The organism is Sphingomonas sp. PR090111-T3T-6A (assembly GCF_000383095.1).
Classification (GTDB): Bacteria; Pseudomonadota; Alphaproteobacteria; order Sphingomonadales; family Sphingomonadaceae; genus Solisphingomonas.
Window position 1 is genome coordinate 1 of the sequence record NZ_AORL01000022.1, and the last position, 109,831, is coordinate 109,831.

The window sequence follows — 109,831 nt, forward strand, 5'->3', positions numbered from 1 at the left end:
AAGCCGAGCAGCGTGCGGCCGAAGAAGCCGTCCGCGCCGCCGAGGAGGCCGCGCAGCAGGCCGCCGCCGCCAAGGCGGAAGCCGAGGCCGCTGCGGCCCAGCCTGCCGCCGAGCCGGAAGCCCGCTCGGCTGGTGGCGCCACGCCGCCGCCGCGACGCTTCACGCCCGTCGTCGCGCCCAAGCGCCCCGAGCCGGCCCGCCCGACGCGCGGCCGTCCGGGCGACGATCGCCGCCAGTCCGGCAAGCTCACCGTCACCCGCGCGCTCGACGACGAGGGTGGCGCCCGCGCCCGCTCGCTCGCAGCCCTCAAGCGTGCGCGCGAGAAGGACAAGCGCGCCCATCAGTCGGGCGGCCCGCAGGCCAAGCAGGTCCGCGACGTCGTGGTGCCGGAGGCGATCACCGTCGCCGAGCTGGCCAACCGTATGGCCGAGCGCGGCGCCGACCTCGTGAAGGCGCTGTTCAAGATGGGCATGCCCGTCACGCTCACGCAGACGATCGATCAGGACACCGCCGAGCTGCTCGTCACCGAGTTCGGCCACAACCTGAAGCGCGTCAGCGAGAGCGACATCGACATCGTCGCCTCGACCGACACCGATCCCGAGGACAAGCTGCTGCCGCGTCCGCCGGTCGTGACCATCATGGGCCATGTCGACCACGGCAAGACCTCGCTGCTCGACGCGCTTCGCGGCACCGACGTGGCAGCGGGCGAGGCCGGTGGCATCACCCAGCACATCGGCGCCTATCAGGTGCAGGTGAAATCGGGCGAGAAGATCACCTTCCTCGACACGCCGGGCCACGAGGCCTTCTCCGAGATGCGCGCGCGCGGTGCCAACATCACCGACATCGTCATCATCGTGGTGGCCGCCGATGACGGCATCCGTCCGCAGACGATCGAGGCGATCAACCACACCAAGGCGGCCGGCGTGCCGATGATCGTGGCGATCAACAAGGTCGACAAGCCGGGCGGCAACCCGCAGCGCGTCCGCGAGGCGCTCCTCCAGTACGACGTGCAGGTGGAGAGCATGGGCGGCGACGTGCAGGAGGTCGAGGTCTCGGCGCTCAAGAAGACCGGTCTGGACGAGCTGATCGAGAAGATCCTGCTCCAGGCCGAGGTTCTCGAGCTCAAGGCCAACCCGGATCGCGAGGCCGAGGGCACCGTGGTCGAGGCGCAGCTCGACAAGGGCCGCGGCCCGGTCGCGACGATCCTCGTCCGCAAGGGCACGCTCAAGGTCGGCGACATCTTCGTCGTCGGCGCCGAGAGCGGCAAGGTCCGCGCACTGATCGACGACAAGGGCAAGAATGTGAAGGAGGCCGGCCCGTCCGTGCCTGTGGAGGTTCTCGGCCTGTCGGGCGTCCCCGGCGCCGGTGATCCGCTGACCGTGGTGGAGAACGAGGCCCGCGCCCGCGAGGTCGCCGCCTATCGTGCCGGCGTCATCCAGAAGAAGCGCACCACGGCGGCCCCGGCCAATCTGGAATCGATGTTCTCGGCTCTGCGCGAGAAGCAGGCGGTCCAGTATCCGGTCGTCGTCAAGGCGGACACGCAGGGTTCGGTCGAAGCCATCATCGGCTCGCTCAACAAGATCTCGACCGACGATATCCAGGTGCGCATCCTGCACTCGGGCGTCGGCGGCATCACCGAGAGCGACGTGACGCTGGCGGCCGCTTCGCGCGCGCCGATCATCGGCTTCAACGTCCGCGCCAACGCCAAGGCGCGCGAGATCGCCACCCGCGATCAGGTCGCGCTGAAATATTACGACGTGATCTACGACCTGCTCGACGAGATCCGCGCCGCCATGGCCGGCAAGCTCGGGCCGGAAGCGATCGAGACCGTCGTCGGCCGCGCCGAGATCCGCGAGGTCTTCTCGGCGGGCAAGCATGGCAAGGCCGCCGGTCTGCTCGTGGTCGAGGGTTTCATCCGCAAGGCGCTCAAGGCACGCATCACCCGCGAGGATGTCATCATCTACAACGGCTCGATCGCGTCGCTGCGTCGCTTCAAGGATGACGTCGCCGAAGTCCGCGCCGGTCTGGAATGCGGTGTCACCTTCGAAGGCCACACCGACATCAAGCCGGGCGACTATCTCGAAACGTTCGAGGTCGAGCTGCGCGACCGCACGCTCTGATCGTCACGCCGGTTTCGGCCGGCATCGCTTACCGCCGGGCGGTTCACCGCCGCCCGGCCGCCTGCCGCCCCGGTCGACGCCGGGGCGCACTGCGTTTTGAAAGGGTTGGGCCATGCGCCACAACGAAACCTCCGAGGGCCGCTCCGTCCGCCTGCTGCGCGTGGGCGAGCAGGTGCGCCACATCCTCTCCGAAGTGCTGATGCGCGGCGACGTGCATGACGACACGCTCGCCAGCCACACCGTCTCGGTGACGGAGGTGCGCATGTCGCCGGATCTCCGCCATGCCACCGTGTTCATCAAGTCGCTGCTCGGCGCGGACGAGGAGGCGGTGCTGAAGGCGCTCAGGACCAACACCGCCTATCTCCAGCGCGAGGTGGCGCGTCGCGTGAACCTGAAGTTCGCCGCCAGGCTGAAGTTCCTCGCCGACGAGAGCTTCGACGAAGGCAGCCATATCGACAAGCTGCTGCGCGATCCCAAGGTGGCGCGCGATCTCGACGAGGCCCCCGCCGCGCTCGACCAAGGCGATGATGAAGAATAATATCCGGGTTTAATTGACTCACATTTAATCCGGGTATAAATCATCCTCCGCAACAGGGGATGATGATGAAGACCTACACCGCCTTCGCCCAGGACATGTGGCTGGCCACCGGCACGCGCGACGAGGTGGCCACTGCGCTCCGCGCCATGCCTGAGATGGAGCGCGCCTCCGACCTGCTCGTCTTCGACGACGAGGATGGCCGCCAGATCGACTTCGACCTGCGCGAAACGCCACCCGTCGAAGAAGCCCCCCGCCCGCGCGGCCGCCCGAGCCTCGGCGTGGTGGCGCGCGAGGTGACGCTGCTGCCCCGCCACTGGGACTGGCTGGGCGAGCAGCCGGGCGGCGCGTCGGCCGCGCTCCGCCGCCTCATCGACGCCGCGCGCAAGGCCGAGGGCGACGGCCCCGCCCGCCGCAACGCCGCTTACCGCTTCCTCACCGCCATCGCCGGCGACCGGCCGAACTATGAGGAAGCGATCCGCGCCCTCTATGCCGACGACCGCCCCCGCTTCGAGGCGTTGAGCGAAGGCTGGCCGAGCGCGGTCCGCCGCCATGCGATCGGGCTGGCATGGGCGGACAACAGGAAGACCGATACCGCGCCTTAATGTCTCGCCGTCATGCTGCCCGGTCGAGTCGGACGGGGTGCGGACATGCGGGGCTTCGCGATCGGGACGCTGGTGGCGGCTGCGCTGATCGGCTGGGCGGTGGGCGGCGGACGATGGCCGGCGTTTCGCCCCGCGCCGTCCGCGCGGCCCGTGCTGATCGCGTCCGCCAGGCCCGCAGCGCCCCCGCCCGCTCCGGCCCCGGCGCCCTTCCTCACCCCCGGCACGATCACCATTCCGCGCGGGGCCGAAGGGCATTTCTTCGTGGAGGGCGACATCGCCGGCACGGCGCTCCGCTTCGTCGTGGACACCGGCGCCTCGGCCGTCGCGATCGGCCGCAACGATGCGCAGAGCGCCGGCATCAACCTCGCCGCGCTCGATTTCAACCATGAGGGGCAGACCGCCGGCGGCACCACACGCTACGCCCCGGTGACGCTGCCACGCGTGCGGGTGGGCAGCATCGAGCTGCCCAACGTGCAGGCCGTGGTGCTCGACGTGCCCAGCACGACGCCGCTGCTCGGCCAGAGTTTCCTCGGCCGCATCGACAAGGTCTCGATCGAGGGCGACCGGATGACGCTCAGCAAGCTCTGAACGCCCGTTGCGCGGACCGTCCACGCGTGACAGACGGAGCACTGCCATGGCCAAGCTCTATTTCTATTATGCCTCGATGAACGCGGGCAAATCGACGATCCTGCTGCAATCGAGCTTCAACTATGCCGAGCGCGGCATGCGGACGATGCTGTTCACCGCCGCGGTCGACGATCGCCACGCGCAGGGCGTGATCCATTCGCGCATCGGGCTGGAGGCGAGCGCCATCCCCTTCGACGCCACGACCGACCTCCACGCCATGGTCGCCGCCGAGACCGAGCAGGACCCGGTCGGCTGCGTGCTGGTCGACGAGGCGCAGTTCCTCAGCCGCGCGCAGGTGTTCCAGCTCGCCCGCGTGTGCGACGAGCTGGGCGTGCCGGTGCTCTGCTACGGCCTGCGCACCGACTTCCAGGCGGAGCTGTTCGAAGGATCGGCGACCTTGCTCGGCATCGCGGACAGCCTGCAGGAGATCAAGACGATCTGCTCCTGTGGGCGCAAGGCGACGATGAACCTGCGCGTCGATCCGACCGGCCACGCCATCACCGAAGGCGCGCAGACCGAGATCGGCGGCAATGACCGCTACGTCGCGCTCTGCCGGCGCCATTATATGGAGCAGATGAATCCATGACGGCCGACGTCGACGCGTTGCGTCCCGCGATGGCGGACGGCGCACTCCGGCTGGAGCCGTTGGCGGAGGCGCACCGCGCCGGCCTTGCCGCCGCCTGCGCCGCCGACACGACGATCTGGGACATCTATCCGAACGACTGGTCGCCCGCCGGCTTCGACGCCAATTTCGAGGCGGTGCTGGCCATGCCGAACCGCATCGTCTTCGCCATCCTGCACGACGGCCATGTCGTCGGCATGTCGAGCTATCTCAACCCGAGCGCCGTCCACGGATCGGCCGAGATCGGCGGCACCTATCTCGCGCCGGATGCGCGCGGCACCGGGATCAACGCCCGCTTCAAGCAACTGATGCTGGCCCGCGCGGCGGCGTGCGGCTTCCATCGCATCGAGTTCCGCGTCGACACCCGCAACACGCGCTCGATGGCGGCGGTGGAGAAGCTCGGCGCGGTGCGCGAGGGCATATTGCGTCGCCATATGGTCACATGGACCGGGCATGTTCGGGACACGGCGCTCTATGCACTGTTCATCGACAATATCGACGGACCGGCCTAGTCTCGACGCCGATCGACCGGGAGGAGTGCCCATGCGTATCCTGTTCGCCGCTCTGCTGATCGCCACGCCCGCGCTGGCCGTTCCCCAGGCCCCCGAACCGCCGACCGGCCCCGAGGCCGTGGTCCTCGGCTTCCGGCAGGATGGCCTCACCGACTATCGCATCGACGGCAAGCGCGGCGTCTATCTGCGCGCGCAGGACGGGAACTGGTATTATCTCCACGTCCGCCCCGAATGCCCGCGCCTCGCGGCGGCGGACGGTTTCGGCGTGGAGACGGGGCCCGCGGGCCGGCTCGACAAATTCAGCACCATCACCGTGCAGGGTCAGCGTTGCTGGCTGACCTCGGTGGTCCGCTCGCCGGAGCCGCCGGGCTATCATTCGGGCAAGCGCAAGCACGGCTGACACTTGCCGCCGGGCGCCCGCCGGCCTAGGCGGCGCGCCCATGACACAGGACAGGAACGGCCCCGCCCTCCACGGCTGGCTCATCATCGACAAGCCGGTCGGCCCCGGATCGACCGACATCGTCTCGGCCGCCAAGCGCGCGCTCCGGGCCGGCGGCTATGCCAAGGTGAAGGTCGGCCATGGCGGCACGCTCGATCCGCTGGCGTCCGGCGTGCTGCCGATCGCGCTCGGCGAGGCGACCAAGCTGTCGGGGCGGATGCTCGATGCCGACAAGGCCTATGCCTTCACAGTGAAGTTCGGGTCGCAGACGGATACGCTCGACCTCGAAGGCAAGGTGATCGCCACCTCCGATGTCCGCCCGACGCGCGCGGCATTGGAAGCGGTGCTGCCGGATTTCACCGGTCCGATCGCGCAAGTGCCGCCGGCCTATTCGGCGCTGAAGGTCGACGGCCAGCGCGCCTATGATCTCGCCCGTGCCGGTGAGGAGGTGCAGCTCGCCAGCCGCAACGTGACGATCCATTCGCTCACATCCTCCCCAGCAAGCTGGGGAGGGGGACCGCTCGCCGAAGGCGAGGGGTGGAGGGGCGAGGCCTCAAGCGCAGCGCCTTCCCCTCCGCCATCGGCTGGCGCCGACGGTCCCCCTCCCCATTCTGGGGAGGAACTGGAGGAGGCCACCCTCGTCGCGACCGTGTCGAAGGGCACCTATATCCGTAGCCTCGCCCGCGACATCGCGCTGGCGCTCGGCACGGTCGGCCATGTCACGATGCTCAGGCGCCTGAAGGCCGGGCCATTCACGCTCGACCGGGCGATTTCGCTGGACTCCCTGGGCGATCTGGGCCAAGGGCGCACGCTTGAACAGGCACTCTTGCCGCTGACGGCGGGGCTGGACGACATCCCGGCTCTACCCGTCACCCCCGATCAGGCAGGGGCGCTCCGCCAGGGGCGTCAATTGATCGGGATCGCTGCAACACCAGGCCCCTATCTGGCGACCGCCGAGTCTGTTCCGGTCGCTCTCGTCGAATCCGACGGGGTGGGGATCAAGGTGGTGCGCGGTTTCAACCTCTGAATGAAAGGATTGACGATGTCGATCACTGCCGAGCGCAAGACCGCGCTGATTGAAGAGCATGCCCGCGTTTCCGGCGACACCGGTTCGCCCGAGGTCCAGGTCGCGATCCTGACCGAGCGCATCGTGAACCTGACCGAGCACTTCAAGAGCCACGCGAAGGACAACCACTCGCGTCGCGGCCTTCTGATGCTGGTCAACAAGCGCCGCAGCCTTCTCGACTATCTGAAGAAGAAGGACGTGCAGCGTTACGCCGACCTCATCGCGAAGCTCGGCCTTCGCAAGTAAGGTTTCCGGACGGCCCGCCATCTGGCGGGCCGTTTCGCATTTGTGGCTTTGCCATTTTCGGGCTGGCGCGTAGCGTCGGCCCGTTCCAGCATCAGGGCTGGGAGATACGACAGCAAGGCAATCCGGCCGACTGTCGAGGGACCGAAGAGGTTCCGAACCGCGCAGGCCGGCATGCCTGCAACTGAGGCCCCGGCCGCATAGGGCGTCCGGTGTAAAGGAAACAAAATGTTCAATATCAAGAAGGTGGAACTCGAGTGGGGCGGCAAGCCCCTGACGCTCGAAACGGGCCGCGTCGCCCGCCAGGCCGACGGCGCCGTGATCGCGACGCTCGGCGAGACGGTGGTGCTCTGCGCCGTGACCGCCGCCAAGTCGGTGAAGGAAGGACAGGACTTCTTCCCGCTGACCGTCCACTATCAGGAGAAGTACAGCGCTGCGGGTCGCATCCCCGGCGGCTTCTTCAAGCGCGAGCGTGGCGCTACCGAGCGTGAGACGCTGGTCAGCCGCCTGATCGACCGTCCGGTCCGCCCGCTCTTCCCGGAAGGTTTCTACAACGAGATCAACGTCATCGCTCAGGTGCTGAGCTATGACGGCGAGAATGAGCCCGACATTCTGGCGATGATCGCCGCGTCGGCCGCGCTCACCATCTCGGGCGTGCCCTTCATGGGCCCGATCGGCGCCGCGCGCATCGGCTACAAGGACGGCGAGTATCAGCTCAACCCGACCGACGCCGAAGTCGCCGCCGGTGAGCTCGACCTCGTCGTCGCCGCCACCCACGAAGCCGTGATGATGGTCGAATCCGAAGCCAAGGAGCTTTCGGAAGAGGTCATGCTCGGCGCCGTGATGTTCGCGCACGAGGAGAGCCGCAAGGTCATCAACGCGATCATCGACCTCGCCGAGCAGGCCGCCAAGGACCCGTGGGAACTCCCGGCCGCCGACGACAGCGCCAAGAAGATGAAGGCCGACCTCAAGAAGCTCGTCGGCAAGGACATCGAGAAGGCCTACAAGCTCGTCAACAAGTCCGAGCGTTCGGCCGCCCTCAACGAGGCGCGCGCGAAGGCGAAGGCGGCGATGGCCGATCGCACCCCGCAGGAGCAGATGGTCGCGATCAAGCTCGTCAAGAAGCTTGAGGCCGAGATCGTCCGCACCGCGATCCTGAAGGACGGCCGCCGCATCGACGGCCGCGACACCCGGACGGTCCGCCCGATCCTCGCGGAAGCGCACTTCCTGCCGCGCGCGCACGGCTCGGCGCTGTTCACCCGCGGCGAGACCCAGACCATCGCGACCTGCACGCTCGGCACCAAGGACGCCGAGCAGATGATCGATGGCTTGGGCGGCCTGAAGTACGAGCATTTCATGCTCCACTACAACTTCCCGCCTTACTCGGTGGGTGAAGTGGGCCGCTTCGGCGCGCCGGGCCGTCGCGAGATCGGCCATGGCAAGCTGGCGTGGCGCGCGCTCCACGGCGTGCTGCCGACCAAGGAAGAGTTCCCCTACACCATCCGCCTGACCTCCGACATCACCGAGAGCAACGGCTCCTCGTCGATGGCGACGGTGTGCGGCGGTTCGCTCGCTCTCATGGACGCGGGCGTGCCGATCAAGCGCCCGGTCTCGGGCATCGCGATGGGCCTGATCCTGGAAGGCAAGGAGTTCGCGGTTCTGTCGGACATCCTCGGTGACGAGGATCATCTCGGCGACATGGACTTCAAGGTGGCCGGCACGTCCGAGGGCATCACCACGATGCAGATGGACATCAAGATCGCCGGCATCACCAAGGAGATCTTCGAGACCGCGCTGCACCAGGCCAAGGAAGGCCGCGCGCACATCCTCGGCGAGATGGCCAAGGCGCTCGACCACACCCGCACCGAGCTTTCGGCCCATGCGCCGCGCATCGAGACGATCTCGGTCCCCAAGGACAAGATCCGCGACGTGATCGGCACCGGCGGCAAGGTGATCCGCGAGATCGTCGCCACCACCGGCGCCAAGGTCGACATCGACGACGACGGCACGGTGAAAATCTCGTCGTCCGACACCGCGCAGATCGAGGCCGCCAAGAACTGGATCATCGGCATCGTCGCCGAGGCCGAGGTGGGCAAGATCTACACCGGCAAGGTGGTCAACATCGTCGACTTCGGCGCGTTCGTGAACTTCATGGGCGGCAAGGACGGCCTCGTCCACGTCTCCGAGATGAAGAATGAGCGCGTCGCCTCGCCGAAGGACGTCGTGACCGAAGGCCAGGAAGTGAAGGTCAAGGTTCTCGAGATCGATCCGCGCGGCAAGGTTCGCCTGTCGATGCGCGTCGTCGATCAGGAGACCGGCGAGGAGCTGCCCGACAACCGCCCGCCGCGCGAGCCGCGTGAGGGTGGCGATCGTGGCCCGCGGGGCGAGGGCCGTGGCCCGCGTCGCGACGGCGACCGTGATCGTGGTCCGCGCCGCGACGGCGGCCGTGGCGATCGCGGCCCGCGCCGCGAGCGTGGCGAAGGCGGCAAGGACGAGGGCGGCGATTTCGCCCCGGCCTTCCTGACCCGCAACGACGACTGATCGATCCCCTCAAAGGATCGTGAAGACCGGAAGGGGCTCCGAAAGGGGCCCCTTCTTCGTTTGGGACTATGGCTGCCGAGGCGGCGCCGGCTGGTCCGCGCCCGACTTGCGGATGCCCTTGGCCCGATCCTCGCCTTCCTGGCGGATGGCGTCGGCCTGATCCTTGTAGATATCCTTGGCGATGCTGGTGGGCTGGGCATGCGCCTCGCGCTCGATCGCATCGGCACGGGCGTCGTAATTGGCCTGCACGGCGTCCGCCGTGGTCCGGTGACAGCCGCCCAGCCCCACCAGCGCGAACGCGAGCAACCCGACAGCGCGCATCGGCCCTACCTCCCAGTCGCACCTAAGCGACCGAGCGAGCCCATGGGTTCCGGCGATGTCGGGAAATGAGTGGGGAGCTTCTGTTGCTCGGTGCTCCCCGTACCGCCGGTATCCGATTCTGTTGCCCGGTTCGGCCCGAACCGCGTTCAAGCCTTGTAATCTAAGCCGTGAGGCCTTGATTACGCGGCAATCGCGAGCGCCTCGTTGTCGTTGGCACTTGTGGATTTGATCGGTTTAACGGCTCAATCAGGCCGGGCAAAAACCTCGCGCTCGTACACACGTCGATCCTAGTTCGGCCCCATCAGAAGACCGGACCCGCCCATGATCGGGTTGGAGTCCGGCTTGTGGTGGAGCCGCCGGGTACCGCCCCCGGGTCCGCTGCGCCTCACACGAAACCATTTATCACCATAGCCGGGCGAACCCGGCACCACCGGATATAGGACCGCGCGGCCGCCCGTGCAACCGCGCGATCGCTCGCCCGCTCAGCCGCGCTTGCGCAGTTCGTCGCGGATTTCGCGCAGCAGCGCCACGTCGGCGGGCTCGGCGGCCGGGGCCTCGGGCGCCTTGGGCATCGCCCGGTTCACCGCGCGCACCAGCAGGAAGATGATGAAGGCGATGATGAGGAAATCGACCGCCTGGGTGATGAATTCGCCATAGCCGAGCAGCGGCACGCCCGCCTTCTTGAGCGCGGCATAATCGGTGAGCGAGCCGGTATATTTCTCCGGCACCGGCCCGAGCTGGATGAAATAGCCCGAGAAATCGAGGCCACCGAAGACCTTGCCGATCACCGGCATGATGATGTCGTCGGTCAGCGAGCTGACGATCTTGCCGAACGCCGCGCCGATGATCACCGCGACGGCCAGATCGAGGACGTTGCCGCGATTGATGAAATCCCTGAATTCCTTGAACATGGCCGCCCTCCTTGCGGTTCCTAGCTGATCGTCAGGGTGGACCGAACGCCCGATACGCACAAGACGACACGTTGCGGCCCCCTGATCGGAAGTGTATTGCCGGGATCAGACGCTTCGTGGAGTTCCGACGCATGCAGTTTCGCCGCCTCTCCCTCGCCGCCCCGCTCGCCGCGATCGCACTCGCCGGCTGCGGCGTGAACGCGATCCCCACCGCCGAGGAAAACGCCAAGGCCAAGTGGGCCGACGTCCAGAACCAGTATCAGCGCCGCGCCGATCTGATCCCCAACCTCGTCGCCACCGTGAAGGGCTATGCCACGCACGAGCAGTCGACGCTGGAGGGCGTGACCGAGGCGCGCGCCAAGGCCACCTCAATCACCGTCTCCGCCGACGACCTGAAGGACCCGGCCAAGGTCAAGGCCTTCCAGGACGCGCAGAACCAGCTTTCGGGCGCGCTCGGCCGCCTGCTGGCGGTGCAGGAGAGCTATCCGCAGCTTCAGGCCGACCAGAACTTCCTCGCGCTCCAGAGCCAGCTCGAAGGCACGGAGAACCGCATCGCGGTCGCCCGCTCCGACTATAATGCGGCGGTGCAGGCCTATAACACCCGCATCCGCACCTTCCCGGACACGATCGCGGCGAAGATCATCTACGGCGCCAAGCCGATCACCCCCTTCACGGCGACCGCCCCCAATGCCGAGGCCGCGCCGAAGGTCAGCTTCTGACGAAAGCCATGCGCGCATCCCCCCTGCCCCGCCTCCGCGCCGCCTTCGCAGGCGCGGTGGCGATGCTGCTCCTGCTGGTGGCGACGCCCGCCTTCGCGCAGAGCTTCCCGGCGTTCACCGGGCTGGTGGTGGACGCCGCCAACATCCTGCCCGCCGACCGCAAGGCCGCGCTGGAGCAGAAACTGGAGGCCTTCCAGCAGAAGACGCAGCGCCAGCTCGTCGTCGCCACCATCCCCGATCTCGGCGGTGATGACATCGCGGATTATGGCTACAAGCTCGGCCGCGCGTGGGGCGTGGGGCTCAAGGACGCCAACAACGGCGCGATCCTGATCGTCGCGCCCAACGACCGGAAGATGCGGATCGAGGTCGGCTACGGCCTCGAAGGGGTGCTGACCGACGCCTATTCGAGCGTGATCCTCAACACCAAGGTCCGCCCCGCCTTCAAGGCCGGCGACCTGCCCGGCGGCATCGATGCGGGCACGGACGCGATCATCGAGATCCTCTCCGTCCCCGACGATCAGGCCCGCGCCAAGGAGCAGGCGGCCGTCGCGGCATACGACAAGGAGCATAAGCGCTCGGGCGAAGGCGGCGTGCCGCTGGGGGCGCTGATCCCGATCATCGTCATCGGCTGGGTGGTGCTGGGCGGGCTGTTCGGCCGACGGGGCGGCACGCGCTACGGCGGCGGCAACGGATCGATCTTCCTCTGGGCGGCGGCCGACGCGCTGAGCCATCGCAACCATGGCGGTGGCTGGAGCGGCTGGGACGGCGGCAGCGGCGGATCGTCCGACGGCGGCGGAGGCGGCTGGGGCGGCGGGGGCTTCACCGGCGGCGGCGGCGGCTCCTTCGGCGGCGGCGGATCGTCGGGAAGCTGGTGAGAGGGACGATGAAGCTCAGCGAGCAGGACCGCATCCGCGTCGGTGAGGCCGTGACCCGCGCCGAGGCCGACAGCGACGGCGAGATCGTCACCGTCGTCTCGAACTTCTCCGACGCCTATCATGACGCGGTGCTGCACTGGGCGCTGCTGGTCGCCTTCCTCGCGCTGGCGGTGGTGGCCGCCGCGCCGGGCTTCTTCATCGGCCTGCTCGACCGGCTGACCGGCGGCTGGCTGATCTGGACCCCGCGCGAGCTGATGACCGTGCTGCTGGCGATGGTGCTGGTGAAGTTCCTCGTCGCGCGCTGGATCTTCGGGCTGAAGGCGATCCGCTTCGCGCTCGTCCCGGCCTCGACCAAGGCGCGCCGGGTGCGCCGCCGCGCGCTCCTGCTCTTCCGCCTCGCCACCGAAAACCGCACCCGCGCCAAGACGGGCGTGCTGCTCTATCTCAGCCTCGCCGAGCATCGCGCCGAGATCGTCGCCGATGCCGCGATCAACGCGAAGGTCACGCCCGAGACATGGGGCGAGGCGATGGCCGCCCTGCTCTCCGCCGTGCGCGACGGGCGGCCGGGCGACGGCATGGTGGCGTCGGTCGAGAAGATCGGGCAGGTGCTGGCGACGCATTTCCCCCGCTCGCCCGATGACAGCAACGAACTGCCGGACCGCCTGATCCTCCTATGACCGATCCCGATTTCACCGCGCCCGAGGAAATCCGCTGGGCCGGCCGCTTCATCGCCGCCAAGACGCGCGGCAAGTGGGAATATGTCGGCCGCACGCGCGGCGTCCGCGCTGCCGTGATCGTCGCGGTGGACGGCGAGGACGTGCTGCTGGTCGAGCAATATCGCGTGCCGCTGGGGCGGCCTTGTCTGGAGCTCCCCGCCGGCCTCGTCGGCGACGAGACCGAGGGCGAGGCGATCGAGATCGCCGCCGCGCGCGAGCTGGAGGAAGAGACCGGCTACCGCGCCGGCCGGATCGAGACGATCGGCGAGTTCGCCTCCTCGCCGGGCATGGTGTCGGAGACGTTCACGCTGGTCCGCGCAGTCGGGCTCACCAGGGTACATGAGGGCGGCGGCGTCGAGGGCGAGAACATCACCGTCCATCGCGTGCCGCTCCAGCATGTGGCGCAGTTCCTCGCCGAACGCCGCGCGGCCGGCGTGATGGCGGACGTGAAGCTGCTGATGCTGCTCGGCGCGGGCATCCTCGCGGGCGCCTGAGCGCCCTTCCAATGTTGGATTTCGTCTGTCAGGGAAGCGGCTCTCGGTTGGCGCCGGCCTCTTTCTCATCGACGGCAGACAGCAAAACGGCCCCCGCAGCGGATGCGCGCGGGGGCCGCTTCAACGATCGTTCGGCGGCTTACTCGCCGGCGGGCGTGATCGGGCCGACCGCGAAATTCTCGGCATAGGTCTGGAGCTTCAGCGTGCGCTCCGGCCCGGCCACCACGGTGACGGCGATGCCATACTGGTCGGCATAGGCCCTGGCGGCTTCCAGCGACGGGAAGGTCAGACGCACCTGATCGTGGGTGTCGCCCGAGCCCGCCCAGCCGGTGAGCGGATCGGGCTTCTTCGCCTCGGCCGGCTCGAACTCGAGCGTCCAGGTGCCGACACGGGCGCGGCCCGACTGCATGGCGTTCTTGATCCGCTGGTAGATGCGCGCGGCCATTGTCGTTTCCTCGGGGATTCTTAGCTGGGGAGCGCTTGCCGCACGGGGCAAGCTCCCGTCAAGTCCGCTGGGAAGCCTTCTTGGTGCGCAGCGTCGGATCGGCGGCGGCGGGATCGTCGGGCCAGGGGTGGCGCGGATAGCGCCCGCGCATCTCCTTGGCGACGGCGGACCAACTCCCCGCCCAGAAACCAGGCAGGTCGCGCGTGGTCTGGATCGGCCGCCCTGCCGGCGAGGTGAGCGAGAGGATGAGCGGCACCTGCCCGCCGCCCACGGTCGGGTGGACCGAGAGGCCGAACAGCGCCTGCGGGCGAAGCTCGACGGTCGGGCCGCCATCGGCGGCGTAGTCGATGGGGTGAGAGCTTCCGGCCGGGGTCGAGAGCCGGTCGGGCGCGAGCCGGTCGACGGTGCGACGTCCATCCCAGCCGATCAGGCCGTCCATGGCGTTGGCGATGTCGCCCGCCGGAATCGAATCGAGCCGCCGCCGCCCCTCGACCAGGGGGGGCAGCCAGTCGTCGAGGCTGGCGAGCAACGCCTCGTCTGAGAGATCGACGAGCGCGGGATCGAACCTCCCCGCGAAGGCGGCGCGCTCGCGAAGGCGGGCGACACCCTCCGGCCAGGTCAGCAGGCCGAGGCCCCCGGCGCGCACGCCCTCGACGAGCGCGGTGGCGACGGCCTCGGGATCGGGCTTGTCGTCCGGCCCGCCGCCCAGCCGAAGCTGGCCCAGCCGCCGCTCACGCGTGGCGGCGATGCCGCCGGTCGCGGGCTCGAAGCGCACCGCGCGGACGGTCTCGATGCGGTCGCCATAGAGGCGCTCGACGGTCGCCCGCTCGATGGTCGCGGCGGAGAGGATGCGCGCGCCGGCAGCGATGCCCTGAGTCTCGGCGACGGCGAGCCACTCCTCGCGTGCGAGCGGGGAGAGGGGATCGAGCCTGAAGCCGCGCCCGCCCGCGCTCGCCCATGTCTCGCCGGAGGCGTCGCGGCGGCGCGCGATCCGGTCCGGGTAGGCGAGCGCCACGCAGGTTGCGACCTCCTCGCCGTCGACGGCGCCACCCGCGGCCTCCCCGCCCACCAGCTTTGCCCAGCGCCGGGCGAGGCCACGCGCCGCCTCGGCCCGCTTGCCGCGCTCGCCCCGCCAGCGCTGGAGGCGTTGCGCGAGATCGGGCGTATCGCCACCCAGCCCGCGTTCGGAGAGCAGGGCCGCGACCTCGCCCGCGACACCGGCCAGCCCTAGCGGCGCTGTTGCCACCAGCATATGCCCGAGCCGCGGCGGCAGCGGCAGCGCAGCGATGGCGCGGCCATGCGCAGTCGGCCGCCCGTCGGAATCGATCGCCCCGAGCGAGGCGAGCCGCCCGCGTGCCTCGGCCACGGCGGCGGCAGGTGGCACGTCGAGCCATCGGAGCTGCGCCGGATCGGCCACGCCCCAGATCGCGCAATCGAGCAGCAGCGCGGAGAGATCGGCTTCGAGAATCTCCGGCGGATCGTAGGGCGGCAGGCCGGCGGTCGCGGCGGCCTCCCACAGCCGATAGACCACGCCCGGCGCCTGCCGCCCGGCGCGGCCCGCACGCTGGGTCGCGGCCGCCTGGCTCACCCGCTCGGTCGAGAGGCGGGGGACGCCTGCCGCCCGGTCATAGCGCGGGCGGCGCGCGAGGCCGGAGTCGATGACGATCCGCACGCCGTCGAGCGTCAGGCTGGTTTCGGCGATCGACGTCGCCAGCACCAGCTTGCGCGTGCCGGCCGGCGCGGCAGTGATGGCGGCGCGCTGTTCGGCGGGGTCGAGGCTGCCGTGGAGACGATGCAGGACCACATTCGCGGGCAGGCGATCGAGCCGCTCGGCGGTGCGCTCGATCTCGGCCACGCCGGGCAGGAAGGCGAGCAACCCGCCATCCGCTTCATCGGCCAGCGCCTGACGGATGGCAGCGGCCATCGCGTCCTCGATCCGCTGATTCGAATCGCGGCCGAGATAGCGGTGCTCGATCGGGAAGCTGCGGCCGGCGCTCTCGACGAGCGGCGTGCCCTCGCCGATCAGCCGCGCGAAGCGCTCGCCATCGAGCGTCGCCGACATCGCCACCAGCCGGAGATCGGGGCGAAGCGCAACTTGTGCGTCGAGTGCCAATGCGAGGCCGAAATCGCTGTCGAGGCTGCGCTCGTGCACCTCGTCGAACAGCACGGCGGAGACGCCCGCCAGCTCGGGATCGGCCTGGATGCGGTTGCGGAAGATGCCCTCGGTCAGCACCGTCACGCGCGTCGCGGCGGAGCGCCTGGTATCGAGCCTCGTGGCATAGCCGAAGGTCTTGCCGACCGGCTCGCCGGCAAGCTGCGCCATCCGTTCCGCCGCCGCGCGCGCCGCCAGACGGCGGGGCGACAGCAGCAGCACCTCGCCTGTGCACCACTCCTCATCGATCAGCACGGGCGCCACCGCCGTCGTCTTGCCCGCCCCCGGCGGCGCCACCAGCACGGCTGCGGGAGCGGCGCGCAGGGCCGCGAGAAGATCGGGGAGGACGGCGTGGATGGGCAGGTCGATCACATCGAGCGGCTTATGGCGATGCCGGCCGACGCACAACCGCCACGCGTCCGGTCAGGTCGCGAGCGTCTTCAGCACGAAGTCGGCCCGTTCGCCGACGCCGAGCCGGGGCAGGAGCACCACGTCATAGCCGAGCATGGGATAGGCTTCCGCGAGCCGGCGATATTCCGCCTCCGCTTCCTCCAGCCCATGTTGCCGCTCGGCATCGACCCGGTAAATCTCCGGCCAGGGTGGCGCGAGGAACACGCGTCTGTGGAAACGATGATCGCGGCACAGGCCCTCCAGCACGGGCTCGCCGGTGAAATGTTCGAGCGCGACGGCCGCATCGACGAGGCCCCGGTCGAAGAAGATCCACCCGTCCCGACCGGCCGCCGCGATTCGATCCGCCAGCGCCAGGTCGATAGCCCGCCGCGCGAAGGCCGCCCCGTCCACCCAGGGCAGCGCATGTCCACCGGTCGCCAGTTCCTGCTGGACGATCCGGCGGCCCGGCTCCTCGACCACGGCGTGGCCGCGACGGGCCAGCTCGGCGAGCAGAGACGACTTGCCGCCCCCCGAGCAGCCGGAAATCACGACGAAACGCTGCCCGGCCAGTCCTTCGGACAAGCCCGCGGCCGCCTCAATAGGCGCGCGACACCGCGAACTGAGCGGCCTCGATCAGCGCGGACTTGGCGCGGCCGTCGGGGAAGCGGCCGAGCGCTGCGATCGCGCGCTGGCCGTAATGGCGGGCGCGGGCCAGCGTGTCGGCCACCGCGTTGGTCTCCTCCAGCAGGGCGTTGGCGTGGGCGAGGTCCTCGTCCGACACGCGGCGGCCCTCGATCGCGTCCTTCCAGAACTTGCGCTGGACGTCGTCGCCGCGCGCATAAGCGAGGATGACGGGTAGCGTCACCTTGCCGTCGCGGAAATCGTCGCCGGTGTCCTTGCCCATGGTGCGGCCGTCCGACGCGTAATCGATCGCGTCGTCGACAAGCTGGAAGGCGATGCCGAGGTTGCGGCCATAGGCGTCGAGCGCCTCCTCGTCGGCATCGTCGCGCTCGGCGACCACGGCGGCGATGCGGCAGGCGGCGGCGAACAGCGCGGCCGTCTTGGCGCCGATGATGCCGAGATAGCGCTCCTCGTCGGTCTCGATGCGGCGCTGGGCGGTGAGCTGGGCCACCTCGCCCTCGGCGATCACGGCGGACGCGTTGGAGAGGATGCGCAGCACGCGCAGGCTGCCGTCCTCGACCATCAGCTCGAAGGCGCGCGAGAAGAGGAAGTCGCCGACCAGCACGCTCGCCGGGTTGCCCCAGATGATGTTGGCGGTGCGGCGGCCACGGCGCATCCCCGAGCCATCCACCACATCGTCGTGCAGCAGCGTGGCGGTGTGGATGAACTCGACCGTGGCGGCCAGCTTGTGCTGGCGCGTGCCGCCGTAGCCGAGCAGCTTCGCGCAGGCGAGCGTCAGCATCGGCCGCATCCGCTTGCCGCCTCCGGCGATCAGGTGTCCGGCCAGCTCCGGGATGAGCGGCACCTCGCTCTGCATCCGCTCCAGGATCACCGTGTTCACCTGGTTCATGTCCGACGCGATCAGCGCCACCAGCGGATCGAGCGAAGGCGCGGGCGTGCCCGGCGCGGCGGAGTGGAGGGGATGGACAGTCGCGGTCATGTCGGGCCGTCCTGTGAGCCTTGATGCGTATAAAGGCAAGCTAGGCTTGCATGTAAGGCGGACGCCCGCGAAGAGAACGGCGGATTTTGCCGGAGGACGCACGCACGATGACCGACGACACGCTCAAGCGCTATCGAGAGAGCATCGACAATATCGACGCGGCTCTCGTCTTCCTGCTGGCCGAGCGGTTCAAGGTCACCCAGGCGGTGGGCCGCTACAAGGCGGAAGCCGGGCTGCCACCGGCCGATCCGGGCCGCGAGGGCGAACAGATCGCGCGGCTGCGCGGGCTTGCCGAAGCGGCGCATCTCGATCCCGATTTCTCCGAGAAATTCCTGCGCTTCATCATCGACGAGGTGATCCGCCACCACGAGCGCGTCCGCGAAAGCTGACGCGTCGCGCCCGGATGCCGGAGCGCCGCCCGTCAGTGGGCGAGCGCCCGTTTGTCCACCATCATGCGCACTTCGTCGGCGAGGCGGATGGGGTTGAAGGGCTTCACGATCACACCGTGCACGCCCATCCGGCGATAGGCCTCGATATCGGCCTTGCCGGCGCGCGCCGTCATGAAGATCACCGGCAGATTCGCATAGACGGCGAAGGCGCGCACCGCCTTGAGCGCGGCCGGGCCGTCCATATCCGGCATCATCACGTCGAGCAGGATCGCATCCGGCCGCCAGCGAGCGGAACGGAGCAGCGCCAGCATCTCGATGCCCGACGAGACGGAGCGCACCTCCATCCCCGGATCGAGCCCCAGCGCCATCACCGCGATAGTGCGGATGTCGTGATCGTCGTCGACGCACAGGATCTTCATGGGTTCGTTCATAAGCCAGCCACGTTAACAGGCTCGCCGGCCAGGATCTGGCGGATCGTATGCGCCAGGCTGGTGAGCGAGCGTCGGGATTTGATCAGCACGGCATCGACGCGCCCCCGCACTTCGGGGCCGACATCCTCGGCCGAATAGATGATGGTCGGGATCGCCTTCCCGCCGGCGGCGGACAGTTCCGGCAACAGGTCGAGCCCGGAACCGTCCGGCAGGTTGAAGTCGAGGATGACGATATCCGGCACATGGTTCGCCAGCAGCGCGCGCGCCGAGGCGATGCTGGTCGCGCGCAGCACGCGGCCCTGATCGGCGAGCGCCATCGCCGTCACCTCCTGCACGTCGGGATCGTCGTCGATGTGCAGCAAGGTCGGGCGATCGGAGGATACATGGCCGACGGCGCGGCCGATCGCCTGACGCAACCGCTCGGGATCGACCGGCGTGTCGAACCAGTCGACCAGATCGAGCGTCAGGCGCGCATCCTCCGTGCCGCCCGCCTCCGCCCCGACACCCGAGACGACGATCACCGGCAGCGCGCGCGTCACCGGATTGCGCCGCAGCGCGCGGACCGTCTCCAGCCCGTCGCCATCCGGCAGCGTCCGTTCGATCAGCATCACATCGTAACGGCCGGAAGCCATGCTCTCCTCCGCCTCGCGCCCGGTGCCGACGCGATCGACGATATGCCCCTCCCGATCGAGGACGGCGCGGAGCGCGGCGGCCTCCCCCTCCTCCGGCTCGCAGAGCAGCACGCGGGCGCGGCCCTGCTCGTGAGCCGGGGATACCGCCTTGTGGGCCAACGGCAGCGAACAGGTGAGCCGCGCGCCGCCATTATCGGCGCTGCCGAACCAGATCCGGCCGCCATGGGCCGCCATGATCTCGCGCGAGATGGCGAGGCCGAGGCCGGTGCCGCCCGCGCCCGCCATCGCGCCCGTGCCACCCCGCGTGGCGGGATGGCGCGCCTGGGCGAAGCGCTCGAAGATACGATCGTGAAACTCGGCGGGGATGCCGGGCCCTTCATCCTCGACCGCCAGTTGCGCGGTGCCGCTCTCCGCCAGCAGCGACACCCGCACCTCGCCTCCCTCCGGCGAATAGCGGATCGCGTTGGACAGCAGGTTGGTGACGACCTGGAGCAGCCTCTCCTCGTCTCCCTGCACGACGATCGGCCGTTCGCGCGCCGACAGATCCAGCCGCACCCGCCTGGTGTCGGCCAGGCCGCGGCTTCCTTCGATCGCGCGCTCCGCCATCGCCACCAGATCGACCGGCTCGCGCTCGAACCGCATGCGGCCGGAGCTGATCTTCTCGATGTCGAGAATGTCGTTGATAAGCCGGATCAGGCGGCGGCTGTTGTTCTCGGCGATCTCCACCAGCCGGTGCGCCGCGTCTGGCAGCTCGCCCACCGATCCCGCCCGCAGCAGGCCGAGCGAGCCGACCACAGAGGTGAGCGGCGTGCGCAGCTCGTGGCTGACCGTGGCGACGAACTCGTCCTTCAGGCGCTCGACAGCCTTCCGCTCCGAAATGTCCCGGATCGCGGCGACGATGTGCAGCTCGCCCGGCAGCGGCATCAGGCCGAGCCCGATATCCACCGGCACGAGATGGCCGTCGCGATGGCGGACGGTGCGGTCGAGCCAGCCGGTCTGCTCCAGCCGCCCGTCGACCAGCCCGACGCGCGTGTGGAAATGCCCCTCGCCGTCCATCACGTCGAGCAGGGTGGAGGCATCGCGGCTCACCAGCTCGGCCGGGCCATAGCCCAGCATCCGCGTGGTCGCGGCGTTCACCGCCTCGATCATGCCTTGCGGGTTGAGGATCACGATCGCGTCGGTGGTGCTGGCGAAGATCGCCCGGAGCCGCGCCGCCGCATCATGCGCGCGAAGCTCGACGCGATGCTGCTCGATCCGCGAGCGCCAGAGCATCCACAGCGCCAGCAACAGGATCAGGCTGACCGTCAGGTTCAGCGACCAGACGAAGCGCTGGAGCGAAGCGTTGCGATCCCGGATGAGCTGGAGCCGGGCCGCCATCGTGCCCTCCTCCTTCTCGATCAGCGCGGTGACGATGCTGCGCGCCTCGTCCCCCTCATGATGCTCGTCCAGGCTCGGAAGGCGGGCGTCCGCCTCCGCCGATGCCCCCTGCGCGCGTCCCTGGATCGCGCCGGCCATCGCGCCGAACCGGGCGCCGAGCAGGAGCTGGAGCCGCGCGATCCGCTCGGACTGCACCGGCTCGTCATCATATAGCTCGTTCAGTTGCGCGAGATCGGACGCCACCCGAAGCCGCGAACGATCGAAATCGCGCAGCATCGCCGTGTCGCCGGTGAGGATATAGCCCCGCTCCGCCGCCTCGGCGCCGGACAGCTCGCGCAGCAGTTCGCTGGTAACGATCCGCTTCTCGAAGGAGGTGCGGATGACGCTCCGCATCGTCCGCAGGTGCTCCGTCTGGAAGCTGAACCACAGAGCCAGCGCGAACAGAAGCAACGGGCTCAGCACGCCCAGAAGCAGGAACGGCGTCCGCGACGGCCGACGCTGCACGGGCGCGGCAGGCGCGAGCAGCGCCTCCATCATGGGAGGTCGTCCGGCCGATCCGCCAGGAGGGGTTGCATGGCGAGGATCGCCTGGGTGCGGTTGGTGACGCCGAGCTTGCGGAAGATCGCCGTCATATGCGCCTTCACGGTCGCCTCGGTGACGCCGAGTTCTCCGGCGATCTGCTTGTTGAGCCGGCCGTCCGCCAGCGCCATCAGCACGCGGAGCTGTGCGTTCGACAGTTCGGAGATGCGCTGCCGCGCCGCCACCGTTTCCGGCCGCCCGCTGCCGATGCCGGCGGGAAAGACCGTCTTGCCGGCCAGCACCGTCCGCAGCGAGGCCAGCGTCTCGTCGAGCGGCTGGGCCTTCGACAGATAGCCTGCCGCGCCGAGCGCGCGCGCCGCTTCCACCAGCTCCGGCTGCTGGCGGGCGGAGACGATCACGATCGGCACGTCGCCCAGCGCGTGCTGGAGCCGCAGAAATCCCGAAAAACCCCGCGCGTCCGGCAGTATAAGATCCAGCAGCGCAAGCCGATAACCCTTGTGGCGCGCTATGGCCGCCTCTGCTTCGGCAATGCTGCCGACGCTGTCGATCGTCAATTCCGGCATGGCGACGCGCGCGGCGAGAGCCAGCCCTTCACGGATCAGCGGATGATCATCCGCAAGCAACAAACGCGCTGCCAAACGCCACCCCCTGTCTGAATGGAGTGCCCCCGCACCCCATTTTCCTCTACCTTGGTCGATATTTGCTTCAGAATTTGCAGAAACTCCGTCTCTATTCAATGAAGCATTCGCCCATAATTGGGGCATCAGATAGAAATATGTTTTGCACAGTCGTGCTACAAACTGGATTAATACGATGGTGGAAAATCCATCCATTCTTGTTGTAGATGACGAAGCGGTTAATCGCGGCATCGCAGGCATGATGCTGGGACAGGCCGGCTGGCATGTCGACACGGTGGAGGACGGGGCCTCGGCGATCCTTGCCGTGCGCCGGCACCCTTATGTGCTGGTGCTGATGGACATCCAGATGCCGGACATGGACGGCTTCGAAACGGCCGCGGCGATCCGGGGCGAGGGCGGCACCATGCCCATCATCGCCTTCACCGCCCTTCCGCACGCCGAGGCCGCCGACCGGCTCCATGGCGCGGGCATGGACGGCTATATCGGCAAGCCCTTCACCGCGCCCGAGCTGCTTGCCGCGGTCGAGCCGTGGCGACCATCGGCGAAGCCACATGACAGCGCCCGCCTCGCCGCGCTGTTCGGCGAGGCGGAGATCGACGCGATGCTCGGCCGCTTCCGCGAGCAGCTCGCCGATGCCCTGGCCGCGCCCGACGGCCCCGGCGAGCGCCGCTCCCGCGCGCATCGGGTGGCGGGGATCGCCGGCACGCTGGGGTTTCCCGAGGTCTCCAACACCTGGCTCGCCGTGTCGGAAGGCGAAGACTCGCAATGGGAAGCGGCCCGCATCGCCGCGCGCAAGGCGCTGGCCGAGCTTGGACGCTCCAGGGAAACACCCGAAGAGGCTAGACCCTAGTCTAAATCGCCCGGCCGACGGCCTTTCCGCAGAGGCTTGTTAACCATGCCGGGCGCTTCTCGATCCTGCCAAGCACAACAGGATCATGCCATGTTCCAGCTTCATTCACCGACCCGCGTCATCGGCCTCGCCACCCTGGCCGTCGCTGCGGCGGCGCTGGGCTCCGCGCCGGCCAAGGCCGACTCCTCGACGGGCACGATCGGCGTCTCGCTGAACATCAACGCGTCCTGCATGGTTAACGGGGCCGCGATGGCCTCGAACCTCGGCCAGATCGGCAGCATCGCCTTCACCGACCAGTCCGGCATCTTCGGGGACACCAGCGCCCAGCTCGTCGCCACCGGCGGCGGCAACGCCATCTCGGTGCTCTGCTCGCCCGGCCTCACGCCTTCGCTGACGATCGGCACGGGCGCGCACGACGACAGCGGCGTGCATCGCATGGCGTCGGGCAGCAACATGCTTCCCTATCATCTCTACAGCGATGCCGGCGCCACCGACGAGATCACCATCAACCAGCAGATCAGCCTCGGCACCGCGACCACCACCGCCTTCAGCGTGCCGCTCTACGCCCATGTGAACAGCGGCGGCGTGGTGCTGCCCGCGGGCTCCTATACGGACACGATCCAGGTGACGCTGAACTGGTAGCTTTGGGGGAAGCGAGAAAAAGCGATCGTCATGCGCCGCCTCGGGCATCCCGCGATCGCCCTGATCGGCCTGCTCGCAGGAGATCCGGCCTCGGCGCAGATGACCAAGGCCTTTCAGGTGTCGGCCGACATCGTCAACGGCTGCCTCGTCGCGACCAGCGGATCGGGCGATTGGGGTGACATCGCGCTGGGCAGCGTCTCCAGCTCGGCGACGGGCACCGTCGAGGCCGACCTGCTCTCGGGCGGGGCGAGCGGCATCCAGATCGACTGCACGCCGGGCCTGACCGTCAGCCTCACGGCCGATAACGGGAACCAGCCGAACGGCGGGACGCGCCAGCTCGCCATCGCGGGAAATGCCAGCGCGCGGGTGCCGTACCAGCTCTACGCCAACGGCAGCGCCACGCCGTGGACGAGCCAGGCGATCGGCCTCTCCTTTCCGGCGGGCACCTCGCACATGGCGGTTCCCGTCCACGCCAAGGCCATGCTGCCCGGCTCGATGGTGGCCGGCACCTATTCCGACACGGTTCGCGTGACGCTCAGTTGGTGAGCGCGCGCATCGCATGGGGGGATTGATGTGATGACACGCCGCGTCCTTGCGCTGCCTTTCCTCGCGGCCGCGATGCTGGCCGCCACGCCGCTGCACGCGGGATCGGTGGTGCTGTGGCCGATCGATCCCGTCATCGCGAGCGGCGAGAAGGCCACCGCGCTCTGGATCGAGAATCGCGGCCCTGCCCCCGTCACGCTCCAAATCCGCTCCTTCGCCTGGAACCAGTCGAACGGGGACGATCATTTCGACCGGCAGGACGAGGTGATCCCGAGCCCGCCCATCGCCCATGTCGCGCCCGGCCAGCGCCAGCTCGTCCGCATCATCCGCCGCACCACCGGCGCAGCCCCGGCCGAGCATTGCTATCGCCTGCTGGTCGACGAGCTGCCGCCGCCGATCGACGCCTCCCGCGCCGATGCGGTGAGCGCACACCTCGCGGTGCAGATGCGCTATTCGATCCCGCTCTTCGCCTATGACGGAACGGGCGCCCGCGGCACACCCTCCCTCGCCGCGCGCACCGTACTGGTGGACGGCAAGCCCTATGCCGAGATCCGCAACACCGGCGACATCCACGCCCGGCTGGTCGACCTGCGCGTCGTGCGCGGCGGGCGGACGGTGACGGCCGCGGCCGGGCTCATCGGTTATGTTCTGGCGGGCTCGACGATGCGCTGGCCCTTGCCGGCGGATGCGCCGCTCGACGGCGCGCTCGTCGTCAACGTCAACGGCACCGACACCAGCCTGACGCCGACCGCCTGAGCCCGCGCACCGATGCCATGCGGCGCCTTCTCCTCCTTTTCCTCCTGCCCACGGGGCTCGGACAGGCCGGGGTGGCGATCGCGGCCGCCAGCCTGCCGCCGATCGACCCGGCGCCGGCCAACCAGCCGCTGTTCGTGGAGATCGTGCTCAACGGCCGCCCGTCCGGCGACGTGGTGCCGCTGATGCTGCGCGCTGGCGAGCAGATGGTGAACAGCGCGGACCTGCGCGCGGCCGGGCTGCTGATCTCAGGAGGCGGGATGGTCAACGTCGCGCACATGCATGGCCTCACCGCGCAGTATGACGCCATGGGCCAGACGCTCCGCCTCGACGCCTCGCCCGATCTGCTGCCGACCAACCACATCGTCGCCGAGAATCGCGAGCGCAGCCCGACCGTCGCCAATGTCGGCGCGATGCTGAACTACGACGCCTATGTGCAGCGCAGCGGCAGCCTCACCACCGCCTCGCTGTGGACCGAGCAGCGGCTGTTCGGCCCGCTCGGCACGCTCTCCAACGACGGCACGCTGCGCGCGACCGAAGGAGGCGGCTCGTCCGCGGCGCGAGGCTATCTGCGCTACGACACGCGCTATCGCTATGTCGATGAGGATCATGCGCTGGCCTTCACGGCGGGCGACCTCATCACCCAGTCGCTGCCCTGGACGACCTCGGTTCGGATGGGCGGCCTCCAGATCGCGCGGGACTATCGCGTCCGGCCCGACCTCCTCACCATGCCGCTGCCGAGCTTCGCGGGGAAGACAGCGGTGCCCTCCGCCGTGGACCTGTTCGTCGACGGCTATCGCCAGCAGGGCGCGGACGTCGCGCCCGGCCGCTTCGTGCTCGACAACATCCCCGTCGTGAACGGCGCGGGCGAGGCCACCATCATCACCACCGACGCGGTCGGCCGGCAGGTGGCGACGACCATCCCCTTCTATGTCTCCTCCCAGCTCCTCAAGCCCGGCCTGCTCGACGGATCGGCCGAGATCGGCTTCCTGCGCCGCGGCTATGGCCTGCGGAGCTTCCAGTATGGCGCACTCGCGGCCAGCGGCACGCTGCGGCGCGGGCTCACCGATCATGTCACGGTCGAGGCGCATGGCGAGGCGACGCGCGGGCTGGCGCTGGGCGGCGCGGGGCTGGTCTGGTCGCCGGGACTGATCGGCACGCTCGCCCTCTCCGCCGCTGCCAGCCATGCCGACGGGCGCACCGCCAGCCAGTGGACGGTGGGCTACAGTTACTCCTCGCGCCGCTTCACGATCGCCGCCGAGCATGACCAGCGCTCCGGCGCCTATCGCGACCTCGGCAGCTTCGACCTCGCGAGCTTTGCCCCCACGCGGCGCAGCGACCGCGTCGTCGCGAGCGTCAATTTCGACCGGCAGGGCAGCGTGGGCCTCGCCTTCATCGACGCGCGCACGCTCGCCGGCCCGCGCACGCGGATCGGCTCGATCTCCTATTCCCGCTCGCTCGGTCGCTTCGCCAGCCTGCTCCTGAGCGCGGACCACGACTTCGCCGCGCACAGCAGCAGCGCGCAGCTCCGCCTGATCGTGCCGTTCGGCCGCAATACGATGAGCGCCGGCCTCAGCCACGATCCAAGTCGGGGACTCCTCGGCGAAATCGACTATGCCCGCTCGGTGCCGAGCGAGGGCGGTTTCGGCGCCAATGCCGGCCTCGCCTCCGACGAGCATGGCCGCGCTTATGGGCAGGGCACGCTCACCTGGCGCGGGCCGGCGGTGGAGGTGCAGGCCGGCGGCGCCTTCGCGCAGGGCCAGAACTCGCAATGGCTGAGTGCGACCGGCGCGCTGGTGGTGATGGACCGTGACTGGTTCGCCGCCAACCAGGTGTCGGACGCCTTCGCCGTCGTCTCCACCGACGGGACGCCGGGCGTGCCCGTCTCCTACGAGAACCAGCCGATGGGCGTCACCGACAGGCGCGGCCATCTCTTCGTGCCGGTCATCACCTCCTACCATCCCGGCCGCTTCGCCATCGACACGCTGGGCCTGCCCGCCGACCGCGTCGCGACGACGGTGGAGCAGCGTATCGCGCTCCGCGAGGGCACCGGAGCGCTCGTGCGGATGGGAATCCGCACCGTCCACAGCGCCACCGTGACGCTGGTGGACGAGCGGGGCCGTCCGCTGGCGCCCGGCGGGCGCGTCAGGCGCGCCGACGCCGCCGACACCGAGATCGGCTGGGACGGCATCGTCTATCTCGACGACATCCCCGGCCGGACGACCTTGTCGGTGCTCCGCCGCGACGGCGTGCGCTGCCGCGCGGAGGTGCTGCTGCCGGCGGATGCGAAGCCGCTCGCGCAGATCGGGCCGGTGCCGTGCCGGTGACGCTCGCCCGCCTCCTCCTCGCGATGATGCTGGCGGTGCTGCTGCCCGGCGCGGCAGAGGCGGCGTCCTATTGCACCGTCTCCTCGCCGGCCTTCACCTTCCAGCCCTCCTCCTCCTACGACGTGCAGGCACAGGCCATCCCAGCGATCGGCGGACAGGCGGGCCTCACCTGCAACGCCTCGTCGATCAGCCTGCTCGGCACCAACTATGCGAACGCGACGATGACGAGCGCCAACGGCTTCAAGCTCATGGCCGGCCCCGGCGGCGACGCCATCCCCTTCAGCGTCTCGGCCGATCAGGCGGGGACCATCCCGTTCACGCAGGGCGGGACGGTCAATTATACGAGCAGCTCGCTCCTCTCGCTGGGCATCCTGACCGGCGGCACCTTCACGCCGATGACGTATATGAAACTCGCCGCCGGCCCGAACGTCGCCGCCGGCACCTATACCGACACGCTGACGGTCGCCTGGAGCTGGAACATCTGCATCGTGGCGGTGGTGGTGTGCGTCACCTCCGACACCGGCACGGGCACCTCGACGATCGTGGTGACGCTCAAGGTCAATCCCGACTGCAAGATCACCGCGAACGACGTCAGCCTCGGCAGCGCGCCGCTCGCCAGCCAGTTCAGCATGGCCACCAGGGCGGTGCTGACCGACTGCACCAAGGGCAGCATTTATCAGGTGTCCTTCACCGCCGGCGGCAACAACAGCGCGCGACCATGGCGGGCGATGAGCGACACCGGCGGCCACAGCCTCCAGTACAACATCTACCTCCCCGACGGCGTCACCATCTGGGACCAGAGCAATCCGCAGACCAACCAGGCCAATGGCGGCAAGGGCACCGGCCTCGTCTCGCCCGCCCAGCAGCAGACCTACAGGATCGGCGTCAACCCGGCCCAGACCACCCCGCCGGCGGGCCATTACACCGACACGGTGAGCGTCGTGCTCAGCTTCTGAACGCGCCCAAGCGGCTCGACAGGCGGGAGATTCTGTGGTGGGGGAAGGCCATGTCGACGCCCCTTGCGCTGTTTCCGCTGCTGGCCCTGCTGGCCGTGCCTGCCCCGTCGCAGGCCGCCGCCATCGACGTGGCCGTCACCAACGTCACCTCCACGCGAGGGCGCATCCATGTCGACATCTGCCCGCAGGAGAAGTTCCTGAAGGAGGATTGCCCCTATTCGGCCGAGGCGCCCGCGACGATCGGCACCACCGTCGTCACCGTGCCCGACGTGCCGCCCGGCCGCTATGCCGCGCAGGTCTTCCATGACCGCAACGGCAACGGGAAGGTGGACCGCGCGCTGTTCGGCATCCCGACCGAGCCGCTCGGCTTCTCGCGCGACGCGCCCGTCCATATGAGCCCGCCCAAATTCGCCGATGCCGCCTTCGATCATGGCAGCGAGCGGCAGCGCATCACGCTTGCGCTGCGCAGCTTCCTCTGAGGGCGCCGGCATGATCCGTTCCCTCGATCGCCTCATCGCGCTTGCCTGCCGCCGCCCGTGGTGGGTGGTGGCGACGGCCGTGCTGCTGACGCTGGGCGCCGTCCTCTTCACCGCCGACCGCTTCGCGATGACGACCGACACTTCGGCGCTGATCGCCGACACCGTCGGCTGGCGCGTGAACGAGAAGAAGATGGACGCCGCCTTCCCACAGAACGGCGATTCCGTGCTGGTGGTGATCGACGGCCGGACGCCCGAGCTGGCCGAGCGCGCCGCCGCCGGCCTCGCCGCGAAGATGGCCGCCGACCCCGCCCATTTCCGCCGCGTCACCCGCCCGGACGGCGGCGATTTCTTCGCGCGCGAGGGCCTGCTGTTCGGCAGCGAGGCGGATGTCGCCGCCGCGACCAAGCAGATGATCGACGCCCAGCCCTTCCTCGGGCCGCTCGCCGCTGATCCCTCGCTGCGTGGCGTGGCGGGTGCGCTCGATACGATGCTGCAAGGCGTCGCGCGCGGCGATGCGACGCTCGCCCAGATCGACCGGCCGATGGCGGCGCTGGCCGACGCGCTCGACACGCAGGCGAAGGGCAAGCCGGCCTTCTTCTCGTGGCAGGCGCTGTTTGGCAGCGACAAGGGTTCGCTCGCCGCACCGAAACGTCGCCTCGTGTTGGCGACGCCGGTGCTCGATTATGGTTCGCTGATGCCGGGCGAGCCGGCCACCAACGCGGTGCGCGCGGCGGCGGCCGGGCTCGGCCTCGACCCCGCGCATGGCGTGACGATCCGCCTCACCGGCTCGGTGCCGCTCGCCGACGAGGAGTTCGCCAGCCTCGCCGACCATGCGTGGCTGGTTGGCGCGGTGATGGTCGCGGCGATGCTGCTGACGCTCCGGCTGGCGGTGCGCTCGTGGAAGATCGTCGGCACGATCCTCGTCACCACGATCGCGGGCCTCGTCGTCACCACCGCCATCGGCCTCGCCGCCGTGGGGCAGCTCAACCTGATCTCGGTGGCCTTCATCCCGCTCTTCGTCGGGCTCGGCGTCGATTTCGGCATTCAGCTCGGCGTGCGCTTCCAGGCCGAGCGGCTGGAGCATGAGGACCATGCCGCCGCGATGTGCGCCGCCGCCCGCGCGCTCGGCGCGCCGCTGCTGCTGGCGGCGGGCGCGGTGTGCCTCGGCTTCATGGCCTTCCTGCCGACCGCCTATGTCGGCATCGCGGAGCTGGGCGTGATCGCCGGCCTCGGCATGGTCGTGGCGCTGGCGCTGTCGGTGACGTTACTCCCCGCGCTGCTGATGCTGCTCAAGCCGGGGCATCCGCAGGCAGAGCTGGGCAACCCCAGCCTCGCGCCGGTCGACGCCTTCCTGATGCGCCGCCGCAGGCGCGTGCTGGGTGTGTTCGGCGTGTCGATGGTGGCGAGCATCGCCAGCCTCGCCTTCGTCCATTTCGACTTCAACCCGCTTCACCTGCGCAATCCCAACGGCGAGGCGATGGCGACTCTCTCCGATCTGGTCCACGATCCCGATCGCGACCCCAACACGATCGACATCCTCGCCACCGACCTGACGCACGCGCAGGCGCTGTCGGACACGCTCTCCAAGCTCCCCGAGGTCGGCCACGCCGTCACCGCGGCGAGCTTCGTGCCCGAGGATCAGGAACCCAAGCTCGCCCTGATCGGCAATGCCTCGGCGCTGCTGGACTTCACGCTCAACCCCTTCGCGCCCGCCGCACCGCCCGGCGATGCCGAGACGGTCGCGGCGCTGCGCCACACCGCCGATGGCCTGCGGACCGCCGCCACCGGCCAGACCCGCGCGGACGCCGACGCCCGCCACCTCGCCGATGCCTTCCAGCGCCTCGCCAGCGCCCCGGAGACAACCCGCACCGCGGCGACCGCGATGCTGGTGCCGCCGCTGAACACGATGCTCGACCAGATGCGCTCGGCGCTCGCCGCCCAGCCGGTGACGGTCGACACCCTCCCGCCCGAGATCAGGCAGGACTGGATCGCGAAGGATGGGCAGGCCCGCGTCCAGCTCGTCGCCGCGGGCACCGATCGCAGTGGACCGGCGCTCGCCGCCTTCGTCCGCGCCGTCCGCCATGTCGCGCCTTCGGCGACCGGCACGGCCGTCTCGACGCAGGCCGCCGCGCACACCGTCGCCATGGCCTTTGTCGAGGCGGGGCTGCTGGCGCTGCTCGCGGTGAGCCTGCTGCTCTATGCGGTGCTGCGCGATATACGCGAGGTGGCGTTCACGCTGGCGCCGGTGGTGCTGTCAGGCTTCCTGACGCTCGGGACGTGCGTGCTGATCGGCCAGCCGATCAACTTCGCCAACATCATCGCCTTCCCGCTGCTGTTCGGGGTGGGCGTCGCCTTCCACATCTATTTCGTGATGGCGTGGCGGAGCGGGGCGAGCGATCTCATCCAGTCGCCGCTCGCCCGCGCCGTGTTCTTCTCGGCGCTGGCGACAGGGAGCGCGTTCGGATCGCTCTGGCTGTCGCGCCATCCGGGCACCGCCAGCATGGGCAAGATCCTGATGATCTCGCTCGCCTGGACGCTGGTCTGCGCGCTGATCTTCGAGCCGGCGCTGCTGGGGGACAACAAGCGCGAACGCCGCGCCTGACGTCCCCCCGGAAGCTTATTTCACCGCGTCGAGCTGGCCGAGCCGCTTCGCCATCGCGGAGAGGCCGCCCTTCTGGATGGTCGACGCCAGATCGGCCCGCTGGAGCGCGAGGTTGGAGACGCCGCTCGAGATCACGTCGACGATCTTCCACTGGCCGGCCGACTGGCGCATCCGGTAGAAGAGCGTGTCGGTGCCGATCGTCACCTTCACCACCCGATCCGGCCCGCGCTCGATCACCTTGGGGTCGACCAAGAATTTCTCGCCCGAATAGCTGGTGAAGTTGCGCGCCAGCGACACCGCCGAATGCCGGGTCAGCGCCTGAATCGCCGCCGCCTTGTCCGCCGCCGACGCGCTCGCCCAAGCCGGCCCCGCCACCAGCGCCGCAATTCCGGGCATGTCGTAATAGGCCTTCACGATCGTCTCGAAGCGATCGGCGCGGCCGGCAAGCGGCAGCTTCGCTTTCATGACGGAGATCACGGCATCGTTATAAGCCCCGATCCGTCCCGCCGAATCGCCGGGCTCCGCCTGCGCCACAGCCGGGATCGCCATCAGCGCCAGCGCGGCGGCCATGCGTGTCTTGTATGTCACGGTCGTCATCCTTTGGTCAGCGCAGCTTCATCGCGGATGGCGTCATAACCGGCTCTGAACAAGGGTCGAGCCGAAAGGTTGCATGCTGTGACCTTTCGCCGATGCGGCGAAGCGACTATGTGTGCGCGCCATACCCGCCTGGAGATATTGATGGTAAAGGTGCTTCTCGCCCAACCCCGTGGCTTTTGCGCAGGCGTCATCCGCGCGATCGACATCGTGGATCAGGCGCTGGATCGGGTGGGGGCGCCCGTTTATGTCCGTCATGAAATCGTTCACAACCGTCATGTGGTCGACACATTGAAGGCCAAGGGCGCCGTGTTCGTCGAGGAGCTGAACGAGGTGCCGACCGGCGCCGTCACCATCTTCTCCGCGCATGGCGTGAGCCGCACCGTGCAGGCGGACGCCGAAGCGCGCGGGCTGCCCGTGATCGACGCGACCTGCCCGCTGGTGAGCAAGGTGCATATCCAGGGCCGGCGCTATGTTCAGGCGGGGCGCACGCTGGTCCTGATCGGCCATGCCGGCCATCCGGAAGTGGAGGGCACGCTCGGCCAGATCGACGGCGAGGTCCATCTCGTCGGCACGCCCGAGGAGGTCGAGAGCCTGCCGCTCGCGCTCGACGCGCCGATCGCCTACATCACGCAGACCACGCTCTCGGTCGACGACACCCGCGCGATCATCGGGGCGCTGACCGCCCGCTTCTCCGACGTCACCGGCCCGGACACGGCCGACATCTGCTACGCCACGCAGAACCGCCAGTCGGCGGTGCGCGAGCTGTGCGAACATGCGGACATGCTGCTCGTCGTCGGCAGCCCGAACAGCTCCAACTCCAACCGCCTGCGCGAAATCGGCGAGGAGATGGGCAAGCCCAGCTTCCTCGTCGCCGACGGGTCGCAGCTCGATCCGCGCTGGCTGGAGGGCGTCGAGACGATCGGCCTCACCGCCGGCGCCTCGGCCCCGGAAGAGCTGGTGCAGAGCGTCATCGCCGCGATCCGCGCGGTCACCTCCGTCACCGTCGAGACCCTCGACGGCCTCGAAGAGAATGTGCAGTTCCGCCTGCCGCCGGCGCTCGATCGCCTGCCCCAGCGCGCTCGCGTAGCCTAAGGACTTAATATGGGCCTCCCCCTCGCCGTCACCGCGCGCATCGGCGCCTACACCGTCAAGCAGCACATCAAGGGCGGCAAATATCCGCTCGTGCTGATGCTGGAGCCGCTGCTGCGCTGCAATCTCGCCTGCCCCGGCTGCGGCAAGATCGACTATCCGGACGCGATCCTGAACCAGCGCCTGAGCTTCCAGCAGTGCATGGACGCGATCGACGAATGCGGCGCCCCCGCCGTCTCGATCGCGGGCGGCGAGCCGCTGCTCCACCGCGAGATGCCCAAGATCGTCGAGGGCTATCTGGCGAAGAAGAAGCTCGTCATCCTGTGCACCAACGCGCTGCTGCTCAAGAAGAAGATCGACGACTACAAGCCGCACAAGTTCTTCACCTGGTCGATCCATCTCGATGGCGACAAGGCGATGCACGACCATGCGGTCGATCAGGCGGGCACCTATGAGGTCGCGGTCGAGGCGATCGAGATGGCCAAGTCCAAGGGCTTCCGCGTGCAGGTCAACTGCACGGTGTTCGACGGCGCCGATCCGGCCCGCCTCGCCGCCTTCTTCGACGAGATGAAGCGCCTCGACGTCGAGATCACGCTCTCGCCGGGCTACGCCTATGAGCGCGCCTCGGATCAGGAGCATTTCCTCACCCGCGAGCGCACCAAGAAGTTCTTCCGCGACGTCTTCTCGCGCGGCAACGGGGCGAAGAACTGGGCGTTCACCAACTCGCCGCTGTTCCTCGACTTCCTCGCCGGCAACCAGAGCTACCAGTGCACGCCCTGGTCGATGCCGCTGCGCACCGTCTTCGGCTGGCAGAAGCCGTGCTACCTCGTCGGCGAAGGCTATGTGAAGACCTTCTCCGAGCTGATGGAAGGCACCGAATGGGAGAAGTTCGGCGTCGGCAAGTACGAGAAGTGCTCGAACTGCATGGTCCATTGCGGCTTCGAAGGCACGGCTGCGACCGACGCGATCCGTCACCCGCTCAAGATGTTCAACGCCGGCCGCAAGGGCATCCGCACCACCGGCCCGATGGCGCAGGATATCGACCTCAGCACGGCGCGCCCGGCCGAGGACGTCTATTCAAGCCATGTCGAGCGCGAGCTAGCGCTGATCGCCAAGAACAAACCCGGCGCGTCCAAGCATGTTGTAACCGCGGACTAATTTCCGCATCGCGCGGTCGGCGTCCATCGCGACGCCGATCAGCGCGGGGAGCTGCCACGGCCGCGTCAGGATCGCGAGCAGCACCGCCCCGATCCGAACCCCGCCGTCCGGCCCCATCGCCACCTGCGCCGCTCTCGGCAGCGTACGGTCGGCGGCGTCCGAGATCACACGGGCGACCACGAAGGGCAGATTGTGCCGCTCGGCCACACGGGCTGCGATGTGGCTCTCCATGTCGCAGGCGCAGGCGCGCGTGGAGAAGTGCAGATCCTCCTTCTGCCGCGCCGTCACCACCATGTCGCCGTCCGCATGGATGCGCCCGACGATCGCGCCCGGCAGCACCGCCGCGACACGATTGATCCACGCCCTGGACGCCTCGGTCTTGCGCGAAGGGGCCTGTCCGAGCGGCTTGTGCTCGCGCTTGGTGGCGCCGGCGCCGACGCTCCATTCGCGCCGCTCCATGCCGGACGGCGAAATGGTGCCGACCACCCAGTCACCCACTTCCATTCGGGGTGCCAGCGCGCCGGCCAGACCCATCGACAGGATCGCCGTGGCCCCTGCCGCGACGCCCGCCTCCAGCTCGGCCTCCAGCCGCACCGGATCGGTGCCGCCTGCGACGACCTGAACCCCCTCGCGCTTCAAGGCCTTGGCCTCGCGCTTCATGCCTGTCGCGATCAGGATCATCACATGCCGTAGGATACGCGCCGCGTGTTGCCGCGCTTGAGGTTGCGATAGCGGGCGAGCGCCCACAGCGGGAAATATTTCGGATAGCCGTGGTAGCGGAGATAGAAGACGCGCGGGAAACCGCCGCCCGTATAATGCTCCTGCCCCCACAGCCCGTCGTCGGCCTGGTGGCGCTCCAGCCACGCCACGCCGCGCCCGACCGCCGGATGGTCGACCTCGCCCGCCGCCATGAGCCCGAGCAGCGCCCAGGCCGTCTGCGAGGCGTTGGAGGGCGCCGGCTCATGGCCCTTCCGCGCGAGATCATAGCTGTCGCAGCTCTCGCCCCAGCCGCCGTCGCTGTTCTGGATCTGCACCAGCCAGCGCACGGCGCGGCGGATCATCTGGTTGGCCGGATCGATCCCGGCCGCGTTCAGCGCGCACAGCACCGACCACGTCCCGTAGATATAATTGACGCCCCAGCGGCCCCACCAGCTCCCCTCGGCATGCTGATCACGCTTCAGCCAGTCGAGCGCCGCCACCATGCGCGGGCTGTCGAGCGGCTCGCCGACCTGCGCCAGCATCGACACGACGCGCGCGGTCACGTCGGCGGTCGGCGGATCGAGCAGCGCGCCATGATCGGCAAACGGGATGTCGTTCAGGTAGAAATGCATGTTGTCGGCGTCGAAGGCCGCGTAGCCGCCGTCCTTGCTCTGGAGGCCGACATTCCACTCGACACCGCGCTCGATCGCCTCGTCATAGCGGTCGCCGAGCGTCGGCCGCGCGCGGTCCATCGCCATCACCACTACGGCGGTGTCGTCGAGGTCCGGGTAATGATCGTTGCCGTACTGGAAGGCCCAGCCGCCGGGGCGGACATCGGGGCGCGTCTCCTGCCAGTCGCCCTTCACATCGAGGATCTGGCGGGGCTTGAGCCAGTCGAGCCCGCGCACCGCCGACGCCTCGGCCGCCTCACCGCCCGCCTCCAGCATCGCGTGCGCCGCGAGTGCGGTGTCCCACACCGGCGAGACGCACGGCTGGCAATAGACCTCGCCATCCTCGCGGCGGACGAGCAGCTTCTCGACCGACTCCCGCGCGATCGCCCGGTGGGGATGATCGGGCGCGTAGCCGAGCGCATCGAACATCATCACGCTGTTCGCCATCGCCGGGTAGATGGCGCCGAGCCCGTCCTCGCCGTTCAGCCGCTCGACCACAAAATCCACGCAGGCCTGGATTGCCTTCTGGCGGAGCTTCTTCGGCCAGAAGCGACGGCCGCGCTTCAGCACGATGTCGAGCGCGCCGAAGCCCGTCTCCCACACCCACTTGCCCGGCAGCGCGCGCTTCAGGATGTGGCGACCGGGTGCGTAAAGCTCGTCCACCTTCACGCCGCGCGGGTTCTTCGCGACCGGACGCTTCGCCGCCAGCACGAGCAGCGGCACGATCACGGTGCGCGCCCAATAGGACATGCGATAGAGGTTGATCGGGAAATTCTTGGGCGCGAGGATCAGCTCGACCGGCATCTCCGGGATCACGCTCCACTTGCCCGCCCCGAACAGCGCGAGCTGGATGCGCGTGAAGACGTTGGAAGCCCCCGCCCCGCCCCGCTTCAGGATCTCGGCCCGAGCGCGCGCCATGTGCGGCGCGTCGATGTCGTCGCCGATCATCTTGAGCGCGTAGTATGCCTTCACCGTCGCCGAGATGTCGAACGCGCCGTCCTGATAGAGCGGCCAGCCGCCATGCGATCCCTGGATGCGGCGCAGATAGCGGCCGATCGCGGCCTCCAGCTCCAGATCGTCGGGCTCGCCGAGATAATGGCGCAGCAGGATATATTCGGACGGGATGGTGGCGTCGGCCTCCAGCTCGAACACCCAGTGGCCGTCCTCGCGCTGGGCCTTGGTCAGGGCCTCGGCGGCACGGCCGATCGCCGCCTCGACGCTGTCGAGCGGATCGGTAGGCAGTCCTTCGGCAAGGTCGTCAGCACGCAACAGTTCCGGTCTCCATCCTGTGGGCAAGCGCGGCCGCCGTCCATCCGGACCGGAGCGCGCCTTCGATGGTTGCCGGTAGCCCGGTTTTCGTCCAGTCGCCAGCCAGGAACAGGTTGTCCCATTTCGTTTGGGCGCAGGGACGGCGGCGATCCTGCTTGGGCGTGGCCGCGAACGTGGCGCGTTTCTCGACGACCAGCTGCCAGCGGGGGAGGCTTGCGGAGAGGTCGTGGACCTTTGCGACATCCGCCCAGAGCCGGGCCGCCAGCGCCTCGCGATCCTCGTCGAGGAGGTGGTCGCCCGCGCTGGTGGTGGTCGAGAGCCGGTCGGGGAAAGCAAACACCCACTCCGCCGTCCCCCCGATCACGCCGGTGATGGGCGCGGCGCCCTGCGGTGCGGGATGGAGGAAGTGGGCGTTGACGATGGCATTATGCTGATCGGGGACCGTAAGGCCGGCGATCAGATCGGCCGCGACCCATGCCGGCACCGCGAGGATCACCGGCTCCCCGGGCGCGACATCCTCACGGCCATCGGCGAAGTCGAGCGCGGCGACGCGCCGCTCGTCCCACCCCACCGCGCGCAGCCGGCGGCCGAGCCGGATCGTGGCGCCCCGCGCCTCCAGCCACGCCAGCGCGGGCTCGACGAAGGCAGCGGCCAGCGTCGGCTCGGCGACGAGGGGCAAGCAGGCCGCACCACCCTTCGCCAGCGTCTCGCGCACCACCGCGCCGACCAGCGCGGCCGATCCTTCCGCCGCCGGCGTGTTCAGCGCCGAGACAAGGAAGTTCACGAGGAAGCCTTCCCAGAGCGGGCCTTCCGTCGGCAGCACATCGCGGATACGCTGATCGGGCCGCGCCTTGAGCAGCTTGGCGAGCGCAAGATAGTCGCCCGGCTTCGTCCCCGGCACGCGGCGGTTTCCGGCGAGAATCCACCATGGCAGCGGCCCGCTATTGGGACGCAGCTCCCAGCGCCTGCCCGAGACCACGTCCATATAGGGAAAGCGCGCCTCGCCCGGCCCGGCGAGCCGGTCCCCCGCGCCGATCTTCGCCAGATAGTCGCGGACGGTGTGATTGCCCGAGAGGACGAGGTGGTTGCCGTTGTCGATCACCAGCCCAAGCTGCGGATCACGATAGGAGCGGCAGCGGCCGCCCGCTTGTCGCGCAGCGTCGCTCAACGTGACGGCGAACCCGGCCTCGGTCAGCGCGACGGCGGCGGACAGCCCCGCCAGCCCCGCGCCTACGACATGCGCCCGCCTCACCGCCCGAGCCGCAGCCGGATCAGGGTCCAGGCGAGCGCCAGCCGGTTGTGGCGGACGCGGGCACGCGGCGCGGTCCAGCCCGCCTTGAGCATCCGGCGGAGCAGCTCGGAGTAAGCCGCCTCCATCAGCCGCGGCGCGATCAGATGGCCGCGCGGGCGGAGACTAAGAATATGGTGCGCCTCGGCATAATGCAGCTTGGCCCGCTCCGCGACGATGCGCGCCGCACCGTCGATACGGGGATCATTGATGACGGCCACAATGTCGGCACCGATCGCGATACCCTGCGCCTCGACCGCCTCGCGCGGGAGATAGGCGCGGCCGATGCCCGCATCCTCGTCGATGTCGCGCAGGATGTTGGTGAGTTGGAGCGCGCGGCCGAGATGGTGCGACAGGTCTATGCCCGGCGTCTCGTCCATGCCGAAGATGCGCACCGAGAGCCGCCCGACGGCCGACGCCACCCGGTCGCAATAGAGATCGAGCTCGTCCATCGCCGGGAAGCGGATGTCGCGCGCGAGGTCCATCGCCATGCCGTCGATCACCGCCTCGAAATCGGCGCGCTTGAGGCCGAAGGCGCGGACATGCGGCACCAGCATCGCCGCCACGCCCGGATCGCCGCCCGCATAGAGGCTGTCGAGATCGGTCCGCCAGCGGTCCAGCGCCACCGCGCGGCTGGCCGGATCGCCCTGCTGATCGTCGGCGATGTCGTCGACGATGCGGCAGAAATCATAGACCGCATACATCGCCTCACGCTCCGCCTTGGGGAGCACCTTCATGCCGGCGTAGAAGGAGGAGCCGGCGGCGGCGGGCTGTGTCTGCGTGGCCATCAGAACGCCACCAGCCGTCCTAGCGCCGCACCCGACGCGAGGAACAGCGCCTCCGCCTTGCCATGATGGACGCGCTCGCTGAGCGGATCGCGGCGGCGCAGGCGCGCGGAGAGGCTGACGGCGAGGCGCTGGATCACCGCCACCTCGACCCCGAGCCGCCGATCGCGGATCGAGCGCGCGAAGGGGGCCGACTCCGCCAGCAGATGCTGGCAACGTTCGGCCAACGCCGAGAGGAGCTGCTGGAGCGCCGGGGAAGCCCGATCCGCGCCCAGTTCCTCGACCTTCACGCCAGCCGCCTTCATCAGATCCTGGGGCAGATAGACCCGGTCGATGGTACGGAAATCCTTCCCGCAATCCTGGAGGTGGTTGATGATCTGCAACGCCGCGCAGAGCGCATCGTTCTGGGCCCAGGTCGCGCGGCTCTCGCCATGCACGTCGAGCACGAAGCGGCCGACCGGCATCGCCGAATAGCGGCAATAGTCCATCAGATCGTCCCAGCTCTCATAGCGCAGCTTGGTGACGTCGCGGCGGAAGGCTTCCAGCAGGTCGAGCGCGTGGACGGAATCGAGCCCGCGCTCGGCCATCACCTCGCGCAACGCCACCGCGCTCGGCTCGGCGTCGGATTCGCCGGTGATGCCGGCGCGCATCGCCTCCAGCCGGGCGAGCTTCTCGGCCGGCGTCGCGGTCTCATGATCGGCAATGTCGTCGGCCAGCCGCGCGAATCGGTAGTACGCCATCACCGGCGCGCGATATTGCGGAGCGATCAGCACCGAGGCGACGGGGAAATTCTCGTCGGTGTGGCCCTTGCCCGAGGCGAGGTCGGCGGCGGTCGAAGCGGTCATTGCTGCATCCGGGCCTGCGCCCGTCCCTTCCACATGCCGCCGCGTCCCTGCCAGTGACGCCAGGCGGAGAACCAGGTCGCGCCGGCGTAGAACATGCCGATCAGGGGCAGCGCAAGCCCCCACAAGGGCGACCGGCGATAGAAGCGCAGCATCGGCTGGAAACAAACGGCCATGGCGAGCCACGCCGCAGCACCTGCGAGTTGCGCCCCGCCATGCCCGAACAGCGCCAGCAGCGGCGGCGCGATATAGACCAGCCCCATGCCGATCAGCGTGCCGATCAACAGCCACGGCGAGTAACCGAGCTGCGCATAGGCCGAACGCGCGATCATCATGCCGACCTCGCGCCATCCGCCATAAGGCCGGATGCTCGCCGAGCGCCGCGTGAGCGAGAGGCGGATCGGCCCCTGCCGCTTCATGGTCGCGCCCATCGCGCAATCATCGATGATCGCATCGGCGATCATCGCGACGCCGCCAGCGTCCGTCAAAGCCTGACGCCTCACCAACATGCAGCCACCCGCCGCCGCCGCCATCTTCGCAGCCGGGCGGTTCACGCGGGCGAAGGGGTAGAGCATCTGGAAGAAGAAGACGAAGGCCGGGATCAACGCCTTCTCGGCGAAGGTGGAGCAGAGCAGCTCCGCCATCAGCGAGTTGAGCACGAGGCCCTCCGCCTCGCTCCGCGCGACCAGCGAGCGGAGCGTGTCGGGCCGGTGCGCGATGTCGGCGTCAGTGAGCCAGAGATAGTCGGGCGCGGTGCCTGCCTGCTCGATGCCATTGCGCATCGCCCAGAGCTTGCCCGTCCAGCCGGCGGGCGGGGGCGAGCCCGCGATCACGGTCAGCCGATCGGAGCCCAGCCTCGCCGCCGCCCCGCGGGCGATCTGGGCAGTGCCGTCGCTGCTGCCGTCGTCGACCAGCACGATGCGGAACGCGCCCGGATAGTCCTGCGCGATCAGCGAGCCGATCGCCTGCCCGATCACCGCCGCCTCGTCGCGCGCGGGGACGACCGCGGTGACGCTCGGCCAGTGGGCGGGGGCCGGCGCCATGCCCGCATCGGTGTCGCGCGCCAGCCAGAAGCCGTCGCGGAAGACGAGCATCCCCAGCCAGACAAGCAGCGACAGAAGGCCGATCAGCATCATCCGATCATGCCTTCCTGCCGGAACCAGCCGATCGCATCCGCCACTGCCGCCTGCCACGGCCGGGCGGTATAGCCGAGTTCGGCCTTCGCCCGCTCCGAGCTGAAGAACATGCGGTATTTCGCCATGCGCAGCGCATCGCGGGTGAGCATCGGCTCGCGTCCCGTCACCCGCCCCCACGCCTCGGACACCACCGCCAGCGGCATCAGCGGCAGGCGCGGCAGGCGGATGGTCGGCGGCTTGCGTCCGACGAGGCGCGCGACCTCGGCCAGCATCTCCTGCAACGACACATCCTCCCCGCCGAGGATGTAGCGACGACCCGGCACGCCTTTCTCCAACGCCAGCAGATGCCCCCGCGCCACATCGTCGACATGGACGAGGTTGAGCCCCGTATCGACGAAGGCCGGGATCTTGCCGGTCGCCGCCTCGACGAGGATGCGCCCCGTGGGCGTCGGCTTCACGTCGCGCGGGCCGATCGGGGTCGAGGGATTGACGATGACGGCGGGCAGGCCCTGCTCGGCCACCATCTGCTCGACCAGCCGCTCGGCGACCACCTTGGACCGCTTGTAGGCGCCGATCGCGGTCTGCTCGGTGAGCGGCCGGTCCTCGCCCGCAGCGCCGCCGTCCAGAGGCGCGATGGTGGCGACGCTGCTCGTGTAGACGATGCGCTTCACGCCCGCCGCCAGCGCTGCTTCCATCACGGCGCGCGTGCCTTCGCGATTGTGGCGGACGATTTCTTCAGGGTCGGGCGCCCAGAGGCGATAGTCGGCCGCGACATGGGCGAGCGCCGTGCAGCCCTCCAGCGCGCGCTCGATCGAGGCGCGGTCGAGCATGTCGCCGCGGACGATCTCGCCGGGGAAGTTCTGGAGGTTGGTCGCGGGGCTTGTCGCCCTTGCGAGGCCGCGCACGCGCCAGCCTTCGGCCGCCATCACGCGCGCCACCGCCGCGCCGACGAAGCCCGACACGCCGGTTACGAGGATCGTTTCACCATTTGCCATCGGGGCTGGCTTCTAGGCGGCGGCGGAGGCATTTGGAAAGCGAGAAGCGCCCATCATGACGCGCGTTTAAGGATTTGGTGTGCCCGGCTTCATCTCGATGGCCCTAGCGTTCGTCGCCATGATCGGGGTCGCCTACACGCTCGCCGCCACGGCCTTGGCCGGACGTTGGCGGCCGCATGGCCCCGCCGAGGCGCCAGCCGACGCGCCCTCGATCACGATGCTGAAGCCGCTCCACGGGCCGGAGCCGATGCTGGAGGAGAAGCTTCGGGGCTTCCTCGATCAGGACTATCCCGCGTCGATCGACATGGTGTGCGGGATCGCCGATCCCACCGATCCCGCCGCCGACGTCGTGCGGGGGATGCAGGCGAAGTTGACGAAGTTGACACTGGTGGCCGATGACCGCCGGGCCGGCTCCAACGGCAAAATATCCAACATCATCAATATGATGAGCACAGAAACCGCCCCCCTCCTGATCCTTTCGGACAGCGACATGGCGGTGTCCCGCGACTATGCCGCCCGCATCACCGCCGAGATGGCGAAACCGGGCGTCGGCGCAGTCACTCTCCTCTACGCCGGGCGCGGCGACGCCGGCGGCTGGTCGAAGTTCGCCGCCGCCGGAATCTCGTGGGGTTTCCTGCCGAGCGTGATGATCGGCCTCGCCACCGGCATGGCGCACCCCTGCATGGGCTCGACCATCGCGATCCGCCGCGAGACGCTCGACGCCATCGGCGGGTTCGCGCGCTTCAAGGATCTGCTCGCCGACGACCATGCGATCGGCGCAGCGGTGCGTGAGGCGGGACTCTCCGTCGTCGTACCCCCGATGATCGTGACTCACGGCTCCACCGAGACGAGTCTCGCCGAGCTCGTCGCCCATGAGCTGCGCTGGAACGCGACCGTCCGGATGCTCGACCCGGCCGGCTATGCGGGCAGCGTCGTCACCTACCCCACCGCCTTCGCGCTGCTGGCGGTGATCGCGGGGGCCGGCTGGTGGGTGCTCGTCGCAGCCCTTCTCTCCCGGCTCGCACTTGCGGCACGGATCGACTATGGGGTGGGCCGTCGCACCGCGCCGCTCTGGTGGCTGCCGGCCCGCGACCTGTTGTCATTCGGCCTCTATCTCGGGGCCTTTTTCACCCGCCGTGTTGATTGGCGCGGCAGCCGGCTTCATATGGCCGATGACGGCCGCATGACGGCCGAGACGGAGACTCGATACCCATGACGCTGCGCACTCTGTTCATGCAGGGCCCCTCGTTCGACGGCTATGACGGCGGCGCCGGTGCCCGCTACCAGATGAAGCGCGAGGTCAAATCCTTCTGGTATCCGACCTGGATCGCCCAGCCGGCCGCGATGATCGAGGGCTCGCGCCTGATCGACGCCCCCGCGCAGGACCAGAGCTGGGACGACATCAAGCATGAGGTGGACGACAAGGATCTCATCATCCTCCACACCTCGACGCCGAGCTTCAACCAGGACATGCGCACCGCCGAGCTGATCAAGGAGCGCAATCCCGAGGCGCTGGTCGGCATGGTCGGCGCCAAGGTGATGATCGAGGACCAGAAGAGCCTCGAGGCTTGCGAAGCGCTCGATTTCGTCTGCCGCGAGGAATATGACTTCACCTGCGTGGAGCTCGCCGAAGGCCGCCCGCTGGCGGAGATCGACGGCATCACCTGGCGCACGCCCGACGGCCAGATCGTGCGCAACAAGGACCGCGCGCAGATCGAGGACATGGACGTGCTGCCCATGGTCTCGCCGATCTACCGCCGCGACCTCGACTTGCTGAAGTACTATGGCGGCTATCAGCGCCACCCCTATGTCTCGTTCTACACGGGCCGCGGCTGCAAGAGCCGCTGCACCTTCTGCCTCTGGCCGCAGACGATCAGCGGGCACAATTATCGCCACCGCACCGTCGGCAAGGTGATCGAGGAGGTCCAGTACATCCTCAAGGAAATGCCCGAGATCAAGGAGATCTTCTTCGACGACGACACGCTGGCCGACGCGCATGAGTTCGTCGTCGAGCTGTCGGGCGAGCTGAAGAAGCTCGGTTTCGGCAAGCCGGGCTTCCCGGTCACGTGGGGCTGCAACGCCAAGGCGAACGTGCCGCAGCCGGTGCTCAAGGCGATGAAGGAAGGCGGCTGCCGTGTTCTGCTCGTCGGCTATGAGAGCGGCAACCAGAAGATCCTGCACAACATCAAGAAGGGCCTGCGCGTCGATGTCGCGCGCCAGTTCACCAAGGACGCGCACGCGCTCGGCCTGACGATCCACGGCACCTTCATCCTCGGCCTCCCCGGCGAAACGCTGGAGACGATCGAGGAGACGATCAAGTACGCGATCGAGATCAACCCGCACACCATTCAGGTGTCGCTGGCGGCGCCCTATCCGGGGACGTTCCTGTATAATCAGGCGGTCGAGAACAAGTGGTTCGACGGTAGCGACCATCTGTTGACCGACGGCGGCACGCAGATCGCGCAGCTCAGCTACCCGCACCTCTCGTCGGAGGTGATCTTCGACAAGGTGGAGGAGTTCTACAAGCGCTTCTACTTCCGCCCGCGCAAGATGGGCGCGATGGTCGGCGAGATGCTGCGCGACTGGGATATGATGAAGCGCCGCCTGCGCGAAGGCATGGAGTTCTTCTCCTTCCTCCACAATCGGAAGAAGGCTGCGTGACCTTCCATCCTCCCCGGGCTCCGCTCGGGGAGGGGGACCGGCCGCAGGCCGGTGGAGGGGTCTGCTTGGGCTCCGTGGCGCCTGCCCCTCCACCATGCTTCGCATGGTCCCCCTCCCCGTTCCGGGGAGGAAGGAAGTGAAGCGCCTCATCGTCACCTCCGATGATTTCGGGGCATCGCTCGCCGTCAACGAGGCGGTCGAGCAGGCGCATACGCAGGGCATCCTCACCGCCGCCTCGCTGATGGTGGCGGGCGATGCCGCCGCCGATGCCGTCCAGCGCGCGAAGCGGCTGCCGACGCTCGGCGTGGGACTGCACCTCGTGCTGGTCGAGGGGCGACCGATGCTGCCCGTCGCCGAGGTTCCGGACCTCGTCGACGAGACCGGCCATTTCCGCACCAACATGGCGCTGGCGGGCGTCAATTTCTTCTTCCGTCCGTCCGTCCGCCGCCAGCTTGCGGCCGAGATCGAGGCGCAGTTCGCCGCCTTCCATGCGACCGGGCTCCCGCTCGACCATGTCAACGCGCACAAGCATTTCCACCTGCACCCGACGATCGCAGGCCTGATCCTCTCGGTCGGCCGCCGCTACGGGCTTGCCGCCGCCCGCGCGCCGGTCGAGCCGCTGGAGATGATCGCCGCGATCGAGCCCACGCCGCAGACGCTCGTCGGCCGCATCGCCGGACCCTATGCGAAGAGCGTCGCCCGCCGCTTCCGCGCCGCCGGGCTGGTGGTGCCGGATCGCGTGCTCGGCCTCGCCTGGAGCGGGCATATGACGACCGAGCGGGTCCGCACCCTAGTCGAGCGGCTGCCGGACGGCGTTTCCGAACTCTACTGCCACCCTGCCACCTCGGACGAATATCCGGGCTCCGCGCCGGGCTATGCCTATCGCGCCGAACTCGCCGCGCTGCTCGATCCCGGCGTCCGCGCCGTCGTGGCGGGGCGCGACATCCAACTCTGTCGTTTCGCCGAGGTACAGGCGCGGCGGAATATGGCGGCATGAGCAAAGCCGTGCCGCGCTTCACGAAAGGCCCGAAATCCCCGTGACGTCCCATCTCCGCTGGCCGATCGCGCTGGCGACCCTCGCCGGCCTCGGCGCCGCCATCTGGGCGATCGGCTCGGTCGGCTTCGCCGCGCTCGCCCATGCCGCGCTGCGCATGGGGAGCGGTGGCTTCGCGCTCTTCTGCCTCGGCAGCCTCGGGCTCTCCGCCATCCTCGGCGCGGCGTGGCTCGCCTCGATGCCGGGACAGCCGCTGCGCCAATGGCCGCTCTTCACCTGGGCGCGGATGGCGCGCGAAGGGGCGAACGACCTGCTGCCCTTCAGCCAGGTCGGCGGCCTCGTCGTCGGGGCGCGGACATTGACCGGCGCCGGCCTCCCCGGTCCGCGCGTCTATGCCGCGATGGTCGTCGATCTCACCACCGAGATGGCGGGGCAGGTGGTGTTCACCCTGTTCGGGCTGGTCGTGCTGGGTTCGGTGCTGGTCGACGGTACGCAGCATCATGTCGCGCCGCTGGCGTGGGCCGGCGCGGGCGTGACGATCGCGATGACGGGCGCCTTCATCCTGCTCCAGCGGCCGATGCTGAAGCTCGCGGGCGCGCTCGCCGGGCATCTGCTGCCCAACGCGCATATCTCGCTCGACAAGCTCCATGCCGAACTCGGTGACATCTACCGGCGGCGGGGTGCGGTGGCGATGTCCTTCCTGCTCAACCTGCTCGGCTGGCTGGCGGCCTCGCTGCTCGGCGCGCTGGCGCTGGAGCTGATCGGCGATCCGATCCCGGTGTGGCGGGTGATCGCGCTCGAAAGCCTGATCTTCGCGATCCGCGCCGCCGCCTTCGTCATTCCCGGCGCGATCGGCGTGCAGGAGGCGGGCTATGTGCTCCTGGGGCCGATGCTGGGCCTTGATCCGCAGGCGGCGGTGGCGCTGTCGCTCATCAAGCGCGCGCGCGACATCGTGATCGGCCTGCCCTCGCTGATCGCGTGGCAGGCGAACGAGATGCGGCCGCGCCGGCCGCGCAAGGCCTGATGCGGCGGGTGGGCCTGCTCCTCGCGGCGCTGCTCGCGGTGGCCGCCGCGCCGCCCCCCTCCGGGCCGGAGCCCGGCACCGACGAAGGCCGCTGCCGCCCCGGCGACAACAGCCCGACCATCGAGGTCAGTGTCGAGGGCCTGAAGGACCGCACGGGCGTCCTGCGGCTGGAACTCTATTCCTCCGATCCCAAGGATTTCCTGGCCGGCGACAAGGATCTGCTGGCCGCCGGCAAGACCTTCCGCCGCGTCGTCGAGGCGCCCCTCGCCAGCGGGCCGGTGAAGCTGTGTCTGCGCGCGCCCGCGCCCGGCACCTATGCGCTGGCGCTGATCCACGATCGCGACAACAAGCGCAGCTTCAGCATCTGGCACGACGGCGTCGGCTTCGCGGGCAATCCCCCCGTCACCCACGGCAAGCCGCCGCCCGACAAGGCCCGCATCACCATCGGAAACGGGCAGACACAAACCGTCATCATCATGAATTATATGCGAGGGCTGTTCACGTTCGGGCCTGTCGGGGGGAAGTGATGGCCAACATCTCGCATCGGGGGCCGCGCGCTGGAAGGGCGCTGCGGACCACCAGCTATTCGCGTTTCTGGGCGGAAATCCTGATCTGGGCGAGCCGCCGCTGCCCGCATTGAGCAGCGGCGGCTCCCACAATCAGAAGGCCTCGGCCTCCAGTGCCATCAGCGAGCGCTTGCCCGACTTGATGGCGAGGAACATCGCCGTCGCCTGCGGCAGGATGCGATCGAAGAAGAAGGACGCCGTGGCGAGCTTCGCCTTGTAGAAGCCCGCATCCTCGCCCGCGCCGGCCGCCAGCCTGTCGGTGGCGATCTTCGCGGCCTTCAGGAAGGTGTAGCCGAGGCCCACCAGACCCATCAGCCGCAGATAGTCGGTGGCGGCGGCGCCGGCTTCCTCCGGGTCCTTCAACCCCTTCTGCGCAATCATGCCGGTCGAGAGCTGGAGCGCGCCGAAGGCCTGCTGGAGGCCGCCGGTGAAGGCCTTGAGCGCCTTGTCCTCGGGCGCGCCCATCTCCTCGATCAGGTTGGAGACGGCGTGGAAGAAGGGGCGCAGGTTCCGCCCCATGTTCGCGGGCAGCTTGCGGCCGACGAGATCGAGCGCCTGCACGCCGTTGGTGCCCTCGTAGATCTGGGCGATGCGGCTGTCGCGGACGAACTGCTCGACGCCATGCTCGCGGATATAGCCATGGCCGCCATAGGTCTGGACCGCGAGATTGGCCGCCTCCGAGCCGAAATCCGTGAACAGCGCCTTCACCACCGGGGTCACCAGCGCGATGAAATCGGTGGCGCGCTGCTTCACCGCTGGGTCGTCCGAATGCTTCTCGGCATCGAGCGCGCGGGCGCACCACTGGCCGAGCGCACGGCACCCTTCCGCATAGACGCGCATCGTCATCAGCATCCGGCGCACATCCGGGTGGACGATGATCGGATCGGCCGGCAGGTCCGGGCGCTTGGGGCCGGAGAGCGAGCGGCCCTGCAAGCGGTCCTTCGCATAGGCCACCGCCGACTGGTACGCGATCTCGTTGATGCCCAGCCCCTGCACGCCGACCGAGACCCGCTCGGTGTTCATCATCGTGAACATCGCGGCCAGGCCCTTGTTCGCCTCCCCGACGATCCAGCCGGTCGAGTCATCGAAATTCATCTGGCAGGTGGCGGACGCCTTCATGCCCATCTTGTGCTCGATCGCGGCGACCGAGACGCCGTTGGACGGCCCCGGCGTGCCATCCTCCTTGGGCAGGAACTTGGGCACGATGAAGAGCGAGATGCCCTTGGAGCCCTTGGGCGCATCGGGAAGCCGCGCCAGCACGAGATGGATGACGTTCGCCGTCAGGTCATGGTCACCGGCCGAGATGAAGATCTTGGAGCCGGTGATCTTATAGCTGCCGTCCGCCTGAGGCTCGGCCTTGGTGCGGAGCAGGCCGAGGTCGGTGCCGCAATGCGACTCGGTGAGGCACATCGTCCCCGACCATTCGCCCGACACCATCTTGGGCAGATAGGCCTGCTTGAGCGCGTCGGTGGCGTGGCTCTCGATCGCCGTGGTGGCGCCGTGGGTGAGGCCCGGATAGAGGCTGAACGAGAGGTTGGTCGAGCAGATCATCTCCTCGACCAGCTTGTTCACCGTCTCGGGCAGCCCCTGCCCGCCCCACTCCGGATCGGAGGCGAGCGCCGTCCAGCCGCCCTCGCGGAAGGTGTCGTAAGCCTCCTTGAACCCCTTGGGCGTGCGGACGACGCCATTCTCGTAGTGACACCCTTCGAGATCGCCGCTGGCGTTCAGCGGCAGCAGCACGTCCTTGGCGAGCTTGTTCGCCTCCTCCAGCACGGCGTCGAGCAGGTCAGGGGTGAACTCTTCATGCGCCTTGAGGCCGCCGAAGCCGTCGCCCTCGAACAGCTCGTGGAGCACGAAGCGCATGTCGCGCAGCGGCGCGTCATAGGTCTGCATCGTCTTTGCCCTCTCAGTTGCGCAGCGGCTTGCCGGTGGTGAGCATATGCTCGACACGGGCCTGCGTGCGCGGATCCTTGACGCTGGCGAGGAACGTCTTGCGCTCCAGACGCAGCAACTGCTCCTCGGTGACGGTGTCGACGAGATCGGCCTCGCCGCCGGTCAGCACCTCGGCCAGACGATCGGAGACGACGCCGTCATAGGCGGTGGCGAGCCCCTTCTTCTGGAAGTCCTTGACCGCGAGTCCGAGCCCGACGCGCCCGCTCTCGCCCGGCAGCCTGAACACCGGCGGCTCGGGCGGCGCATAGCCGTCCACCAGCGCCAGCGCCTTGGCCTTGGCGTCGGCGAGCAGGCGGTCGCGGTTCATGGTGATGCCGTCGGTTTCGCGGAGGAAGAGATGCTCCTTGGCCTCGGCGGCCGACTTGGCGACAGTCGCGGTCGAGACGGTCTGGAACACCTTGGCGACAGCGGGCATCGGCCCCTTGGGCATCGCCTTGGCCTTCTGCCAGCGGTCGAGCATCTCGCCATTGCCGCCCCAGCCCGGCACGAGGCCGACACCGCATTCGACGAGGCCGATGTACGTCTCGGCGTGCGCCTGAATGGCATCCGAGTTGAGGCAAATCTCGCACCCGCCGCCGAGCGCCAGCCCCGCCGGCGCCGCGACCACCGGGAATGGCGCATATTTGAGCGCCTTGAACGCCTGCTGTCCGCCGGCGATCAGCTTGTCGATCTCGCTCCACGCCGCAATGTTGACCGCGAAGAGCGCGAGGCCGAGATTCGCGCCCGCCGAGAAGTTCGAGCCCTCGTTATAGACCACCAGCGCCTTGAACTGCGCCTTCACCAGCGGGATCGCCTGCTGGATGAGCTTGATGATCTCCTCGTCGAAGGAGTTCATCTTGCTGGTGAACTCCAGCACGACGACGCCGTCGCCCACATCCCACAGCGAGGCGGAGGCGTTCTTGAGCAGCGGCTCGGCGCCGCGCTTGATGTCCTCCAGCAGCACCACGCCCTCGGCGCGGACGACATCGCGATAGCTGCCGTCGGCGGCGAGATATTGGCGCTTGCCGTTCTCGACGCGGTAGAAGGGGTTGGTCCCCGCGGCCTTGAGCAGCGCCGGCACCGGGCGGCCCTCGGCGGCGAGACGCTCGGCGAGCTTGCCCGGCCCGAGCTTGTCGATCAGCTCGAACGGACCGAACTTCCAGTTATAGCCGAGCTTCATCGCATCATCGATGGCGACGATATCGTCCGCCGCCTCGCCGACCAGCTTGGCCGCATAGGACAGGACATGGCCGAGGATCGTCCACGCATAGTCGCCGCTCTTGCCGGGCAGTGTGACGAGCGCGGCCAAATCCTTGTCGGCCTTGCCGGGCAGCCTTTCGGGCTTCTTCTCGGGGCGATATTCGCCGGTCGCGAGGTCGAGCGCGAACTTGGCGCGCTTGCCGTCCGCGCCCTTCTCCAGCTTGTAGAAGCCGCCCTTGCCCTTGCGGCCGGTGAAGCCGTCCGCGATCATCTTGTCGACCAGCGGCATCGGCCGGATCGTGTCGAAATAGGGATCGCCCTCGGGCAGCGTCGAGGACAGGCTCTTCGACAGCAGCGGCATCAGGTCGACGCCGACCAGATCGATCAGCGCGAAGATGCCGGTCTTGGGCACGCCCATCGGCGCGCCGCCGATCTGGTCGGCCTCCTCGATGGTGACGCCCAGATCCATCGCCGCGTTGACCGCGATCGCCAGCCAATAGGTGCCGAGGCGGTTGGCGATGAAGCCCGGCGTATCCTTGGCGCGGATCACCCGCTTGCCCAGCGCGCGGTCGGCGAAATCCTCGACCTTGCGCGCCAGCGCCTCGTCGGTGGCCGCGCCGGTGACGATCTCCAGGAGCCGCATGTAGCGCGGCGGGTTGAAGAAGTGGGTGATGAGGAAGTCGCGCTTGAACTGGTCCGAGCGGCCCTCGACCAGCCTCTCCAGCGGGATGGTGGAGGTGTTGGAGGAGACGGCGGTGCCGGGCTTCTTCACCTCTTCCAGCTTGGCATAGAGCGACTGCTTGATGTCCAGCCGCTCGACGATCGCTTCCACGATCCAGTCGCATTCGGCGACACGGCCGAGATGATCGTCGATATTGCCCGTCTCGACCAGCTTGGCGGCGCGCTTCGACATGAAGGGCGCCGGATCGGTCTTGAGCATCTTGGCGACCGCACCCTTGGCGATGGCGTCGCGATCGGCCCCGTCCTTGGGGACGATGTCCAGCAGGAGCACCGGCACGCCCGCATTGGCGACCTGTGCGGCGATGCCCGCGCCCATCGTGCCGGAGCCGATGACGCAGACTTTCTTGATGCTGTCGGCCATGGTTATGCGCGCTCCAATACCGTGGCGATGCCCTGACCGCCGCCGATGCACTGGGTGGCGAGCGCGTACTTTCCACCCTCGCGCTCCAGCAGCGCCGCCGCCTTGCCGACGATGCGCGCGCCGGTCGCGCCCAGCGGATGGCCGATGGCGATTGCGCCGCCGTCGATGTTGATCGTCTCTTCCTTCAGGCCGAGATCGCGGATGCAGGCGATCGCCTGGCTCGCGAAGGCTTCGTTGATCTCCACCACGTCGAGGTCGGCGGCGGTGATGCCGGCGCGCTCCAGCGCCTTCCTCGATGCGCCGATCGGGCCGAGGCCCATCGTCTCGGGCGCGCAGCCCATGATGCCGACCGACTTGATCTTCGCGAGAATCTTGAGGCCGTGCTTCTTCGCAAACTCCTCCGACGTGACGAGCACGGCGCTCGCGCCATCGGTCAGCGGCGAGGAGGTGCCGGCAGTGACGGTGCCGTCCTTCGAGAAGGCGGGCTTGAGGCCGGCGAGGATCTCGGCGGTGGTGTCGGGGCGGATGATGCCGTCCTCGGTCACTTCGCCGGACTTGGTCCTGATGGGGATGATCTCGTCGGCGAGCTTGCCGGAGGCACGGGCGGCGGCGGCCTTCTGCTGGCTCTTCACAGCGAGCGCCTCCTGCTCGGCGCGGGTGATCTGGTATTTCTCGGCGACATTCTCCGCCGTCTCGCCCATGCCCATATAGGCGCCGGGGCGCTTGGCGACGAGTTCCGGCGAGGGCAGCGGGTTGAAGCCCATCATCGGCACCCGGCTCATCGATTCGATGCCCGCGCAGATGAAGGCCTCGCCCGCGCCGATCGCGATCTGGCCCATCGCATAGTGGATCGCGCTCATCGACGAGCCGCAGAAGCGGTTGATCGTCACCCCGCCGACCTGGAGCGGGAAGTCGGCCAGCAGGCCGATGAGGCGGGCGACATTCAGCCCCTGCTCGCCCTCGGGGAAGGCGCAGCCGAGCACGATGTCCTCGATCTCGGCCGCATCGACCCTGGTCTTCTCCAGCAGCCCGCGAATCGTCTGGGCGGCGAGATCGTCCGGGCGGACGCGCGCCAAAGCGCCCTTGTTGGCGAGGTGGAAGGGTGAACGGGCATACCCTGCGATCACGACGTCGGTCATGCGAATCCTCTCCGTGGAATGGCCCGGACGATCAGTGCCGCGCCGTGTTGCCTTTAAGGTGCGATGATTTCCCTATACGTCAACCAAATTTTCGGTCACAGTCTGCGAGTCGCCCCGCCGTAGCGGTAGGCGGCCCATCATAAGCGCCAGCAAGAGCGCGGTATGTTGAGAAGCATATGGAGGAGAGGCGATCGTGATCACGATGCTTTTCGCGGCGTTCCTCGCCGCACCGTCAGCCGACAGCGTCGTCGGCCAGTGGATGACCGAAACCCGCCACGGGATCGTCAACATCCAGCGCTGCGGATCCTCGATCTGCGGCACGCTCATCACGTCGGACGGCATCAAGGCCAATCCGGCGCTGAAGGACATCAACAACAAGGACGAGAAGCTCCGCGATCGTGCCCTGAAGGGCGTCACCATGCTGCAAGGGTTCACCCAGAGCGACGGCATGTGGGACGGCGGCACCATCTACAATGCCGAGGACGGCCGCATCTACAAGGCGCGCATCACGCCGGTGGATGCCAACACGCTCAAGCTGCGCGGCTGCGTGTTCGTCCCTCTTTGCAAAACGCAAACCTGGACCCGCGTACGGTAAGCGTCCGCCGAACAAGCAGTAGGGGAGTTGCATAATGAGAATTTGTAGGGGAATCGCCCGAAAGGGAGCGCTGGTCGCCGCCACCGCGGTGTCCGCGCTGACGATGGCGGGGCAGGCCCATGCCGCCGCTTTCTATATCCAAGAGCAGTCGACCAAGGGCCTCGGCCGCGCCTTCTCAGGCGAAGTGTCCGAACAGGGCGCGCAGCAGATGTGGTGGAACCCCGCCGCGATCGGCGGCATCGACAGCATCCAGAATTATTTCGGCTTCACCGCGATCATCCCGCACGCCGACGCCACCAACGTCAATTCGACGATCACGCGGCCGGGCTTCCCGCTGGGTGCCGCGGTCGGCATTCCGGCGCTCGGCAGCATCGCGGGCGGCACCTATCCGGTGGGCGGCGCGCAGAATTCACACAACCCGATCAACACCGGCTATCTGCCCAATGGCGGCTTCGCGGTGCCGCTCGGCGACAGCCTCGCATTCGGCTTCACCATGACGTCGCCGTACAGCTTCACCAGCAATTACGACGCGGATAGCTGGGCCCGCTATGCGGCCGACAAGTCGCGCCTGCGCACCTTCGATCTCCAGCCCGTGCTGGCCTACCACAGGGGCGGGCTCAGCATCGGCGCCGGGCCGAACGTGGAATATGTCCGCGCGACGCTCAGCAACTATCTGCCCGATCCGCTGCCGAGCCTGGCCGGCATCCCGATCGTCGGCCCCGGCCTGTCGGCGGCGCTCAACACCAATGACGGCCACCAGTATCTCAAGGGCTCGGGCTGGGACGTCGGCTATTCGCTGGGCTTCCAGTATCATAACGACAAGATCGATCTCGGCGTCAGCTACAAGTCGAAGATCAAGCATCATCTGAAGGGCCACCTGATCATCGACGGGCTGACCGGCCTGCTCGCGACGCAGGGCGCCAACCAGCGTGTCGACGACGCCCATGCCGACTTCACCACACCCTGGCAGGTGATCTTCGGCGGCCGTTACCATGTCACGCCGCAGCTCACCCTCAACGGCCAGATCACGCGCTTCGGCTGGAGCAAGTTCAACGCGATCGCGCTCTCGAACCTCGGCGCCAACGCCGACCAGTCGGTGCCGGAGAACTACCACAATAGCTGGACCTATGCGGGCGGCGTGGACTTCAAGGTGACGCCGGCCTGGACGCTGCGCGCCGGCGTGCAGCGCGACCTGTCGCCGATCGGCGCCGGCAACCGCGACCCGCGCGTGCCCGACGGCAACCGGTGGAACTTCGCGGCGGGCACCAGCTACGCCATGAACAGCCATTTCACGATCGATGCGGGCGCCAGCTACGACAAGATCAAGAGCAACCCGATCGACAAGACCGAGGCCGCCTATGTCGGCACCCCGCTCGAGACGATCATCCAGAATGACGGCGTGCTGCACAACGCCAACGCCGTCATCCTTTCCATTGGCGGGAGCGTAACCTTCTGATGAGCATGCCGGCCGTTAATTCCGATGAGCGGCCGGCGCCGCGGGGGGATGGCTCCACGGGCCATTCCCCCACCTTCGCGCCGCGGCTGCTGACGGATCTGCTCGACAACGCCGTCGCCCGCTGGGGCGAGCGGATCGCGATCGACTTCCTCGGTCATCGCTGGACCTACAGGGAATTGGGAACGCTGGTGGAGCACGCCGCGCGCGGGCTTCAGGATATCGGCGTCAAGCCGGGCGACCGGGTCGGGCTCTGCCTGCCCAACATGCCGCATTATGTGATCCTCTATTTCGCGACGCTGCGCATCGGCGGCATCGTGGTCAACCTGAACCCGCTCTATGTCGAGCGCGAGCTGTGCCACCTGCTGGAGGATTCGGGCGCCGGCGTCGTCGCCACCGTCGACATCGCCTCGATCCACGACAAGGTGACCCATGTCGCCGAGAAGGTGGGCGTGCGCAAGCTGATCGTCTGCCCGCTGTCGGAGGCGCTGCCGCGCTTCAAGTCGATCGCCTATCGCGTGCTCAAGCGGAAGGAGATCGCGCACGTCCCGCACGATGCGCTGCACATGTTCTTCGCGCAGCTCACCGCCAACCATCGGCCGCACACGCCCGTCACCCTGAAGCCGGACGATGTGGCCGTGCTCCAATATACCGGCGGCACCACCGGCGAGCCCAAGGCGGCGATGCTGACCCACGCCAATCTCACCGCCAATTCGGCGCAGATGATCGCCCATGTCGGCCACCTGCCCGACGAGCAGGAGCGCACGCTGGGCGTGCTGCCGCTGTTCCACGTCTTCGCGCTGACCACGGTGCTCAACTATTCGGTCGACACCGGCGCCGAGATGGTGCTGCTGCCCCGCTTCGAGCTGAAGCAGATGGTGGACACGGTCGCGCGCACCCAGTGCACCCAGCTCCTCGCGGTGCCGACCATCTATGGCGCGCTCAATGGCCTGCCCGACAGCGATCTGGCCAAGCTGAAATCGGTCAAGCGCTCGATCTCGGGCGGCGCGCCGCTGCCCTTCGACGTGCGCCAGCGCTTCGAGATGCGGATGGGGACGCCGGTGGTCGAAGGCTATGGCCTGTCCGAGGCCTCGCCGATCATCACCTGCAATCCGCTCGGGGTCGAGCCCAAGGACAACAGCGCCGGCCCGGCCTTTCCCGGCACGACGATCGAGATCCGTGACCTCGACGATCCGCACAAGATCCTGCCCGTGGGCGAGCGCGGCGAAATCTGCGCGCGCGGGCCGCAGGTCATGAAGGGCTACTGGAACCGCCCGGACGCCAACGAGGCGGTGTTCGTCGACGGCGCGCTCCGGACCGGCGACGTCGGCTATCTCGACGAGGACGGCTATCTCTTCATCGTCGACCGCATGAAGGACATGATCCTGTGCGGCGGCTACAACGTCTATCCGCGCACGATCGAGGAAGCGCTCTACGAGCATCCGGCGGTGGCCGAGGCGGTTGTCATCGGCGTGCCCGACAAATATCGCGGCCAGGCGCCGAAGGCGTTCGTCTCGTTGCGGCCGGGCATGGCCGCCACGCCCGAGCAGCTTCGCGGCTTCCTCACCGACAAGCTCAGCAAGATCGAGATGCCCCGCGAAATCGAAATCCGAGACAATCTGCCCAAGACGCTCATCGGCAAGCTCTCCAAGAAGGAGCTGATCGCAGAGGAGCTGGCGAAGACCCATGGCTGAGGAGGGCAACGACCTCAGGGGCATTCAGCAGGTCGCGTCCGATCTCGGCGTCACCACGCGGACGTTGCGCTTCTACGAGGACAAAGGGCTGATCGAGCCGCGCCGGGTGGGCACGACGCGCGTCTATACCCGGCGCGAGGTGGGGCGGATGCACCTTATCCTGCGCGGCAAGCGGCTGGGCTTCTCGCTGCGCGAGATCCACGAGTTCCTCGATCTCTACGACGCCGATCCCAAGCATGTGGAGCAGATGCGCCGCCTCGCCACCCGCGCCCGCGAGCGCGCCGACGAGCTGGAGCATCAGAAGATCGCGATCGAGCAGACCATCGTCGAACTGCGCCAGATCGAGCGCGAGGCGCTGGAGCGCGTCGAGACCGCCAGCCACGCCTGAGCCCATGTTCGACGGGTGACAGCGCCCGCGGTCATGCTACAGGCGGAGGGTCTGGGGGAGGCTCGTCCGGGTGCGATACCATAGGACCCTGCGTTATTTCGTCATTCTGCGTCGCCAGTTCCGGCAAAGCGAAGCGAGCTTCATCCTGCTCGCCGTTCTGGTGGGCGCGCTGGGCGGTGGGCTGGCGGTGGCGCTGGGGCTGGTGGCCCACATGCTCCAGCATCTCCTCTATGCGCTGCCCGGCACCACCCGGCTGAGCGGGATGGCCACGCTCCAGCCGGTGCGCCTGCTGGCGCTGCCGCTGGGGGGTGCGCTGCTCGGCCTGCTCCACCTCGCCCTCCAGCGCTGGCGGCGGCGCACGCCGGTCGACGTGGTCGAGGCCAACGCGCTCCATGGCGGCGCCGTGCCCTTCCGCGACAGCCTGACGGTGACGGGGCAGACCTTCATCTCCAACGGCTTCGGCGCCTCCGTGGGGCTGGAGGCAGCCTATGCGCAGATCGGCGGCGGGCTGGCCTCGGTGATCGGCCGCTGGTTCAGCCTGCGCCGCTCGGACCTGCGCACCTTGGTCGGCGCCGGCACGGGCGCGGCGATCGGGGCGGCGTTCGGCGCGCCGCTGACCGGCGCCTTCTACGCCTTCGAGATCGTCATCGGCGCCTACACCCCCGCCGCCATCGCGCCCGTCGCCGCCGCCACCATCGCAGGCGTCGCCACCGCGCGGACGCTGGGCGCGGTGCCCTATCTCATCACCGCCGCGTCGACCGGCATCACCCGCAATCTCGATTATCTCGCCTTCGTCGGCATGGGGCTGGCCTGCGCCTTCGTCGGCATCCTGCTGATGCGGGCGGTGAGCCTGCTCGAGATCGGCGTGCGCAAGACCGGGCTGCCGCCCGCGCTCCGCCCGATGGTGGGGGGCATCCTGCTGATGCCGATCGCCTATCTCGCCCCGCAGGCGCTCTCGGCGGGCCATGAGGCGCTGCACCTGACCCTCGCCAGCGACGTGCCGCTCGCCATGCTGTGCGCGATCTTCGGGCTGAAGATGCTGGCCTCGTCGGTGTCGCTGGGCTTCGGCTTCCGCGGCGGGCTGTTCTTCGCCTCGCTGTTCCTCGGCGTGCTGGTGGGCCGCATCTATGCCGACGTGGTGGAGCTGCTGCTGCCCGGCCAGCATCTGTGGACACAGGACGCCGCGCTGGTCGGCATGGCGGCGCTGGCGGTCTCGGTGATCGGCGGGCCGATGACGATGAGCTTCCTCGTGCTGGAGGCGACGCGCGACTTCCAGCTCACAGCGATCGTGCTCACCGCCTCGCTGGTGGCGAGCGCGCTGGTCCGCGAGTTGTTCGGCTACAGCTTCTCGACTTGGCGCCTCCATCTGCGCGGCGAAGTCATCAAGTCGGCGCGCGACATCGGCTGGGTGCGCCAGCTCACCGCCGGCAAGATGATGCGGCGCGCGCCCGCCTGCCTGCCCGCGGACACCAGCATCGGCGAGTTCCGCCGCCGCACGCCGCTCGGCTCGACCAGCCGCGTCGTGCTGCTCAACGAGAAGAATCATTATGCCGGGCTGGTGCCGACCGCGCAGGCCTATGTCGACGGGCTCGACCTTCACGCCAGCGTGACCACCCTCGCCCGCCATCCCGACGACACCATCACGCCGGACAGGAACATCGCCGAGGTGATGCAGGTGTTCGACCGGCTCGGCGTCGACGATCTCGCTGTCGTCGCGCCCGACGGCAAGCTGCTCGGCCTGCTGACCGAGGCGCATGTCCGCAAGCGCTATGCCGACGAGCTGGAGAGCGCCCAGCGCGACCTGTTCGGCGAAAGCTAGGCCCTCACTCCTCCCAGCCGCCGCCGAGCGCCAGAAAGACGTCGATCTGCCGGTCGGTCAGCTCGGACTGCGAGGCCGCCAGCGCCGCCTCGGCATTGGCAAGGTTGGACTGCGCGGTCAGCACGTTGATGAAGCCGGTGCGGCCGAAGCGGAACAGGCGGTTGGCCTGATCGCTCGCCTTCTCGGCATCGTCGCGGGCCAGCTCGAGCGCATGGTCATGGTCGATCTCGCGCGCATAGGCGGTGAGCGCCGTCTCGGTCTGGCGCAGCGCCTCGATCACCGTGCCATCGAAGCGCGCCGAGGCGATGTCCGCCTCCGCGCCCGCCGCATGGATGCGCGCGTGGATCAGCTTGCGGTTGGGGAAATTCCACGACACCAGCGGGCCGATGCCGCCGCCGAAGGTGTCGCCCGAGTTGAACAGCTTGAACGGGCCGGCAAAGCCCATCGATCCGCCCAGCGTCACCTTGGGATACAGCTCCGCCATCTCGACGCCGATGGTGGCGGTGGCGGCGGCGAGATTGCGCTCGGCCGCGCGGATGTCGGCGCGGCGGCGGATCAGCGCGCCGCCGTCGCCGATCGGGATCGGCTGCTTGAGCGCGGGCGGCGCCGGGCAGGTCTCCAGCTCCTTGGGATAGTCGGAGGGCGCGCGGCCCATCAGCGCGGCCAGCTCGAACAGGGCCGCCTGCCGCTTGGCGATGATGGTGGGGATGGCCGCCGCGCTCTGGTCGGCGGCGCCGCGCGCGCGGGTGACGTCGAAATTGGTGCCCCGGCCGCCCTTGAAGAGCCGATGGGTGACGTCGAGCGTCTGGCGCTGGATGTCGAGCACATGCTGCGTCGCCGCCAGCGTGCGGTTGGCCGAGCAGGCCGCCGCATAACTCCGCGTCACCGCCGCCGCGATCGTCACGCGCACATTATCGCGCGCCGCCTGCGCCGCCTCGGAGCTGTCCTTCGCCGCCTCGATCCCGCGCCTGATGCCACCCGCCAGATCGAGCGGATATTCGACGCCCGCGCCCAGCGTGTAGGACCAAGCCGTGCCCGGCAGCGGCTCGGTGAAGAAGCCCACCCGCGCGGCTTCGGCGCCAGCATTGAGGCTGGTCTGGATGGTGCGGCCCGCCTCGGCCTCGCGCACGATATAGCTCGCGCGGCGCAGGTTCGCGTCGGCGGCGCGCAGGTCGGTGTTGGCCTTCAGCGCTTCCTCGACATAGCCGTCGAGCCGCGCATCGTCATAGAGCCGCCACCAATGATCGGGCAGCGGCGCCTGCGCATAGGCCGGCTCGTCGCCGCTCGCGAAGGCGCGGTTGGCGGCCGGCGCCTTCGCCATCGCATTGTCCGGCACATGATAATTCGGCCCCGCCGTGCAGGCGGCGAGCGACAGCGCAAGCAGGGAGGCGGCGGGCGCGATCCTCACGGGCGCGGCCCCTGCGCGTTGGCGACCGGTTGCGGCTGCGTGGACTTCTGGGGCTGGGCCTTCCGCTCCTCCGGCTGGACGATGGTGACGGTGGCCGTCCGCCCGGCGATGAGCTGCGTGCCCCTGGGCATCCGGTCGACATGGATGCGCACCGGGATGCGCTGTGCGAGGCGGACCCAGCTAAAGGTCGGCTGCACTTCACGGAGCTGGTTGGCGGTGTCCTTGCTCTGGTCGTCGGCGATGCCGGCGCTGATGCTGTCGACATGGCCTTCGAGGTCGCGCTCGTCGCCCATCAGGCGAATCTTCGCCTTGTCGCCGACATGGATGTGGCGGAGCTTGGTTTCCTCGAAATAGCCCTCGATCCGCAGCGAATCCATGTCGACCACCGCCATCGCCTGATGCCCCGCGCCCAGATAGTCGCCCGGATGCAGATCGAGATTGGTGACGATGCCGTTCACCGAGGCGCGGATCGCGGTGCGCGCGACGTTGAGCGAGGCGGTCTGCCGCGCGGCGATCGCGGCGTTGAGCGCGGCGTCGGCGGTCGCCACCTTGGCGACATTCTCCTCATGCGTCTCGGTCGCGACCAGATCGCCCAAGGCGAGGTCGCGCTTCGCCACGCGCTTCGCCTGCTCCAGCGTGGCCCGAGCGCTGGCGATGCTGGCGTCCGCCTGCCCCAGCGCATCGGCGTAGCGCGGCTGATCGACCACGAACAGCAGATCGCCCTTGTGGACGAACTGGTTGTCGCGCACCGCCACCGACGTCACCAGCCCGCCGACATCCGGCGCCACGCGCACCACGTCGGCGCGGACATGGCCGTCGCGCGTCCAGGGGTCGGTCTCATAATGGCGCCACAGCCAGATCGCCACGAGGACGGCCAGCACGACGATGCTCAGGGTCACGGCCCAGCGGGCGAGCGGCGCGAGGATACGGTTCATGGATGCAGTCCGAACGAGGTCGTGAGGGAAGCCAGAAGGCCGAGGATGAGTAGGAACAGCGCCACGTCCACCAGCGGACGATAGGCGACCAGCCGATAGGCGCCCACCAGCGCCAGCAGGCGCGAGAGCAGCACGACGATCGCCAGCGCGGCGATGGCGAGCACCAGCAGCGAGGGCAGGAACACGCCCCCGATCGAGACTTCGCCGATCATGCGGGCGCTCCCTGATAGGCCGGCGCCTGCGGGAACAGGTTGCGGCGCAGGCTGGTCAGCAGCACGAGGCCCTGCCGCCGCCGCTCGGCCTGCGGATCGGCAGCGAAGGCGGCGACGGTGCGGTCGATCTCGGCCAGCAGCCCCTCGGGCGGCGGCACGGTCCGCACCGGATCGAGACGGACGAAATGGCGCCAGATGCCGGTCAGCGTATCGGCAATCAGCCCGCGCTGCTCCGGCGTGGCGGAGGGGCCCAGCCGATCCAGCTCGCCCGCGACGAAGCCGATGCGCAGGTCCACCAGCGCGTCCAGCAGCGGCTTGCCGGGATCGGGCGCCTGCTTCGCCAGCCGGGGAAGCAGCAGGCCGATCCGGTCGAGCATCCCGCTCGTCCAGTGCGCCGTGCCGGGCGCCCGGCCCTTCGCGCGCCGCGCCACATCGCGCCAGCCGGCGCGGATCAGGCGGGCGACGCTGTGCTCGGTGCCGATCGTCTGGAACAGCCCCACCGTCACCACCGCGAAGCCGGTGCCAACGAGCTGGGCGAGCGCCCCGTTGGCGAAGGCGGCGAAGCTATCCTTGTAGGTGGCGTTCAGCCCCACCGTATTGGGGAAGGCGAGCAGCATGCCGAGCGACACCAGGGTCAGCGGCGGCCGCGCCAGCATCGATCCTACCAGCAGCAGCGGCGGCGCCAGCACAGCGGCGACCGTCACGAAATCGGTGGCGCGCGGCAACAGGGCATAGCCCCACAGCATCGCCACGCCGAGCCCGAGCGCCGAGCCGATGAAGAAGGTGAAGATCACCGGGCCCGGATCGTCGACATTGCCGAACAGCGCGCAGCAGACGCCCGCGATCAGCACCGCGCCCGCGCCATCCGGCCAGGCGGTGCCAATCCAGAAAGCGCAGCCGAGCACGATGGTGGCGATGGTGCCGAGCGCCGCACGCACTGCGAGGCCCTTGTCGCGATGGAGCGCTCGTCCCCCCGCCTGTGCCAGCAACTCCCCCACGCGCGGCGAAAGCGCGCGCGGGCTGGGCGAGTGGATCTGGTCCTGAAGATCCCGGCAATCGCGATGCGCGGCGATCAGGTCCGCCATGCGCGCCAGCAGGTTGAGCAGCAGCATGTCGCGCCAGATCGGCTCCGGGCCGCCCGGCGGCGGCTCCAGCACCCGCGCCTCGTCGATGAGCCGGGCGGCGACCTCGCCCCGATCCGGCCTGCGCACGCCGTCCTCCAGCCAGTTGCGCACCCGTTCGACATAATCCGCGATCGGCCCCGGCACTCCGCCCTCGCACGACGACAGCACCACCAGCCGGTCCTCCACCGTGCTCGCCAGCGGCAGGAAAAGCGAAAGCTGATCCTCCATCGCCCGCACCGTCCGCACGCGGGGCAACAGGCGCGCCGTGTCGAACGGCAGGTGGATTGAGAGCTGGTGCAGCTCGGTGAGATCGATGGCGAGGCGGCGGCGTTCGCGGTCCAGCGTCTCCTCGCGCACGCCTGACAGCGCGGCGCGGGACCAGCGCTCGGCATCGTTGAGGATCACCTCGATCCGCTGGAGCAGCCGCGCGGCGACGGAGCGCGGCCAGATCAGCGCATGCACCACGCTACCGGCGAGGATGCCGATGGTGATCTCCTGCACGCGGACGATCGCGACATCGAAGATCGCGCCCGGCGCGTCCACGCTCGGGAAGCCGATGATGCTGGCGGTGTAGCCGGCGAGCAGGAAGATGTATGCGCGCGGCGTCCGGTCGAGCAGCGAGACATAGAGGCACAGGCCCAGCCACAGCGCCAGCGCCAGCGAGAGCACCGCCGGCTCGTTGACGAAGGTGGGCACCAGCACCACCGCCGCCGTCGCGCCGAGCAGCGTGCCCATCAGCCGGAACGCCGCCTTGGAAAGCACGGCGCCGGCGAGCGGCTGGGCGACGATGTAGGAGGTCGTCACCGCCCAATAAGGCCGGACGAGCCCGATCCTGAGCGCGACATAATAGGCCAGCATCGCCGCGATGAAGCATTTGACCGAGAAGAGCACGGCTTCCGCATCGGCCTTCATCGCGCCTTCTCCCGCTGGGCCAGCATCCGCTGGTCGAGCCAGCCGAGCACCCGGTTGGCGGTGTCGAGATCCCGATCGTCGACGCCCTCGAAGAGGTGATGGCGGATGGCGCGGAGCGAGGTTTCGATCCGGCCCACCATGGCGCGGCCGGGCTCGGTCAGGAAGATGCGGTTGGCGCGGCGGTCCTGCGCGTCGGTGCGGCGCTCGACCAGGCCGGCCCGTTCGAGCTGATCGACGAGGCGCACCAGCGACGCCCCCTGTATGTCGAGCGCCGCGGCCAGCTCCGTCTGGCGCACGCCGTCGCCCAGCCGCCCGACATGGAGCAGCAGCCAGCCCGTCGCATCCGACAGGCCGAGATCGGCCACCGCGCGATCCGCCTCCGCCCGCCAGCGGCGCGCAAGCGGCAGGATGCGGCGCGCGAACTCCGCTTCGGCTTCGGTCCGGGAAATCATTAGCTGCCTAATCATTTGAAGGCGGCCGAAATGCAAGCCGAAAATCGGGGCGGAGGCCGCATCAGGCCGCGGGCCTCACCTGCTGGGCGATCCAGTCGAGATAGGCCGCCGCGCCGCCGATCACCGGCGTCACCAGCACCTCGGGCACGGCATAGCTGTGGAGCGCCAGAATCCGCGCCTGCACAGCCAGCGTGCGCTCGGCGCTGGTCTTGATCGTGAGCAGCAGTTCGCTGGCCTGCTCCACCTCGCCTTCCCAGCGATAATGGCTCTCGATCGGCATGATCTGCACGCAGGCGGCGAGCCGCTCCCCGATCAGCGCGCCGGCGATGCGGTGCGCATCCTCCCGCCCCGCCACGCTGGTCGTGATGACAACGCATTCGGTCACCGTCGCCCCCTCCGCCCGCCGATTCGTGCCGGCCAAGATCGCACGCCGGGCGGGAAAGTCACGCCCCGCCGCGACCGGCCAGCAGGGCCGCCGCGGACGCCACCTCGTCACGCAGCCAGGCGATGAACGCCTCCACCCGCGCCACCCGCCGCATGTCGCGGTGGACGACCAGCCAGAAGCTCCGCTCGATCGACACCGCGCGGGGGAGCAGCCGCACCAGGCCCGGCGTGGCATCGCCCAGGAAACAGGGCAGGATGCCGCACCCGGCCCCGCTCGCGATCAGCCGCGTCTGCGCGGTGATGCTGGAGGAACGAATCTCCGCCTCCAGCCGCTCGTCCACCTCGGCCAGATAGCGCAGCTCGGGCGCATAGATGAGATCGGGCACATAGCCGACCAGCCGTCGCCGGGTGAGCGCGTCGACGCTCTCGACCGGCCCCGTGCGATCGAGATGGTCGCGCGCGGCATAGACGCCCAGCCGATAGTCGGTGAGCTTGGCGGCGATCAGCGGCCCGCCGCGCGGACGCGCGAGCATGATCGCGATGTCTGCCTCGCGCCGCGAGGGATTGAGGAAGCCGGTCGACGCGATCAGGTCCACCGCCACGCCGGGATGGCGCTCGGCGAAGCGGGCGAGGCGGGGCGCGATGAAGCCGCTGCCGAAGCCTTCCGACACGCTCAGCCGGATCGTGCCGCCGAGCGCCGCCCCCTCCTCCGCCTGCTGCTGCACGGCGCGGGCACCCGCCTCCATCGCCTCGGCATGAGCGAGCAGGCGATGGCCGCCCTCCGTGAGGCTCTGGCCGGCGGGGCCATGTTCGAACAAGGTGGTGGCGAGCGCCGCTTCCAGCCGCTGGATACGCCGGGCGACCGTGGTCGCATCCTGCCCGGCAGCGCGCGCGGCCGCCGCCAGCGTGCCCGACCGCGCCAGCGCGAGGAAGATGCGCATGTCGTCCCAGTTCATCGCGCCCATCGATCTTCCTGCATAATTGCAGGCCCAGTTTGCACATTGGCGGCCTTGCCTGCGGGACTGCATAGGCCGATGGAGAGCCAAACAGCAAGATGAGGAGAGTCGCGGTGCACGACATCGGCCATTACATCGCGGGTGGCGCGGGTGAGACGGAGGCCGCACGGTACGGCGACGTCTTCGATCCCAATTCGGGCAAGGTCCAGAAGCGCGTCGCGCTCGGCACCGCCGCCGACCTCGATCGCGCCGTCGCAGCCGCTGAGGCCGCCCAGCCCGCCTGGGCCGCGGTCAACCCGCAGCGCCGCGCCCGCGTGATGTTCAAGTTCAAGGAGCTGGTCGAGGCCAATATGGAGGAGCTGGCACACACGCTGGCCTCCGAACATGGCAAGGTGATCGCGGACGCGCGCGGCGACCTCATGCGCGGCCTCGACGTCATCGAGTTCTGCTGCGGCATCCCGCACGCGATGAAGGGCGAGTTCACCCATGGCGCCGGGCCGGGGATCGACGTCTGGTCGATGCGCCAGCCGCTTGGCATCGGGGCGGGCATCACCCCGTTCAACTTCCCGGCGATGATCCCGATGTGGATGTTCGGCGTCGCCATCGCGGTGGGCAATGCCTTCATCCTCAAGCCGTCGGAACGCGATCCGTCGGTGCCGGTGCGCCTCGCCGAGCTGATGCGCGAGGCCGGGCTGCCGGAGGGCATCCTCCAGGTCGTGCATGGCGACAAGGAAATGGTCGACGCGATCCTCGATCATCCGGCGATCGCGGCGGTGAGCTTCGTCGGCTCGTCCGACATCGCGCACTATGTCTATTCGCGCGGCGTCGCGGCGGGCAAGCGCGTCCAGGCGATGGGTGGTGCGAAGAACCACGGCATCGTCATGCCCGATGCCGATCTCGATCAGGTGGTGAACGATCTGTCGGGCGCCGCCTTCGGCTCCGCCGGCGAGCGATGCATGGCGCTGCCCGTGGTCGTGCCGGTGGGCGAGGAGACGGCCGAGCGCCTGCGCGCCAAGCTGATCCCCGCGATCAACGCGCTGCGCGTCGGTGTCTCGACCGATCCGGAGGCGCATTATGGCCCGGTCATCAACGCGGCGCACAAGGCGAAGGTCGAGAACTACATCCAGATGGGCGTCGACGAGGGCGCCGAGCTGGTCGTCGACGGCCGCGGCTTCACGCTTCAGGGACATGAGAAGGGCTTCTTCGTCGGCCCGACGCTGTTCGACCGCGTCACGACGAAGATGAAGACCTATCAGGAGGAGATTTTCGGCCCCGTCCTCCAGATCGTGCGCGCGCATGATTTCGAGGAGGCGCTGCGCCTTCCCTCGGAGCACCAGTATGGCAACGGCGTCGCCATCTTCACCCGCAACGGCCATGCCGCGCGCGAGTTCGCGGCGCGCGTGAATGTTGGCATGGTCGGCATCAACGTGCCGATCCCGGTGCCGGTCGCCTACCACACCTTCGGCGGCTGGAAGCGCTCGGCGTTCGGCGACACCAACCAGCACGGCATGGAAGGCGTGAAGTTCTGGACCAAGGTGAAGACCGTCACCGGCCGCTGGCCCGACGGTTCGGCCTCGGGCGACAACGCTTTCGTCATCCCCACGATGGGCTGACCTCCCGCTCCTCCCCCGGCGGCCTGTCGGGGGAGGAGGCCGTTTCATGAGCGGCGCAGGGCCTCCTCCGCCGGCGACCTACCCTCCCTGTCATGGGGCGGTTTCTGCTAGGGCTCCTGCATGACCCAGTTCGACCTCACCGACGACCAGCGCGAAATCCAGGAGCTGGCGCGCCGCTTCACCGCCGACGCGATCACTCCCCACGCCGCCGAGTGGGACGAGAAGCACATCTTCCCCCGCGATACCGTGAAGGCCGCCGCCGAACTCGGCTTCGGCGCGATCTATGTGTCGGAGGAAGCGGGAGGCATCGGGCTCGGCCGGCTGGAGGCCGCGCTCATCATGGAGGCGATGGCCTATGGCTGCCCCTCCACCTCCGCCTTCATCTCGATCCACAACATGGCGACATGGATGATCGACCGCTTCGGCGGCGATGCGGTGAAGGCCAAATATCTCCCCGATCTCGTCCAGTGCGAGCGGATCGCATCCTATTGCCTGACCGAGCCGGGCTCGGGCTCCGACGCCGCCGCGCTCAAGACCAAGGCGGTGAAGGACGGCGACCATTATGTCGTCACCGGCTCCAAGGCCTTCATCTCGGGCGGCGGCGAGAACGAGGTCTATGTCGTCATGGTCCGCACCGGGCAGGACGGGCCGAAGGGCATCTCCTGCCTCGTGATCGAGAAGGGCATGGAGGGCGTCAGCTTCGGCGCGCAGGAGAAGAAGCTCGGCTGGCGCTCGCAGCCGACCGCGCAGGTGAATTTCGACGGCGTGCGCGTGCCGGTCGAGAATCTGGTCGGCGCCGAGGGCGAGGGCTTCTCGATCGCGATGGCCGGGCTCGACGGCGGCCGCATCAACATCGGCGCCTGCTCGCTGGGCGGCGCGCAGCGCGCGCTCGACGAGGCGCAGCGCTACACCTCCGAGCGCCGCCAGTTCGGCACGCGCATCATCGATTTCCAGAACACCCAGTTCCAGCTCGCCGACATGGCGACCGAGCTGGAGGCCGCCCGTGCCCTCCTCTACATGGCCGCCGCCAAGGTAACCGACGGCGCGCACGACAAGACCAAGTTCGCCGCGATGGCCAAGCGCCTCGCCACCGACACCGGCTCGGCGGTGGTCGACCGCGCTCTCCAGATGCATGGCGGCTACGGCTATCTGCAGGACTATCCGATCGAGCGGATCTGGCGGGATCTGCGCGTCCACCGGATACTCGAAGGCACCAACGAGATCATGCGCATGATCGTCGCGCGGGAGATGATGAAGCAATGACCTACGAAACCATCCTCGTCGAACAGCACGACGCCGTCACGCTGCTCCGCCTCAATCGTCCGCAGGCGCTCAATGCGCTCAATTCGACGGTGCTGAAGGAGATGGTCGCGGCGGCCCGCGCCTATGATGCGGACCCGAGCCAGCTCTGCATGGTGGTGACGGGCAGCGAGAAGGCCTTCGCCGCCGGAGCCGACATCAAGGAGATGGAGGCGATGGGCTTTGCTCACGCCTATGGCACCAATTTCTTCGCCGGCTGGGAGGACTTCACCCGCACCCGCAAACCGATCATCGCCGCGGTGGCCGGCTATGCGCTGGGCGGCGGCTGCGAGGTGGCGATGATGTGCGACTTCATCCTCGCCGCCGATACCGCCAAATTCGGTCAGCCCGAGATCAAGCTCGGCGTCGGCCCCGGCATGGGCGGCTCGCAGCGGCTCACCAAGGCGGTCGGCAAGGCCAAGGCGATGGAGATGTGCCTGACCGGCCGGATGATGGACGCGGTGGAGGCCGAGCGCTCGGGCCTCGTCGCCCGCGTCGTCCCCGCCGACGAGCTGATCAACGAGGCGATGAAGACCGCCAAAATGATCGCATCGATGCCCCCGCTCGCCGCCATCGCCAACAAGGAGATGGTCAACGCCGCGTTCGAGACCGGCCTCGCGCAGGGCATCCTGTTCGAGCGGCGGCTGTTCGCCGGCCTCTGCGCCACCGACGACAAGGCCGAAGGCATGAAGGCCTTCGTCGAGAAGCGTCCGGGCGTCTGGACAGGCCGGTAACCGACACCCACCGTCGCCCCGGAGCCGCAGGGCCCAACGCCCGCGCTCCGGAGGCTGACGCATTATCGATACGGAGAGGACAGGATATGGCACGCATCGGCTTCGTCGGGCTCGGCAACATGGGCGGCGGCATGGCGCTCAACCTCGCGAAGGCGGGGCATGAGGTCGTCGCCTTCGATCTCGCCGAGCCGGCGCTCGCCCGCGCCCGCGATGGCGGCTGCCCCATCGCGAAGTCCGCCGCCGAGGCGAGCATGGACGTCGACGCGGTCGTCACCATGCTGCCCGCCGGCAAGCATGTGGCGGCCGTCTATGGCGAGCAGATTTTCGGCGCGGTGAAGCCGGGCACGCTGCTGATCGACTGCTCCACCATCGATGTCGCGACCGCCCGCGCGGTGATCGCCGATGCCGCCGCGCGCGGCTTCGAGATGGTCGACGCGCCCGTCTCGGGCGGGATCGCGGCGGCCAATGGCGGCACGCTCACCTTCATGGTCGGCGGCACGGACGCCGCCTTCGCGCGTGCCGAGCCGATTCTCGCGAAGATGGGCAAGGCCGTCATCCATGCCGGCGACGCGGGTGCAGGGCAGGCCGCCAAGATCTGCAACAACATGATCCTCGGCAGCCAGATGATCGCCACCTGCGAGGCCTTGGCCATGGCGGTCCGGCTCGGGCTCGATCCGCGGAAATTCTATGATATCGCGTCCAAGGCCTCCGGGCAGAGCTGGTCGCTGACGAGCTATTGTCCGCTGCCCGGCGTCGGCCCGGAAAGCCCCGCCGATCGCGGCTATGAAGGCGGCTTCGCGGCGGCGCTGATGCTCAAGGATCTGAAGCTCGCCATGCAGGCCGCGCAGGACATGGACGCCGCCGTGCCGATGGGCTCGGCCGCCGAGGCGCTGTTCCAGACCTTCGTGAACTCCGGCGCCGGCCACAAGGATTTCTCGGGCATCATCGCGATGCTCGACGGCCGCCAGCCCGGCTGACGACTCCGCAACAATCGGACATCCGCCCGACAGATAGGCCTGCCACTGCCCTCCTCGATGAAGGAGAAGGCAGCGATGGCCGGGAGAATGACTCGGGCGGAGCGCTGCCGGGCCGGGCGCCACACGCCCGTTCCGGCACGTCGGCAGGCCAATGGCGATGTCGATCGCGGCGTCTGCCGCTATTGCCGCCGGCCGATCATGCGGACCCAGGCGACGCGGATCTGGTTCCTGGCGACGATGCTCGCCTGAACGGACGGAGGCTCAGCCCCCGAAACCGCCGCCTCCGCCGCCGAAGCCACCACCGCCTCCGCCGAAGCCGCCACCGCCCATGCCGCCGCCATGGCCGCCATGATGGCCATGGCCACCTCGCCCGCCGCCGCCATTGCGGCCGCCATAGCCGCTCTGCCTACCGGCATGGAGATCGAGCTTGGGCAGCTCGTCGCGGGTCAGCACGCCGTCGCCGTTCGCATCGAGCAGCCTGAAGCGCTTGGACGCCGTCACCGCAAATTCCTGCCGCGAGATGGCGCGGTCGAAATTGAGGTCCGCCGACACCACCGGCTCAGGCGAATCGAGGAAGCCGTAGCGCCCCGCGCCGAGGCGCGTCGGATAGGGTGGCGGGGTGACGTTGCCGTCATCGTCGGCCTTGGCGAGCGAAGGGTCGCCATAGGTGCTCAGCACGCGAATCTCGGGCGCGACGTCGGTCTCGTAATGCTCGATCTCGTCGGGGCCGATCAGCCCGTCATGATCGGTGTCGAGCGTCGCGAAGAAACGCATCGCGTCGGCCTCGAACTCCTTGGGCGTGATGCGGTTGTCGTGATCGGCGTCGGCCTTGCGGAACCATTCCTCCGCCCCCGACACGCCCTCGGCGCCGTGGAAGGGCTCGCCCATCGGGCTGATGAAGATGTGCCCGCCCGCCAGCGGGGTCACCGCCGGCGCGGGAGCAGTGACCGTCACGGCTGGAGCAGGTGCAGGGGTCACCGGCGGCGCCTCCTGCGGAGCCGCGACGGCCGCGCTCCCCATCAGCAGCCACGCCCCGAACGACCATCCCGCGATACGCATGTCCATATCCTCTGGCACTTGTCCCTGTGCCGATAGCGCGGCCGGCGCCGCTGTCAAAGCGGCAGCAGGACACGGGCGAGCAGACCGCCGCCCGCCCGGTTGAAAAGCGTCACGTCGCCGCCGTGCGCGCGCGCCACCGCCCGCGCGCTGGCGAGGCCGAGGCCGCTGCCGCCCGTCTCCCGGTTGCGGGAAGGCTCGGCGCGGAAGAAGGGCTCGAACACCCGCTCCAGCAGCGCCTCGGGGAGGCCGGGGCCGTCATCGGCCACCTCGATCAGGGCATGGCCATCGGGCCTGGCGATGCGCACCCGCGCCTGCCCCGCATAGGTGACCGCATTGCCGATCAGGTTGGAGAGCAGCGCCTTCAGGCCAGAGACGTCTGCCTCGATCACGAGATCGTCGCCGGGCTCGACCGTCACGTCCGCGCCCATGTCGACCATGCCGTCGGCCACGCTCTCGGTGAGCGCGCGGAGGCTGAGCCTCTGCCGGCGCGGCGGCCGGCCGGTGTCGCGCACGAAGGCGAGTGCTGCGGCGATCATCTCCTTCATCTCGCCGATATCGGCTTCCATCGCGGCGCGATCGGCGGGCTCGGCCTTCTCGACGCGCAGCGCGAGACGCATCAGCGGCGTGCGCAGATCGTGCGCCATCGCCGCCGCCATCGTCACGCGATCCTCGACATAGCGCCCGATGCGGGCCTGCATCTCGTTGAAGGCGCCGGCCGCGAGCGCCACCTCGGGCGGCCCGTCGAGCGGCAGCGGCGGCGCGCGGGGGTCACGGCCCAGACGCTCGGCCGCCGCGGCGAACAGCCCGATCGGCTTGGCGACATGCCTTGCCACCAGCCACGCGAACGGCAGCGCTGCGACCAGCGTGCCCAGCAGCCAGAAGAGGATGCGCCAGTGCCACGGCTCGATTCCCCGCCGCTCGGCCTGCACCACGCGCCAGCGCCCGTCCGCCATGCGGTAGGCGGCGGTGAAGTGGCCGAACAGGATCTCGCCCGGCTCACCATGCGGGCGATCGAAATGGCGCGGCGGCATCGCGGGCCGCAGGAACAGAGGCGGCCGGTCGATCGCGACATGGACGTCGTCGATCGAGGCGCCCATCCGCTCGGCGAGACGCTGGCGCACGCGCTCGACATGGGGCTCGCCATTGTCGGGCGGCGGCGCCCATTCGGTGGTGACGCGATAGCCGCTGCCGCCGGGGATATCGCCGTGCAGCACCTGCGCCACCTCGGCGATCGGATAGAGGCGCGGCGTCGGCGGCGGCACCGACACCAGCATCGCGAAATCGAGCAGCTGCGCACCGAGCAGCGCGAACAGCATCACCCCGAAGATGCGCAGGAACAGCGGCAGCCGATGCCGCGCCGGGATGGCTCTCACGTCTGCGTCACCTTGGGCACGAACATATAGCCTTCGTTGCGGACGGTGCGGATCAGATCGCTGTCGCCCGCGCGGAGCTTGCGGCGCAGGCGGCTCACCTGCACGTCGATCGCCCGGTCGAACGCATCCGAATCCGGCCCGCGCGCGCCGTGGAGCAGCTCCTCGCGGGTCAGCACCCGGCGCGGCCGCTCGGCGAAGACGCGCAGCACCGCGAACTCGCCGTCGGACAGATGGACCAGCACGCCGTCCGGATCGAACAGCTCGTGCGAATCGAGGTCCATCCGCCAGCCCATGAAGGCGAACCCCCGCCGCGCCTCGGCCTCGGGCGCCTTCTGCCGGCGCAACAACGCGCGGACATGCGCGAGGATCTCGCGCGGGCTGCACGGCTTGGAGAGATAATGGTCGGCGCCCAGCTCGAGCCCGACGATGCGGTCCTGCTCGTCGCCCAGCGCCGAAAGCAGGATGACCGGCGGCCCACCCCCCTGCACGAGGCGGCGGCAGGCGGTGAGCCCGTCCTCGCCCGGCATCATCACGTCGAGAATGACGAGATCGACCCCGCCGCGCGCCAGCACCCGGTCCATCTCCACGACGCCGGACGCCGTCGTCACGCGATAACCATAGGCGCTGAGCCGCTCGGCCAGCAGCAGGCGGATGCCCGCATCGTCGTCGACGACCAGCAGGTGCGCGATCGACTCAGCGGCGCGCTCGGGGAACGGTGCCTCCATGTTCATCCTCCCGCGATGCCGCGAAGATGTGTGCGGCGAATTTCGACGGTGCTAATCTGCGGACATTCCGCCGACACAAAAGCGGGGGAACCAGGATCGTCAACCATTGAGGGGATATCCTTTGCGCACGCTGTTCCTGATCGCGCTCGCGGCAGGTCTCGCCGCACCCGCGCTCGCCGCCGATCCGGCGACGCCCGCACGCACGCCGCACGCCGGCTGGGCCCGGCCGGACTTCGCCAAGATCCGCGCCCAGCATGTCGACGATGTCGCGCTGCTGCTCGGCCTGCGCGCCGACCAGCGCCCCGCGCTCGAAGCCTTCCTGAGCGCGATCGAGCCGCACCGCGGCTTCCGCGAGGGCGGGATGCGCCGGCCGGAAGGCGACACGCCGCCCACGGGCGACGAAGGCACGCTCGCCCGCCTCGACCGCATGTCGGCCCATCTCGACCGTCGCGACGCCGACGCCAAGCAGAAGATCGAGGCGACGCGCAAATTCTACACCGGCCTCACCCCCGACCAGCAGCCCCGTTTCGACGCGCTGGACCGCCTCCACCATCAGGCCGAGCGCGGGCGGATGGGGATGCGCGGCGGCTGGCAGGGCCATGGCCGTGGCGGCCCCGGCGGCAAGGACATGCCGCCGCCTCCGCAGAACTGATGCCTCCCGGCCGGGCGTCCGATCAGGCGCCCGGCTTCAGGCGATAGCCGACGCCCAGCTCGTTGACGATCAGCGAGGGGCGCGCCGGGTCCGCCTCCAGCTTCTGGCGCAGGCTGCGCACCACGATGCGCAGATACTCCACCCGATCGGCCTGCGCCGGCCCCCAGACCTCGCGCAGGATCTGGGCATGGCTCAGTACCCGGTCGGGCTTCGCGGCAAGCAGCGCCAGCACGCCATATTCCTTGGGCGCGAGGTGCACCTCGGCGCCGTCCCGCGTCACGCGGCGATGGTCGAGATCGATCACCAGCCCGCCCGCCTCGATCCGGTGCGCCGCGCCCTGCGCGTCGAGCCGGTGGCGCAGCGCCGCGCGGATGCGGGCGAGCAGCTCCTCGGTGTCGAAGGGCTTCACCAGATAGTCGTCGGCGCCGAGATCGAGCGCGGCCACCTTCTCCGACGTCGCCTCGCGCGCCGAGACCACGATCAGCGTCGCCTCGCTGCCGCGCTTCAGGAGTTGCACCAGCTCCAGCCCGTCGCGATCGGGGAGGCCCAGATCGAGCAGGATCACCTGCGGCTTCTCGATCGACAGCAGCGATAGCGCCTCCCGCGCGCTCCCCGCCTCGGCGACGGCATGGCCGGAGCGCTCCAGCGTGACGCGGAGCAGGCGGCGGATGGCGGGATCGTCCTCGATGACGAGCAGCTTGGGGGGCAGGGCCATGGCGCGACGATTATGCCGTTGCCGTGGCCGCGTCGAGCCAGCCCGTAGCCTGATCCGTTATGGCAGCGTACAGATCATCCTCTATGGCGACCCACAGCGACCAACCTCCCCGCCCCTCCCCGGACGCGCTGCTGCGCCGCGCGACGCGCGAAGAGCGCGGGCAGCTCAAGATATTCCTCGGCGCGGCGCCGGGCGTCGGCAAGACCTACGAGATGCTCACCGACGGCGCCGAGCGGCTGCGTGCCGGGGTCGACGTGGTGGTGGCCGTCGTCGAGACGCACGGGCGCACCGAGACCGAGGCGCTCATCCAGCCCTTCGAGATCGTCCCCCGCCGCCAGATCGAGCATCACGGCCGCACGCTGACCGAGATGGACATCGACGCGGTGCTGGCGCGCCGCCCGCAGCTCGCGCTCGTCGACGAATATGCCCACTCCAATGTGGAGGGCAGCCGCCACCCCAAGCGCTGGCAGGATGTCGAGGAACTGCTCGCCGCCGGGATCGACGTCTACACCACGCTCAACATCCAGCATGTCGAGAGCCTCAACGACGTGGTGGCGAGCTTCACGCGCGTCCGCGTGCGCGAGACGGTGCCCGACAGCGTGTTCGAGGGCGCCGAGATCAAGGTGGTCGACCTGCCGCCCGACGAGCTGATCGAGCGGCTGAAGGAGGGCAAGGTCTATGTGCCGGAGGAGGCGACGCGCGCCCTCCAGCATTTCTTCTCCAAGCCCAACCTCTCCGCGCTGCGCGAGATGGCGCTGCGCCGCGCGGCGCTCAGCGTCGACCGGCAGATGCTGGAGATGCTCGATGCGGGCGCGCTGCCCGGCGTCTATGCCGGCGGCGAGCGCGTGCTCGTGGCGGTCAGCGAGCAGCCCGGCGGCGACGCCCTGATCCGTGTCGCCAAGCGCCTGTCCGATGCGCTGCGCGCGCCATGGTCGGCGATCGTGATCGAGACGGCGCGGGCAGAAGGCTTCAGCGAGGCGCAGCGCCAGCGCATCGCCGACGTGTTGCGACTCGCCGCCAGCCTCGGCGCGACCATCGCCCGCGTGCCGGCAGAGGATGTCGCGTCCGGCCTCATCGATCATATCGCCGCCACCCGCACCACCCAGCTCGTCATCGGCAAGTCGCGGCGGAGCTGGTGGTTCGAGGCGCGCCACGGGTCGGTGGTGGACCGGCTGCTCAAGGGCGGGCCGGAGGGCCTTGCGCTCCACGTCATCCCCGCCACCGCGCCGGCCGAGCGGCCGCGCCGCGGCCTCGCGCCGCTCACTCGCGGCTGGGGTGGCCCGTCGAGCTATGGCGCGGCGCTGGCGCTGGTCGCCGTGACCACGGTGATCGACCATTTCGCCGAGCCCCTGGTCGGCGCGGGCGGGCTCGACCTCATCTATCTGCTGCCCGTGATCCTGACGGCGGCGCGTTTCGGCCTGCGCACCGGCCTGTTCGCCAGCGTCGCGGCGGGGCTCGCCTATAATTTCTTCTTCCTGCCGCCGCTCTACAATTTCACCATCGCCGATCCGCAGAGCCTGCTCACCATGCTAGTGCTGATCGGCATCGCCGGGCTGGTCAGCCATCTTGCCGGCCGGCTCAAGGCGCGCGCGACGCTCTCCACACGCAGCGCCACCGAGAACGCCTCGGTCGCCGCCTTTGCGCAGGCGCTCGCCCGCTCCTCCACCTGGCAGGAGACGGCGTCGACGATCTGCACCGAGGTCGGCCTGCTGCTCGGCTGCGACACGCTGCTGCTGGCCGAACGCGACGGCGTGGTGATGGTGAAGGCCGCAGCACCCGAGGCAGCGCCGCTGGGGCCGGTGGATCAGGCAGCGGCCGAATGGTGCTGGAGCCGGGGCGAGCCCGCCGGGCGCGGCACCGCGACGCTCACCGCCGCCGACTGGCAGTTCCACCCGCTCAAGACGGCGCTCGGCACGCTCGCCGTGCTCGGCCTCGCCCGCGACGACGGCACCGATCCGGTGCCCGCCGATCGCACCGTGCTGCTCTCCACGCTGGTCGGGCAGGCGGCGCTGGCGCATGAGCGGCTCCGGCTAGAGGGCGAGATGCGCGAGTTGGGCCTGCTCAAGGAGCGCGACCGGCTGCGCGCCGCCCTGCTCTCCTCGATCGGGCATGACCTGCGCACGCCGCTCACCTCGGTGGCCGGCGCGGTCGAGGCGCTGGCGGCGGAGGCGCCCGCCTCGCCCGCCGTGGCGATGGCCCGCGCGGAGGTCCGCCGCTTGAAACGTTTCCTCGACAATCTCGTCGACATGGTGCGCATGGATGCGGGCGCGCTCCAGCTCGCGCCCGAGCCCATCGACCTCACCGATGCCGTCAGCAGCGCCGTCCACGATCTGCGCGACACGCTGCGCCACAACCGCATCGATCTCGCCATCCCCGGCACGCTGCCGCTGGTGCAGACCGATCCGCGCCTGCTTCACCACATCCTCATCAACCTGCTCGCCAACGCCACCCAGCATGGCGACCCGGAGGGGCCGATCGCGATCGAGGCGCGCCGCGTGGCGGGCGGGCTGCTGCTCGAGGTGCGCGATCATGGCCCCGGCATCGAGCCCGGCGCCGAGGAGGCGATCTTCGAGACCTTCGCGCGCGGCAAGGGCAGCGACCGGAGCGGGGATTCCGGCCTCGGCCTCGCCATCGTCAAGGGATTCGCCGACGCGCTCGGCATCGGCGTCGCCGCCGCCACCGATCCGGCGGGCGGCGCCGTCTTCACGCTGAGCATACCCGAAGAGGCGCTGGTCGCAGCCTGATGGGGGTATCACGGATGGCCGTTGCCGCATGGGGCCGATCGGCCGATAGGGCTGTCGACAGCCGCTCGCCAGGGGAATCGTTGGGATGAAGCGCTGGACGATCGCCGATATGGGCCGGCAGGATGGCCGGCGCGTCGTCGTCACCGGCGCCAACAGCGGCATCGGCTATGAGACGGCGCGGGCTTTGGCCGAAGCCGGCGCCGACGTCATCCTCGCCGCGCGCGACGAGGCGAAAGGCCGGGCCGCGGCGGAGGCGATCGGCCATGGCACGACCTGGCAGCCGCTCGACCTCGCCAGCCTCGCCTCGGTGGAGCGCTTCGCCGAGGCGCAGCTCAAGGCGGCGCGGCCGATCGACCGGCTGATCCTCAACGCCGGGGTGATGGCGCTGCCGGAGCGGCGCACCACGCCGGACGGCTTCGAACGCCAGCTCGGCACCAACCTGCTCGGCCATTTCGCGCTGGCGGCGCGGCTCTGGCCGCTGCTGGCAGCGGGCGCGCGCGTGGTGCCGCTCGCCAGCATCGCCGCGCGGCGGGGGCGGATCGACTTCGACGATCCGATGGCGGAGCGGCGTTACGATCCCTGGGCGGTCTATGCGCAGAGCAAGCTCGCCATGCTGATGTTCGGGCTGGAGCTGGCGCGCCGCGCGGTGGGCACCGGCGTCGCGAGCCTGCCCGCGCACCCCGGCTTCGCGCGGACCAACCTGCTTGCCAACGGGCCGGGGACGGGCGGCATCCGGGGCTGGTCGATCCGCTATCTCGGCAATTTCGTCAGCCAGTCCGCCGCCGAAGGCGCACTGCCGGTGCTGCGCGCGGCGACCGACCCGGACATGCATTCGGGCGACTATCTGGGCTCGGTCGGCCCCTTCGAGCTGCGCGGGCCGCCGGGACGCGCCGCCGTTCCGCTCGCCGCGCGGGATCATGACGCCGCCGCCCGGCTCTGGGCGATGGCGGAGGATTGGGTGGGGCTGCCCTTCCGCCCCTAATCCTCGCGCTTCGCTCCATCGAGCAGCGCCTTGCGGCGGGCCTGCTCGGTGGCCTCTGCCTCGCGCTCAGCCTTGGTACGGCCGAATTTGGCGCGGTTGGTCTCGGCCTGTTTCGCCGCATCCACGCGCGCCTTCGCCTTGCGGACGCGGTTGAGGTTGACGATCTCGGCCATCAGCGATGCTCCAGTTGCGCGGCCAGCCAGCGAGCCGCGGCCTCGGGGCTCGCCTTGTCGCGGTCCCGGTCGACCATGTAGTTGGCGCGGCGCATCGCTTCCACCGGGATCGCGCCGACCAGCGGCCGGATCGCTTTCAGAAAGCGCGCGTCCCCGGCATGGGCCGGCGACACCAGCAGGATCGCATCATAGCCCGGCAGCGCCCGCGCCGGATCGGGGAGCACCACCAGATCGTCCGCCGCGATCCGTCCATCGCTGGAGAAAGCGGAGATGACATCCGCCTGCCCGCTCTCCAGTGCGCGATACATGAAGCTCGGCGCATAGGCGCGCGAGGCGGCGAAGCGCAGCCCATAGGCCTCGCGCACCGCCCGCCATTCGGGCCGCGACAGGAATTCGAGGTCGGCCCCCAGCGTCAGCGAGGGCGCGGCCGCCGCCAGCGTGCGCAGGTCCGTGACATGATGCCGCGCGGCGCCCTGCCGCGTCATCGCCAGCGCATAGGCATTCTCGAAACCCAGCGGGCCAACCAACGCGGCAGGCTTCAGGAAATCAGCGATGCCGGCCAGCGTCTCAGGCTTGGGCGCGGGCCTTGTCCGGTGCATCGAATCCGCCCAAATCGTGCCGGAATAATCGACATAGACATCGATATCGCCTTGCCTGAGCGCCCTGAGCGCCACCGCCGAGCCCAGCCCCTCGCGATAGCTCACCGCATAGCCCGCCTGCTCCAGCCGCGCGCCGATCAGGCGGGCGAGGATGAATTGCTCGGAGAAATTCTTGGCGCCGACCACCACCGGCCGCGCGCCTCCCCCCAGCAACGGCGCGCAGGCCAGCAGCAGCCCCGTCGCCACACCGAGGCTCCCCACCGTCAGCGACCAGCGCTCCCGCCGCGCCAGCCCGCGCTCGATCAGCGCCAGCAGCGCGTCCGCCACGAGGGCCAGCGCCGCCGAGGCGAGGCAGCCCGCCAGCACCTGCGACCAGTCCTCGGTCTGGAGACCGGAGAAGATCAGGTTGCCGAGGCTCGCCGCGCCCACGGTGGTCGCGAGCGTGGCAGCGCCGATCGTCCAGACGGTCGCGGTGCGGATGCCGGCCATCACCACGGGCGCGGCCAGCGGAGCCTCGACCAGTCGGAGCCTCTGCCCGGCCGTCATGCCGAGCCCGTCCGCCGCCTCGATCACCCCCGGATCGAGCCCGCGCAAGCCAGCCACCACATTCCGCAGGATCGGCAGCAGCGCATAGAGCGCCAAGGCCAGCCACGCCGGCAGGAAGCCCAGCGCCGGCACGCCATGCCCGATCGCCAGCAGCAGCGGGTAGAAGAGCGCCAGCAGCGCGAGGCCGGGAATCGTCTGGATCACCCCCGCCACGCCCAGCGCGGCTCCTGCCAGCCGGGGCCTGCGCGCCGCGACGAAACCCAGCGGCAGCGCCACCACCAGCGCCAGCCCCAGCGCCGCGGCCGACAGCAGCAGGTGATGCGCGGCGAGGCCGGGCAGCGGGGCGAGGAGTTCGCTCACGCCTTCAACGCCTCGATGCGCTCCGCCTGCCGCGCCGCGACCGCGACGAGCGCGCTCGCCTCCTCGCCCGCGCGGCCGGCGAGCATCTCGGCGGGGGTCGCATCGCCGACGATCCTGCCCTTCGCCATCACGAGGATGCGATCCGCCAGCAACAGCGCCTCGGCCATGTCGTGCGTCACCATCAGGCTGGTCAGCCCCAGCCGCTCGTGCAGGGCGCGATAGCGCCGGCCGATCGCATCGCGCGTCACCGGATCGAGCGCGCCGAAGGGCTCGTCGAGCAGCATCAGCTTCGCGCCCGTCGCCAGCGCGCGGGCCACCCCCACCCGCTGCCGCTCTCCCCCGGACAGCGCCGAGGGCGCACGGACCGCATAAGCGGCGGGCAGCTCCACCATCTCCAGAAGCGCCGCGACATCGGCCGGCGCATCGCCCGCGAGGCGCGGCACCAGCCCGATATTCTCGGCGACGCTCATATGCGGCATCAGCCCGATCGACTGGAAGACATAGCCGATCCGCCGCCGCAGCAGATGCGCCGCCCCCTCCGCCACGTCCGCGCCCTCGATCAGCACGCGCCCCGAATCGGGTTCCACCAGCCGGTTGACCATGCGCAGCAGCGTCGACTTGCCCGCGCCCGATCCTCCGACCAGCGCCACGAAGCTGCCCGCCGCGATCGCGCAATCGACATCCGAGACGGCGGCGCCGGCATAGCGTTTCGTCACGCCTTCGAATCGGATGTCCGGCCCGGTCTCGTCCAATCGCCCCTCCGCTGGCGCACCGCCGCCGGCTCTTCTACTGTCCGGCAAGCATGACCGCCCGTCAAACCCCCTGGGGGCCTTCCCCCGACGCCGCCACCATCGAGGCGATGGCCCGCGCGACCATGGCGCGCCTGCCCGAACCCTTCCGCCGCCATCTCGGCACGGTGGTGCTGCGCGTCGAGGAGTTCGCCGACGAGGCGACGCTGGACGAGCTGGACATCGACGATCCCTTCGCGCTTTCCGGCCTCTATCGCGGCCGCCCGGTGGGGATGAAGAGCGTCGACGACACAGGCACGCTGCCCGACATGATCCACCTCTATCGCCGCCCGATCCTCGACGAATGGGCCGAGACGGGGGTGACGCTGGAGGCGCTGGTCGCCCATGTGCTGATCCACGAGGTCGGCCATCATTTCGGCCTCTCCGACGACGACATGCACGCGCTGGAGGCTTCCGCCTCATGATGCTGGCGATGCGCGGCGTCGCCTGCTTGCGCGGCGACCGGCTGCTGTTCGAAGGGCTCGACCTCGCGCTGACGGGCGGCGAGGCGCTCGTCGTCACGGGGCCGAACGGCATCGGCAAGTCGAGCCTGCTGCGTATCGCCGCCGGCCTGCTCCGCCCGGCGGCGGGGACGGTGGAGCGACCGGCACGACTCGCATGGCTGGGCGAGCAGGCGGCGCTCGATGGGGACCAGCCCCTGGGCGAGGCGCTCGGTTTCTGGGCGAAGATCGATCGTGCCGAGGGGCTGGAGGCCGCGATGGAGACAATGGGGGTTGCCCATCTCGCCCGTGTGCCGGTGCGCTATCTCTCGACCGGCCAGCGCCGCCGGGCCGCGATCGCACGCACCATCGCCAGCGCCGCGCCACTGTGGCTGCTCGACGAGCCTTCTAACGGGCTCGACGTCGAAGGCGTCGAGCGGCTGGGCCACGCCATGACCACGCATCGGTCGAACGGCGGCGCGGTGCTGGCGGCGAGCCATATCTCTCTCCCGCTCGACGGCGCCCGGACGCACGCGCTCGCATGATCCTGCCGCTGATCCGCCGCGACGCCGCGCGAGGCCTGCGCGCCGCCGGGCTCCCCGTCGCCTTCTTCCTGATCGCGGCAACGCTCTTCCCCTTCGCGGTCGGGCCAGACGCGAAGCTGCTCGCCAGGACGGGGGGCGGAATGTTGTGGCTCGCCGCGCTCCTCGCCGCGCTGCTGCCGGTCGAACGGCTGGTGGCGCCCGACGCCGAGGCCGGCATCCTCGACCAGCTCGCCGTGCGCGGGTTCGCGGACGAATCCGTGGCGGCAGCGAAGATCGTGGCGCACTGGCTGGGCTTCGGCCCGCCGCTGATGCTGGCGGCGCTGCCCGGCGCGGCGTTGCTCGGGCTCGACGGGGCGACGCTCCTTCGGCTGGAGGCGGGGCTCGCCATCGGCACGCCGGCGCTGGCCGCGCTGGGCTTCACCGTCGCCGCCCTGACGGCGGGCTTGCGCGGTGCGGGCGCACTGGCGGGGCTCATGCTGCTGCCGCTCGCCGTGCCGCTGCTGATCTTCGGCGCGGGCGCGATTCAGGCAGATGGGGCCAGCGCGATGAAGCTGCTCGCCGCCGTGTCGCTTCTTTTCGTTACGGGTGCACCCTTTGCCGCGGGTGTGGCGTTGAGGGCGATCAGGGAATAGCCACGAAGGAGACCATGATGCGCAAGACGATGCTGCTCGCCGCCTCTCTTCTCGCCGCCACGCCGGCCCTCGCCGCACCGCCGCCGCCCAAGCCGACCACCGTCACGGTCAACATGGGCGACCGCAAGTTCCGCCCGCAGGTGATCCGCCTCAAGGGAGGCCAGCTCTATCGCCTGCGCCTCGTGAACCCGGACCGTACCGAGCATGATTTCTACGCGCCCGCCTTCTTCGGCGCGGCGAAGCTCTTTCCGGCCGATGCCGGCGCGCTCCAGAAGAGCCGCCTCAACGTGCCCGGCCATTCGAGCCGCACCATCCGCCTGATCCCGCGCCGGGGCCATTATGATCTCAAATCCTCCAAGGCGCTCGACGTCGCCTCGGGGATGCAGGGGCAGATCCTCGTCTACTGAGGCTTAGTCGCGCGTCCAGCGGGCGAAGATGGCGGTGGGGAGCAGCAGGCCGCGCGCCTCCTCGCGCACCGCCATCTCACCGGCCTCGACCCTTCCGCCAAGCGGGGCGGTGGCTTGGGCGAGCAGCTCCGCGATCGCGATCGCCGACATGCGCACCGCATAGACGGTGAGGACGAGGAATTTCGATTCGGGCGTCAGCAGCTTCACGCAGTCCGCGATGAGGCCGGGGAGCCCCTCTTCCAGCCGCCACGTCTCGCCGGTCGGCCCGCGCCCGAACTTGGGCGGATCGAGCATGATCCCGGCATAGGTCCGCCCGCGGCGCACCTCGCGCGCGGTGAACTTCACGGCGTCGTCGATCATCCAGCGGATCGGCTTGTCCGCCATGCCCGACAGCAGGGCGTTGGCCTTGCCGTTCTCGACCGACTTCTTCGACGCGTCGACATGGGTGACTTTCGCGCCCTTCGCCGCCAGCGCGAGGCTGCCCACGCCGGTATAGCCGAACAGGTTCATCACCTCGTCGCCGTCCGCGACCTTGTCGCGCATCCACGCCCATTGGGGGGCCATGTCGGGAAAGAAGGCGAGGTGGCGGAAATTGGTGTTGGCGGCGTGGAACTTCACGTCGGCCCAACCGAGCGGCCAGTCCTTCGGCACGTTGCGACCCAGATGCCAGCGCCCGCCGCCCTCCTCGTCGGAGGCGCCGATGAACTCGCCGTCATGCTTCCACTCGTCAGAGGCCGGCGCCCACATCGCCTGCGGCTCGGGGCGGACGAAGCGGAAGCGGCCATAGCGCTCCAGCTTCCGGCCATGGCCGGAATCGATCAGGCCGTAATCGGCCCAGGGTTCGGTGACGAGGGTGTCGAGCTTCACGAGATATCCGTTCACGCCACGCGGGCGAGCTTGCCGCCGACGCTGGCCGTCGCGAGGCCGCCGGAGAGCGCGGTCGCTCCCGCCTGACGTGCCTGTGCCAAGTCCACCGCGTCGATCTGCGCCACCGTCTCGGCGACGGGGACGATGCGGCCCTGCACCTGCACCTGCCGCGCGAGATGGTCGCAGCGCGACTGCACCGATTCGAGGCCCATCAGCAGCCCGGCCTTGGCCTGCGCCTTGGCGCGCTGAAGCTCGGTCTCGTTGAGATCCTCGGCGGAGCGGGTCAGCACCTCGCGCGACAGCGCGAAGGCGCGCGGCGCTTCCGCCTTGGCCGCCGCGCAATAGACGCCGAGCTGCCCGGTATCCGCCGAGGCCGCGCTCCACGCATAGATGGAGTAAGCGAGCCCGCGCTCCTCGCGCACCTCCTGGAACAGCCGCGACGACATGCCGCCGCCGACCGCGCTGGCGAAGAGGTTGAGCGCATAGACATCGTCATGGCGCTGGTCGACGCCGGGGTGCGCGAAGGCGATGTGGACCTGATCGAAGCGCCGCGCGTCGGTGACGACGCCGCTGGTGAACCGCGCCGGCTCGAACACCGGCGGGCGACCGGCCTCGAGATCGCCGAAGCGCGATTCCGCGAGCCTGAGCAGCGCATCCTCATCGACCTTGCCGGCGGCGGCGAGGATCAGGCCGGCGGGGCGATATTGCTCCTCCAGCCAGCGACGGAGCGCCGCCACGTCGATCGCGGCGATGCTGGTCTCGTCGCCCAGCACCGGGCGGCCATAGGTCTGCCCCTGATAGGCGGCGGCTGAGAGATGATCGAAGATGATGTCGTCGGGCGTGTCGCGCGATTCGCCGAGTTCGGCGAGCACGACCTGCTTCTCGCGCTCCAGCTCCTCGGCCGAGAAATGGGGGGCACGCACCAGATCTGCGATGAGGCCGACGCCCAGCGCCAGATCGTCCGGCAGCAGGCGCGCGTGGAAGACGGTGGTGTCGCGCGAGGTCCAGGCGTTGAGCTGGCCGCCGACATCCTCGGCGGCTTCCGCTATGGCGCGCGCGCTCCGCTCGCCGGCGCCCTTGAACACCATATGCTCGACCATGTGGGCGAGCCCGGTCAGATGCGCGGGCTCCGACCGGCTGCCGACATCGGCATAGAGGCCGACCGCGAGCGTCTCGACACCCGGCATCGGGTCGATCGCGACGGTCAGCCCGTTGGGCAGGCGGTGGAGCTTCGCCGTCATGCGCGCGCGACCGCCCGCTCGGCGATATAGCCGGTGATGGCGTCGAAGCTGGCGGGGAGGACGGCGCAGCGCTCCTCCTTCTCCATGAGGCCGGCGATCCGCTCGGGCAGCGCCGGGCGGACGCCGGTCGCGGCCTCCACCGCATCGCCGAACTTGGCCGGGTGCGCCGTCGCCAGAGTCACCACCGGCACGTCGGCGGGAAGGTCGGCTGCGCGCGCGGCGGCAAGGCCGATCGCGGTGTGCGGATCGATCACCTGCCCTGCCGCGCCATGCGCCCAGCGCATCGCCTCCACCATCGCGTCATGATCGATGCGGGCGCTCGCGAAATCGGCCGCCGCGCGATCGCGCAGGCTCACCGGCAGCGTCATCGTCCGATCCCGCTCGAAACCCTGCATCGCTGCGTCGAGCGCTCCGGCGTCCCGGCCGTGCAGGTCGAACAGCAGCCGCTCGAAATTGGAGCTGACCTGGATGTCCATCGACGGCGTCTGGGTCGGCGAGACGGTGCCCGTCGAATAATCGCCGGCCGACAGCGCGCGGTGGAGGATGTCGTTGACGTTGGTGGCCACGATCAGCCGCGCCACCGGCAGACCCATGCGGCTCGCCACATAGCCCGCGAACACGTCGCCGAAATTACCCGTCGGCACCGAGAAGGCGACGGCACGATACGGCGCGCCGAGGCGCACGGCGGTGTAGAAATAATAGACGATCTGGGCCGCCAGCCGCGCCCAGTTGATCGAGTTCACCGCCGAAAGCTGGAAGCGGCCAGCGAAATCCCGGTCGCCGAACATCTGCTTCACCAGCGCCTGTGCCTGATCGAAATCGCCCTCGATCGCGATGTTGTGGACGTTGGGCGCGAGCACCGTCGTCATCTGCCGGCGCTGCACGTCGGAGACGCGGCCCTTGGGGTGCAGCATGAAGATGTCGACATGCGCGCGGTTGGCCACCGCCTCGATCGCCGCCGATCCGGTGTCCCCCGAGGTCGCGCCGACGATGGTGAGATGCTGGTCGCCCTTCGAGAGGAAGCGCTCGAACAGCAGACCGAGAAGCTGGAGCGCCACGTCCTTGAACGCCAGCGTTGGGCCGTGGAACAGCTCCATCAGGAAATGGCGATGGTCGAGCTGCGCGAGCGGCGTCACCGCGGCATGGCTGAAGCGGCCATAAGCGGCCTCGCACAATCCGCGCAGCTCCGCCTCGCTCAGCGCCTCGCCGACGAAGGGCGCGAGAATCCGCACCGCCGTCTCCGCATAGGAGAGCCCGGCCAGCGCCTCGATCTGGGCGCGCGTCAGCGTCGGCCAGGTCTCGGGAACATACAGGCCGCCGTCGGAGGCAAGGCCGGTAAGCGTGGCGGCTTCGAAGCCGAGCGCGGGAGCGCGCCCTCGGGTGCTGATATAGCGCATATGGCCCGGCGGCTTAAACGTCAGGGGCCGGGGCGGCAAGCAAACAAGACTTGCCCGCGCCGCAGATGGCCCATGTCAGGAAGCGGCGGGCGGACGGCGACGGCGGAGCGCGATGCCATAGATGACCACCGCCACGCCCGCGAACAGGAACCACTGCACCGCATAGGCGAAATGGTTGTTGGGAATATCGTCCAGGCTCGGCGGGGCGCTGGGCTGAAGGCCGGGCGCGGGTTCGTCCGATACGAGCAGCACCTGGCCGTCATGATCGGGACCGATCACGCCGCGAACCTGCCCGCCCTTCCATGCAACAGGCGCGCCGGAATCCTTCGACCAGCCCATATCCATCGCGATGCCCGGCCCCTCGGCGCCGGTGCGGCAGTCGGCGACATGCCGCCAGCCGGGCTCGCCCGCCCGATTGCGCCCCGCGCTCGCGCGCCAGCCGACCGGTTGCAGGCAGAAGGCCTCCGAATGCCGGAACAGCAGGGTCTGGTCGGTCGGAATGCGGGGGAAGGCCACCGGCGGCTTGCCGGCTGCGGCGGCATATTCGGCGAGCAGCACCTCCTTCCAGTGGAGCCGCCGGATCTGCCAGAAGCCAAGCGCCACCATCGCCGCCACCGCCAGCACGACGAGCAGAGTCGGGAGCACGGGCAGGCGCAGGCGGCCGCTCATGGCTCGGAGCGGTCCTCGATGATGCGTCCCTCGCGGGCGCGGTGGCGATATTCGGACGCGATCAGCATCCCCTTGGCGACGCGCAACGCCCCGACCACCAGCCCGATCGTGATGGGCGGCCACAGCAGGATATGCACCCAGACCGGCGGGTGCGCGGTCAGCTCCAGCGTGATCGCGCCGATGGAGACCAGCGCGCCGATGACGAGCGTCAACAGGGCCGCCGGCCCGTCGCCGACATTGAAGGCGTCATAATCGAGCCCGCAGGCCCGGCACCGCGACGCGAAGCGGATCACGCCGGCGAACAGCGTCGGGGCGCCGCAACGCGGACAGACCCCCTTGATTCCCACCTGCACGATGGTGGGCTCGGCCTTGGGCGTATCGATCATCGCCTCAGCATCCTCATCGGCGCGGATATGGCAACCGGACAGGACAAGGGGCGGAAGCCGCCGCCCCCGCCCCTTCGCGTTCCGGTCGGGCGTCGCCGTCAGCCGGCGTAGGTCGCGCCCCAGCCGCCCCAGACATAGATGGAGACGAACAGGAACAGCCACACCACGTCGACGAAGTGCCAGTACCAGGCCGCCGCCTCGAAGCCGAAATGCTGACGCGGCGTGAAGTCGCCTTGATAGGCGCGGAACTGGCAGACGGCGAGGAAGATGGTGCCGACGATCACATGGAAGCCGTGGAAGCCGGTCGCCATGAAGAAGGTCGCACCGAAGATATTGCCCTTAAAGGCGAAGGGCGCGTGGATATATTCCCACGCCTGGATCGACGAGAAGAGCAGGCCCAGCGCAATCGTGCACCACAGGCCCTGCTTCAGGCCCCGGCGGTCCCCGTGGATCAGAGCATGGTGCGCCCAGGTGACGGTCGTGCCCGAGCAGAGCAGGATCATCGTGTTGAGCAGCGGGAACTGGAACGGATTGAGCGGCGTGATGCCCTTGGGCGGCCATACGCCGCCGACCGCTTCCACCGCCTTGGGGAAGAGCGAGGCATCGAAGAACGCCCAGAACCAGCCGAGGAAGAACATCACTTCCGAGGCGATGAACAAGATCATGCCGTAGCGCAGGTGAAGCTGCACGACCGGCGTGTGATCGCCGGCATGGGCCTCCTTCACCACGTCCACCCACCAGCTCGCCATGCAGAACAGCACAAGCAGAAGCCCTGCCGGCGCGATCAGCGTCCCGTAGGGAACCGAGTGAAGATACATGATGAAGCCGGAAGCCAGCACCAACGCCGAGAAGGCTGTCAGCAACGGCCATGGGCTGGGGGGCAAGATATGATAGTCGTGGTTCTTCGCACCGGCCATCGCTGCATCCCTTATTTCCGGCTCTATTCGGCCTGATTCATCCTGAGCTTAGCTATCGCTGGGCTTCTGGTCCACAGGATAGAATGTGTAGGAAAGCGTGATTTCGCTGACCCCCTGATCGTCGCGGTCCTTGAGGAATTGGGGGTCGATGTAGAACACTACCGGCATACGCTGCGTCTCGCCGGGCTGGAGCGTCTGCTGCGTGAAGCAGAAGCACTGCACCTTGACGAAATATTGCGCGCTCTGGTCCGGCGAGATGTTGAAAGCGGCCGATCCCGTCACCGGCTTGTCGGTGAGGTTGGTGGCGTTGAAGAAAGCGAGCTGGCGCGCGCCGATCGCCACGCGCTCGGTCTTCTGCTCGGGCTCGAAGCGCCAGCCGAGCGCCGGGCTCACATTGGCGTCGAAGCGAACGGTGACGATGCGGCCGGTCGAGCCCGGCGCCTTCGCGCCCTCCTCGATGCGGGCGGTGCCGCCGAAGCCGGTCTTCTGGCAAAAGATGCGGTAGAGCGGCACCGCGGCAAACCCCACGCCGACCATCGAGCAGGCGACAGCGCCCGCGATCAGGCCGGTGCGGAGATTGCGCGAAACGCTCACCCCGCTCTCCTCACAGCATCTTCGCGATGCTGATCGCGTAGAACAGGATGACGAGCGCGAACAGGATCAGCGCCGTCACGATCGAGCGCGACCGCTGGCGCTTGCGGATCGCCGCGTCGTCGGCCGGGGTGGGATCGGGCCGCGCCATCAGGCGAACCACAGCCTGTCCACCACCAGCACGCCGAAGCTCGCGAACAGGTAGAGGATCGAATAAGCGAACAGCCGGCGCTCGGCCTTCATCAGCGCGGGATCCTCCTCGCGGCTGAAGCCGACACGGGTGGCCAGCACCAGGAAGACGAGATTCAACGCCACCGCCGCCACGCCATAGATCGGCCCGGCCAGCCCCAGCGGCCAGGGCAGGATCGCCACCGCCACCATCGGCAGCGTGTAGAGAAAGGCCTGGAGCCGCGTCGCCTTGGTGCCCGCCACCACCGACATCATCGGCACGCCGGCGGCCGCATAGTCCGAGTTCACGAACAGCGACAGCGCCCAGAAATGGGGCGGCGTCCACAGGAAGACGAGCAGGAAGAGCAGCACGGGCAGCAGGTCCACCCGCCCCGTCACCGCCGCCCAGCCGATCAGCGCCGGAAAGGCCCCGGCCGCGCCGCCGATGACGATGTTCTGCGGCGTCCGGCGCTTCAGCCAGACGGTGTAGATCAGCACATAGAAGAGGATCGAGACGGTGAGGATCGCGGCGGCGAGCAGGTTCACCGCCAGCCCCATCAGCACCACCGAGAAGACACCCAGCCCGACGCCGAAATGCAGCGCCGCCTGCCGCTCCATGCGGCCCGCCGGCAGCGGCCGGTTGCGGGTGCGCTTCATCTTGGCGTCGAGATCGGCCTCATACCACTGATTGAGCGCCGCCGCCGCGCCCGCCCCCATGGCGATGCACAGGATCGCGGTGAACGCCAGCACCGGATGGATATGCCCCGGCGCGATCAGCAGGCCGCACAGCCCGGTGAAGACCACCAGCGTCAGCACGCGCGGCTTGGTCAGCGCCCAGAAGTCGCGCCAGTCTGCTGGGAGCCCCGCAACAGGGGCTTCGATAGGCGCAGTCGCCATTCGGTCCTTCATCGTAAATGCCGTCACCCGGAATGAGTCCCCATCCCGGGCGCGGCCCTTAGCAGAAATCCGCCCTGCTGTGGAATCGGGCGCACCCCCGGAGGATCAGTCGATCCTCGGGAGCGTCTCGAACTGGTGATAGGGTGGCGGGCTCGGCAGCGTCCACTCGAGCGTGGTGGCGCCCTCGCCCCACGGATTGGCCGGCGCCTTCTTCCCCGCCGCGAACGTGTAGATCACGTTGACGAAGAAGATGATCATGCCGACGGCCATCACTTCATAGCCATGGCTGGCGACGCCGTTCCACTTGGCGAAGGCATCCGGATAATCCGGATAGCGACGCGGCATCCCCTGCGCACCGAGGAAGTGCATCGGGAAGAACAGCATGTTCACGCCGATGAAGAACACCCAGAAATGCAGGTGGCCGAGCAGCTCGCTGTACATCTTCCCCGACATCTTGGGGAACCAGTAGTAGAAGCCCGCGAACAGCGAGAACACGGCGCCCAGCGACAGCACATAGTGGAAGTGGGCGACGACGTAGTAGGTGTCCTGGAAATAGTTATCGATGCCGCCATTGGCGAGCACCACGCCGGTCACGCCGCCGACGGTGAACATGAAGATGAAGCCGAGCGCCCACACCATGGGCACCCGGAAGTCGATCGAGCCGCCCCACATCGTCGCGATCCACGAGAAGATCTTGATGCCGGTCGGCACCGCGATCACCATCGTGGCAGCGGTGAAGTACATCTTCGTGTTCACGTCGAGGCCGGTCGTATACATGTGGTGCGCCCACACGACGAAGCCGACCACGCCGATCGCGACCATGGCGTAGGCCATGCCGAGATAGCCGAACACCGGCTTCTTCGAGAAGGTCGCGATGATGTGGGAGATCATGCCGAAGCCCGGCAGGATCATGATGTAGACCTCGGGGTGACCGAAGAACCAGAACAGGTGCTGGTACAGGATCGGGTCGCCACCGCCCGACGCATCGAAGAAGGTCGTGCCGAAATTACGATCGGTCAGCAGCATGGTGATGGCAGCGGCCAGCACCGGCAGCGCCAGCAGCAGCAGGAAGGCCGTCACCAGCACCGACCAGGCGAAGAGCGGCATCTTGTGCAGCGTCATGCCCGGCGCGCGCATGTTGAAGATGGTGGTGATGAAGTTGATCGCGCCGAGGATCGACGAGGCGCCCGCGAGGTGCAGCGACAGGATCACCATGTCGACCGATGGCCCCGCCGATCCGGATGTCGAGAGCGGCGCATAGAGCGTCCACCCCGTCCCCGCGCCGTCCGCCGTGCCGCCGCTCACGAACAGCGATCCGAGCAGCAGCGTGAAGGACGGCACGATCAGCCAGAAGCTGACATTGTTCATGCGCGGGAAGGCCATGTCCGGCGCGCCGATCATGATCGGGACGAACCAGTTGCCAAAGCCGCCGATCATCGCCGGCATCACCATGAAGAACACCATGATGAGGCCGTGCGCCGTCACCATCACGTTCCAGAAGTGCAGCGCCGCGTCGTTGCCGGCGGGCTCATGGAAGAAATGCGCCATGGCGGGCAGATACTGGATGCCCGGATGGGCCAGCTCGGCCCGCATCATGCCCGAGATCGCGCCGCCGATGATCCCCGCGGTGATCGCGAAGATCAGATAGAGCGTGCCGATGTCCTTGTGGTTGGTCGACAGGAACCAGCGCGAGAAGAAGCCCGGCTTGTGATGAGCATCATGATGCCCATGGCCTTCTTCGTGCTGGAAGAAATGGGCGTTGGCCGTCGTGTCGGTCATGATCCTCGCCTCAGTTCGTCGTGGCGGCCGTCGTCGCGGGCTGGGCCGCGGCGGTCGCATTCTCGGTCGGGGTGGAGGGCGTGCCCGCCATCGGCGTCGGCGCGGCCGTGGTCGCCGGCGGATTGCTGATCGGCGAGTTCGCCGTCGCATCCGGGCTCGCAGGCTTGCCCTTCAGCGTGCCGCCATTGGCCGCCACCCACTCGGCGAACTGCTGCTTGGTCACCACCTCGACCGCGATCGGCATATAGCCGTGCCGCGCGCCGCACAGCTCCGAGCACTGGCCGTAATAGAGGCCGGGGCGATCCACCTTGAACCAGGTTTCGTTGAGGCGACCGGGCACCGCGTCCATCTTGATCCAGAAGGCCGGCACCGCGAAGGAGTGGATCACGTCGTCCGACGTGGTGATCACCTTCACCACCGCGCCCGCCGGCACCACCATGCGGGCATCGACGCCAAGCTGGCGGGGTTCGCCGCGCTTCTTGTCCTCGTCATCCTTGAGGATGTTGGAGACGACCTCGAAGTCGCCATTGTCGGGATATTGATAGGACCAATACCACTGGTGCCCGATCACCTTCACAGTGAGATCCGGCTTGGGCGTCGAATATTGCGCCGCGAGCAGCTTGATCGACGGCACCGCGATCACCAGCAGGATCAGCACCGGCATCACCGTCCAGATGATCTCGATCACCGTGTTGTGCGACGTGCGCGAGGGCACCGCATTGGCGCGGCGATTGTAGCGCACCGCCACCCAGAGCAGCAGGCCCAGCACCAGCAGGCAGATGACGGTGATGATCGGCATCAGCACGGTGTTGTGCATCCAGGCGGCGAATTTGCCGAGGTCGGTCACCTGGGTCTGGAGCGCGATCTGGTCGGTCGGCTGACCGATGCCCGGTGTCGGGCCGTAGAATTGCGGGATCGGGGTCTTGCCGGGCGTTGCGGCCGGCTGAGTCGCCGCGGCGGCGGGAGCAGGGGTCGGCGCGCTGGCCGAAGTGACAATCTGCGGCGCTTGTCCCGAGGCCGGCGCGGTCGCCGTGGCCGTGGGAGTTGCCGTTACTGGCGCTGGTGCCGGCGCTTGTGCCGATGCGGCGCCCGCCAGCGCCAAGACTCCCAGACCGACCGCGATGAGCTTTGACTTCACCCTCGTCATGTCACCCCTCTTCCCGCGATGGACTGTCGCGGACAGTAAGCCCTGCAACGACCATTCAAAGGGGTTATAACAGCGGTTTTCCAACCCTCAAGCGCTGGTCCTGCCAAATAAATGCGAAACAAAGCGGGACTGGGAACCGCCACACAAGCATTGATGCCCGGCCTCCGCACGCCTATCAGGCCGCCATCCGGGGGTTGGTTGACGATAGAGGCGATTATGACGGACGACGAAGTGCTGGCGGAATTCCGCGCGGCCCATGCGCTGCTGGACGGGCATTTCATTCTGTCGTCGGGCCTGCGAAGCCCCACCTATCTCCAGTGCGCCCGCGTGCTGATGGACCCGAAGCGCGCCGCGCGCCTCTGCGCCGAGCTGGCCTCGCGGCTGACGCCTGCCGTCCATGCCGGCGTCTCGGCGGTCGTGTCGCCGGCGATGGGCGGCGTGATCGCGGGCTATGAGATGGCGCGCGCGATGGGCGTGGACGCGATGTTCGTCGAACGCCCGACCGGCACGTTCGAACTGCGCCGCGGCTTTTCGCTGGAGCCGGGCCAGAAGGTGCTGATGATGGAGGACGTCATCACCACCGGCCTCTCCTCCCGCGAGGCGATCAAGGCCATCGAGGCAGCCGGCGGCCGCGTGATCGCGGCGGCCTGCCTGGTCGACCGCTCGGGCGGCAAGGCCGACATCGGCGTGCCGCTGACCGCGCTCGTCACCATGGAAGTGCCGACCTATTCGCCCGACTCGCTGCCGGCCGATCTGGCCGCCATCCCCGCGATCAAGCCGGGCAGCCGGGCCGCCGCGTGAAGCTCGTTGCGAGCGTCCTGGCGCTCGCATTGCTGGCGGCGGCCCCCGCGCCGCCGCCTGTCCTCGACCGGCTGATCGCGGACGCCCATTTCGAAGGCGTCGTGGTCGCCGGGAGCGAGGACAAGCCCGATACGGTGATCGCCACCGGCCTCGCGGCGAAGGGCGAGCCCAACCGCGCCGATGCGATCTGGCGCTGGGCCTCCGTCTCCAAGCAGATCAGCACCGCCATCGCCATGCAGGAGGTGGAGGCCGGCCGACTCGATCTCGACCAGCCGGTGACGACCTATTGGCCCGACTGGCCGCAGGTCTTCTCGGACCGGATCACGATGCGCGACCTGCTCCGCCACACCAGCGGGCTCGCCGATCCCAATCAGAGCGGGCCGACTCTGCCCGACGGGATGCCGCTCTTTTATCGCCCCCCGGCGGGTCAGGGCAGCATGGCCTATGAGGCCACCCATTTCTGCGCCGAGCATCCGCGTGCCGAGCCGGGCGTCTCCTATCACTATAACAATTGCGACTTCATCGTGCTGGGCGCGCTGCTGGAGCGGACCACGGGGAAGAGCTTCGCCTCCCTCGTCGACGAGCGGATCGCGAAGCCGCTCGGGCTCTCTATCGGGCTGTTCGATCCCGAGCGGCCGGCGGTGCGCCACGTCCTCGGGCTGGAGAAGCCGGGCGTCCCGGAGAATATCGGCAATCTCGGCACCTACGGCGCATCGGGATCGCTCTACGGCTCGCCGCTCGATCTCTACGCCTTCGACCGGGCGCTCCTCACCCACAGGCTGCTCGGCGAGGCGGCGACCGATGCGATGTGGAAGGGCGATCCCAAGCTCGGCGCCGCCGCGCTCGGGCAGTGGCAATATAGCGTCACGCTCGCCGGATGCCCCGCCCCCACTTCCATCGTCGAGCGCCGGGGGCAGATCGGCGGCGTTCAGATTAGAAACTTTATCCTGCCCGAAACGAAGCGGGCTCTTGTCCTCTTCACGCGGCGGGGCGATTTCGATTTCGGCGAGGTTTGGCAGGCCAAGGGCTTCGCCTATGAAATGCTGTCGACGATAGGGTGCAGGGCATGACCGCAAGACTGAGGCTGGGCGTCAACATCGATCATGTCGCCACGATCCGCAACGCGCGGGGCGGCGGCCATCCCGATCCGCTGCGCGCCGCCGAGATCGCAGCCGCCGCCGGTGCTGACGGCATCACCGCGCATCTGCGCGAGGATCGCCGCCACATCACCGACGACGACATCGCCCGCCTGCGCGAACGCATCGCGCTGCCGCTGAATTTGGAGATGGCCGCGACCGAGGAGATGCTGGCGATCGCTTTGAAGCATCGCCCCCACGCCGCCTGCATCGTCCCCGAGCGACGCGAGGAGCGCACCACCGAGGGCGGGCTCGACGCCGCCGGCCAGATCGCGACGCTCACGCCCATCGTCGGCAAGCTGCGCGACGCCGGCATCCGCGTCAGCCTGTTCATCGAGCCGACCGCCGCCCAGATCGAGGCGGCCGTGAAGCTCGGCGCGCCCGTGGTCGAGTTCCACACCGGCGCCTATGCCCATTTCCCCGAGGCTGACCGCGCGCCCGAACTGCGCCGCCTCACCGACGCGGTTGCGCTGGCCGCCAAGAACGGCATCGAGCCCCATGCCGGCCATGGCCTCACCACCGCCAATGTCGGCCCGGTCGCGGCGATCCCCCAGATCGCGGAGCTGAACATCGGCCATTATCTCATCGGCGAGGCGATCTTCATCGGCCTCGACGCCGCGATCCGCGAGATGCGTGCCGCCATGGACGTCGCACGATGATCGCGCACCCTCATTCCTCCCCGGCACGGGGAGGGGGACCGGCTGCAGGCCGGTGGAGGGGGCCGCCGTCCCGAGACGGCGGCTATGCCGCCGCCCCCTCCACTATGCTCCGCATGGTCCCCCTCCCCGTGCCGGGGAGGAAGACGCCGTGATCGTCGGCATCGGCTCCGATCTCTGCAACATCGAGCGCATCCAGAACTCGTTGGACCGCTTCGGGGAGCGCTTCATCCAGCGCTGCTTCACCGAGAGGGAGCAGGCCAAGGCCGAGCGCCGCGTGCTCACGCGCGCCGCCACCTATGCCAAGCGCTTCGCCGCCAAGGAGGCGTTCAGCAAGGCGGTGGGAACCGGATTCAAGCAGGGCGTGTTCTTCCGCGACATCGGCGTGGTGAACCTCCCCTCGGGCGCGCCGACGCTGGCGTTGACCGGCGGCGCCAAGGCGAGGCTTGACGCGCTGATCCCGGCGGGCCACGCCGCGTCTGTGCATCTGACGATGACCGACGACCATCCCTGGGCGCAGGCCTTCGTCATCATCGAAGCGCTGCCGGTCCCATCCGGCGCGGAATGAGGATCCCTGAGTTGAGCGACACCGAGGCCGAAGCGCCCGCCACCACCGCCCCCGCCAAGCAGGGCACCGACTGGGCCGCCGAGGGGCGTGGCATCCTGTGGCTGGTGCTGGGCGTGCTGGCCTTCTGGTGCTTCGTCGCCAAGCCCTTCTACATCCCCAGCGAATCGATGATGCCGACGCTCATCAAGGGCGACCGGCTGGTCGTGACCAAATATCCCTACGGCTGGAGCTATGTGTCGCCCAGCTTCCACGTCCTGCCCTTCATGCATGGCCGTCTGCTCGGCCATATGCCCCAGCGCGGCGACGTCGTGATCCTCACCCCTCCGGGCGAGAGCAGCGATTACATCAAGCGCGTCATCGGCCTGCCCGGCGACACGATCGAGGTGCGCGAGGGCGTGGTGTGGCTGAACGGCAAGCCGATCCCGCGCGTCGAGCGCCCGGCCGCGATGATCCCGGTCGACGCCAACGTGCCGTGCGACCGCGGCCTCGAAGCCGCCCACCGCATCACCGGCAAGGACGGCAAGCTCTACTGCGCCCTCCCCGTCTTCCGCGAGACGCTGCCGTCGGGCCGCAGCTACGACACGGTCGACATGGGCTATATCCCGGGCTCGGGCGACGATTACGGCCCCGTCACCGTCGGCCCCGGCCAGGTGTTCGTGATGGGCGACAACCGCGACGAGTCGGCCGACAGCCGCTATCCGATCGAGGAAGGCGGGCTCGGCGGGCCGGTTCCGTGGGAGAATCTCGGCGGCCGCGCCGAGTTCATCACCTTCTCGCTCGACGGCACGTCCGCGATCTGGAACCCGATCAGCTGGTTCACGGCGCTGCGCGGCGGCCGGGCCGGGATGAACCTCCACCCGACCGTCACTGCCCCGGCCAAGAATTGATGGCGCGCCGGGTGCCCTCGAACCCACCCCATGTCGAGGCGCCCGGCCCGGTCGAGATGCGTGACCCGCTGACGCGGGCCGAACTCAAGCGCGCGATCGTGTGGGTGTCGGTCGTGCTCGCGGTGGTGCTCACTTATGTCCTGGCGCAGCCGCTGCTGCTGATCGTCGGCGGCATGGTGTTCGCGGCGATGCTGGACGGCGGCGCGCGCCTGCTCGGGCGGGTTCTGCCCATCGGCCGCCCCTTGCGCATCGCCATCGTGGCGCTGTGCGCGCTCATCTTCCTGATCGGCGTGGTCTGGTATGCCGGCGTCGAGCTGGTCGGCCAGTTCGAGGCGCTGAAGGCCGTCGTCACCACCCAGCTCCAGCGCATCCAGGGCTGGGCGAGCCAGCTCGGCCTGATGCCCAAGGGCGGCCCGGCGGAGGATATCGGCCGCCAGCTCATGGGTTCGCTCGGCCAGCTCACCAGCGCGGTCGGCACCGCGCTCGGCGCTGTCTCCAGCCTCGCGATGATCGTGGTGCTGGGCCTGTTCATCGCCGCCGAGCCGCGCATCTACGAGCGCGGCCTCGCCTGGATGCTGCCCATCGACCAGCGCGAGGGCTTCTACGACGCCACCACCGACATGGCCCGCACGCTGCGCCGGCTGATGGCGGGCCGCCTGCTCGGCATGGCGGTGGAGGGCTTCTTCATCTGGATCGCACTGACGGTGGTCGGCGTGCCGATGGCGGGCCTGCTCGGCCTCATCACCGGCATCCTCGCCTTCCTGCCCAATATCGGCGCGATCGTGTCGGGGGTGCTCACCATCCTCGTCGGCTTCTCGGCGGGCACCGACACCGGCCTGCTCGCCATCGGCGTCTACGCGCTGGTGCAGATCTTCGACGGCTATGTGGTCGTGCCGATGGTAGCACGCCGCTCGGTCGACCTCGCGCCGGCGCTGGTACTGGGGATGCAGCTTCTGCTCGGCGCGCTGTTCGGCATCCTCGGGCTGATGTTCGCTGATCCGATCGTCGCCATGACGAAGGTGGCGCTGGAGCGCCGCTCCGGCCTCGATCCCGCGCAGGAGCACTAAACGAAAACGGCGCCGCTGCCGGATGGCAGGGCGCCGCTTCGAACGTCTCGGATCAGAGGCCGATCAGGGCTGCCCGCCCGGACCGCCCATGCCCGCCTGGCCATAGCCCGGCTGCTGCGGCGCGATCTCGCGCAGCGACACGTCGAACTGGAGCACGCTGTTCGGCGGGATCACCCCGTCGCCCGCGCCCTGCTCGCCATAAGCAAGCTGCGGCGGAATCCAGAAGCGATAGCGCGCGCCGCGGTTCATCAGCTGGAGACCCTCGCTGAAGCCGGGAATCGAGCCCGCGACCGGCATCACCGCCGGCTGGCCATGCTGCGCCGTCGAATCGAAGGTCTGGCCGTTGAGCAGCTTGCCGTCATAGTCGATCAGGACGATGTCCTGCGGGCCGGCCTTGGGGCCCTGCCCTTCCGCGAGCACCTGATACTCAAGGCCCGACGGAGTGGTGACGACGCCATGCTTCTTGGCGTTGGCAGCGAGGAAGGCGGTGGGCGATTCGCCCATGGCGACCTGCCGGTAGGTGCCGGCCCAGGCCACGCCCGCGCCGATCACCACGGCGATGCCCACGCCGAGCCACAGCTTGGTCAGCGTTCCCTTGGCGACGGGACGCAGGGGAACGGCGGTGACTTGGGACATGGGCAACCTCGCTCGGATAAGGACTTGAGAGTTCACGCGGGCTTCTGCCCGGTGGCACACTCCGCGTCCAGAGACACAAGCAGCGGGGCGGGTCAACCGCCCCGACGCATAGTCTTACCGAACGCCGTCACGCTCCGCGCGCTTGCGCTCCAGCTTGCGGGCGCGGCGGATGGCCGCGGCGCGCTCACGCGCACGCTTCTCCGAGGGCTTCTCGTAGTGACGGCGCAGCTTCATCTCGCGATACACGCCCTCGCGCTGGAGCTTCTTCTTGAGGGCCCGGAGCGCCTGGTCGACATTGTTGTCGCGAACGATGATCTGCATAAACCCGTCTATCTCCAGCAGCGCCGGGTGGGGACCGGGGCCTCCTGCCCCGCAGAACCACGACAGCGCGTCGAAAAAGGCCCGTCGTGGGTGACCCACGCCGGGAAAGCGCGCGCCCTAGCAGTGAATGTGATTCGGGGCAAGGTTTCCCGGCAAATCAGGCGATCATCCGTCGCAAGGTGGCAATCAGATCGGCTTCCGAGGCCGGCTTATCCATCCGGATGCGACGAATGCGGGGGAAGCGCATGGCGAGGCCGGACTTGTGCCGCTTCGATTCATGGATCGAGTCGAAGGCGACTTCCAGCACCAGAGTCTTCTCCACCTCACGCACGGGGCCGAATCGCTGGATAGTGTGGTTGCGCACGAAGCGGTCGAGATCCCTCAGCTCCTCGTCGGTGAAGCCCGAATAGGCCTTGCCCACCGGCAACAGCTCGCCGCCGTCCTCCGGCGGCGCGGTCCAGCACCCGAAGCTGTAGTCCGAATAGAAGCTCGATCGCTTCCCATGGCCCCGCTGCGCGTACATCATCACGCAGTCCGCCACGAGCGGATCGCGCTTCCACTTGTACCAGAGGCCGGTGCGACGCCCCGCGACATAGGGGCTGTCGCGGCGCTTGAGCATCACGCCCTCGATCGCCGCATCCCGTGCACCGAGGCGGATGTCCGCCAGCGCCTCGAAATCCGCCGCCTCGATCAGCGCGGAGAGATCGAAGCGGCCGGGCGGCAGGCGCCCGACGAACGATTCCAGCCGTATCCGGCGCTCCTTCCACGGGAGCGCGCGCAGGTCTTCCGCGCCGTCGAAGAGAATGTCGTAGAGGCGCACGAAGGCCGGATAGTCCGCCTGCATCTTCGCGCTGACCTGCTTGCGCCCCAGCCGCTGCTGAAGCGCGTTGAAGCTCGCCGCCCCGCCGCCATGCTCGGCCCCGCCCTGCGCCTCGCCGCGTACCAGCAGCTCGCCGTCGAGCACGCCCTCCCCGGCGAAGGCGGCCGCCACATCGGGGAAGGTCGCGGTGATGTCGTCGCCCGCGCGGCTATAGAGCCGCACCGCGCCGCCGACGCCGACGATCTGGACGCGGATGCCGTCCCATTTCCACTCGGCCGCATAGTCGGCGAGGTCGACCACCCCCTCCTCCAGCGGATGGGCCAGCATGAAGGGCCGGAAGACGGGCATATCCTCGGGCACGGGCCGCTCGCCACGCCCTTCGGCCCAGTCGAACAGCGGCGCATAGGGCGGGGTGAGGCCGTGCCACAGCTCCTCCACCTGATCGACGTCGAGCCCGAAGGCCTGCGCCAGCGCCGTCTTGGCGAGCCGCGCCGAAACGCCGACCCGGAGCGCGCCGGTCGCGAGCTTGATCAGCGCATAGCGACCCGAGGAATCGAGATGGTCGAGCATCGCCGCCAGCTCGTCCGGCGCCTTGGCGCGCGGCGCCGCCTCCAGCCGGGCGATGACAGCGGAGACGCCGAGCGATCCGTCGTCCATCTCGGGCTCGAAGCCCTCCGGCTTGGGCCAGATCAGCGCCACCGTCTCGGCGAGATCGCCGACGAAATCGCGGCTCATAGCGAACAGCTCGGCGTCGACGCGCTGCTCCACCATCGTGCGGATCGCGGCGGGCTTCACTGCCTTCAGATCAATCGCGCCGGTCAGCGCGGCCATTGCCCAGCCGCGATCCGGATCGGGCTGACTCCGCAGATAATCGGCGATCAGCTTGAGCTTGGCGTTGCGCGAGCGCGTATAGACAAGGCCGTCGAGGAGCTTGGCGAAGGCGCGCATTCAGAAAGGATGCGCCGCGCGGGCGCGCAAGGGAAGCGGATACGGGACGGGCACGCCCCTGGAAAGGACGCGCCCGCACCGCGACACCACTCTCTCCCCGTTACAATCGATTGGCGATGCCCCGGCCGGCCAGGAGGCCCGCCACGAGAAGCAGCACGAACACTGCAATCGCGATGAAGAACAGAATCTTGGCGATACCGATAAAAGCACCGCCGATGCCGCCAAATCCAAGCACCGCCAGCACGATGCCGGCGATCAGGAATAGAAGGGCCGCTCTCAGCATGGTCCCGGTCCTCTCGATTATTCTGAGGACCGAACGTGCGAGGGCGCGGCGTCGTTCCACCGCGCCCTCTTGATGGGGTTCAACCCTTGCGGCTGGCCTCGAACAGGAACCAGGCGCGCTCTTCGGCCAGGTCGGTCCAGGTGTCGAGGATGCCGGAGGTGGCATTGTCCTTCGCGTCGTCGACGATCTGCTTTGCCTCGCGCAGCGCCTCGACCAGCGCGAGATTGTCCTCGCGCAGCTCGGCCAGCATGTCGGCGGCGGACACGAAATCCTTGTCGTTGTCCTTGATGCGCTGGCGGCGGGAGACGTCGCCGATGGAGCGCAGCGTGGTGTTGCCCGTCTTGCGGACACGCTCGGCGATCTCGTCGGTGGTGCCGAGGATCTGCGTGGCCTGATCGTCGAGCATCAGGTGATAGTCGCGGAAGTGCGGGCCCGAGACGTGCCAGTGGAAATTCTTGGTCTTGAGGTAGAGCGCGAAGCTGTCCGCCAGGATCGCGTTCAGCGCGTCGGCGACGGTCGCGGCCTTGTTGCTCTTGATGTCGGTCGGCGTGTCGAGGGGGGCGGGGGCGTGGTCAGCCATGGGGCAACTCCTGTTCAGAGGCGGAACTCGGTTCGCGTCAACAACGAGCTAATCGCCCAAGGGTTCGCGCGAAAGGGGGTTGGACATGGAATTATCGCGATTGTCTTGATCGATCGGATCAGGACAGGCCGAGCGCGCCGATCACCAGCACGACGCCCGCCAGCGCCAGCGCGATCCCTGCGCCGATGCGGATCGCCTTCAGCGGCGCGAGCTTCGGCCAACGGTCGCCCAGCACCACGGCGGGCGCGTTGGCGATCGTGACGCCCGCGGCGGCCCCCGCGGCCGCCAGCACCGGATGACCGCTCCCCGCCGCGATCGTCGTGGTCAGGAACTGCGTCTTGTCGCCGAGCGCGAGGATGAAGAAGGCCCCGGCCGAGGAAGCGAAGGGGCCAAGCGTCCAGCGATCGACCGACGGCGCCGGCTTCACCCGCAGCACCGCGCCCGACGCCGCGAGCAACAGCGCCAAACCGGTCATGAGCTGCACGGCACGATGGGGAATGAGCGCCGCGATCTCCATGCCGGCCGCCCCGGCGATGGCCATGTTCACGCTGGCTGCGACGGCGGTCCCCGCGAGCACGGCGGCAGGCGCGCGGAAGCGGGAGCCGAGCAGCATCGCGAGCAACTGGGTGCGATCCCCAAGCTCGGCCAGCAATGCCACGATGAAAGCGGGTACCAGCGCGTCCATTCAGCGCCGGTCTGCCATGAAAAGGCTCATCCGGCGAGGCGCACCATCACCGAGGCGATCCAGCGGTCCCCGGCGCTGTCGTCCACCGCCTCGCAACCGATCGATTCGCGCAGGCGCTCGATCCAGGGGCCGATCGCAGCCCCCCGGCCACCGGAGCCCAGGGCCACCGCCAATCCCTCGGCGAGACGCTGCGTGGGGATCATGCCATATTCGCCCGCGAGCGAGGCGATCGCGCCCGCATCCGATGCCACCCCGATCGACCCGCGCGCGGAGAGTCCGGCTTCCAGCCTGTCCAGCCGGCCGCACAGATCGGCCCGCACCAGCTTCAACCCCTCGCCCGTTCCAGCGGCCACGGCATCCTCCGTTCTCGTTGGAGAAGAAGGTATCAGCAGAGGATTGCAGGCCGGTTAAGGCCTTCGGGGGCATAGCCGGAATCGCGCCCGGACTTGACAGCGCGGCCTCTGTGCCGCAGGAGCGCGCCCGATGGGAGCGGCTTCAGCGCCGCTTTTTGCATTTTCGGCGATTCGGCAAACCCGGCCTCCGGTGGCGGCGAAGCGCGCATAGAGTTTCAGAGGGCATCATGGCCAAGCCGACCACCGTCAAGATCAAGCTCGTCTCGACCGCCGACACCGGCTTCTTCTACGTCACGAAGAAGAACCCGCGCACGAAGACCGAGAAGCTCGCTTTCTCGAAGTACGATCCGGTCGTGCGCAAGCACGTCGAGTTCAAGGAAGCCAAGATCAAGTGATCCGTCGGCGGGCCTAGGCTCGCCACGAATCGCTGAGCAACCAAAGGGCGCCGTGCCAGTCGCGGCGCCCTTTGTCGTGCGCGCTTTCCGTTACTCGGGCGGCGCGAGCCGCTCGACCGCCTCGATGAAGCGCATCAGCGAGATCGGCTTGGAGACATAGGCCGCGGCGCCGGCCGCGCGCGCCTTCTCCTCGTCGGCGGCAGACGCATAGGCGGTCACCGCCAGAATCGGGATCGACGACAGCGCCTCCTCCTCGCGCAGCGCCGCGATCAGCTCCAGCCCGCTCACATGGGGGAGCTGGATATCCATCACGATCAGGTCGGGCATCACCGCGCGCGCGGTGTCGAGCGCCTCGCCGCCGTCCCGCACCGGCGTCGGCTCATAGCCATGGACCTCCAGCAGGTCACAGAACAGTTTGAGATTGAGTTCGTTGTCCTCGACAACGAGCACCTTGCCCGGCAAAGCCCGCTTTCCTTCCGAAGAGACATGCGGAGATAAGCGATGCGCGCCCGCGATACAAACCATCCCGATGCGGCCACGCTCGCCCTGTCCGCGCTGGCCTGGGTCCTGTCCGATTCGCATCGGGCCGACCGGCTGCTGGCGCTGACCGGCCTCGACGCCGGCGAGCTGCGCGAGCGCGCCACCGATCCGGCGCTGCTGGCCGCCGTGCTGGCCTTCCTCGGCTCCCACGAGCCCGACCTGACCGCGTGCGCCGATGCCCTCGACGTCGCTCCGCAAGCGCTGGCCTCGGCCCAGCGGGAGCTGGAGGCATGAGCCGCCCGCTGCTCATCACCGACTGCGACGAGGTGCTGCTCCACATGGTCAGCCACTTCCGCGACTGGCTGGCCGACGCGCACGGCATCGACTTCGCCATCGAGCATGAGGATTGGGGCCAGGCGCTGGTCCGCCGCGATACTGGCGCGGTGGTGCCGACGGACGCGGTCTGGCCTTTCGTCGACGGCTTCTTCGACACCGAGATGGCGCGGCAAGGCCCTGTTCCCGGCGTGATCGAGGCGCTGGAGCGAATCGGCACGGAGGCCGACATCGTCGTCCTCACCAACCTGCCCGACCATCGCCGCCAGCCGCGCATCGACCAGCTCGCCAGCCACGGCATCCGCCACGAGGTCTATTGCAATCAGGGCGGCAAGGGCCGTGCGCTCGCCGCGATCCTCGATGAGCATCGGCCCGAAGTCGCGGTGTTCGTCGACGACCTCTCGACCCAGCACGCGTCGGTCGCCAGGCACACGCCGCAGGTCTGGCGGCTGCACATGGTGGCCGAGCCGCTGGTGGCCCGGCATCGCCCGCCGGCCGAGGCGGCGCACGCCCGCATCGACGACTGGGCGAAGGCCGCCGACTGGATTCTCGATCGTTTCGCCGCCGGCCCGGCTCCGGCCTTGACCACACCCACCCACGAGGCATAGCGGAATCATGGATATCGAAGCGCGCCTGGCCGAACTCGGCCTCACCCTTCCGCAGGCTGCCGCCCCGGTGGCCGCCTATGTCCCCGCCGTCGAGGCAGGCGGACTGCTCCACATCTCGGGCCAGTTGCCCTTCGATGAGGCCGGCCAGCTCATGCGCGGCCGCCTCGATGGCGCCGATGATGTCGCGCGCGGCCAGGAGGCGGCCAAGCGCTGCGCCCTGATGCTGGTCGCCCAGATCAAGGCGGCGCTCGGCGGCTCGCTCGACCGGGTGGAGCGGATCGTCAAGCTCGGCGCGTTCATCGCGTCCGGCCCCGAGTTCACCGATCAGCCCAAGGTTGCCAACGGCGCCTCCGAGCTGATGGTCGCGCTGTTCGGCGAGGCCGGCAAGCACGCCCGCTCGGCGGTCGGCGTGCCGGTGCTGCCGCTCGGCGCCGCGGTGGAAGTGGATGCGATCGTCGCCCTTCGCAGGCCTTGATCGACGGTGGGCGGCGGCCCCCGAGCCGGGGCGCGTCGCCTTCCTGCGATCGCATGACATCGCGCATCGCGGCCTGTGGGGCGATGGCGTGGCCGAGAACAGCCTCGCCGCCGCCTCGGCCGCGATCGAGGGCGGTTATGGCATCGAATGCGACGTCCGCCTGTCGCGCGACGGCACCGTCTTCGTCTTCCACGACGCCGATACCGGGCGTCTGACCGGCGAGCCGGGCCTGTTCCGCGAGCGCGACGCCCGCGCCATCGCGGGCCTCCGCCTCGGGAACAGCGACGAGCCGGTGCCGGCGCTCACCGATCTCCTCGCGCTGATCGCCGGGCGCGTGCCGCTGCTGATCGAGATCAAGACCGACCGGATGGCCGACACGGCGCCGCTCTGCCTCGCGGTCAGGCGCGCGCTGGAAGGCTATCGCGGGCCGGTGGCCGTGATGGGCTTCAACCCGGAAGTCTCCCACTGGTTCGCCACACATGCGCCCCGCATCGTCCACGGCCTCGTCATGACCGAGCATCGCGAGAGCCCGATCCGCGCGATTCGCGATGCGGTCGCCCGCCGCCTTGCGGTGACGCGGGCGAGACCCGATTTCCTCGCTTATGATGTCCGCTTCCTGCCCTCCGCCTTGCCCAGCGCCCTCCATGCCGGTGGATGGCCGGTGCTGAGCTGGACCGTGCGCACGCCCGAAGAGCGGGCGACCGTCACCACGCATGCCGACCGGCCGATCTTCGAGAGGCCGCACACCGCATGAGCGACTCCGTCACGGCGCGGGTCGCCGCCGGCATCGGCGCCATCGCGGCGGAGGACTGGGATGCCTGCGCGGGCGCGGACAATCCTTTCCTGAGCCACGCCTTTCTCTCCGCCCTGGAGGATTCGGGCAGCGCGGTCGCGCGCGCCGGCTGGCAGCCGGTGCCGATCGTCGTCGACGGCGCGGACGGCCGCCCCGCCGGCATCGTCCCCGCTTATGCCAAGAGCCATAGCCAGGGCGAATATGTGTTCGACCATGCCTGGGCGGATGCGTGGCAGCGCGCGGGAGGCGAATATTATCCCAAGCTCCAGATCGCGGTGCCCTTCACGCCGGTGCCGGGGCCGAGGCTGCTGCTGCGCGATCCATCAGCCGCCCCCGCGCTGATCGCCGCCATCGAGGCGATGGTGGCGCAGCACGACCTCTCCTCCGCCCACGCCACCTTCGTGACGCCCGAGCAACTCCCGCTGTTCGAGGCGGCCGGATGGCTGATCCGCCAGGGCAGCCAGTTCCACTGGCATAATGAGGGCTATCGGACCTTCGCCGATTTCCTCGGCGCGCTCGCGTCGAGAAAGCGCAAGGCGATCGTCAAGGAACGCGCCGCCGCGCAGGAAGGGCTGGAGATGCGTGCCCTCACCGGCGCCGGAATCGGCGAGGCCGAGTGGGACGCCTTCTGGGTTTTCTATCAGGACACCGGCAGCCGGAAATGGGGCCGCCCCTATCTCACCCGCCGCTTCTTCTCGATGCTGGGCGAGCGGATGGCCGACAAGGTGCTGCTCCTGCTCGCCTGCCGCGACGGGCAACCGATCGCCGGCGCGCTCAACCTGATCGGCGGGGACACGCTCTACGGCCGCTATTGGGGATGCACGGAGGAAGTGCCCTTCCTCCATTTCGAGCTGTGCTATTATCAGGCGATCGAGGCCGCCATCGCCATGGGCCTGAAGCGGGTCGAGGCCGGTGCGCAGGGCGAGCACAAGCTGGCGCGCGGCTATCGCCCGGTGCCGACATGGTCGGCGCATTACATCCCCCATCCCGGTTTCCGCCGGGCGGTGGCCGATTTCCTGGCGCAGGAACGCCGCGCGATGGAAGAAGAGATCGAGCTGCTCGATCAGATGGCGCCGTTCAAAAAGGACGGCTGACGCAACGCTACGGAAGAGCGGTCAGGCGGCGCGGCGCTGGTTGAGTGCAAGCCAGGCGCGGGCCTGACGCTGGGCCTCGGCGATCTCGCGGGCGGTCATCTCGTCGGCAATCTCGGCGCGGCATTCCTGCGCCTCCACCGAACCCGACAGGGCGGCGAGATTGAACCATTTGTGCGCCGCGATCAGGTCGACATCGTAGCCGCCCGTCCCCGACGAGCAGGCGATGCCCAGATCATAGAGCGCGGCGGCGTCGCCCATCGCCGCCATGGCAAGGCGGTTGTCTGTCAGTAAGGCGGCGGATTGATAGCTGTTTCCCATCTGCTGATTCCCCCGGTCATGCGGCAGGGTGTGGCAGCAGCTCCCGAAAGAAATGGTTAACGGCGGGAATTAGACCTGAGTCGCAGGCTCGACGGGGAGATTGTCGATCAGCCGCGCCGGCCCCATCCGCGCCGCCGCGAGCAGCCGCGCGGGCACTTCGCCGAGCGCCTCGATCGGCTGGAGCGTGGCCGCATCGCGCAGCGTGACATAGTCGATGTCGGTGAAGCCCGCCTCGGCGAGCCGCGCGGTCGCCGCCGCCAGCGCGGCCCCGGCCGGCTCGCCGCGCCCGATCGCCGCCGCCGCCTCGCCCAGCGCGCGAGGCAGCGTGCGCGCCGCCACCAGCTCGTCTTCGGAGAGATAGGCGTTGCGCGAGGAGAGGGCGAGGCCCTGATCGTCGCGCTCGATCGGCACGCCATGGATCTCCACCGCCAGATCGAGATCGGTCGCCATGCGGCGGATGACGGCAAGCTGCTGCCAGTCCTTCTCGCCGAACAGCGCGACGTCGGGCTGGACCTGGTTGAGGAGCTTCAGCACCACCGTCGACACGCCGTCGAAATGGCCGGGACGCGCCGCGCCCTCCAGCACCTCGGACACGCCCGACACCGACACGGTGGTGGCGAAGCCCTCCGGATACATCGTCTCGACCGCCGGCGCCCACAGGATCGCGCAGCCATGCTTCTCCAGCATCTGCGCGTCGGTGCGTTCGCGGCGGGGATAGTTGCTGAGATCCTCGTTCGGGCCGAACTGCTTGGGATTCACGAAGATCGAGGCGATCACCGCGTCGGCGCGGCGCAGCCCTTCCTCGATCAGCGCCATGTGCCCGGCATGCAGCGCGCCCATCGTCGGCACAAGCGCGATTCGCTTGCCCGACCCGCGCAGTTCCGCGACTGCGTGGCGCAGCGCCTCCAGTTCACGGATGATTTGCACGACGACAGGGCCTCCGATATGGCATTGGGCGTGCTCTCTGCGGCGGCATCGGGGCCAAATCAAGAGCCGCCGGGGGTGGATTGGGGAAGTTTCGAACAGCATGGCATCGCGCGCGCATCTCATCGTGTTCGCCAACGAAAAAGGCGGCACCGGAAAGTCGACCACCGCGATGCACGTCGCCGTAGCGCTCGCCACGCAGGGGCGGCGGGTGGCGGCCATCGATCTCGACACGCGGCAGAAGACCCTCGCCCGCTATCTGGAGAACCGCACCGCCACCGCGCGCCGGGAGGAGATTGATCTCCCCTGCCCGCGCTTCGCCGTCTTCGATCCCGAGAAAGACCCCGCAATCGACCGCCAGATCGACGTTCTGGCCGAAGATGCCGAGTTCGTGATCGTCGACACGCCGGGCCGCGACGATCCTTATGCGATGAAGGCCGCGTCCCGCGCCGACACGCTCGTCACGCCGATCAACGACAGCTTCATCGACCTCGATCTGATCGGCCAGGTCGATCCCGAAACCTATCGCATCAAGCGCCCGAGCTTCTACGCCGAGATGGTGTGGGATGCCCGAAAGGCCCGCGCGAAGATCGATGGGGGTACGGTCGACTGGGTGGTACTCCGCAATCGTCTCCAGCATCTGGAGGCGAAGAACATGCGCCGCGTCGGCGCGGCGGTGGACGAGCTGGCCAAGCGCGTCGGCTTCCGGGTGATCCCCGGCCTCGGCGAACGCGTCATCTATCGCGAGCTGTTCCCGCAGGGGCTGACCCTGCTCGACATGAGCGCGATCCGCGACGTTGGCCTGAGCCACGTCGCTGCGCGGCAGGAGCTGCGCGAGATGGTGTCGGGTCTGCAACTGCCCATGGCCGAGGACATGACCAGCCGCGTGGCCGCCGCCGTCAGCGCCTGAGCCTCGGCACGCGCGCATGAAGTTCCTCATCGCCATCGCGGTCATCTACGCCATCTGGTGGATGGGCGGGCGCCGCAAATCCTCTACGCTGTCGCTGCGCGAGGCGCGCGAGTTGCTGGGCGTATCGGCCGGTGCCGGCGAGGAAGAGATACGCGCCGCCCACCGTCGGCTGATCGGCCGCGTTCATCCCGATACCGGGGGATCTGCCGCGCTGGCGGGGCGGGTCAACGCAGCGCGGGATTTGCTTGTCACGGAATTGAACCGAAAGCGGGTTTGAGCGTCTGACGCGAGATTTTCAGTATAGGAGTTTCCGAATGACCCACCGTTTCGATCCAACGTCGCTTCGCGAATATGACATTCGGGGCATCGTGGGGAAAACGCTGGGCCCGGCCGATGCCACCGCCATCGGTCGCGGTTTCGCGACGCGCGTGCGCCGCGCGGGCGGCACGCGCGTCGCCGTCGGTTATGACGGCCGCACCCACTCGCCGCTGCTCGAAGCCGCGCTGATCGAGGGGCTGACCAAGGGCGGCGTCGACGTCGTCCGCATCGGCATGGGGCCAACCCCGATGCTCTATTACGCCGAGGCCACGCTGGAGGTCGACGGCGGCATCCAGATCACCGGCAGCCATAATCCGGGCGATTATAACGGCTTCAAGATGGTACTTCAGCACAAGCCCTTCTTCGGCGCCGACATCCAGGATCTCGGCCGCCTCGCCGCCGAGGGCGACTGGGAAGAGGGCGAAGGCGCCATCTCCACCTACGAGATCATGGAGGATTATGTCGCGCGCCTGATGGTCGGCTATGCCGGCGGCGCGTTCCGGATCGGCTGGGACGCGGGCAACGGCGCCGCCGGCCCGGTGGTCGACCGTCTCGTCAAGCTGCTGCCCGGCGAGCACCACACGCTCTACACCGAGGTGGACGGCACCTTCCCCAACCATCACCCGGACCCGACCGAGGAGAAGAACCTCGCCGATCTCCAGAAGCTGGTGAAGGACAAGGGCCTCGACTTCGGCATCGCCTTCGACGGCGACGGCGACCGCATCGGCGCGGTGGACGGCGAGGGCCGCGTGGTGTGGGGCGACCAGCTCCTCGCCATCCTCGCCGAGCCGGTGCTGCGCGAGCTGCCCGGCGCCACCATCATCGCCGATGTGAAGGCCAGCCAGGCGCTCTATGACCGGATCGCGGAGTTGGGCGGCACGCCGCTGATGTGGAAGACCGGCCACAGCCTCATCAAGACCAAGATGAAGGAAACCGACAGCCCGCTCGCGGGCGAGATGTCGGGCCATATCTTCTTCGCGCACGACTATTACGGCTTCGACGACGCGCAATATGCCGCGATCCGCCTGATCCGCGCCGTGCGCGTGCTGGGCGGTTCGCTCACCGCGCTCAAGGATGCGATGCCGGTGATGATCAACACGCCCGAGATGCGCTTCCAGTCCTCCGAGGACCGCAAGTTCAAGGTGGTCGAGGAAGTGCTGGACCGCCTCGCCGCCAACGGCGCCGACGTGAACCGCACCGATGGCGCGCGCGTAAACACCGCCGACGGCTGGTGGCTGCTGCGCGCGTCCAACACGCAGGACGTGCTGGTCGCCCGCGCCGAGGCCAAGGACGAGGCCGGGCTCGAACGGCTGATGGGCCAGATCAACGACCAGCTCGCGCAGAGCGGCGTCGAGCCGGTGCTCGCCGGCCACCACTGATCGACGGATTCTCTCCCTCCCGCCGCCACGCGGGAGGGAGAGACGCTTC

General features: G+C 69.0%; 117 protein-coding genes and 1 other RNA gene. 62 read left to right on the forward strand and 56 right to left on the reverse strand.

Annotation, left to right across the window (positions count from 1 at the left end):
- From infB to pnp, 10 genes are all read left to right on the forward strand, one after another.
- A partial coding sequence (infB, locus tag ST3T6A_RS0115735) for a translation initiation factor IF-2 (RefSeq protein ID WP_019833909.1) occupies positions 1-2,120 on the forward strand: 2,120 nt, incomplete at its 5' end.
- Positions 2,121-2,232: 112 nt separating this feature from the next.
- Positions 2,233-2,658, forward strand: a complete 426-nt coding sequence (gene rbfA / locus ST3T6A_RS0115740) for a 30S ribosome-binding factor RbfA (RefSeq protein WP_019833910.1) — start codon at positions 2,233-2,235, stop codon at positions 2,656-2,658.
- Positions 2,659-2,720: 62 nt separating this feature from the next.
- Entirely contained in the window at positions 2,721-3,260 is a 540-nt protein-coding gene (locus ST3T6A_RS0115745; RefSeq protein ID WP_019833911.1) for a DUF2239 family protein, read from the forward strand.
- Positions 3,261-3,305: 45 nt separating this feature from the next.
- Positions 3,306-3,848: a retropepsin-like aspartic protease family protein gene (locus tag ST3T6A_RS20420; protein ID WP_019833912.1), complete on the forward strand. Its 543-nt coding sequence runs from the start codon at positions 3,306-3,308 to the stop codon at positions 3,846-3,848.
- A 46-nt stretch (positions 3,849-3,894) separates the two neighbouring features.
- On the forward strand, positions 3,895-4,473 hold the full coding sequence (locus ST3T6A_RS0115755; RefSeq protein WP_019833913.1) for a thymidine kinase: 579 nt from the start codon (positions 3,895-3,897) through the stop codon (positions 4,471-4,473).
- On the forward strand, positions 4,470-5,021 hold the full coding sequence (locus ST3T6A_RS0115760) for a GNAT family N-acetyltransferase (protein WP_019833914.1): 552 nt from the start codon (positions 4,470-4,472) through the stop codon (positions 5,019-5,021). Before ST3T6A_RS0115755 ends, ST3T6A_RS0115760 begins: the two co-directional genes overlap by 4 nt.
- A 31-nt stretch (positions 5,022-5,052) precedes the next feature.
- Positions 5,053-5,421, forward strand: a complete 369-nt coding sequence (locus ST3T6A_RS0115765) for a hypothetical protein (protein WP_019833915.1) — start codon at positions 5,053-5,055, stop codon at positions 5,419-5,421.
- 40 nt (positions 5,422-5,461) lie between these two features.
- Positions 5,462-6,487: a tRNA pseudouridine(55) synthase TruB gene (truB, locus tag ST3T6A_RS0115770; RefSeq protein ID WP_019833916.1), complete on the forward strand. Its 1,026-nt coding sequence runs from the start codon at positions 5,462-5,464 to the stop codon at positions 6,485-6,487.
- A gap of 15 nt (positions 6,488-6,502) precedes the next feature.
- Positions 6,503-6,772, forward strand: a complete 270-nt coding sequence (rpsO, locus tag ST3T6A_RS0115775) for a 30S ribosomal protein S15 (RefSeq protein ID WP_019833917.1) — start codon at positions 6,503-6,505, stop codon at positions 6,770-6,772.
- Between the two features lie 225 nt (positions 6,773-6,997).
- The gene (gene pnp / locus ST3T6A_RS0115780) at positions 6,998-9,310 is read left to right on the forward strand and encodes a polyribonucleotide nucleotidyltransferase (RefSeq protein WP_019833918.1); all 2,313 of its coding nucleotides are present in this window, start codon (positions 6,998-7,000) and stop codon (positions 9,308-9,310) included.
- 66 nt (positions 9,311-9,376) lie between these two features.
- Here the strand turns inward: pnp and ST3T6A_RS20425 are convergent, their stop codons facing one another.
- The 3 genes from ST3T6A_RS20425 to mscL form a co-directional block, all read right to left on the reverse strand.
- Entirely contained in the window at positions 9,377-9,631 is a 255-nt protein-coding gene (locus ST3T6A_RS20425) for a hypothetical protein (protein ID WP_019833919.1), read from the reverse strand.
- Positions 9,632-9,738: 107 nt separating this feature from the next.
- Positions 9,739-10,097: a transfer-messenger RNA gene (gene ssrA / locus ST3T6A_RS21255) on the reverse strand.
- Positions 10,098-10,113: 16 nt separating this feature from the next.
- Positions 10,114-10,542: a large conductance mechanosensitive channel protein MscL gene (gene mscL, locus ST3T6A_RS0115790; protein ID WP_019833920.1), complete on the reverse strand. Its 429-nt coding sequence runs from the start codon at positions 10,540-10,542 to the stop codon at positions 10,114-10,116.
- Between the two features lie 131 nt (positions 10,543-10,673).
- On the opposite strand from mscL, the gene ST3T6A_RS0115795 reads away from it, so the two are divergent.
- From ST3T6A_RS0115795 to ST3T6A_RS0115810, 4 genes are read left to right on the forward strand one after another with little or no spacing between them, the layout of a single operon-like run.
- Entirely contained in the window at positions 10,674-11,261 is a 588-nt protein-coding gene (locus tag ST3T6A_RS0115795; RefSeq protein ID WP_019833921.1) for a LemA family protein, read from the forward strand.
- A gap of 8 nt (positions 11,262-11,269) precedes the next feature.
- A complete protein-coding gene (locus ST3T6A_RS0115800) occupies positions 11,270-12,136 on the forward strand; it encodes a TPM domain-containing protein (protein ID WP_019833922.1) in 867 nt (288 codons plus the stop codon).
- Positions 12,137-12,144: 8 nt separating this feature from the next.
- Positions 12,145-12,813, forward strand: coding sequence for a TPM domain-containing protein (locus ST3T6A_RS0115805; protein ID WP_019833923.1), 669 nt, complete (start codon positions 12,145-12,147; stop codon positions 12,811-12,813).
- Complete coding sequence (locus ST3T6A_RS0115810) at positions 12,810-13,346, forward strand: NUDIX hydrolase (protein WP_019833924.1); 537 nt, start codon at positions 12,810-12,812, stop codon at positions 13,344-13,346. The genes ST3T6A_RS0115805 and ST3T6A_RS0115810 overlap by 4 nt, the downstream gene beginning before the upstream one ends.
- A gap of 139 nt (positions 13,347-13,485) precedes the next feature.
- On the opposite strand, the gene ST3T6A_RS0115815 is transcribed toward ST3T6A_RS0115810, so the two are convergent.
- Genes ST3T6A_RS0115815 through ST3T6A_RS0115830 form a run of 4 tightly spaced genes read right to left on the reverse strand, consistent with a single transcriptional unit; the run spans position 13,486 to position 17,954 of the window.
- Positions 13,486-13,791 carry an ETC complex I subunit gene (locus ST3T6A_RS0115815; protein WP_019833925.1) on the reverse strand — a complete coding sequence of 102 codons (306 nt, stop codon included), beginning with the start codon at positions 13,789-13,791 and terminating at the stop codon, positions 13,486-13,488.
- A 58-nt stretch (positions 13,792-13,849) separates the two neighbouring features.
- Entirely contained in the window at positions 13,850-16,315 is a 2,466-nt protein-coding gene (gene hrpB / locus ST3T6A_RS0115820) for an ATP-dependent helicase HrpB (RefSeq protein ID WP_026359772.1), read from the reverse strand.
- 51 nt (positions 16,316-16,366) lie between these two features.
- Entirely contained in the window at positions 16,367-16,915 is a 549-nt protein-coding gene (locus tag ST3T6A_RS0115825) for an AAA family ATPase (protein WP_019833927.1), read from the reverse strand.
- 13 nt (positions 16,916-16,928) lie between these two features.
- The gene (locus ST3T6A_RS0115830; protein WP_019833928.1) at positions 16,929-17,954 is read right to left on the reverse strand and encodes a polyprenyl synthetase family protein; all 1,026 of its coding nucleotides are present in this window, start codon (positions 17,952-17,954) and stop codon (positions 16,929-16,931) included.
- Between the two features lie 107 nt (positions 17,955-18,061).
- Here ST3T6A_RS0115830 and ST3T6A_RS0115835 point away from each other — a divergent pair, with 107 nt between their 5' ends.
- Entirely contained in the window at positions 18,062-18,343 is a 282-nt protein-coding gene (locus ST3T6A_RS0115835) for a chorismate mutase (RefSeq protein ID WP_019833929.1), read from the forward strand.
- Between the two features lie 32 nt (positions 18,344-18,375).
- Here ST3T6A_RS0115835 and ST3T6A_RS0115840 read toward each other — a convergent pair whose 3' ends face one another.
- Genes ST3T6A_RS0115840 through ST3T6A_RS0115850 form a run of 3 tightly spaced genes read right to left on the reverse strand, consistent with a single transcriptional unit; the run spans position 18,376 to position 21,946 of the window.
- Complete coding sequence (locus tag ST3T6A_RS0115840) at positions 18,376-18,774, reverse strand: response regulator (RefSeq protein WP_026359773.1); 399 nt, start codon at positions 18,772-18,774, stop codon at positions 18,376-18,378.
- The gene (locus ST3T6A_RS0115845; protein WP_083937550.1) at positions 18,771-21,320 is read right to left on the reverse strand and encodes an ATP-binding protein; all 2,550 of its coding nucleotides are present in this window, start codon (positions 21,318-21,320) and stop codon (positions 18,771-18,773) included. The genes ST3T6A_RS0115840 and ST3T6A_RS0115845 overlap by 4 nt, the downstream gene beginning before the upstream one ends.
- Positions 21,317-21,946 (reverse strand): LuxR C-terminal-related transcriptional regulator, encoded by a 630-nt coding sequence (locus ST3T6A_RS0115850; RefSeq protein ID WP_235785828.1) that lies wholly within the window; start codon positions 21,944-21,946, stop codon positions 21,317-21,319. The genes ST3T6A_RS0115845 and ST3T6A_RS0115850 overlap by 4 nt, the downstream gene beginning before the upstream one ends.
- Before the next feature lie 190 nt (positions 21,947-22,136).
- On the opposite strand from ST3T6A_RS0115850, the gene ST3T6A_RS0115855 reads away from it, so the two are divergent.
- From ST3T6A_RS0115855 to ST3T6A_RS0115890, 8 genes are all read left to right on the forward strand, one after another.
- On the forward strand, positions 22,137-22,811 hold the full coding sequence (locus ST3T6A_RS0115855; RefSeq protein ID WP_083937554.1) for a response regulator: 675 nt from the start codon (positions 22,137-22,139) through the stop codon (positions 22,809-22,811).
- A 90-nt stretch (positions 22,812-22,901) separates the two neighbouring features.
- Entirely contained in the window at positions 22,902-23,453 is a 552-nt protein-coding gene (locus ST3T6A_RS0115860; protein WP_019833934.1) for a Csu type fimbrial protein, read from the forward strand.
- Between the two features lie 30 nt (positions 23,454-23,483).
- On the forward strand, positions 23,484-23,999 hold the full coding sequence (locus ST3T6A_RS0115865) for a Csu type fimbrial protein (RefSeq protein ID WP_019833935.1): 516 nt from the start codon (positions 23,484-23,486) through the stop codon (positions 23,997-23,999).
- Between the two features lie 30 nt (positions 24,000-24,029).
- Positions 24,030-24,752 carry a fimbrial biogenesis chaperone gene (locus tag ST3T6A_RS0115870; protein WP_019833936.1) on the forward strand — a complete coding sequence of 241 codons (723 nt, stop codon included), beginning with the start codon at positions 24,030-24,032 and terminating at the stop codon, positions 24,750-24,752.
- A gap of 17 nt (positions 24,753-24,769) precedes the next feature.
- On the forward strand, positions 24,770-27,076 hold the full coding sequence (locus tag ST3T6A_RS0115875; protein ID WP_019833937.1) for a fimbria/pilus outer membrane usher protein: 2,307 nt from the start codon (positions 24,770-24,772) through the stop codon (positions 27,074-27,076).
- Positions 27,073-28,032 carry a spore coat protein U domain-containing protein gene (locus ST3T6A_RS20430; protein ID WP_157602942.1) on the forward strand — a complete coding sequence of 320 codons (960 nt, stop codon included), beginning with the start codon at positions 27,073-27,075 and terminating at the stop codon, positions 28,030-28,032. Before ST3T6A_RS0115875 ends, ST3T6A_RS20430 begins: the two co-directional genes overlap by 4 nt.
- Positions 28,033-28,082: 50 nt before the next feature.
- On the forward strand, positions 28,083-28,511 hold the full coding sequence (locus ST3T6A_RS0115885) for a DUF2141 domain-containing protein (RefSeq protein ID WP_019833939.1): 429 nt from the start codon (positions 28,083-28,085) through the stop codon (positions 28,509-28,511).
- Positions 28,512-28,521: 10 nt separating this feature from the next.
- Entirely contained in the window at positions 28,522-31,113 is a 2,592-nt protein-coding gene (locus ST3T6A_RS0115890; protein WP_019833940.1) for an MMPL family transporter, read from the forward strand.
- A gap of 15 nt (positions 31,114-31,128) precedes the next feature.
- Here the strand turns inward: ST3T6A_RS0115890 and ST3T6A_RS0115895 are convergent, their stop codons facing one another.
- Positions 31,129-31,701 (reverse strand): ABC transporter substrate-binding protein, encoded by a 573-nt coding sequence (locus tag ST3T6A_RS0115895; RefSeq protein WP_235785831.1) that lies wholly within the window; start codon positions 31,699-31,701, stop codon positions 31,129-31,131.
- 150 nt (positions 31,702-31,851) lie between these two features.
- On the opposite strand from ST3T6A_RS0115895, the gene ispH reads away from it, so the two are divergent.
- Both ispH and hpnH read left to right on the forward strand, forming a co-directional pair.
- Complete coding sequence (ispH, locus tag ST3T6A_RS0115900) at positions 31,852-32,802, forward strand: 4-hydroxy-3-methylbut-2-enyl diphosphate reductase (protein WP_019833942.1); 951 nt, start codon at positions 31,852-31,854, stop codon at positions 32,800-32,802.
- A gap of 9 nt (positions 32,803-32,811) precedes the next feature.
- A complete protein-coding gene (hpnH, locus tag ST3T6A_RS0115905) occupies positions 32,812-33,957 on the forward strand; it encodes an adenosyl-hopene transferase HpnH (RefSeq protein WP_019833943.1) in 1,146 nt (381 codons plus the stop codon).
- On the opposite strand, the gene ST3T6A_RS0115910 is transcribed toward hpnH, so the two are convergent.
- Genes ST3T6A_RS0115910 through hpnA form a run of 7 tightly spaced genes read right to left on the reverse strand, consistent with a single transcriptional unit; the run spans position 33,898 to position 41,642 of the window.
- Entirely contained in the window at positions 33,898-34,638 is a 741-nt protein-coding gene (locus ST3T6A_RS0115910; protein WP_019833944.1) for a phosphorylase family protein, read from the reverse strand. The two genes, hpnH and ST3T6A_RS0115910, sit on opposite strands and share 60 nt — an antisense overlap.
- The gene (shc, locus tag ST3T6A_RS0115915; protein ID WP_019833945.1) at positions 34,638-36,596 is read right to left on the reverse strand and encodes a squalene--hopene cyclase; all 1,959 of its coding nucleotides are present in this window, start codon (positions 36,594-36,596) and stop codon (positions 34,638-34,640) included. The genes ST3T6A_RS0115910 and shc overlap by 1 nt, the downstream gene beginning before the upstream one ends.
- Positions 36,586-37,848 (reverse strand): hydroxysqualene dehydroxylase HpnE, encoded by a 1,263-nt coding sequence (hpnE, locus tag ST3T6A_RS21880; protein WP_019833946.1) that lies wholly within the window; start codon positions 37,846-37,848, stop codon positions 36,586-36,588. The genes shc and hpnE overlap by 11 nt, the downstream gene beginning before the upstream one ends.
- Complete coding sequence (gene hpnD / locus ST3T6A_RS0115925) at positions 37,845-38,672, reverse strand: presqualene diphosphate synthase HpnD (RefSeq protein ID WP_019833947.1); 828 nt, start codon at positions 38,670-38,672, stop codon at positions 37,845-37,847. The genes hpnE and hpnD overlap by 4 nt, the downstream gene beginning before the upstream one ends.
- Positions 38,672-39,514, reverse strand: coding sequence for a squalene synthase HpnC (gene hpnC / locus ST3T6A_RS0115930; protein WP_019833948.1), 843 nt, complete (start codon positions 39,512-39,514; stop codon positions 38,672-38,674). The genes hpnD and hpnC overlap by 1 nt, the downstream gene beginning before the upstream one ends.
- A complete protein-coding gene (locus ST3T6A_RS0115935; RefSeq protein WP_019833949.1) occupies positions 39,511-40,647 on the reverse strand; it encodes a glycosyltransferase in 1,137 nt (378 codons plus the stop codon). Before ST3T6A_RS0115935 ends, hpnC begins: the two co-directional genes overlap by 4 nt.
- Positions 40,644-41,642, reverse strand: coding sequence for a hopanoid-associated sugar epimerase (gene hpnA, locus ST3T6A_RS0115940; RefSeq protein ID WP_026359782.1), 999 nt, complete (start codon positions 41,640-41,642; stop codon positions 40,644-40,646). The genes ST3T6A_RS0115935 and hpnA overlap by 4 nt, the downstream gene beginning before the upstream one ends.
- Before the next feature lie 79 nt (positions 41,643-41,721).
- Here hpnA and hpnI point away from each other — a divergent pair, with 79 nt between their 5' ends.
- The 5 genes from hpnI (at position 41,722) to ST3T6A_RS0115965 (ending at position 46,848) form a co-directional block, all read left to right on the forward strand.
- The gene (gene hpnI, locus ST3T6A_RS0115945) at positions 41,722-42,858 is read left to right on the forward strand and encodes a bacteriohopanetetrol glucosamine biosynthesis glycosyltransferase HpnI (RefSeq protein ID WP_019833951.1); all 1,137 of its coding nucleotides are present in this window, start codon (positions 41,722-41,724) and stop codon (positions 42,856-42,858) included.
- Positions 42,855-44,303, forward strand: a complete 1,449-nt coding sequence (gene hpnJ, locus ST3T6A_RS0115950; RefSeq protein ID WP_019833952.1) for a hopanoid biosynthesis associated radical SAM protein HpnJ — start codon at positions 42,855-42,857, stop codon at positions 44,301-44,303. The genes hpnI and hpnJ overlap by 4 nt, the downstream gene beginning before the upstream one ends.
- 136 nt (positions 44,304-44,439) lie before the next feature.
- Positions 44,440-45,300 carry a hopanoid biosynthesis-associated protein HpnK gene (gene hpnK / locus ST3T6A_RS0115955; protein ID WP_019833953.1) on the forward strand — a complete coding sequence of 287 codons (861 nt, stop codon included), beginning with the start codon at positions 44,440-44,442 and terminating at the stop codon, positions 45,298-45,300.
- Between the two features lie 40 nt (positions 45,301-45,340).
- Entirely contained in the window at positions 45,341-46,321 is a 981-nt protein-coding gene (locus tag ST3T6A_RS0115960; protein ID WP_019833954.1) for a lysylphosphatidylglycerol synthase domain-containing protein, read from the forward strand.
- Positions 46,276-46,848 (forward strand): DUF2141 domain-containing protein, encoded by a 573-nt coding sequence (locus tag ST3T6A_RS0115965; protein WP_235785832.1) that lies wholly within the window; start codon positions 46,276-46,278, stop codon positions 46,846-46,848. The genes ST3T6A_RS0115960 and ST3T6A_RS0115965 overlap by 46 nt, the downstream gene beginning before the upstream one ends.
- A gap of 132 nt (positions 46,849-46,980) precedes the next feature.
- Here the strand turns inward: ST3T6A_RS0115965 and ST3T6A_RS0115975 are convergent, their stop codons facing one another.
- The 3 genes from ST3T6A_RS0115975 to ST3T6A_RS0115985 are packed head-to-tail and all read right to left on the reverse strand — an operon-like array spanning position 46,981 to position 52,260.
- Positions 46,981-48,780: an acyl-CoA dehydrogenase C-terminal domain-containing protein gene (locus tag ST3T6A_RS0115975; protein WP_019833957.1), complete on the reverse strand. Its 1,800-nt coding sequence runs from the start codon at positions 48,778-48,780 to the stop codon at positions 46,981-46,983.
- Between the two features lie 13 nt (positions 48,781-48,793).
- Complete coding sequence (locus ST3T6A_RS0115980; protein WP_019833958.1) at positions 48,794-51,121, reverse strand: 3-hydroxyacyl-CoA dehydrogenase/enoyl-CoA hydratase family protein; 2,328 nt, start codon at positions 51,119-51,121, stop codon at positions 48,794-48,796.
- A 2-nt stretch (positions 51,122-51,123) separates the two neighbouring features.
- Positions 51,124-52,260, reverse strand: coding sequence for a thiolase family protein (locus tag ST3T6A_RS0115985; protein WP_019833959.1), 1,137 nt, complete (start codon positions 52,258-52,260; stop codon positions 51,124-51,126).
- A gap of 202 nt (positions 52,261-52,462) precedes the next feature.
- On the opposite strand from ST3T6A_RS0115985, the gene ST3T6A_RS0115990 reads away from it, so the two are divergent.
- The 5 genes from ST3T6A_RS0115990 (at position 52,463) to ST3T6A_RS0116010 (ending at position 58,209) form a co-directional block, all read left to right on the forward strand.
- The gene (locus tag ST3T6A_RS0115990) at positions 52,463-52,855 is read left to right on the forward strand and encodes a DUF2147 domain-containing protein (RefSeq protein WP_157602956.1); all 393 of its coding nucleotides are present in this window, start codon (positions 52,463-52,465) and stop codon (positions 52,853-52,855) included.
- A gap of 88 nt (positions 52,856-52,943) precedes the next feature.
- The gene (locus ST3T6A_RS0115995; protein ID WP_019833961.1) at positions 52,944-54,311 is read left to right on the forward strand and encodes an OmpP1/FadL family transporter; all 1,368 of its coding nucleotides are present in this window, start codon (positions 52,944-52,946) and stop codon (positions 54,309-54,311) included.
- On the forward strand, positions 54,311-56,002 hold the full coding sequence (locus tag ST3T6A_RS0116000; protein ID WP_019833962.1) for a long-chain-fatty-acid--CoA ligase: 1,692 nt from the start codon (positions 54,311-54,313) through the stop codon (positions 56,000-56,002). Before ST3T6A_RS0115995 ends, ST3T6A_RS0116000 begins: the two co-directional genes overlap by 1 nt.
- On the forward strand, positions 55,995-56,390 hold the full coding sequence (locus ST3T6A_RS0116005) for a MerR family transcriptional regulator (protein ID WP_019833963.1): 396 nt from the start codon (positions 55,995-55,997) through the stop codon (positions 56,388-56,390). Before ST3T6A_RS0116000 ends, ST3T6A_RS0116005 begins: the two co-directional genes overlap by 8 nt.
- 70 nt (positions 56,391-56,460) lie before the next feature.
- Positions 56,461-58,209: a chloride channel protein gene (locus ST3T6A_RS0116010; protein ID WP_019833964.1), complete on the forward strand. Its 1,749-nt coding sequence runs from the start codon at positions 56,461-56,463 to the stop codon at positions 58,207-58,209.
- Positions 58,210-58,213: 4 nt separating this feature from the next.
- Here the strand turns inward: ST3T6A_RS0116010 and ST3T6A_RS0116015 are convergent, their stop codons facing one another.
- The 7 genes from ST3T6A_RS0116015 to ST3T6A_RS0116045 form a co-directional block, all read right to left on the reverse strand.
- The gene (locus tag ST3T6A_RS0116015) at positions 58,214-59,617 is read right to left on the reverse strand and encodes a TolC family protein (protein ID WP_019833965.1); all 1,404 of its coding nucleotides are present in this window, start codon (positions 59,615-59,617) and stop codon (positions 58,214-58,216) included.
- On the reverse strand, positions 59,614-60,552 hold the full coding sequence (locus tag ST3T6A_RS0116020; protein WP_019833966.1) for an HlyD family efflux transporter periplasmic adaptor subunit: 939 nt from the start codon (positions 60,550-60,552) through the stop codon (positions 59,614-59,616). The genes ST3T6A_RS0116015 and ST3T6A_RS0116020 overlap by 4 nt, the downstream gene beginning before the upstream one ends.
- Positions 60,549-60,764 (reverse strand): DUF1656 domain-containing protein, encoded by a 216-nt coding sequence (locus ST3T6A_RS0116025; protein WP_019833967.1) that lies wholly within the window; start codon positions 60,762-60,764, stop codon positions 60,549-60,551. The genes ST3T6A_RS0116020 and ST3T6A_RS0116025 overlap by 4 nt, the downstream gene beginning before the upstream one ends.
- A complete protein-coding gene (locus ST3T6A_RS0116030) occupies positions 60,761-62,800 on the reverse strand; it encodes an FUSC family protein (protein WP_019833968.1) in 2,040 nt (679 codons plus the stop codon). The genes ST3T6A_RS0116025 and ST3T6A_RS0116030 overlap by 4 nt, the downstream gene beginning before the upstream one ends.
- A complete protein-coding gene (locus tag ST3T6A_RS0116035; RefSeq protein ID WP_019833969.1) occupies positions 62,797-63,252 on the reverse strand; it encodes a MarR family winged helix-turn-helix transcriptional regulator in 456 nt (151 codons plus the stop codon). The genes ST3T6A_RS0116030 and ST3T6A_RS0116035 overlap by 4 nt, the downstream gene beginning before the upstream one ends.
- Before the next feature lie 61 nt (positions 63,253-63,313).
- Entirely contained in the window at positions 63,314-63,637 is a 324-nt protein-coding gene (gene cutA, locus ST3T6A_RS0116040; RefSeq protein WP_026359788.1) for a divalent-cation tolerance protein CutA, read from the reverse strand.
- Between the two features lie 58 nt (positions 63,638-63,695).
- The gene (locus ST3T6A_RS0116045; RefSeq protein WP_037538995.1) at positions 63,696-64,592 is read right to left on the reverse strand and encodes a LysR family transcriptional regulator; all 897 of its coding nucleotides are present in this window, start codon (positions 64,590-64,592) and stop codon (positions 63,696-63,698) included.
- A gap of 98 nt (positions 64,593-64,690) precedes the next feature.
- Between ST3T6A_RS0116045 and ST3T6A_RS0116050 the strand changes: the two genes are divergently transcribed.
- The 5 genes from ST3T6A_RS0116050 (at position 64,691) to ST3T6A_RS21730 (ending at position 69,464) form a co-directional block, all read left to right on the forward strand.
- A complete protein-coding gene (locus ST3T6A_RS0116050) occupies positions 64,691-66,205 on the forward strand; it encodes a CoA-acylating methylmalonate-semialdehyde dehydrogenase (RefSeq protein WP_037538943.1) in 1,515 nt (504 codons plus the stop codon).
- Positions 66,206-66,325: 120 nt separating this feature from the next.
- Positions 66,326-67,468: an acyl-CoA dehydrogenase family protein gene (locus tag ST3T6A_RS0116055; protein WP_019833973.1), complete on the forward strand. Its 1,143-nt coding sequence runs from the start codon at positions 66,326-66,328 to the stop codon at positions 67,466-67,468.
- Complete coding sequence (locus ST3T6A_RS0116060; protein ID WP_019833974.1) at positions 67,465-68,238, forward strand: enoyl-CoA hydratase; 774 nt, start codon at positions 67,465-67,467, stop codon at positions 68,236-68,238. Before ST3T6A_RS0116055 ends, ST3T6A_RS0116060 begins: the two co-directional genes overlap by 4 nt.
- Before the next feature lie 86 nt (positions 68,239-68,324).
- Positions 68,325-69,215, forward strand: a complete 891-nt coding sequence (gene mmsB / locus ST3T6A_RS0116065) for a 3-hydroxyisobutyrate dehydrogenase (RefSeq protein ID WP_019833975.1) — start codon at positions 68,325-68,327, stop codon at positions 69,213-69,215.
- Positions 69,216-69,290: 75 nt separating this feature from the next.
- A complete protein-coding gene (locus ST3T6A_RS21730; protein ID WP_162140545.1) occupies positions 69,291-69,464 on the forward strand; it encodes a hypothetical protein in 174 nt (57 codons plus the stop codon).
- Between the two features lie 12 nt (positions 69,465-69,476).
- Here ST3T6A_RS21730 and ST3T6A_RS20950 read toward each other — a convergent pair whose 3' ends face one another.
- The 3 genes from ST3T6A_RS20950 to ST3T6A_RS0116085 are packed head-to-tail and all read right to left on the reverse strand — an operon-like array spanning position 69,477 to position 72,372.
- Entirely contained in the window at positions 69,477-70,274 is a 798-nt protein-coding gene (locus tag ST3T6A_RS20950) for a hypothetical protein (RefSeq protein WP_051103483.1), read from the reverse strand.
- 53 nt (positions 70,275-70,327) lie between these two features.
- Positions 70,328-71,647, reverse strand: coding sequence for a sensor histidine kinase (locus tag ST3T6A_RS0116080; RefSeq protein ID WP_019833978.1), 1,320 nt, complete (start codon positions 71,645-71,647; stop codon positions 70,328-70,330).
- On the reverse strand, positions 71,644-72,372 hold the full coding sequence (locus ST3T6A_RS0116085) for a response regulator (protein ID WP_019833979.1): 729 nt from the start codon (positions 72,370-72,372) through the stop codon (positions 71,644-71,646). The genes ST3T6A_RS0116080 and ST3T6A_RS0116085 overlap by 4 nt, the downstream gene beginning before the upstream one ends.
- 121 nt (positions 72,373-72,493) lie before the next feature.
- Here ST3T6A_RS0116085 and ST3T6A_RS20955 point away from each other — a divergent pair, with 121 nt between their 5' ends.
- Entirely contained in the window at positions 72,494-73,024 is a 531-nt protein-coding gene (locus ST3T6A_RS20955) for a Spy/CpxP family protein refolding chaperone (RefSeq protein ID WP_019833980.1), read from the forward strand.
- Between the two features lie 22 nt (positions 73,025-73,046).
- Here ST3T6A_RS20955 and ST3T6A_RS0116095 read toward each other — a convergent pair whose 3' ends face one another.
- Positions 73,047-73,739, reverse strand: a complete 693-nt coding sequence (locus ST3T6A_RS0116095) for a response regulator (RefSeq protein WP_019833981.1) — start codon at positions 73,737-73,739, stop codon at positions 73,047-73,049.
- 83 nt (positions 73,740-73,822) lie between these two features.
- Here ST3T6A_RS0116095 and ST3T6A_RS0116100 point away from each other — a divergent pair, with 83 nt between their 5' ends.
- Positions 73,823-76,483 carry a sensor histidine kinase gene (locus ST3T6A_RS0116100; RefSeq protein WP_019833982.1) on the forward strand — a complete coding sequence of 887 codons (2,661 nt, stop codon included), beginning with the start codon at positions 73,823-73,825 and terminating at the stop codon, positions 76,481-76,483.
- Between the two features lie 85 nt (positions 76,484-76,568).
- Positions 76,569-77,465, forward strand: coding sequence for an oxidoreductase (locus ST3T6A_RS0116105; RefSeq protein WP_019833983.1), 897 nt, complete (start codon positions 76,569-76,571; stop codon positions 77,463-77,465).
- On the opposite strand, the gene ST3T6A_RS21265 is transcribed toward ST3T6A_RS0116105, so the two are convergent.
- Genes ST3T6A_RS21265 through ST3T6A_RS0116120 form a run of 3 tightly spaced genes read right to left on the reverse strand, consistent with a single transcriptional unit; the run spans position 77,462 to position 79,895 of the window.
- Positions 77,462-77,638, reverse strand: a complete 177-nt coding sequence (locus ST3T6A_RS21265; RefSeq protein WP_019833984.1) for a DUF4169 family protein — start codon at positions 77,636-77,638, stop codon at positions 77,462-77,464. The genes ST3T6A_RS0116105 and ST3T6A_RS21265 overlap by 4 nt on opposite strands.
- The gene (locus ST3T6A_RS0116115; RefSeq protein ID WP_019833985.1) at positions 77,638-79,143 is read right to left on the reverse strand and encodes an ABC transporter permease/substrate-binding protein; all 1,506 of its coding nucleotides are present in this window, start codon (positions 79,141-79,143) and stop codon (positions 77,638-77,640) included. Before ST3T6A_RS0116115 ends, ST3T6A_RS21265 begins: the two co-directional genes overlap by 1 nt.
- Complete coding sequence (locus ST3T6A_RS0116120) at positions 79,140-79,895, reverse strand: ATP-binding cassette domain-containing protein (RefSeq protein ID WP_019833986.1); 756 nt, start codon at positions 79,893-79,895, stop codon at positions 79,140-79,142. The genes ST3T6A_RS0116115 and ST3T6A_RS0116120 overlap by 4 nt, the downstream gene beginning before the upstream one ends.
- Positions 79,896-79,945: 50 nt before the next feature.
- Between ST3T6A_RS0116120 and ST3T6A_RS0116125 the strand changes: the two genes are divergently transcribed.
- Genes ST3T6A_RS0116125 through ST3T6A_RS0116140 form a run of 4 tightly spaced genes read left to right on the forward strand, consistent with a single transcriptional unit; the run spans position 79,946 to position 81,955 of the window.
- A complete protein-coding gene (locus tag ST3T6A_RS0116125) occupies positions 79,946-80,356 on the forward strand; it encodes a metallopeptidase family protein (protein ID WP_026359790.1) in 411 nt (136 codons plus the stop codon).
- Positions 80,353-80,916: a heme ABC exporter ATP-binding protein CcmA gene (gene ccmA, locus ST3T6A_RS0116130; RefSeq protein ID WP_019833988.1), complete on the forward strand. Its 564-nt coding sequence runs from the start codon at positions 80,353-80,355 to the stop codon at positions 80,914-80,916. The genes ST3T6A_RS0116125 and ccmA overlap by 4 nt, the downstream gene beginning before the upstream one ends.
- A complete protein-coding gene (locus tag ST3T6A_RS0116135; protein ID WP_019833989.1) occupies positions 80,913-81,548 on the forward strand; it encodes a heme exporter protein CcmB in 636 nt (211 codons plus the stop codon). The genes ccmA and ST3T6A_RS0116135 overlap by 4 nt, the downstream gene beginning before the upstream one ends.
- Before the next feature lie 14 nt (positions 81,549-81,562).
- Positions 81,563-81,955 carry a cupredoxin domain-containing protein gene (locus ST3T6A_RS0116140; RefSeq protein ID WP_157602944.1) on the forward strand — a complete coding sequence of 131 codons (393 nt, stop codon included), beginning with the start codon at positions 81,563-81,565 and terminating at the stop codon, positions 81,953-81,955.
- 3 nt (positions 81,956-81,958) lie between these two features.
- Here ST3T6A_RS0116140 and ST3T6A_RS0116145 read toward each other — a convergent pair whose 3' ends face one another.
- The 11 genes from ST3T6A_RS0116145 to coxB all read right to left on the reverse strand — a co-directional run bounded on the left by ST3T6A_RS0116145 (position 81,959) and on the right by coxB (position 92,014).
- The gene (locus tag ST3T6A_RS0116145) at positions 81,959-82,822 is read right to left on the reverse strand and encodes a class I SAM-dependent methyltransferase (RefSeq protein WP_026359791.1); all 864 of its coding nucleotides are present in this window, start codon (positions 82,820-82,822) and stop codon (positions 81,959-81,961) included.
- An 11-nt stretch (positions 82,823-82,833) separates the two neighbouring features.
- Positions 82,834-84,063: a M16 family metallopeptidase gene (locus ST3T6A_RS0116150; protein WP_019833992.1), complete on the reverse strand. Its 1,230-nt coding sequence runs from the start codon at positions 84,061-84,063 to the stop codon at positions 82,834-82,836.
- Positions 84,060-85,460 (reverse strand): threonine synthase, encoded by a 1,401-nt coding sequence (gene thrC, locus ST3T6A_RS0116155; protein WP_019833993.1) that lies wholly within the window; start codon positions 85,458-85,460, stop codon positions 84,060-84,062. The genes ST3T6A_RS0116150 and thrC overlap by 4 nt, the downstream gene beginning before the upstream one ends.
- A 75-nt stretch (positions 85,461-85,535) precedes the next feature.
- Positions 85,536-86,129, reverse strand: a complete 594-nt coding sequence (locus ST3T6A_RS0116160) for an SURF1 family protein (RefSeq protein WP_019833994.1) — start codon at positions 86,127-86,129, stop codon at positions 85,536-85,538.
- On the reverse strand, positions 86,126-86,515 hold the full coding sequence (locus ST3T6A_RS0116165) for a DUF983 domain-containing protein (protein WP_019833995.1): 390 nt from the start codon (positions 86,513-86,515) through the stop codon (positions 86,126-86,128). Before ST3T6A_RS0116165 ends, ST3T6A_RS0116160 begins: the two co-directional genes overlap by 4 nt.
- A 98-nt stretch (positions 86,516-86,613) precedes the next feature.
- Positions 86,614-87,432 carry a cytochrome c oxidase subunit 3 gene (locus tag ST3T6A_RS0116170; protein WP_019833996.1) on the reverse strand — a complete coding sequence of 273 codons (819 nt, stop codon included), beginning with the start codon at positions 87,430-87,432 and terminating at the stop codon, positions 86,614-86,616.
- A 48-nt stretch (positions 87,433-87,480) separates the two neighbouring features.
- Positions 87,481-88,026: a cytochrome c oxidase assembly protein gene (locus tag ST3T6A_RS0116175; RefSeq protein WP_019833997.1), complete on the reverse strand. Its 546-nt coding sequence runs from the start codon at positions 88,024-88,026 to the stop codon at positions 87,481-87,483.
- 10 nt (positions 88,027-88,036) lie between these two features.
- On the reverse strand, positions 88,037-88,174 hold the full coding sequence (locus ST3T6A_RS21820; RefSeq protein WP_019833998.1) for a hypothetical protein: 138 nt from the start codon (positions 88,172-88,174) through the stop codon (positions 88,037-88,039).
- Positions 88,174-89,088, reverse strand: coding sequence for a heme o synthase (locus ST3T6A_RS0116185; protein ID WP_019833999.1), 915 nt, complete (start codon positions 89,086-89,088; stop codon positions 88,174-88,176). Before ST3T6A_RS0116185 ends, ST3T6A_RS21820 begins: the two co-directional genes overlap by 1 nt.
- Positions 89,089-89,193: 105 nt before the next feature.
- Complete coding sequence (ctaD, locus tag ST3T6A_RS0116190) at positions 89,194-90,867, reverse strand: cytochrome c oxidase subunit I (protein ID WP_019834000.1); 1,674 nt, start codon at positions 90,865-90,867, stop codon at positions 89,194-89,196.
- Positions 90,868-90,877: 10 nt separating this feature from the next.
- On the reverse strand, positions 90,878-92,014 hold the full coding sequence (gene coxB, locus ST3T6A_RS0116195; RefSeq protein WP_019834001.1) for a cytochrome c oxidase subunit II: 1,137 nt from the start codon (positions 92,012-92,014) through the stop codon (positions 90,878-90,880).
- A 216-nt stretch (positions 92,015-92,230) separates the two neighbouring features.
- Here coxB and pyrE point away from each other — a divergent pair, with 216 nt between their 5' ends.
- From pyrE to ST3T6A_RS0116225, 6 genes are all read left to right on the forward strand, one after another.
- The gene (pyrE, locus tag ST3T6A_RS0116200; protein ID WP_019834002.1) at positions 92,231-92,815 is read left to right on the forward strand and encodes an orotate phosphoribosyltransferase; all 585 of its coding nucleotides are present in this window, start codon (positions 92,231-92,233) and stop codon (positions 92,813-92,815) included.
- Positions 92,812-93,885, forward strand: a complete 1,074-nt coding sequence (locus ST3T6A_RS20445; RefSeq protein WP_019834003.1) for a serine hydrolase domain-containing protein — start codon at positions 92,812-92,814, stop codon at positions 93,883-93,885. The genes pyrE and ST3T6A_RS20445 overlap by 4 nt, the downstream gene beginning before the upstream one ends.
- Positions 93,882-94,610: a pyridoxine 5'-phosphate synthase gene (locus ST3T6A_RS0116210; protein WP_019834004.1), complete on the forward strand. Its 729-nt coding sequence runs from the start codon at positions 93,882-93,884 to the stop codon at positions 94,608-94,610. Before ST3T6A_RS20445 ends, ST3T6A_RS0116210 begins: the two co-directional genes overlap by 4 nt.
- A 148-nt stretch (positions 94,611-94,758) precedes the next feature.
- Positions 94,759-95,175 carry a holo-ACP synthase gene (acpS, locus tag ST3T6A_RS0116215; protein ID WP_019834005.1) on the forward strand — a complete coding sequence of 139 codons (417 nt, stop codon included), beginning with the start codon at positions 94,759-94,761 and terminating at the stop codon, positions 95,173-95,175.
- On the forward strand, positions 95,172-96,062 hold the full coding sequence (gene lepB / locus ST3T6A_RS0116220; protein WP_026359792.1) for a signal peptidase I: 891 nt from the start codon (positions 95,172-95,174) through the stop codon (positions 96,060-96,062). Before acpS ends, lepB begins: the two co-directional genes overlap by 4 nt.
- Positions 96,062-97,129: an AI-2E family transporter gene (locus ST3T6A_RS0116225; protein ID WP_019834007.1), complete on the forward strand. Its 1,068-nt coding sequence runs from the start codon at positions 96,062-96,064 to the stop codon at positions 97,127-97,129. The genes lepB and ST3T6A_RS0116225 overlap by 1 nt, the downstream gene beginning before the upstream one ends.
- Before the next feature lie 63 nt (positions 97,130-97,192).
- Here the strand turns inward: ST3T6A_RS0116225 and ST3T6A_RS0116230 are convergent, their stop codons facing one another.
- The 7 genes from ST3T6A_RS0116230 to ST3T6A_RS0116260 form a co-directional block, all read right to left on the reverse strand.
- Entirely contained in the window at positions 97,193-97,765 is a 573-nt protein-coding gene (locus tag ST3T6A_RS0116230) for an FKBP-type peptidyl-prolyl cis-trans isomerase (protein ID WP_019834008.1), read from the reverse strand.
- Between the two features lie 114 nt (positions 97,766-97,879).
- Positions 97,880-98,086, reverse strand: a complete 207-nt coding sequence (rpsU, locus tag ST3T6A_RS0116235) for a 30S ribosomal protein S21 (RefSeq protein WP_010126124.1) — start codon at positions 98,084-98,086, stop codon at positions 97,880-97,882.
- Positions 98,087-98,243: 157 nt separating this feature from the next.
- Complete coding sequence (locus ST3T6A_RS0116240; RefSeq protein ID WP_019834009.1) at positions 98,244-99,854, reverse strand: cisplatin damage response ATP-dependent DNA ligase; 1,611 nt, start codon at positions 99,852-99,854, stop codon at positions 98,244-98,246.
- Between the two features lie 100 nt (positions 99,855-99,954).
- Complete coding sequence (locus tag ST3T6A_RS0116245) at positions 99,955-100,137, reverse strand: DUF1328 family protein (RefSeq protein WP_019834010.1); 183 nt, start codon at positions 100,135-100,137, stop codon at positions 99,955-99,957.
- Between the two features lie 79 nt (positions 100,138-100,216).
- Positions 100,217-100,717 carry a Dps family protein gene (locus ST3T6A_RS0116250; RefSeq protein ID WP_019834011.1) on the reverse strand — a complete coding sequence of 167 codons (501 nt, stop codon included), beginning with the start codon at positions 100,715-100,717 and terminating at the stop codon, positions 100,217-100,219.
- Positions 100,718-100,835: 118 nt separating this feature from the next.
- The gene (locus ST3T6A_RS0116255; RefSeq protein ID WP_019834012.1) at positions 100,836-101,402 is read right to left on the reverse strand and encodes a TMEM165/GDT1 family protein; all 567 of its coding nucleotides are present in this window, start codon (positions 101,400-101,402) and stop codon (positions 100,836-100,838) included.
- Between the two features lie 26 nt (positions 101,403-101,428).
- Positions 101,429-101,755 carry a hypothetical protein gene (locus ST3T6A_RS0116260; protein WP_157602946.1) on the reverse strand — a complete coding sequence of 109 codons (327 nt, stop codon included), beginning with the start codon at positions 101,753-101,755 and terminating at the stop codon, positions 101,429-101,431.
- A 227-nt stretch (positions 101,756-101,982) separates the two neighbouring features.
- Between ST3T6A_RS0116260 and rpmG the strand changes: the two genes are divergently transcribed.
- On the forward strand, positions 101,983-102,150 hold the full coding sequence (rpmG, locus tag ST3T6A_RS0116265; protein WP_019834014.1) for a 50S ribosomal protein L33: 168 nt from the start codon (positions 101,983-101,985) through the stop codon (positions 102,148-102,150).
- Between the two features lie 90 nt (positions 102,151-102,240).
- Here the strand turns inward: rpmG and ST3T6A_RS0116270 are convergent, their stop codons facing one another.
- Positions 102,241-102,612: a response regulator gene (locus tag ST3T6A_RS0116270; protein ID WP_019834015.1), complete on the reverse strand. Its 372-nt coding sequence runs from the start codon at positions 102,610-102,612 to the stop codon at positions 102,241-102,243.
- Positions 102,613-102,651: 39 nt separating this feature from the next.
- Here ST3T6A_RS0116270 and ST3T6A_RS0116275 point away from each other — a divergent pair, with 39 nt between their 5' ends.
- Genes ST3T6A_RS0116275 through ST3T6A_RS0116295 form a run of 5 tightly spaced genes read left to right on the forward strand, consistent with a single transcriptional unit; the run spans position 102,652 to position 105,933 of the window.
- On the forward strand, positions 102,652-102,924 hold the full coding sequence (locus ST3T6A_RS0116275) for a DUF3572 family protein (protein ID WP_019834016.1): 273 nt from the start codon (positions 102,652-102,654) through the stop codon (positions 102,922-102,924).
- On the forward strand, positions 102,921-103,571 hold the full coding sequence (locus ST3T6A_RS0116280; RefSeq protein ID WP_019834017.1) for a hypothetical protein: 651 nt from the start codon (positions 102,921-102,923) through the stop codon (positions 103,569-103,571). Before ST3T6A_RS0116275 ends, ST3T6A_RS0116280 begins: the two co-directional genes overlap by 4 nt.
- Positions 103,572-103,578: 7 nt before the next feature.
- On the forward strand, positions 103,579-104,046 hold the full coding sequence (locus tag ST3T6A_RS0116285) for a RidA family protein (protein ID WP_019834018.1): 468 nt from the start codon (positions 103,579-103,581) through the stop codon (positions 104,044-104,046).
- Complete coding sequence (locus ST3T6A_RS0116290; protein ID WP_019834019.1) at positions 104,018-104,800, forward strand: glycerophosphodiester phosphodiesterase family protein; 783 nt, start codon at positions 104,018-104,020, stop codon at positions 104,798-104,800. The genes ST3T6A_RS0116285 and ST3T6A_RS0116290 overlap by 29 nt, the downstream gene beginning before the upstream one ends.
- Entirely contained in the window at positions 104,797-105,933 is a 1,137-nt protein-coding gene (locus ST3T6A_RS0116295; RefSeq protein WP_019834020.1) for a GNAT family N-acetyltransferase, read from the forward strand. The genes ST3T6A_RS0116290 and ST3T6A_RS0116295 overlap by 4 nt, the downstream gene beginning before the upstream one ends.
- 21 nt (positions 105,934-105,954) lie before the next feature.
- Here the strand turns inward: ST3T6A_RS0116295 and ST3T6A_RS0116300 are convergent, their stop codons facing one another.
- Both ST3T6A_RS0116300 and panC read right to left on the reverse strand, forming a co-directional pair.
- Positions 105,955-106,251, reverse strand: a complete 297-nt coding sequence (locus tag ST3T6A_RS0116300; protein WP_019834021.1) for a hypothetical protein — start codon at positions 106,249-106,251, stop codon at positions 105,955-105,957.
- A 69-nt stretch (positions 106,252-106,320) separates the two neighbouring features.
- Positions 106,321-107,178 carry a pantoate--beta-alanine ligase gene (panC, locus tag ST3T6A_RS0116305; RefSeq protein WP_019834022.1) on the reverse strand — a complete coding sequence of 286 codons (858 nt, stop codon included), beginning with the start codon at positions 107,176-107,178 and terminating at the stop codon, positions 106,321-106,323.
- 100 nt (positions 107,179-107,278) lie between these two features.
- On the opposite strand from panC, the gene ST3T6A_RS0116310 reads away from it, so the two are divergent.
- The 3 genes from ST3T6A_RS0116310 to pgmG are packed head-to-tail and all read left to right on the forward strand — an operon-like array spanning position 107,279 to position 109,782.
- Positions 107,279-108,085, forward strand: a complete 807-nt coding sequence (locus tag ST3T6A_RS0116310) for a division plane positioning ATPase MipZ (protein WP_019834023.1) — start codon at positions 107,279-107,281, stop codon at positions 108,083-108,085.
- Positions 108,086-108,101: 16 nt separating this feature from the next.
- Entirely contained in the window at positions 108,102-108,362 is a 261-nt protein-coding gene (locus tag ST3T6A_RS0116315) for a J domain-containing protein (protein ID WP_019834024.1), read from the forward strand.
- Between the two features lie 37 nt (positions 108,363-108,399).
- Positions 108,400-109,782: a phosphoglucomutase/phosphomannomutase PgmG gene (pgmG, locus tag ST3T6A_RS0116320; RefSeq protein ID WP_019834025.1), complete on the forward strand. Its 1,383-nt coding sequence runs from the start codon at positions 108,400-108,402 to the stop codon at positions 109,780-109,782.
- Positions 109,783-109,831 lie beyond the last annotated feature (49 nt).

Excerpts from the sequence above, each read along its gene's own strand:
- ST3T6A_RS20950 (WP_051103483.1), bottom strand. The coding sequence starts at position 70,274 with ATGCGTATCGCGGGATGGTCGTTCGGGGCGTGGCTGCTGATGGGGAGC.
- ST3T6A_RS0115815 (WP_019833925.1), bottom strand. The coding sequence starts at position 13,791 with ATGGCCGCGCGCATCTACCAGCGGATCAAGAACGCCATGCAGTCGGGC.
- hpnA (WP_026359782.1), bottom strand. The coding sequence starts at position 41,642 with ATGGCAAATGGTGAAACGATCCTCGTAACCGGCGTGTCGGGCTTCGTC.
- ST3T6A_RS20425 (WP_019833919.1), bottom strand. The coding sequence starts at position 9,631 with ATGCGCGCTGTCGGGTTGCTCGCGTTCGCGCTGGTGGGGCTGGGCGGC.
- ST3T6A_RS0116310 (WP_019834023.1), top strand. The coding sequence starts at position 107,279 with ATGGCATCGCGCGCGCATCTCATCGTGTTCGCCAACGAAAAAGGCGGC.
- ST3T6A_RS21820 (WP_019833998.1), bottom strand. The coding sequence starts at position 88,174 with ATGGCGCGGCCCGATCCCACCCCGGCCGACGACGCGGCGATCCGCAAG.
- ST3T6A_RS0116315 (WP_019834024.1), top strand. The coding sequence starts at position 108,102 with ATGAAGTTCCTCATCGCCATCGCGGTCATCTACGCCATCTGGTGGATG.
- ST3T6A_RS0116025 (WP_019833967.1), bottom strand. The coding sequence starts at position 60,764 with ATGATCGGCGAAGTCTCGATCGGGGGCGTGTTCCTGCCCTCGCTGCTG.
- pyrE (WP_019834002.1), top strand. The coding sequence starts at position 92,231 with ATGACGGACGACGAAGTGCTGGCGGAATTCCGCGCGGCCCATGCGCTG.
- truB (WP_019833916.1), top strand. The coding sequence starts at position 5,462 with ATGACACAGGACAGGAACGGCCCCGCCCTCCACGGCTGGCTCATCATC.
- ST3T6A_RS0116255 (WP_019834012.1), bottom strand. The coding sequence starts at position 101,402 with ATGGACGCGCTGGTACCCGCTTTCATCGTGGCATTGCTGGCCGAGCTT.
- ST3T6A_RS0115855 (WP_083937554.1), top strand. The coding sequence starts at position 22,137 with ATGGTGGAAAATCCATCCATTCTTGTTGTAGATGACGAAGCGGTTAAT.
- hpnC (WP_019833948.1), bottom strand. The coding sequence starts at position 39,514 with ATGACCGCTTCGACCGCCGCCGACCTCGCCTCGGGCAAGGGCCACACC.
- ST3T6A_RS0116060 (WP_019833974.1), top strand. The coding sequence starts at position 67,465 with ATGACCTACGAAACCATCCTCGTCGAACAGCACGACGCCGTCACGCTG.
- ST3T6A_RS0116170 (WP_019833996.1), bottom strand. The coding sequence starts at position 87,432 with ATGGCCGGTGCGAAGAACCACGACTATCATATCTTGCCCCCCAGCCCA.
- ST3T6A_RS0116035 (WP_019833969.1), bottom strand. The coding sequence starts at position 63,252 with ATGATTTCCCGGACCGAAGCCGAAGCGGAGTTCGCGCGCCGCATCCTG.
- hpnD (WP_019833947.1), bottom strand. The coding sequence starts at position 38,672 with ATGGCCACGCAGACACAGCCCGCCGCCGCCGGCTCCTCCTTCTACGCC.
- ST3T6A_RS20420 (WP_019833912.1), top strand. The coding sequence starts at position 3,306 with ATGCGGGGCTTCGCGATCGGGACGCTGGTGGCGGCTGCGCTGATCGGC.
- mscL (WP_019833920.1), bottom strand. The coding sequence starts at position 10,542 with ATGTTCAAGGAATTCAGGGATTTCATCAATCGCGGCAACGTCCTCGAT.
- ST3T6A_RS0115885 (WP_019833939.1), top strand. The coding sequence starts at position 28,083 with ATGTCGACGCCCCTTGCGCTGTTTCCGCTGCTGGCCCTGCTGGCCGTG.
- hpnH (WP_019833943.1), top strand. The coding sequence starts at position 32,812 with ATGGGCCTCCCCCTCGCCGTCACCGCGCGCATCGGCGCCTACACCGTC.
- ST3T6A_RS0116105 (WP_019833983.1), top strand. The coding sequence starts at position 76,569 with ATGAAGCGCTGGACGATCGCCGATATGGGCCGGCAGGATGGCCGGCGC.
- lepB (WP_026359792.1), top strand. The coding sequence starts at position 95,172 with ATGAGGATCCCTGAGTTGAGCGACACCGAGGCCGAAGCGCCCGCCACC.
- ST3T6A_RS0116000 (WP_019833962.1), top strand. The coding sequence starts at position 54,311 with ATGAGCATGCCGGCCGTTAATTCCGATGAGCGGCCGGCGCCGCGGGGG.
- ST3T6A_RS21265 (WP_019833984.1), bottom strand. The coding sequence starts at position 77,638 with ATGGCCGAGATCGTCAACCTCAACCGCGTCCGCAAGGCGAAGGCGCGC.
- ST3T6A_RS0116140 (WP_157602944.1), top strand. The coding sequence starts at position 81,563 with ATGATGCGCAAGACGATGCTGCTCGCCGCCTCTCTTCTCGCCGCCACG.
- ST3T6A_RS0115865 (WP_019833935.1), top strand. The coding sequence starts at position 23,484 with ATGCGCCGCCTCGGGCATCCCGCGATCGCCCTGATCGGCCTGCTCGCA.
- ST3T6A_RS0116240 (WP_019834009.1), bottom strand. The coding sequence starts at position 99,854 with ATGCGCGCCTTCGCCAAGCTCCTCGACGGCCTTGTCTATACGCGCTCG.
- ST3T6A_RS0115990 (WP_157602956.1), top strand. The coding sequence starts at position 52,463 with ATGCTTTTCGCGGCGTTCCTCGCCGCACCGTCAGCCGACAGCGTCGTC.
- ST3T6A_RS0116290 (WP_019834019.1), top strand. The coding sequence starts at position 104,018 with ATGCGATCGTCGCCCTTCGCAGGCCTTGATCGACGGTGGGCGGCGGCC.
- ST3T6A_RS0116030 (WP_019833968.1), bottom strand. The coding sequence starts at position 62,800 with ATGAAGGCCGATGCGGAAGCCGTGCTCTTCTCGGTCAAATGCTTCATC.
- ST3T6A_RS0115765 (WP_019833915.1), top strand. The coding sequence starts at position 5,053 with ATGCGTATCCTGTTCGCCGCTCTGCTGATCGCCACGCCCGCGCTGGCC.
- ST3T6A_RS0115985 (WP_019833959.1), bottom strand. The coding sequence starts at position 52,260 with ATGACCGACGTCGTGATCGCAGGGTATGCCCGTTCACCCTTCCACCTC.
- ST3T6A_RS0116125 (WP_026359790.1), top strand. The coding sequence starts at position 79,946 with ATGACCGCCCGTCAAACCCCCTGGGGGCCTTCCCCCGACGCCGCCACC.
- ST3T6A_RS0115890 (WP_019833940.1), top strand. The coding sequence starts at position 28,522 with ATGATCCGTTCCCTCGATCGCCTCATCGCGCTTGCCTGCCGCCGCCCG.
- ST3T6A_RS0116005 (WP_019833963.1), top strand. The coding sequence starts at position 55,995 with ATGGCTGAGGAGGGCAACGACCTCAGGGGCATTCAGCAGGTCGCGTCC.
- ST3T6A_RS0116160 (WP_019833994.1), bottom strand. The coding sequence starts at position 86,129 with ATGAGCGGCCGCCTGCGCCTGCCCGTGCTCCCGACTCTGCTCGTCGTG.
- hpnJ (WP_019833952.1), top strand. The coding sequence starts at position 42,855 with ATGACGCTGCGCACTCTGTTCATGCAGGGCCCCTCGTTCGACGGCTAT.
- ST3T6A_RS0115805 (WP_019833923.1), top strand. The coding sequence starts at position 12,145 with ATGAAGCTCAGCGAGCAGGACCGCATCCGCGTCGGTGAGGCCGTGACC.
- ST3T6A_RS0115910 (WP_019833944.1), bottom strand. The coding sequence starts at position 34,638 with ATGATCCTGATCGCGACAGGCATGAAGCGCGAGGCCAAGGCCTTGAAG.
- ST3T6A_RS0116150 (WP_019833992.1), bottom strand. The coding sequence starts at position 84,063 with ATGACGGCGAAGCTCCACCGCCTGCCCAACGGGCTGACCGTCGCGATC.
- ST3T6A_RS0115830 (WP_019833928.1), bottom strand. The coding sequence starts at position 17,954 with ATGACCGCGACTGTCCATCCCCTCCACTCCGCCGCGCCGGGCACGCCC.
- rpsO (WP_019833917.1), top strand. The coding sequence starts at position 6,503 with ATGTCGATCACTGCCGAGCGCAAGACCGCGCTGATTGAAGAGCATGCC.
- ST3T6A_RS0115845 (WP_083937550.1), bottom strand. The coding sequence starts at position 21,320 with ATGATGGAGGCGCTGCTCGCGCCTGCCGCGCCCGTGCAGCGTCGGCCG.
- pnp (WP_019833918.1), top strand. The coding sequence starts at position 6,998 with ATGTTCAATATCAAGAAGGTGGAACTCGAGTGGGGCGGCAAGCCCCTG.
- ST3T6A_RS0115935 (WP_019833949.1), bottom strand. The coding sequence starts at position 40,647 with ATGATGCTGATCGGCCTTCTGTCGCTGCTTGTCTGGCTGGGGATGCTC.
- thrC (WP_019833993.1), bottom strand. The coding sequence starts at position 85,460 with ATGCGCTATATCAGCACCCGAGGGCGCGCTCCCGCGCTCGGCTTCGAA.
- ST3T6A_RS0116230 (WP_019834008.1), bottom strand. The coding sequence starts at position 97,765 with ATGTCCCAAGTCACCGCCGTTCCCCTGCGTCCCGTCGCCAAGGGAACG.
- ST3T6A_RS0115840 (WP_026359773.1), bottom strand. The coding sequence starts at position 18,774 with ATGAACGAACCCATGAAGATCCTGTGCGTCGACGACGATCACGACATC.
- ST3T6A_RS0115975 (WP_019833957.1), bottom strand. The coding sequence starts at position 48,780 with ATGCAGACCTATGACGCGCCGCTGCGCGACATGCGCTTCGTGCTCCAC.
- ST3T6A_RS0115760 (WP_019833914.1), top strand. The coding sequence starts at position 4,470 with ATGACGGCCGACGTCGACGCGTTGCGTCCCGCGATGGCGGACGGCGCA.
- ST3T6A_RS0116185 (WP_019833999.1), bottom strand. The coding sequence starts at position 89,088 with ATGGCGACTGCGCCTATCGAAGCCCCTGTTGCGGGGCTCCCAGCAGAC.
- rpmG (WP_019834014.1), top strand. The coding sequence starts at position 101,983 with ATGGCCAAGCCGACCACCGTCAAGATCAAGCTCGTCTCGACCGCCGAC.
- ST3T6A_RS0116055 (WP_019833973.1), top strand. The coding sequence starts at position 66,326 with ATGACCCAGTTCGACCTCACCGACGACCAGCGCGAAATCCAGGAGCTG.
- ST3T6A_RS0116225 (WP_019834007.1), top strand. The coding sequence starts at position 96,062 with ATGGCGCGCCGGGTGCCCTCGAACCCACCCCATGTCGAGGCGCCCGGC.
- ST3T6A_RS0116300 (WP_019834021.1), bottom strand. The coding sequence starts at position 106,251 with ATGGGAAACAGCTATCAATCCGCCGCCTTACTGACAGACAACCGCCTT.
- ST3T6A_RS0115860 (WP_019833934.1), top strand. The coding sequence starts at position 22,902 with ATGTTCCAGCTTCATTCACCGACCCGCGTCATCGGCCTCGCCACCCTG.
- ST3T6A_RS0116280 (WP_019834017.1), top strand. The coding sequence starts at position 102,921 with ATGAGCCGCCCGCTGCTCATCACCGACTGCGACGAGGTGCTGCTCCAC.
- pgmG (WP_019834025.1), top strand. The coding sequence starts at position 108,400 with ATGACCCACCGTTTCGATCCAACGTCGCTTCGCGAATATGACATTCGG.
- ccmA (WP_019833988.1), top strand. The coding sequence starts at position 80,353 with ATGATGCTGGCGATGCGCGGCGTCGCCTGCTTGCGCGGCGACCGGCTG.
- ST3T6A_RS0115870 (WP_019833936.1), top strand. The coding sequence starts at position 24,030 with ATGACACGCCGCGTCCTTGCGCTGCCTTTCCTCGCGGCCGCGATGCTG.
- ST3T6A_RS0116250 (WP_019834011.1), bottom strand. The coding sequence starts at position 100,717 with ATGGCTGACCACGCCCCCGCCCCCCTCGACACGCCGACCGACATCAAG.
- ST3T6A_RS0116210 (WP_019834004.1), top strand. The coding sequence starts at position 93,882 with ATGACCGCAAGACTGAGGCTGGGCGTCAACATCGATCATGTCGCCACG.
- rbfA (WP_019833910.1), top strand. The coding sequence starts at position 2,233 with ATGCGCCACAACGAAACCTCCGAGGGCCGCTCCGTCCGCCTGCTGCGC.
- ST3T6A_RS0115980 (WP_019833958.1), bottom strand. The coding sequence starts at position 51,121 with ATGGCCGACAGCATCAAGAAAGTCTGCGTCATCGGCTCCGGCACGATG.
- ST3T6A_RS0116245 (WP_019834010.1), bottom strand. The coding sequence starts at position 100,137 with ATGCTGAGAGCGGCCCTTCTATTCCTGATCGCCGGCATCGTGCTGGCG.
- ST3T6A_RS0116095 (WP_019833981.1), bottom strand. The coding sequence starts at position 73,739 with ATGGCCCTGCCCCCCAAGCTGCTCGTCATCGAGGACGATCCCGCCATC.
- ST3T6A_RS0115745 (WP_019833911.1), top strand. The coding sequence starts at position 2,721 with ATGATGAAGACCTACACCGCCTTCGCCCAGGACATGTGGCTGGCCACC.
- ST3T6A_RS0115795 (WP_019833921.1), top strand. The coding sequence starts at position 10,674 with ATGCAGTTTCGCCGCCTCTCCCTCGCCGCCCCGCTCGCCGCGATCGCA.
- ST3T6A_RS0116295 (WP_019834020.1), top strand. The coding sequence starts at position 104,797 with ATGAGCGACTCCGTCACGGCGCGGGTCGCCGCCGGCATCGGCGCCATC.
- rpsU (WP_010126124.1), bottom strand. The coding sequence starts at position 98,086 with ATGCAGATCATCGTTCGCGACAACAATGTCGACCAGGCGCTCCGGGCC.
- ST3T6A_RS0116020 (WP_019833966.1), bottom strand. The coding sequence starts at position 60,552 with ATGAACCGTATCCTCGCGCCGCTCGCCCGCTGGGCCGTGACCCTGAGC.
- ST3T6A_RS0116050 (WP_037538943.1), top strand. The coding sequence starts at position 64,691 with ATGAGGAGAGTCGCGGTGCACGACATCGGCCATTACATCGCGGGTGGC.
- ST3T6A_RS0116135 (WP_019833989.1), top strand. The coding sequence starts at position 80,913 with ATGATCCTGCCGCTGATCCGCCGCGACGCCGCGCGAGGCCTGCGCGCC.
- ST3T6A_RS21730 (WP_162140545.1), top strand. The coding sequence starts at position 69,291 with ATGGCCGGGAGAATGACTCGGGCGGAGCGCTGCCGGGCCGGGCGCCAC.
- coxB (WP_019834001.1), bottom strand. The coding sequence starts at position 92,014 with ATGACGAGGGTGAAGTCAAAGCTCATCGCGGTCGGTCTGGGAGTCTTG.
- ST3T6A_RS0115755 (WP_019833913.1), top strand. The coding sequence starts at position 3,895 with ATGGCCAAGCTCTATTTCTATTATGCCTCGATGAACGCGGGCAAATCG.
- ctaD (WP_019834000.1), bottom strand. The coding sequence starts at position 90,867 with ATGACCGACACGACGGCCAACGCCCATTTCTTCCAGCACGAAGAAGGC.
- ST3T6A_RS0116045 (WP_037538995.1), bottom strand. The coding sequence starts at position 64,592 with ATGAACTGGGACGACATGCGCATCTTCCTCGCGCTGGCGCGGTCGGGC.
- ST3T6A_RS0116165 (WP_019833995.1), bottom strand. The coding sequence starts at position 86,515 with ATGATCGATACGCCCAAGGCCGAGCCCACCATCGTGCAGGTGGGAATC.
- mmsB (WP_019833975.1), top strand. The coding sequence starts at position 68,325 with ATGGCACGCATCGGCTTCGTCGGGCTCGGCAACATGGGCGGCGGCATG.
- ST3T6A_RS0115875 (WP_019833937.1), top strand. The coding sequence starts at position 24,770 with ATGCGGCGCCTTCTCCTCCTTTTCCTCCTGCCCACGGGGCTCGGACAG.
- ST3T6A_RS0116085 (WP_019833979.1), bottom strand. The coding sequence starts at position 72,372 with ATGGAGGCACCGTTCCCCGAGCGCGCCGCTGAGTCGATCGCGCACCTG.
- ST3T6A_RS0116275 (WP_019834016.1), top strand. The coding sequence starts at position 102,652 with ATGCGCGCCCGCGATACAAACCATCCCGATGCGGCCACGCTCGCCCTG.
- ST3T6A_RS0116100 (WP_019833982.1), top strand. The coding sequence starts at position 73,823 with ATGGCGACCCACAGCGACCAACCTCCCCGCCCCTCCCCGGACGCGCTG.
- ST3T6A_RS0116285 (WP_019834018.1), top strand. The coding sequence starts at position 103,579 with ATGGATATCGAAGCGCGCCTGGCCGAACTCGGCCTCACCCTTCCGCAG.
- ST3T6A_RS0115800 (WP_019833922.1), top strand. The coding sequence starts at position 11,270 with ATGCGCGCATCCCCCCTGCCCCGCCTCCGCGCCGCCTTCGCAGGCGCG.
- ispH (WP_019833942.1), top strand. The coding sequence starts at position 31,852 with ATGGTAAAGGTGCTTCTCGCCCAACCCCGTGGCTTTTGCGCAGGCGTC.
- ST3T6A_RS0115835 (WP_019833929.1), top strand. The coding sequence starts at position 18,062 with ATGACCGACGACACGCTCAAGCGCTATCGAGAGAGCATCGACAATATC.
- ST3T6A_RS0115810 (WP_019833924.1), top strand. The coding sequence starts at position 12,810 with ATGACCGATCCCGATTTCACCGCGCCCGAGGAAATCCGCTGGGCCGGC.